The organism is Limnothrix sp. FACHB-881 (assembly GCF_014698135.1).
In the GTDB taxonomy this organism is placed as follows: Bacteria; Cyanobacteriota; Cyanobacteriia; order CACIAM-69d; family CACIAM-69d; genus CACIAM-69d.
This window is the reverse complement of sequence record NZ_JACJSN010000010.1, coordinates 57,672-144,714: the sequence shown is the minus strand read 5'-3', so window position 1 is coordinate 144,714 and position 87,043 is coordinate 57,672. Positions and strand designations below refer to the sequence as shown.

Here is an 87,043-nt window from a genome sequence, read left to right as displayed (position 1 = left end):
TGGCAATGACCGGGAGACGACTCATGAGCTGGGTGATGCTTCGGTTAGGTCTAGCCTAAAACCGGATTTAGAGCTACCAAGTCGGCTTTAGCTTCTCTTTATAAATTAGCTCTCACAGGCTCCACCTTGCACCGCAACCCGTGAGCCTAGATCGGAATTTCCACGGTGAACGTGGTTCCCTCCTGGGCCGTTGAATGGCAACCGAGCGATCCTTGGTGCTGTTCCTGCACAATTTGGTAGCTGATGGCCAAACCCAGCCCCGTGCCCTGGCCGATCGGCTTAGTGGTGTAAAACGGCTCAAAAATCTTCGATCGCAGCGCTTCGGGAATGCCCAAGCCGTTGTCCTGGATGGAAATTTGCACCCGATCGGGCTGGCTGAGGCGCGTGGCGATGCGCAATTGGGGCGCAAATCCGGCTCCTTCCTGGGCCCAGCGATCGGCCAAGGCATCGATCGCATTGCTCAACAGATTCATAAACACCTGATTGAGCTGATTGGCATGGCAAGTGACCGGAGGCAAAGGGCCATAGTCCTTGGTCACTTGAATCGCCGGGCGATCGCCCTGGTCAATCAATCGGTGATTCAAAATCATCAATGTGTTGTCCAGCCCTTCATGCAAATCCACCGCCTTCATACTGGACTCATCCAAGCGGGAAAAATTCCGCAGCCCCAACACAATATTGGTGATTCGTTGGCAACCGGATTGTAAGGAGCCGAGCACTTGCGGTAAATCGGCAATGAGGAAGTCGAAATCCAATTCTGCCAGGCGATCGCGCATGGCCGGCGAAAGATTGGGATATTCCGCTTGATAGGCCTGAATAATGCTCACCAAATCCTGGAAATAGGTTTCCATGTGGTACAAATTACCCGCAATGAAAGCCGTGGGGTTGTTAATTTCGTGGGCAATTCCGGCCACCATTTGCCCCAAGCTCGACATCTTTTCCGCTTGGATTAATTGGGCTTGGGCCTGGCGCAATCGTTGAAGGGTGTCTTGAAGCTTGGCGGTGCGTTCTTCCACCTTTTGTTCCAAGGAGAGATTGGCGGCTTGCAAGGCTTCGGCCCGGCGGTGGGCTTCCATGGCAATGCTGGCCAGGCTGGCGGCGGTGTTGATCACCTCTCGGTGGTAGGCCGTGGGCTGGCAGGGAAACCGGTGCGACAGGGCAAAGGTTCCCAACACCTCGCCGTTGGCGGCCAAAAAGGGCGACGACCAGCAGGCGCGGATGCCGTGGCTGAGGGCAAAGTCTCGAAAGGATGACCAAAGGGGATTGGTGGCAATGTCCGTGGCAAAGACCGGCTCACCGCGATAGGCCGCCGTGCCGCAGGATCCGGCACATTCGCCAATCATCAGCCCATCAACCCCTCGGGCAAATTCGCTGGGCAGGCTGGGGGCAGCCCCGGCACGCAGGCATTTTTGCTCGGGATCTAACACCAAAATTGAGCAATAGGCTCCGGGAAGTTCCTGCTCTAGCAGTTCACAGAGTTGATTAAAAACGAATTGCAGCTTGGCTCCTTGGGCGATCGAGCCGAGAACGCGGCTTTGGGTGTCAATCAAGGCTTCCGATCGCCGCCGCTCGATCGCCCCCGCCAGCACATTGGTCACGGCTTGCAGGAAGTAAACGTCATCTTCCGAGAACGATCGGGGCTGTTCGTGATGAATTTCCAGCAGCCCCAGCAGTTGATCGCGGCCCACCACGCCCAGCAGCAAACCGCTTTGGCTGTTGGCGGGCAAGGGAAGGGGAAAGTTCTGTAAATCGTGACCCAAGGGCACATTCGCCGCCAGCAACTGCGATTCCACACTGAAGAGCGACTGCACCAGGGGCACGTTAGCCACGGTCACTTCCGTGGGTTCGTTGGCGGCGGCGGGAATGGTGGCCACGCGCCGCAGGGATTGGCGATCGGACAACACACGCCAAATGCTGCTGTAGGAGACTTTCAGCACCTCTGTCACCGCCTGCACGGCCCGCTCAAACAGGCGATCGAGCTGATTTTCAAGCAAGGCCCACTGGCTTAAGGCTGTGATCACCATCTGCGCATTGCGATCGCTCAAGCAAGAGTAGGTCGCGCGATCGGGAGCCATCAAAGGAGAGTGGATTGCAGGATTCGCAAAGCTCATAGGGATTAAATTCGGTGGAGTTTCGGTCAGAGTGCTAATGAAAATCTGTATTCACGAAAACGCTATTCACGAAAACGCTATTCACGAAAACGCTATTCACGAAAATGCCATCTACAAAAACACCCAAAAAACCAGTGAATCGCCTCGGGCATTCTTGTGCTTAATCGGGGTTTGAATCCTGTTGCAGGATGGCTCAAAAACCGAATTTCAAAAGTCGGCATTGATACTCAATTTGCCCTAGCAGTAGGTTGGGTTGAGCTTTGCAAAATCCAACGCAATCCATGCAATTTTTGCAATCTTTGTGGTTGTTGGATGACCCTGCGGAAAGCAAGCCACGGGCCTCAAGCCAACCTACCAGTTGAGCAGTTTTGACAATTTTGTCAGTCAGCCAGCCTGATGGGGGAGAGAGATGTGGGTGCGGGTCTTGAGGGGTGCAAGCGGCCACGTGGCGATCGCTCGCAAATCGTGTTGTTTGCGAACTGCGAACTAAGGGTCGGGATTGCCCTGATGGGGGCCTACGGTAGCGGCTAAAGGCGAAAAACTCGGGAATAAGCTCCCAAAAACGCGAAATTCCCGAATGTGAAGGGTTTTCATGACAAATTAGTTACGAAAACGACCTAATTCGGCTTGGTTAGCGAGCGATCGCCTAACAAATTTGGGCAAACCCTAGCGATTGAGTAACCATTTTTGGATTAATTCCATCAGTTGCTTCAGGCGCATGGGCTTGCTGAGGTAATCGTTGGCCCCCGCTTGCAAGCAACGCTCCCGATCGCCCGGCATGGTCAGGGCCGTGAGCGCAATAATCGGCACGTCCGCCAGTTCCTCATCGTTGCGAATTTGCCGCATCGCTTCAATGCCATCCACCCCAGGCATCTGGATATCCATCAAAATCAAGTCGGGCCGCTCCAGGGTAGCCAAGGTCACGGCGGCGGCTCCGTCCCGAGCCACCAACAGCCGATAGCCCTTCGTATCCAAATAGGACGACACGGTGACGATGTTCGCCTCGTTGTCTTCCACCAACAAAATCAGGGGCGCGGATTCGGGCCCATCCAGCAGCGATGTGGTTTCCGTTACCTCAGCCCCTTGGCCGCTGACCGCTGCCACTGACACGGCCTGCGTGAGGGGCAACGTAAAGGAAAAACAACTGCCCTGGCCCAGGGTGCTGGTGACGTTCACCATGCCCCCATGGAGGTTCACAATCCGCTTCACCAGGGCCAGACCCAAGCCGGTTCCTTCGTATTGACGGTTCAAGGCACTATCCACCTGAATGAAGGGCTGGAAGAGTCGTTTCAGGTTTTCTTCGCTGATGCCGATGCCGGTGTCGGTGACGCTGAACCGGAGGGCTTCGTAAAGGTTTTGGCTGTTGGGGTCGGGCTGGTCGATCGAGCCGTCCAGGTTGGCATAGCCCACCTCCAGCAAAATGGAGCCACCTTCTGAGGTGAACTTCACCGCATTATTTAACAGGTTGATCAACACTTGTCTCACCCGCCGTTCATCAATGCGAATGGGCGGAAAATCCCGGGGCAATTTGGTGCTCAGGCGAATTCGTTTTTCCAAGGCCTGTTGTTTCACAAAGGCCAAACTGGAATCGCAAAGGGGGCGCACTTCCACATCGTTGTAGGCCAATTCCACTCGCCCCGCTTCGATTTTGGCCAAATCTAAAATGTCGTTAATCAGGGACAACAAATGATTGCCGCTGCGTTCAATAATTTGCAGCACTTTGATTTGTTGCTCGGAAACGGGGCCAAACACATTCTCTTGCAGCCCTTCCACAATGCCCAAAATGGCATTGAGCGGGGTTCGTAATTCATGGCTCATATTGGCCAAGAATTCATCCTTGAGGCGGGTGGCGCGGGCCAATTCTTCGTTGTTGAGGGCAAGCTGTTGGTTGCGCTCGGTCAGTTGTGCTTGGGCGGCTTGCCGTTGGGTCAGTTCCTGTTTCAGTCGATCGACCAAGGTGGCTTGCTGAATGGCGATCGCCAACTGGTTAGCAATTTGTTGCAGCAACTGAGCCTCAGATTCTTGCCAAACCCGCTTTTCATGGCAAGCATGAACCACCAAAACACCCCAGAGTTTGTTGGGTGCGGCAGGGGCAACCCAGCGGTGATCTTCGTGGGCAAAGGCTTCCTGCAAAATCGGAGCCACAATTTTGGATTGAATTTGGCCCTCTTGGGAATATTCCCGCAGACAATCAGTCCAGCGATCGTCCATCACGTCGGCCACAATTCTGGCCTTGCCTTGCCAATACCACTCCAAAATTTCCGAAGACCAAACTTCATCTTCCCAATGGCGATCCTTGAGGTGAACTAATCCTTCAAGGACGGCTTCTTCGACGATCGCGCTGCGGCCATCATCAAACAGTTGAAACACAATCACCCGATCGCACTGCATCACCGCTTGCACCTGCTGGGTGACGGTGTTTAAGATTTGGTGCAAATCTAAGGATTGCCGAATGCGTTCGGTAATTTGTGCCAGAACAGTTTGTTCCTGTAACTGGCGGCTGATGCGTAATTCGGCCTGTTGACGCACTTCCAGTTCTTGCTGCACTTGGTAATAGAGACTGGATTGTTGAATTGCGATCGCCAATTGATTAGCAAGCCGGTGGGCCAATTCCACCTCATCCGGCAACCAGTGGCGCGGGCGATCGCACTGATGAATGCACAGTAAACCCCACAGTTCTGAACCACAAAGCAGCGGCATCACCAAATTAGCCCGCACTTCAAATTGGGCCAGAATATCGCTGTGGCATTTGGTGAGACCGTTGTTGTAAATGTCATCCACCACAAAATAGCGACCATTGGCATAAAGCTGGGAATAGTTATCCCCAAAACAATGGTCATGAATACGAAGACTGAGGGCAGAAGAATAGGGCGGAATCACCGATTCGGCCACGAAGCAACCATCGTCGTAGTCTGTTTGGGGATAAAACTGAAAAATTCCAACTCGATCGGCTTGCAGCACGGCTCGAATTTCATTGCAAGCCACATCAAAAATAGTTTGTAAATTCAAAGATTGCCGAATTCGTTCAGCAATCATGAGCGCTAAATGCTCACTTTCGGCTTGTTTTTTTAAGGTAGCCTCGGCCTGTTTGCGTCTCGTAATTTCCTGAGCTGTTCCCAAAATTCCAAAAGTTCGGCCATGAGCATCTTTGAGCGGAATTTTGTTGGTTTCTAACCAAATCGTCGAGCCATCAACTAAGCCATATTCCCGTTCGCAGCGGAGGGTAGCTCTTCCCGATCGCAAAACTTGTCGATCTTCTTCTTGGATCCGTGCCAGGGTTTCTGGATCCCAAGGTAGTTGATCGTCTCCGACTCCAATTAATTCCTCGGCAGAACTTAGACCAATGGTTGTGGCGCTGTAGTTATTAATGCCTTGATATTTCAGGCGCTGATCTTTCCAAAAAACAGCAATTGGAACCGTATCCAAAATCCCTTGCAGGAGTTGTTGGGAGGCGTGACACGCACGCTCGGCCTGTTTTTGGGCGCTGATATCACGACAAACGCAAATTAATAATCCATCGTCTGTGACGGTGAGGGATAAGCCCTCATCAAAGCTACTCCCATCAGACCGCTTGGCAATAGCTTCCCCTTGCCAAGCCCGATCGCGGATCAAAATTGGAAAAATGTCTCGTTTAAAGCGGTCTAATTCTGCCTCGCTATAGAGACTGCGCCAAGACTTTCCCAAGAGCTGCTCTGGGCTATCATACCCAAACATTTCCAAATGGGATTGGTTGAGGTAAACGTAAGTATCTTCTTTGAGGATAGCGATCCCATCTTTGGCGCATTCAATGGCGGCTAATTGCTGCTTCAAAATTGCGTTTAGGTGTTGTTGGTCGCGCAGATCAAGAGAGAGATGGGAATATGACCCGGCGCATAATTCAGAAGATGCAGAGCAGGAAGCGATCAAAGACTGAGCTTGTTGAGCATATTGAGCAATTGGTGGCTGAGAAAGTTCAGGATCTGGCTTGGGTTCTGGCTCAATTTTTTGTTCGATCGCCTGTTTAACCAAACTGCGATGCAACAGCACGGCGGCCACTGTTTTGCGGAGGGCCAAACCGGTTAAATGCTCTTTAACTAAATAATCCATGGCCCCCAGTTTCAGGGCCTGTTCCGCCAAGGATTCTTGGTGGGCTTGAATCAACACAATCACTGGCAGTGGCAATTGACGTTTGATGCCCTCGTGGAGACTTTCGAGCACGTGAATGCCCGTGCGATCGATCAAGTCTAACAGCACCACATCGGGCCGGTGCGATCGCCACCACTCAACACCCTGTTCCCGACTCGGCGGAACCAAAATTTCATATTGCCGATGGAAATCACTCTGCAAGATCGCTTGCAAATAACTGGTATAAACTTTTACTTCGCTCTTAGAGGCCCCAATTAATAAAACTTTTGTCGGTGATTGCATCGGCGGAATGACGGCGGTATTGAGGCGTAGTTGGCTCATGGATCAAGATAGCGCGGTAATTTAGGGAGAGCGAGTTGATTGCGCTGAGGTTGGCAAAAGATACACAGAGAAAAATCTTCTCACCCCAACCGAATCAGGCGAGCATAATGAAATTCCAAAAGACGTGGAAAAATTGAAAAAAGGGTTAAAACTGTGCACAGCCAGCCCTAATTTGCCATTTGCTGCCCTCAGGGTTCGTTCTCCTTACTTCTAGGATAGATGAATTTTGATGGGTGATGATCCGGGAACAAGAGAGAATCAGGGCTAAATCAGGTATTAATTTACACAAGTATGGTTTTCTTGAATATTCGTTAAAAATTTAATTCTGAAGAACATGGTCATGACTGAGAGACCGATGCTGCAAAATCTTTCTTGATTAATTCCCACGATCAGGGTTTTGAAAGTCCTGATCACAAAAAACTTAATGAATGAAACTTAATGGGTGAAACGAATCACCCAGTCCCAATATTTTTAATAATCCCTAATTTCTAGGCTAACAGGGCGAAAAGGCATTGTCTACCGTGGCGAAGATGTTATGAATTTTCAAAAATGCTTGTTTAAAACAATTAGAACTTAAAAAAAGTTGAAATACTTGAAAAAAGCTGAAATTATAGGCTGTCTGATTTCTATTCCTGGTTCTGGCTGCCGCTGACGGCGAGTATTGATACCTCTCAGGAATCGCTGATGCCACCAAAATAGCCCAGCCCTGGAAGGCTCATTTTGAAAGCATGATTGACAAGCATTTCCCAGCCCCTGCTATGACTGTTTTCAGGTCGGTTAGCCAATCGCCCGGAGCAGAGCATACATAGCCGGAGCGATCGCCAGGGCTGGCAAAAACGAACCGACCCGAATTTGAGTCACCGCCAATAGGTTCAACCCGATCGCCACAATGGCCAAGCCGCCCACACCAGTGAGGGCCAACACCTGGGGATCGGTGGCTGGGTTGGGCACAAATTGGGTCAGCAAGCCCGCCGCCAGGGACAGGGCCCCTTGATAGATCCCCAGGGGCAACACTGAAAAGGCCACCCCCAACCCGGAGCTACCGGCCAGGGCGATCGCCGCCAGGCCGTCCATGGAGGCCTTGAGAATCAAGATTCGATCGTCGCCCGTGAGACCGTTGTTCAGACAGCCCACCAGGGCCATGGGCCCCACGCAGAACAACAAACTGGCGGCCACAAAGCCTTCGGTGAATTGACCGTCGCCCTTGACTTTGCTCTTGAGCCAGTCGCCCCACTGTTGCAAGCGGCGTTCGATCGCCAAGGCTTCTCCCACCAGGCCACCCACCACCAGCGCCACCAGCCCCAACACAATCCCATCGATCGCAATGCCCTGAAGCCGGCTCAGGCTTTGGGCCATTTGCAACCCCACCAAAATCACAATTAGCGCCACGCCTTGGGTGACGATTTGCAGCATGTTGGCAGACCAGTAGTTGCGCAGTAGCAAACCCAGGCCGCTGCCAACCAAGATGGTGGCAATGTTGATGATGGTTCCGCTGAGGGGATTAAAGGGGGCCATGGGGCGATCGGGGAAGGTTAAGCGAGCAGGTTGAGAAGACGGGGGCGCGAACGCCGCGATCGCGCAACACAATCGACCAGCGTAGGGCCATTTCAGGCGATCGCAAGGGGCTGATTGGTGGGCTGATTGGGATCATGCTTAGGATTTGCTGGGGAGCCATTGGGCCGCGCCAGTCAAGAGACCAGCTTTCGAATTTGTTTCTAAATCAAGTTTCTGAATCCCCTGAATTCAATTTCTGAATCATTTGAATGAGTTGCGAGCAATTTGGCCGCGCCAGCGGAAACACCGGCTTTTAAAATGGGCCAGGGAGCCAACTATCAACGCTGCCAATCTTTGTCATAAATTCTGATCATCCATGACCCCACTCAGCTCCTTTAATCCCCCACCCCGTCACTCACAGCCCCCCTTGGGCCGCCGTTTGTGGGCCCTGACCCTGGCGTTGGTGGCCACCGTTGGCCTTTGGTTTAGTGCCAGCGCGCCCGCCGCCGCCACGGGGGTGTATGACATGCCGACCTTTGACCCGCAAACTTGGGTGCTCGATCGTGCCGATTTGTTCAGCCGCCTCACCAAAGGCAGTCTTGAGAAGTCCCTGCGCGATGTGGCCCAGTCCACGGGGTCAGAAGTTCGGTTTGTGACGTTCCGCCGCTTGGACTATGGCGAAACGATCGATAGCTTTGCCCAAGAACTTTTTGAAACCTGGTTTCCGGAAGCCGAAGACCAAGCCAACCAAGTGTTGATGGTGTTTGATGCGGTCACCAACGATGCGGCGATCGAGGTGGGCAGCAGCGCCCAAGCAACCCTCACCGCCGACATTGCCACCAGCGTGGCCCAAGAAACCCTGCTGGTACCAATCCGCGATGGCAACTACAACGAAGCGTTCATCGCAGCTAAAGATCGGCTGGCAGTGGTTTTGGCTGGCGAACCGGATCCCGGCCCGCCGGTTGTCGTCAGCAAAATTTCCGTAGAAAGCACCTTCAAAAAAGCTGAAGAGACCGATCGCAATGGCTCCACGATCCTGGTCGTGGTGCTGTTAATTTTGGCCACCGTGATCCCCATGGTCACCTACTTCGCCTACGTGCGCTGAGTCCGATATTTTTGGGCCTGCGCTGGCGGAGATGTCTTCAGACCTAGACCTGAGGTTGGCTGAGTGCTTCCGAGTTGCCAGATTCTCTGGGGCCATGGCAAAAGCCATAACCTTGGCTATGGTCGTCTTTCAAGTCATCTCGCGTTGCGGGGGCTGGCCTGGGGCGGTCTAATGGGAAGGGCAAAAATTTCTGGCCCTTCCCTGAATCAAGACCAATTTCGCCGAAATTCAGGCACAATTACGGGCACAATTAATAAAACCATTAACACTCTTGATAGTAGTAATTCCTTCCGGTTAGTTCTGCTCATCTTTAGGCTCAGTTCTAGGACGCTTCCTGACCAATTCAAGGGGCACTGACCCATAGCCCGCCATCAGCCCGAATCAACACAGACCGGCTCGATCGGCTCCTGCCCTGGGCCAGATGCTTGCCCAATTCAATCGCTGATTACCCCCCATCCTGACTGCTCTCCCCCCCTGGGAACCTATGGCTAGGGTGATAGAATTTCAAATATTTGTTCGGGACAGCGCCGGAAAGCAGCCGCGCGTAGGTGTTGCAGCTCTCAGTGCAGCCCTCCAGTGATGAGCAACCCGATCTCAGTCAACGTTTTCCGACCGTTACCCACGAGGAGAAAAACTACCTATGCCGCAACTCGAGGCACCCGCTGCGATCGACTACCAAAGTGAAACCTACAAAGATGCCTACAGCCGCATCAATGCGATCGTGATTGAGGGCGAAGACGAAGCCGCCAGCAACTACGTGCGTCTAGCCGAGCTGATGCCCACCCATGCCGAAGAATTGGCTGACCTGGCCAAGATGGAGGCCCGCCACAAAAAAGGCTTCACCGCCTGCGGCAAAAACCTGAACGTGACTCCCGACATGGACTTCGCCAAGAAGTTCTTTTCGGATTTGCACGGCAACTTCCAAGTGGCGGCGGCCGGTGGCAACATCGTCACCTGCCTGTTGATCCAAGCGCTGATCATCGAAGCCTTTGCGATCTCGGCTTACAACGTCTACATCCCCCACGCCGATGACTTTGCTCGCAAAATCACGGAAAACGTGGTCAAGGATGAATATCTGCACCTGAACTTTGGCGAGCAATGGCTTAAGGCGAACTTTGAAAGCGCTAAGGATGAGCTAGAGCGTGCCAATCGCGAAAACCTGGCGATCGTCTGGCGCATGTTGGACGAAGTGGCCGCTGACGCACTGGTGCTGGGTATGGAGAAGGAAGCCTTGATGGAAGACTTCACGATCGCCTACCAAGAAGCGCTGCAAAACATTGGCTTCACCACCCGTGAAACCCTGCGAATGCTGACGGCCGGCTTGGCAGCCGCTGCCGCCTAAGGCGAAGGGCAGGCTTGGGGGGTTCCAGTTCACGCTGGGCCCCCCAGCCCAATTCCCGCCGCCCGATCGCTGTAGATTTGCGCCCAGCTTGGGGCCATGATTTTCCAAGACTGTTGCTGTGCAGTCTCCGACCTCGATCGTGATGATTTGGCGATCGGGGTCATGTTCTTGAACGCAGTCACCCCAGCCCGGCCCGTCCTGACAGGGCTTGCAAAAGGGCAGAACCAGTAAAAGGCCAAATCAGTAGCCAAAGCGGCTGATTCTGGCCCAAACCGCTGCTTTGATCACTCTGTGACGGGCTTGTGCAATGGGTTGGATTCCTGCGCTTCCCTGTTCGTTCCCTTCGTTTCCTTATCCCCCTTCAACCCGTTTAGCAAAGAGATGTTTGGTCTTATCGGTCACTCCCCCAGCTTAGAAAGAACGCACGAAATCGCGCGCGAGTTGGGTCTTCCCGAATGTGCCGATCGGGATTTGGAGTTTTGGTGCAGTGCGCCGCCCCAAGCGGTCGATACCGTGCGGGTGAAGAGCGCCACTGGACAAGAAATCGAAGGTCAGTATATTGACTCGGGATTTTTGCCGGAAATGCTCACCAGCAATCGCGGGAAAACCGCTGTGCGCAAGGTGCTGAACGCGATGGCCCATGCCCAAAAGCTGGGGTTGTCGGTGACGGCGCTGGGGGGCTTTTCCTCGATCGTGTTTGAAAATTTCAATTTGTCTCAAACCCGTTTGGTGCGGAATGTAGAGCTAGACTTTGCTCGCTTCACCACCGGCAACACCCACACGGCTTACATCATCTGCCGCCAAGTGGAAGAGATGGCCAAGCGGTTGAATCTGGAACTGTCCCGAGCGACCGTGGCCGTTTGCGGAGCCACGGGTGATATTGGCAGCGCCGTTTGTCAGTGGCTCAATGCCCGCACAAATATCCAAGATTTGCTGTTGATTGCACGCCAGGAAGATCGCCTGCAAGCGCTGCGGGATGATCTGGGACGCGGCAAAATCCTGTCCTTGGAAGAATCTTTGCCCCTAGCGGACATTATCGTTTGGGTGGCCAGTATGCCCAAGGGGGTGGAAATTGATCCGACAATGCTGAAAAAGCCTTGCCTGATCATCGATGGTGGCTATCCGAAAAACATGGGCACCAAAATCCAAGCGCCGGGTGTGCATGTGTTGAGCGGTGGTATTGTGGAGCACACCCTGGACATTGACTCGCGGATCATGCGGGCGATCGGGATGGTGAATCCAAAGCGCCATATCTTTGCCTGCTTTGGAGAATCAATGCTGTTGGAATTTGAGAAGTGGTACACGAACTTTTCGTGGAACCGCAACCAAATCACGATCGAGAAGATGCTGCAAATTGGAGAAGCCTCGATTAAGCACGGTTTCAAACCCTTGTTGCTCGATCCTGTCGGCTAAAGACCCCATGCGCCAGCTTTGGGGCCCCGTTGCCCACCGGGGCCCCTGCCGAAGTTGGCAACCACGACCGTTGCGCGATCGCGCCTGTGTTTGACCTATGGCTACTGCAAATCGAAAACCTCTGTATCTGGACTTTGAAAAGCCGCTCGTGGATCTGCAAGAGCGCATTGAGCGGATCCGTCGCCTCGCGGAGGAGAACGGGGTGGATGTGAGCGATCAAATCCAGCAGTTGGAGGAGCGATCGAACCAGTTGCGCCAAGAGGTCTATGGCGGTTTGTCGGCGGTGCAGCGGTTGCAAGTGGCTCGCCATCCCCGCCGCCCCAGCACCTTGGACTACATCAACGCCATGACCGATGATTGGCTGGAGTTGCACGGCGATCGGCGCGGGGGAGATGACCCGGCGATCGTGGGCGGCGTGGCCAGTTTGGACGGAATGCCCGTGGTGATTTTGGGCCACCAAAAAGGCCGCGACACCAAAGACAATGTGGCCCGGAATTTTGGCATGGCAACCCCCGGCGGCTATCGCAAGGCCATGCGCCTGATGGAACATGCCGATCGGTTCGGAATGCCGATCATTACCTTTATTGACACGCCCGGTGCTTGGGCGGGGGTTGATGCCGAGCGGCTGGGCCAAGGCGAGGCGATCGCCTATAACCTGCGAGAAATGTTCCGGCTCAATGTGCCCATCCTTTGCACCATCATTGGCGAAGGCGGCTCCGGCGGGGCCCTGGGAATTGGCGTTGGCGACTGGCTGATGATGTTTGAGCACTCGGTCTACACTGTGGCTTCGCCGGAAGCTTGCGCCTCAATTTTGTGGCGAGATGCGGGCAAGGCGGCCCAAGCGGCCGAGGCCTTGAAGATCACGGCGCGTGATCTGAAGGATTTGGGGATTTTGGATGAAATTCTGTCGGAACCCTTGGGCGGGGCCCATTCCAACCCGCTGGAAACGGCCGAAACCCTGAAGCAGGCGATCGTGCGGGCCTTGGAACAACTCCTGAGCCTGTCACCCCAAGCCCGGCGCGATCGCCGCTATCAGAAATTCCGCAAAATTGGTCAATTCACCGAGGGGCCGATCGAATCGCTGGCGACCTCCGCTTCGTAGTCGTTGCCGTGGGCAGATCCAATTAAGCGTCTGTATCCGATCATAGAAATGAGCATCCTGTATTTTTCCCGTGGGGATCAGTCTCGCAGGGGCCTTGGAGGTATCTATGAGCGATGCGACCAGCGGCGCGATCAACCGTGCGATCGCCCCATCTATGGAGTTTTTTGATGGGGTGGTTGAAGATCCCAGCAACGTGAGCCTGCGACGGGATCCGGCCACGGGTGCAAAGATCGTGATGATGGTTTTTGAGCAACTGAACTGCATTGAGCGCTTTCGGGCCGTGACCAATCGGTTTTCCGGGAGCCTGCGCCTGCGAGACGAGGAAGGCGACATTTTGGTAGAACCTTCCAGCGTGCGGTTTATCTTCGGCGGGCCCGAAGGCGATGATTTTGAGCGGTTTGAATGCCAATTTCGGATTGAAATCCCGGAACAGTGGGATCGGTTCATGCGGTTCATGAATCGCTATGCCGATGCCAATGGAATGGGCTATGCCCCGCGCTAGGCGATCGCCATGGCCGACGATCGGGTGGGTGAATCAACGGCTAATTCACGGCTAATTCATGGGGGCTGATCGACAAATCGACAATGGATCGACAATAGGATGAGTCGATCTTTAGGCATGGATGATGCGTTCTCGGGATCTGAGTCCTTCAAAGCTACTCAGCCAAAATCACTCAGATCCGTTGTGCCCATCCATCCATTCAGATCCCGCGTTTCTACCGTTTTTCTGGCGAAGAGTCCCCCATGAAAGTTGCAATCACTGGAGCAACCGGTTTCGTTGGCCGTGCCTTGGTGCAGCGGTTGAATCAGCAAGGGGATTCCCTGGTGCTTTTCAGTCGCGATCGGGCAAGGGCGGAGCGCTGTTTTCCCCGATCGGCCTTTCCCAACCTGTCAATTGTGGGCTATGAACCCACGGCCGCTGGCGATTGGCAACAGGCGATCGCGGGGTGCGATGGGGTGGTGAACCTGGCCGGTGCGCCGATCGCGGAAGGCCGCTGGACCACGGCCCGCAAGCAGGAAATTTTGGACAGTCGCCAACTGGGAACCCGGCGGATTGTGGAGGCGATCGCGGCGGCCAATCCCAAACCCACCGTTTTGGTGAATTCCTCCGCGATCGGGTTTTATGGCCCCAGCGAAACGGCCACCTTCACCGAGGCCAGCTCGGCTGGCCAGGGCTTTTTGGCCCAGGTTTGCCAAGCTTGGGAAGCGGAAGCCCAGGCCGTCACGGCCCAGCAAACCCGGTTGGTGATTTTGCGCACGGGCATTGTGCTGGGAGATGGGGGTGCGCTGGGTAAAATGCTGCCGGTGTTTCGGGCCTTTGCGGGCGGCCCCTTGGGCACGGGTCAACAGTGGTTTTCCTGGATTCACTTGATAGATGTGGTGAATCTGATTGAGCGATCGCTCAAGGATCCCAGCTTCAGCGGGGTTTACAACGCCACCGCTCCCAAACCGGTACGGATGGGGGAACTGTGCCAGGTGCTGGGCAGTTTGCTGAATCGCCCCTCTTGGTTACCGGTGCCTGCCTTTGCGCTGGATCTATTGCTGGGGGAAGCGGCTCAGGTGGTGTTGGAAGGTCAATGTGTGCTGCCCGATCGGGCCCAACAGGCGGGCTTCCAATTTGACTATGGGGATTTGTCGGCGGCCTTACGGGCGATCGTCTAGGGCTTGTCGGGGCCGGGGGAGCCAAAACGGTGGATGCCCCCGCTGCCCGGTGGCTCCTGTTCCTTGCTGGCGCAGAGTCTCCGGTATTTGGACTTCTGGCTTTTTCAACCTTGTTTCCGGTTTTGGTTGCAGCCCTATTGCCAGCCCTATTGTCAGCATTAATATCTTTGGCATCCGTCATCTCGCCCACCCCCCTCTGCCATGTCTCCTCGCACGCTGGATCTGAGCGATCGCCTCTATGACTATTTGTTGGCCGTGTCCCTGCGGGAAGCGCCAATTTTGCAGGAACTGCGGCAGGTAACCGCTCGCCACCCCGCCGCCCAAATGCAAATTGCGCCGGAACAGGGCCAGTTCATGGCCCTGTTGGTGCAACTGATTGGGGCTGAGCGGGCGATCGAGGTGGGAACCTTCACGGGCTACAGCACCCTTTCGGTCGCCTTGGCCATGCCCGATCGGGGGCGGATTGTGGCCTGCGATGTGAGCGCCAACGACACCGCGATCGCCCAGGAATTTTGGCAGCGGGCCGGCGTTGCCCACAAAATCGATCTGCGAATTGCGCCGGCCCTCGAGACGCTCGATCAATTGCTGGCGGACGGTCAGGCAGATTGCTTCGATTTCGCCTTCATTGACGCGGACAAGAAAAATTACCCCAATTATCTCGATCGCTGCCTGGCCCTGGTGCGACCCGGTGGCCTGATCGCCATTGACAATGTGCTGTGGGCCGGGCGCGTGGTCGATCCCAACAACCAGGAAAACAACACGGAAGCGATTCGCGAATTCAACGCTCGGTTGCACCAAGACCCTCGGGTGGATCTAAGCCTCGTCCCGATCGGGGATGGGATGACCCTCGCTCGCCGCCGTCCCTGCCCAAATCTGGCAAGCTAGACATGGGCCGCCCCTTGGAGGGGTTAATCAACAGCCCAACTCGATAGATCCTGTCCATTGCTTCATGACCGCTTGGTTGCCTTTGCCATGACCCTGCCCCTATCCCTCCCGATCGCCCTTGGCCTGTTCGTTGGTTTGCCCCTTTTGGGTCTGGCGTTGTATTTGTGGTCTCCTCGGAAGTACCAGTCCGCCAACTCCGTCGCCAACGCCTATGACGAGTGGACCACAGACGGCATTTTGGAATTCTATTGGGGTGAGCATATCCACTTGGGTCACTATGGCTCTCCCCCACGCCGCAAGGACTTTTTGGCGGCCAAAGCGGATTTTGTCCATGAAATGGTGCGTTGGGGCCAGCTCGATCGCCTGCCAGCCGGCACAACCCTGCTGGATGTGGGCTGTGGCATTGGCGGCAGCAGTCGCATTCTGGCCAAGGACTATGGTTTCCAGGTCACAGGCATTACGATCAGTCCCCAGCAGGTGGCCCGGGCCCAATCCTTGACCCCGCCGGATGTGACAGCGCAATTCGCAGTGGATGATGCCATGGCCCTGTCATTCCCCGATGCCAGCTTTGATGTGGTTTGGTCGATCGAAGCGGGGCCCCACATGCCCGACAAGGCCGTTTTCGCCAAGGAACTGCTGCGAGTACTCAAACCCGGCGGAATTCTGGTGGTGGCTGACTGGAACCAGCGGGACGATCGACAAGTGCCCCTCAACGGCTGGGAGCGCCCCGTCATGAAACAACTGCTGGAGCAATGGGCCCACCCGGCCTTCGCCAGCATTGAAGGCTTTGCCGAAGACCTGGCCGCCACGGGTCTCACGGATGGCGATGTGATGACGGCTGATTGGACTCCTGAAACCTTGCCCTCTTGGCTTGACTCCATCTGGCAAGGGGTAGCCAGACCCGCCGGCCTGATCAAGTTTGGCATTCCGGGCCTGGTGAAGTCTTTGCGGGAAGTGCCCACCTTGCTGCTGATGCGTTTGGCCTTTGGGGCCGGGCTTTGTCGGTTTGGCATGTTCCGAGCAGTGCGGGCGGCGGCTCCGGTTTCGGCTCAACCGGCCACGACTGCCACCGCTCGTTGAGGCAAAAGGCTCGCCCAAGTTGATCACTCAAATCGATCGCCCCAATCGATCGCCCAATCTGACGTTCCTCGCAAGTCATGCTTTTTCCCAATTCTGTGCCGAGTCCCGCCGGGTGGCAACTGTTTCGCTGGCTGTTTGATCCGCTAACTTTTCTGGATCAATGCACCGATCGATGGGGGTCAACGTTTTCCCTGGGACTGGTCACCGGGTTGCGCATGACCCTTGTGGCGGATCCAGAGGCGATCGCGGATGTGTTTTCTCTGGATCCCAACCAGATCGAAAGCGGTTCCATGAATTATCTGCTGGAGCCGCTGGTGGGTCTCAATTCCCTGCTGTTGTTGGATGGTAATCCCCACCGTCGCCATCGCAAGTTGCTGTTGCCGCCGTTCCATGGCGAACGCATGACAGCCTATGGGCGGTTGATTTGTGACTTAACCCGCCAACAGGCGGCGGATTGGGGATCGCAAAAGGTCATTGCTGGGCGCAAGGTAACCCAAGTCATTACGCTGAAAACCATCCTGAAAGCGGTGTTTGGGCTGGTGGATGGCGATCGCTATGGCCAAATCCAAGTTTTGGCAGCCAAAATTCTAGACCTGCTGGGATCGCCCTTCACCTCTAGCCTGTTGTTTTTGCCGTCCTTGCAGCGGGATTGGGGGCCATGGAGTCCTTGGGGCTATTTTCTGAAGTTGCGGAATCAGCTTGATGTCTTGCTCTATGGGGAAATTGCCGATCGCCGCGCTGAGCAAGTCCAAGCTCAACAGGACGCTGCTCAACCGAACCCAGCCACCAATCGGGGGCCGAGCGATCGCACCGATATTTTGAGCTTGTTGTTGGCGGCTCGCGATGAAGCGGGCCAGCCCATGAGCGACGAGGAAATTCGCGACGAATTAATGACCCTGCTGCTGGCCGGCCATGAAACCACCGCCACGTCCTTGGCTTGGGCCCTGTGGTGGGTGACGCAGTTTCCGGCCATGGGCGATCGAATCCGGGCGGAAATTGCCGAACTGGGGCCGGATCCGGAACCGATGGCGATCGCCAAACTGCCCTACCTGAACGCTTTTTGCCAGGAAACCTTGCGCCTGTATCCCGTGGCCCTGATTGGCAGTCCGCGCCGCTTGCTGAAGCCCACAACGATCGGGCGCTATGACTATCCCGCCGGGGCCATTGTCTCGCCCAACATTTACAGCGCTCACCGTCGGCCGGATTTGTATCCCAACCCAACCCAGTTCCAACCCGAACGATTTTTGGAGCGATCGTTCAGCAATTCAGAATTTTTGACCTTTGGCGGCGGCAACCGAAGCTGCATTGGCATGGCCTTTGCCCAGTTTGAAATGAAGCTGGTGTTGGCAACGCTGCTGATGGACTGGTCGGTGGCCTATGCCGGGGTGTTGCCTCCCCGCCCGGCCCGCCGAGGGGTGACTGTGGGGCCCGATGGGCCGCTGCGATTGCGGATGACCCGGCGCGATCGGGTGGCCCCTGCCCCAGTGCCCAAGCCCCAAACGGTGGCCTAGGGCTGATCAATCGGGCGGTGAATTATGGGGCCGCGATCAAGTCGGCCCAAGCAAACCGGCCCAAGCCAGCCAGGCCGTGCCATAGGCCGCCTCCGTCTGCTTTGCCGATCGCACGGGGCAACCCAAATGGCGCGATCGAATGGCCGTCCATACATCATTTTTTGCCCCACCGCCGGCCGTCTGCACCGATTGCAGCGGGCTGGCTCCCAATTGCTGAAGTAACTGATAGCCTTGGGCCTCAATCCGGGCTAGGCCTTCCAAAATGCCTTGCAAAAAGGCGGCGGGATCCGCCGGTCGGGGCGTGAGGCGCGGTGGCAAATGGGGATCACAAATGGGGAAGCGATCGCCCGGTTCCAGCAGGGGGTAATAGTCGAGAGGACTGAGCTGCTGGGGATCAATTTGGGCAGTGAGCCGTTGTAACTCTTGGTCAGAAAAAAAGTGCCGCAACACCCGGCCGCCGGCATTGGAAGCCCCACCCACCAACCAGCGATCGACCGAGGGGGGACTAGCGGTCGTGTTGCCACTCCCAGGGGCCAAGGGGGCCATTGCCAAGCGGGCCATTAACGATCGCCCCAGAAAGTGGCTATAGACCCCATGGGCGCGATCGGCCACGGGCTGCTCGCTCAGTAATTTAATCGCTAGGGTAGACCCCAAGGACGTGACCGCTTGGCCGGGTTCCTGGACTCCGCTGGCCAAAAATGCCGCAATGCTATCGGTAGTGCCGGTGCAAATTTGGCAATCGATCGGGAAATCCCAGCGATCGACCCACAGGGGCAAAATGGTTCCGATCGCCTGGCCCGGTTGTGCAATCTTGGGCAGCGATGGCCCAATATCCAAACGGCGCAACCATTGGGGATAGATTTGGCGGATGGGGTCGCCCCCCAACTTCAGCGCGTTGTGATAGTCCGTGATGCCAAATTGACCGTGCAGTTGGGCCCCGAGCCAATCCGCTTGATGGAGCAATTGGGGCGGATCCACCGTGGGCCACTGACCGCCATATTCTGTGGCCCGCCACCACAGCAGCTTGGCTAGGCTGGAGGTGGCGCTGTGGGTGACGTGATCTGCCGGGGCGATCGCGGCAATTTGGGGCAAAACGGATTGGCCCCGATCGTCATCGTAAGCAAGAGGAGCGGTCAGGGGATGACCCTGGCGATCGCACAGCAGCACGGTTCCCGAAGTGCCATTGATGGCGATCGCCCCCGTTTGTTGCCGCACCGATCGGGGCAAATCCGCCAGCAGCGCCGTCAATTGCGCCAGCCAATCGGCTGCACTCCCCGATTCCGTCCCCGATGTGCGCACCTGTGCCTGGGCCACTACGGCTCCCTGTCGATCGATCACCATGGCTCGGGCCCCGGAGGTTCCAAAGTCAATGCCCATGGCCAACTGATTGCCCCATCGTTGATCGCGGCCCCAATCCATACTCGTGGCTCCTAGTGGGTTAATCAACGGTTAACTGCTAGTGCGTTAAGTTGAAGCTTGATTGCTGCCTTTGCCCAATTTTGCTCCTATGCCTCAGCCGATCGCGCCTTCTGCCACCTCGCCCCAGGAATTGGTGAAAACCCAGCACGACTTTTTTAAGTTGGGCTACACCCGCGATGTGGATTATCGGCTGCGGCGGCTTCAAGATCTGCGTCGGGCCATTGAAGAACAACAGGATCAGCTCCTGCGGGCCTTGCAGGTGGATTTGGGCAAACCTCCCTTTGAAGCGGTGCTGGCGGAGTTGGAATTTTGCCTGCTGGAAATTGACCACGCCCTCAAACATCTGCGGAGTTGGACCAAGCCTCGATCGGTCGGGTTGCCCTTCACCCTCTGGCCCGGTCGAGCCAAGGTGCAGCGGGAGCCGTTGGGCGTGGTGTTGATCATGGGGGCCTGGAACTATCCGGTGCAGTTGACCCTGGGGCCGCTGGTGGGGGCGATCGCAGCGGGCAACTGCGCAGTGATTAAGCCCTCAGAGGTTGCCCCCCAAAGCTCCCGGGCGATCGCGGATTTAATTCGCCGGGCCTTTGACCCGATGTATGTGGCGGTGGCGGAAGGGGGAATTCAGGTCAGCCAAGCCCTGTTGGAAGAACCCTTCGATCATATTTTTTATACGGGTGGCCCCACGGTGGCCAAGGTGGTGATGGCCTACGCAGCCCAGCGACTCACACCGGTCACCCTGGAACTGGGGGGCAAAAATCCTTGCATTCTCGATCGCTCGGCCGACTTCCCGATCGCGGCCCGGCGAATCGTTTGGGGCAAATTTTTCAACGCAGGACAAAGCTGCTTGGCTCCTGACTATGTGTTAGTGCCGCGCGATCGGGAAGCGGAGTTTCTGGCGCTGGCCCAAGAGGCCATTACCGACTTCTTTGGCCCCACCCCCAGCCTCAGCCCGGATTTTGCCCGTATTGCCAATGACTATCACCTAGAACGGCTGTTGCGGTTGATTCCCGGTTCGGGCCAGGTGGTGATCGGCGGAGATGCGGATCCGAGGCAACGCTACTTGGCCCCAACCCTGTTGGCGGCGGTGCAGTGGAGCGATCCCGTGATGCAAGAGGAGATTTTTGGGCCCATTTTGCCGGTGTTGGCCTATGACCACCTGGACGGGGCGATCGCCCAAATCAACGCCCGGCCCCATCCCTTGGCTTGCTATGTGTTTGCCAACGATCGCACCATTAGCCGGGCGATCGGCCGGGAAACCACCTCGGGATCCCTTTGTGTGAATGATCTGTTGGTGCAAGCCACCGTGCCCGATTTGCCCTTCGGTGGCGTGGGAGCCAGCGGCATGGGGCGCTATCACGGCCGGGCTGGGTTTGAGCTATTTTCCTATCAGCGCAGCCACCTGTGGCGATCGGCCAAGCCGGAATTTCCGATGCGCTATCCGCCCTACGACGACAACAAATTATCCTGGCTGTCGCGATTGCGGTCTTAACTGTTCCTTAAGCCCAAAGAAACCCTAGGGGACGATCGTGATCGTGATCACCCCCTGTAGAATAGGAGGCTGCAAGTTAGCCCAACCCGCTCCTAAATCACCCAATCGCAGATCCTCAGTGATTTGTCGCGATTTTGGCTGGCAACTTTGGGCCAACCCCTCGCTTCGTCAACCCGCAGCGAACTAGACCTTTCCTATCTGCCAACCGCACACTCGCCCCATGCCGAAGGTACTTGTCTCCGACCCGATCGACAAAGCCGGCCTCGACATTCTGTCGCAAGTGGCCCAAGTCGATGTCCGCACCGGCCTGCCCGAAGATGAGCTGGTGCAAATCATCGGTGAATATGACGCGCTCATGATTCGATCGGGTACTCGTGTCACTGCCCGTGTGATCGAAGCCGGCCAAAGCTTGAAAATTGTTGGCCGCGCTGGGGTCGGAGTCGATAACGTGGATGTGCCCGCCGCCACCCGCCAAGGGGTTGTGGTTGTGAACTCGCCGGAAGGCAACACGATCGCCGCCGCCGAGCACGCCCTGGCCATGATGCTGTCCATGTCGCGCTACATTCCCGCCGCCAACGAATCCACCAAGGCCGGCAACTGGGATCGCAAGAACTTCACGGGCGTGGAAGTTTACAAAAAGACGCTCGGGGTTTTGGGCTTGGGCAAAATTGGTTCCCATGTGGCCTCCTGTGCCAAGGCCATGGGCATGAAGCTGCTGGCCTATGACCCCTTCATTTCCAAGGAACGCGCCGAGCAGTTGGGTTGTCGCTTGGTGGATTTGGACTTGCTGTTCCGTGAGTCGGATTTCATCACCCTGCACATGCCGAAAACACCGGAAACGGCCAACCTGATTAATGCTGAAGCCCTGGCGAAGATGAAGCCCACGGTGCGGATCGTTAACTGCGCCCGGGGCGGCATCATCGACGAGCAAGCGCTCTACGAAGCCCTGAAGGAAAATCGGATTGGCGGCGCGGCCCTTGATGTGTTTTTGGATGAGCCGCTGGGAGATTCGCCCCTCAAGGGCTTGGGCAAGGAAGTGGTGCTGACTCCGCACTTGGGTGCTTCCACCGAAGAGGCCCAGGTGAACGTGGCGATCGACGTGGCGGAGCAAATCCGCGATGTGCTGTTGGGGCTGCCAGCGCGATCGGCCGTGAACATTCCGGGTCTTTATCCCGATGTGATGGAGCAACTGCGGCCCTACCTGAAGTTGGCGGAAACCCTGGGCACTTTGGTGAGCCAACTGGCTGGCGGTCGGGTGGAATCCCTGACGGTGCGCCTGCAAGGGGAATTGGCGGAAAAAGACAGCAAACCCATCACGATCGCAGCCCTGAAAGGTTTGTTGTCCCAGGCTTTGCGGGAACGGGTGAACTACGTCAACGCCAGCATTGAAGCCAAGGAGCGGGGCATCCGGGTGATTGAAACCCGCGATTCTTCCGTTCGGGACTACACCGGCTCGCTGCACCTGTCGGCGGTGGGTTCGTTAGGCGAGCATTCGGCCACGGCCACCCTGCTGAGTGACGGGGAAATTCACATCACCGGAATTGATGATTTTCCGATTAACGTCACCCCCACCCGCTACATGCTGCTGACCAAGCACCGGGATATGCCGGGGATCATTGGGAAAATTGGTTCGCTGCTGGGGAGCTTCAATGTGAACATCGCCAGTATGCAGGTGGGCCGCAAGATTGTGCGCGGCGATGCGGTGATGGTGTTGAGCATTGATGATCTGCTGCCCGATGGCCTGCTCGAAGAGATTGTGAAGGTTCCGGGCATCCGCGATGCCTTCACGGTGGTGCTTTAGCGATCGCTCAGATTAGGGTTCAGATTAGGGTTGGGAAACCCAACCCCTACGGCGGTGGCAATGACGACGGATCCTAGGCTTCTTTGCTGAAAAACTATCCGGAGCTAATGATTGGAGGGCTGAAAACCACTCCATGTAGATGCACCCCGATTGAAACCTCGATTGCTGGCTGGCCCAGCTCGAGGTTTTTTCTTGCGCAAAAATCGGCTGATCACAAAAATCGGCTGATAAGTAGATCGATGGGCTAACCCATGAGTCAGCCTATGAGCAAAATTAATGGTCACTCCCTGACAAAAAAACTAGGCGATCGGGCCTGACCCTGCTACCATACGGCCTAAGTTTTGTTACAAAGACAACAGTTTGCTGGTCGCATCTTTATTGATGCTGCTCACCGAGTCTGGCTGAGTCTAGCTGGATAAAACCTAAAAGGGGTCGGCAATTGGTCGGAGCAACGGCAAAACCGGATAACCGATTAAGCGCGATCCATAACGTTTGCAAGCTGTCCTATACCCATTTGGCTTCGATCGCCCGATCGATCCCAATCATTTCACTGTGGTATGAGCCTCAAGCCGGAACCACTACCGAAGGGAGTTTCACGCTCAAGGCTTTTACGCTTTCGTGCATTGGTCTAAGATTCCCTTCAGTTTGAAGCTCAACCAGTTCAACCACGTTAACGACCAGCAAACCTGAAACCGGGAGGCAAACGTGCTGCGTTTGGAACGCATCCAAAAAATTTACCCAACGGGCCAAGTCCTGCGGGATGTGAGCTGGGAGGTCAAGCCCGGCGATCGGGTTGGGTTGGTTGGTGTGAATGGGGCAGGTAAATCCACCCAACTCAAAATCATCATGGGTGAGATTGAGCCAACGGCCGGGCAAATTATTCGCCCGGCTGATTTGCGCATTGGTTATCTCAACCAAGAGTTTGATGTGGATCCTTGCCGCACGGTGCGCGAAGAACTGTTCTCGGCTTTCACGGAAGCTTGCGAGGTGCAGGATCAAATGCACCAGGTGCAAAACGAGATGGGCGCGGCAGATCCCGATCGCCTAGAAGCCTTGCTGCGCGATCTCGACCACCTACAACGCCGGTTTGAAGCCCTGGATGGCTATGGGCTAGAAGCCCGGGTCGATCGCCTGTTGCCGGAGTTGGGGTTTGAGCCGGACGATGGCGATCGGCTGGTCAGCTCCTTCAGTGGCGGCTGGCAAATGCGGATCTGCTTGGGCAAGGTGATGCTGCAAGAGCCGGATCTGTTGCTGTTGGACGAACCGACCAACCACTTGGATCTCGAGTCGATCGAGTGGTTAGAAGGCTACCTGAAGCAACTGGGCAAGCCGCTGGTGTTGATTTCCCACGACCGAGAATTTCTCGATCGGCTCTGCACCACAATTGTGGAAACCGAGCGCGGTGTGTCCACCACCTACTTGGGTAACTATTCCCAATACCTGGCCCAAAAAGAAGAAAATCGCAGCGCCCTCCAGGCGGCCTACGATCGCCAGCAAAAGGAACTAGACAAGCAACAGGCCTTTGTCGATCGGTTCCGGGCCAGCGCCACCCGCAGCACCCAAGCCAAGAGCCGCGAAAAACAACTGGAAAAAGTGGAGCGCCTCGAAGCTCCTGTGGCTGATGTGCGCACCCTGCGATTTCGGTTTCCGCCCGCCCCGCGCAGCGGTCGCGAGGTGGTCAAAATTGAAGACCTGACCCACGCTTGGGCCGATAAGATCCTGTTCCTGGGTGCGAACTTGACCGTGGAACGGGGCGATCGAATCGCCTTCCTCGGGCCCAATGGTTGCGGTAAATCCACCCTGTTGCGCATGATCATGGGTCGGGAAGCCCCCACCGAGGGAACCGCCCAAATTGGTCAACACAACGTGATCCCCGGGTATTTTGAGCAAAACCAAGCCGAAGCCCTGGATTTACACAAAACCGTCATTGACACCCTGCGGGACGAAGCCCCAGACTGGAAAGAGGAAGAGGTGCGCAGCCTCTTGGGCCGTTTCCTGTTCAGTGGCGAAGCGGTTCTCAAGAAAGTTGAATCCTTGAGTGGGGGCGAAAAGGCGCGTTTAGCCCTCGCCAAAATGCTCGTTCAGCCCGTTAATCTGCTGATTTTGGACGAGCCAACCAACCACTTGGACATTCCTGCAAAAGAAACCCTCGAATCAGCCCTGACGCAATTCGATGGCACTGCCTTGATCGTGTCGCACGATCGATACTTTATTTCGCAAGTTGCCAACAAAATTGTGGAAGTTCGTGAAGGCGAACTGCGCGTTTATCAGGGCAACTATCGCTACTATCTCGACAAGATTGCCGAGGAACAAGAGCAAGCAAAGTTGGCAGCCATTGCCCAAGAGAAGGCGGACAAAGCGGCCGCCAAGCGCGAGAAAGAGCGCGAAAAGCAACGGGCCAAGCAGGACGCGAAAAAAGCAAACACCGGTTTGTAAATACCTTGTAACGTCTGGGATGCGCCACAAACCATCCCAGGCTTATAGGTTAAATCTCGGTGCTATTATGGCGGGAAAATTAAGCAAATATGAAGAGCAATCAGAGTATGGTGGAGTCAACTGTCTCCCCTGTCGTGCTGATCATTCTTGACGGCTGGGGCTACCGCGAAGATCGCAACGGTAATGCGATTGCCGAAGCGAAAACCCCGATCGTTGATAGCCTTTGGGCAGCCTATCCCCACACACTGATCCGCACATCAGGTAAGGCGGTTGGACTGCCCGAGGGGCAAATGGGTAACTCTGAAGTGGGCCACCTGAACATTGGTGCGGGTCGGATTGTGCCCCAAGAGTTGGTTCGCATTTCCGATGCCGTTGAAGACGATTCAATTTTGAGCAATCCTGCCCTGGTCGCCACCTGTCAGCAGGTTAAAGCCAGTGGCGGCAAGCTCCATCTGATTGGCCTTTGTTCCGATGGGGGTGTGCATTCTCATTTGGATCATGTGGCCGGGTTGCTGAAACTGGCAACGCAACAGGGAATCACGGAAGTCTGTATTCACGCCATCACCGATGGTCGCGACACCCAGCCCAACAGTGGCATTGAGTTTCTGACTCGCCTGCAAGGGCTGATTGATGACGCGGGGGTGGGTCAAATCACGACGGTTTCCGGGCGCTACTACGCGATGGATCGCGATCGCCGCTGGGATCGGGTGCAAAAGGCCTACCAGGTGATGGCCACGGAGGGTGAAGTGGATGGGCGATCGCCCGTGCAGATCCTTCAGGACTCCTACGCGGAAAAGGTTTTTGATGAGTTCATTCTGCCGGTGCGGGTGGCTCCGGGGGCCGTGGCGGCCCAAGACGGCGTAATTTTCTTCAATTTCCGTCCCGATCGGGCGCGGCAGCTCACCCAAGCGTTCATGGATCCTCAGTTTGATGGGTTTGAGCGCGAACTGGTGCAACCGATCCATTTCGTCACCTTCACCCAATATGATCCCGAGCTACCCGTGGCCGTGGCCTTCGCGCCGCAGGATCTGAAAAACATTTTGGGTGAGGTGTTGGCGAATCATCGCCTCCGCCAGTTTCGAGCTGCCGAAACGGAAAAATATGCCCATGTTACCTACTTCTTCAATGGTGGTTTGGAAGACCCCTTTGAAGGGGAAGATCGGGTGCTGATCCCGAGTCCGATGGTGCCAACTTACGATCGCGCGCCGGCCATGTCTGCGGACGCGGTGACCGATGCGGTGGTTTCCGCCATTCAAAAGGAGGTCTACTCCTTGGTGGTGGTGAACTATGCCAATCCGGACATGGTGGGCCATACTGGACAGATGGAAGCGGCCATTCAGGCCATTGAAACGGTCGATCGCTGTTTGGGCCGGGTGTTGACGGCGGTCTCCAAGGTGGGCGGCACGGTGCTGATCACCGCTGACCACGGAAATGCGGAATACATGTTCGATGAGGCGGGTAATCCCTGGACAGCCCACACCACCAACCGTGTCCCATTCATCGTGGTGGAAGGGGAGCGCCGCAAGGTGGTCGGCCATGGCTGCGATGTTCAGTTGCGGGATGATGGTTGCTTGGCGGATATTGCGCCGACGATTCTGCAATTGCTGAATTTGCCCCAGCCCTCTGAAATGACGGGCAAGTCGATCGTGGCTCCGGCGGCCTATGAAGCCAAGTTGAATCGCACGCCGGTCACGGTAGGCGTTTAGACCAACGGGGGCCGCTGGGGGTCTCCATCCGGCTGTAAAATGTTGATTCCGCTATTGCTGGGTACAATCCTGCGTTTCCTATGCTGACCACGATTTTGGAAATAATCTGGGCCCTGTCTGCCCTCGGTTTGGTGGTGTTTGTGCTGTTGCACAGCCCCAAGGGCGACGGTCTCGGCGGCATTGGCGGCCAAGCTCAACTGTTTTCGAGCACCAAGAGCGCGGAAGCCACGCTGAATCGCATTACCTGGACGCTGGCTTTGGTGTTCATGGGTTTGGCGGTGGTGCTGAGTGCCGGCTGGCTGAAGGGTTAGGGGCGATCGCCCAATGGGTGGGGTGTCCCGCAACCGACAACGATGGCAGAGCGCGATGGTCTACGGGGCGATCGCGCTCTGTTGTGTTTTGGGCGGTTGGGTCTGGAGTGGTCTGGGAATTTGGGGGCTAGTCGATCGAGGGGGGGATTCGCTCGCCCAAGCAACGGAACCACCGCCGTCCCTACTCTCCCAACTACCGCCGCCCCAGGTACACCCGTTGCCGGCCCGTTTGCAACAGTGGCGCGATCGCCCGGCGGCCCAATCAAGACTTGTTCCGCCGCGTAACGGGGCCGGGGATGACTTCGACCCAGATTCCTTTGGTTCAGATTACTTCGACCAAATTGAACCCTCGATCGTGGGTCACCTGATCTGGTCGCAGTTTCCGATCACCGTTGCCCTTGCTCCCACACCGCCCCGCGCGGCAGCTTGGCGCAAGGCCGTGACCCAGGCGATCGCCGATTGGCAACCCTATCTATCGCTGCAACTGCTGGACGCTGGGGATTCGACCCCGGCCGACATCACCATCGCCCTGGGCAATCCCACCCTGCGCAATGCGGCCGGTTTGCCCCGAGCTGCCAACGCCCGCACCACCTATGAGTTCTATTGGGATCTACGGGGCGATCGCCCCCGACTAGCCCACCGATTCACGATCGAGCTGCGGGGCGATCGCGCGTTTGCTCAACTGCTGGGCACGGCTCGCCATGAGTTGGGCCATGCCCTGGGAATTTGGGGCCACAGTCCTAATCCCCAAGACGCGCTTTATGCCGCCGCCGTGGCCAATCCGCCCCCCATTTCCGATCGGGATCTGAACACCCTAGTAAAAATCTATGAGCAACCCACCCGCCTCGGTTGGCCATTAAACTAGGGCGATCACCAGTCAAAATGCGCTAAGTCCTGCTTAGAATCCCATCTCTTCTGAATGGTGTTAAACCCTTCTGGCTATGTGGAACCTCATTGGCTTATTGATGATTTCTAATATTTTTATGACCTTTGCTTGGTATGGTCATTTAAAAGATTTGAAGACTGCACCCCTGTGGGTTGCAATTGTCGTAAGTTGGCTGATCGCCTTTCTAGAATATTGTTTTCAAGTACCTGCCAATCGCTTGGGCACGCAATACTTTAATCTACCGCAACTCAAGGTTTTGCAGGAGGTTATTACGATGGTGGTGTTTGCTGGATTTAGCGTTTGGTATATGAAAGTCCCCGTGACACGCAATTACTTTCTGGCTGCTATGTTGCTGGCGGGCGCTGCTTATTTGATTTTTAGCGATCAAACCAAATCTTAAGCAAACAAAATCTTAAAATCGTCGCCACCGAAACTTAACCGTTCAAATTTAGCCAATCCCAGTCGCCTAAATCATCATGCCTAATCGCCTTGCTAGTAGCCAGAGTTTATATCTACAAAAACACGCGAATAATCCCATTGACTGGTGGCCTTGGTGTGAGGAAGCCCTTGCCCAAGCGAAACAGGAAAATAAACCGATTTTTTTGTCCATTGGCTATTCCAGTTGCCATTGGTGCACGGTGATGGAGGGTGAAGCCTTTTCAGATCCGGCGATCGCGGATTACCTGAATGCGAATTTCTTGCCCATTAAGGTCGATCGGGAAGAGCGCCCCGACATCGACAGCATCTATATGCAAGCGCTGCAAATGATGATTTCCCAAGGGGGCTGGCCGCTGAATATTTGGCTGGATCCCTACGATTTAGTGCCGTTTTATGGGGGAACCTATTTTCCGGTGGAGCCGCGCTATGGCCGGCCAGGATTTTTGCAATTGTTGCAAGCGCTGCGCGATCACTACGACCAACAGCCGGAGCAAGTGGCCCAAATTAAGGGGCAAATTCTGGCGGCCCTGCAACCAACGGTGGATTTAGCTGCGGGGGCCAATTTGTTCGATCGCACCTTGGTTGAGCAAGGTTGGCAGGAAAATGCGGCGGTTTTGGCCGAAGGGCGATCGAGCAATCGGTTTCCAATGGTTCCCTATGCGGATTTTGTGTTGCGGGGCTATCGGGTCACCAGTCCCGAGCCTTGGAGCGACCAAATTCCAGAAGCCCTGCGCCCCAGTTTGCAACGGGGGGTGGCCCTGGCCCTGGGCGGCATCAACGACCATGTGGGCGGCGGCTTTCATCGCTACACCGTTGATCCCACCTGGACAGTGCCCCATTTTGAAAAAATGCTCTACGACAATGGGCAAATCGTGGAGTTTTTGGCGAATCTGTGGAGTGCGGGGGCCCAGGATCCCTCCCTGCGATCGGGAATTTTTGGGGCGATCGACTGGCTCCGCCGTGAAATGACCAATCCCGATGGCGGCTTCTATGCGGCCCAAGATGCCGACAGCTTCACCGATCCCGCAGCGGCGGAACCGGAAGAAGGTGCATTTTACGTTTGGGGCTGGGATGAGCTGGAATCTTTGTTGGAACCGGAAACCCTCTCGGCATTGGTGGAACAGTTCACGGTTTCAGTGCCGGGCAACTTTGAAGGTGTGAATGTGTTGCAGCGGCGATCGGGCGGGACTTTGCCGGATGGGGTGACAGAGGCGATCGATCGCCTGTTCACGGTGCGTTACGGCCAGCCCCGCGCCCAGTTGGCCCAATTTCCACCCGCCCGCAACGCCACCGAGGCGAAAACCGTCGCTTGGCCCGGTCGCATTCCCGCTGTTACCGATACCAAGGCGATCGCCGCTTGGAATGGTTTGATGATTGCCGGGTTGGCCCGGGCGGCCGCCGTGTTTCAGGACTTGCCCGCCTACCAGTTAGCTGCCGGAGCAACCCGCTTTTTGCAAACTCATCACGGTGCGGGCGATCGCTTCTATCGGCTGAACTACGACGGACAACCGGCGATCGGGGCCCAAGCGGAAGACTACGCCGAAGTGATCCGCAGCCTGCTGGAACTGCACCAGGCCGCAACAGCCCTGATCGCCACGGGGCAAATTACTCCCTCAGAGGCGGATCAGTGGCTAGCCTTAGCGACCCAACTTCAGGCGGAATTTGATCAGCACCTGTGGGATGCTGATCATGGCGGATATTTCAACGCGGACGATCGCCCGGATTTAATCATTCGCGAGCGGAGCATCATCGACAACGCCACCCCCGCCGCCAACGGCACAGCCCTGGGCAACTTGGTGCGCCTGGCCCTGCTCACGGAAAATTTGACCTATCTCGATCGCGCTGAACAGGGCTTCCGCAGTTTCCATCGCTTCTTAGACGAGCACCCCCGCGCTTGTCCCAGTTTGCTGGCAGCCTTGGATCAGTTCCAGCGGCCAGTGCTGGTGCGGGCCAAGGCGGAAACCCTGGCCCTCTTGGCCCAGCAATATTTGCCCACTACGGTTTTGCGGTTGGATCAGCAATTACCGCCAGGGGCGATCGCCCTGGTTTGCAAAGGGCTAACCTGCCTGCCTGCCGCCACGGATCAAGCTCAACTCTGGTCTTTGCTGAAGCAATGCCAGGGGTAGGCTTATGGCGGTTAATCCCGGCCAGAGATGCCAGTGCTCCTACAAGCGATCGAACCAGCCCTAGCGATTCAGGTATTTCATCGCCAACCCCATCAAATCCGACATATCAATATCCCCATCCCCGTCACTATCCAAATAGCCACCGAGGAGCGAATTGCCTTGCTCGTTGGACTTTAAAAAGTTCAGCATCAGGGGCACTGCCATCGGCAAAATCGGTTCGATCGACCCGGCGGGCAGCCCTGTGCGGGCCTCAATTTCCCCCAGCATTTGTTCCACCTGGGGTTGATTCAAAAACGCCTCGATCGCCGCTGCATTGGGTTCCGTGCCGCCCAATTGATCAACCAACGCTTGGGTTTGCTCAAAACCATTGGCCGCCTGGTTAGCCTGCAAGCCCTCTTTCAAATATTTCGCCACAATTCCCATCACCGCTTGGGTGTTCGCCAAGTCCAATCCCCCTTGGCTGCTGATGGCTTGGAAGGTTTGCAACATGGCTCCCAAGTCCCCTGAACCACCGGCCAGGGCAGGATTTCTCAGCAGCGAAGACAACATATCCAACATGGTCGAATCCTCAAGTTTTCCAATCAAGATCGCAAGCAGGCGTTAATTCCCAGGTTTTGATTCCCAGGTTTTAATTCCCAGATTTTAATTTCCAGGCTTTGATTTCCATCAACAGCCGTTGATTAACCCCGTCGCGACAAAAACAAACAAGGGCAAGGTCTGTGGAATCCTTGCCCCTGCTGTTGATTTTATGCGCGCTTTTGCAATGACTCCAGACGGCGCTTCGCCACATCATTTTTGGGATCGGCCGCCAAGGCTGCTTCATAGGCTTCCAAGGCTTGCTTCACCAGTTGTTTTTTCTCGTAGGCAAATCCCAAGTTATTCCAGGCGGTCACGTAGCCGCCGTTGAGTTTGACAGCTTCTTTGTATTGCCGAATGGCCAAATCAAACTGCTCTTGGGCCACGTAGGCAAATCCCAAAGCGTTGTAAACAATGGCCAAGTTATCGGTGGATTCTTCTTCACCTTTCTTGAGCGATCGCTGGAATTGCTCGATCGCCTGGCCATACATTTTTTTATCCATGTAAATACTGCCCAGTTCATAAAACGCCTGAGCACCTGCTTCCCCACTGCTGGCGGCTTTTTGCAAGCGGCTGAGGGTATTTTCTAGGCGACGAGTTTTGAACACCTGACGCAGTACAAAAAAGGCCACGATCGACAGCAGCCCCACCAAAATTGAAATATAGACAATACCAACTGAGCCTTCCATAGGGATTAAAGCAAGAGGATTGAAAGGGGGACTCGTTAATTAAAAAAATTGAAATTGCTAGGGCTTTTCGTTGACCAGCAGCTACATCAATAGCACCACATCAATAGCATCGCATCAATAGCAAAGGGCGCGATCGCCCGCGCCCTCACTATCCAGAAGGATCGATGTTGCTATCACGCCTGAGCACCACTGGCCATCGCCATCATTTTGCTGAACGAAGTGCTGAATTAAGCTGCACCCATCGGCTGGATTGATTCGCAAAATCAAGCGATCGCACCCTTAGCCCGCAGCTTTTGCCTTGGCAGCCTCGGCCACCTTGCCAAACACTTCAGGATCCAGAACAGCCAACTGGGCCAGCATTTTCCGGTTCAACAGAATATCAGCCTTCTTCAGGTTGCCCACCAATTGGCTATAGCTCGTGCCATTGATCCGAGCAGCAGCGTTGATCCGTGCAATCCACAGGCGACGGAAATCGCGCTTGCGGCGGCGGCGATCACGATAGGCGCTCCGCAGGGCCTTCATTACCTGCTGGTTAGCGGTGCGGAACAGACGCGAGTGGGAACCACGGAAGCCCTTGGCGAGCTTCAGAATCTTTTTGCGGCGTTTGCGAGCAACATTGCCGCGCTTAACACGTGCCATAGGGGTTGACTTTGCTTGAAACTAAAGCAATACAGAAAAAACAGAGGAAAGCGGGGAAGCGCCGATCGAGATAGCGGCAACTAGCATTGACAGGTTCCCCGGGCAAAAGCTGCGAGGATTTTGTCCTTAGAGATAAGGCAACATGAGTTGCACGTTGTCTGCATCGCGCTCGTGCACCAGAGCCGCACCGGCCAAACGACGCTTACGAACAGCGCTCTTCTTTTCTAGAAGGTGGCTACGCAGGGCGCTCCGGCGGGCAAATTTACCGCTACCGGTCTTGCGAAAGCGCTTGGCGGCAGCTTTGCGAGTTTTGAGTTTAGGCATGGACTTACCTCGGGGTTGGGCGCTTGGTTGGCGCGATTTCAAATCCTATCACTGCTAGCCCCATTGCGTAAATGATCGACCTATGCGGTCAAGGAGGCGCTGGGGGCAATGAAGCCTCTGAGGTCGATCGCGCTAATTGGTTGAAGGTAACAGGGCCTAGGGTTCGTCGCTGGCCATGTCGTCGTCGTCATCCAGCTCGTAGCCCGTTTCTTCGCCCACAAGCATATCGGCGATTTCTTCGTCGCGCTCGTTGTACTCAAAGTCCCGTTCATCGCGATCGCGCAGCCGACCTGATGATTCCAGCCAGTCCAAGATCGAAGCGTTGGTTTGGGCCGGGATCACGCCCGCACGAGCACGGCGCGGTTCTTCACGCAAAGCAGGAGTGTTCATCAATAGTTTAGGGATAGGTTGCTAGCGATATGGTGGATAGGGGCTTGTGCCTGTTGGGCTGGAAGCGGATCCTAGTGTTTCCACAAGAGGCCTCCCCTGTCAAGTGTGCCACGATCGCTCCGCCCCGTCCTACTGGATTGTTGAATTCATCATGCTGGGAAAATCAGATTTGCTTGCGGCCCTGGTGGGTCAAAACTTGGGTTTAAAAACCACGACCTCTGACAAGGCGGCTATTTTGGCGCTGATTACGCGGCTGGAGGAACGCAACCCAACCCCCAGCCCGATCGAGCAGCCGGCCAAGCTCGCGGGCGATTGGCAACTGCTTTACACCACCAGTCGAGAACTACTGGGTATTAATCGTCCCCCGATCGCCAATTTGGGCGCGATTTATCAATGCATTCGCCCCGATCGACAAACGATCTATAACTTGGCGGAACTCAACAACAACTTCCCTTGGCTGGAGGGCTATGTGGCGGTGGCGGCCAGGTTTGAGGCTTTGTCGGCGGTGCGGGTGGCGGTGCGTTTTCAGCGAATTGTGGTGGGTTCCCAGCGGTTAGCGAACTATCGCCAAATTACCGATTGGGTCGATCGGGCTGAACAGGGAGATCGGTTTCGAGCACTGAATTTCACCTTGAACCCCGCCCAGCAACAGGGCTGGCTAGACGTGACCTATCTGGATGATGATTTGCGAATTGGTCGGGGCAATGAAGGAAGCGTGTTTGTGCTGCGGCGAGTCTAGGTTTTTGCCCCAAGGGTTAAGCAACAGCTATTCACTCAAGCGGCTCGATCGCTCCGTGCTGCGCGGATCCAGGGCATCCCGTAGCCCATCGCCCAACAGATTAAAGGACAGCACCGTCAGCACCACCGCGATCGCCGGGGGCCAAACCAACCAAGGCTGCAATGTCAAAATCGAAGCATTGGTTCCCAAAGACAACAGATTGCCCCAGGAAGGATCGGGCTGCTGAATCCCCAGCCCCACCAAGCTCAACACCGATTCCGCCACAATGAAACTCGGCACGGCCAAAGTTGCGGAAATAATCGTGTAAGTGGCCGTTTGGGGCAACACATGCAACACCACAATCCTGAGAGTCCCGGCCCCCATGGCTCGGGCCGCCTGCACAAAGGGCCGCTCCTTGATGGACAGCACTTGGCCGCGAATCACCCGTGCCAGGCCCGACCAACTGATGAATGATGTGATGGCCACAATCAGGAAGAACCGCTGGGCACTGCTCAGGCCGGGGGGCAAGACGGCAGCCAAAGCCACCAACAGGTAAATGCCCGGAATGGTCATCAGCACTTCTGTGAGCCGCATGATTGTGCTGTCAATCCAGCCGCCAAAGTAGCCAGAAATGCCGCCAACTAACAGCCCGATCGGGAAAGAAATCGCAATTCCTACTAGTCCAATGCTGAGGCTGATGCGGCTGCCATAGACCAAGCGACTGAACTGATCGCGCCCTTGCTCATCGGTTCCTAACACGTTCCAGCGCCCGGGCCCATCGGTGCCAAATAAATGCCACCGAGCGGGGATCAATCCCCAAAGCCGGTATTCAGGGCCCGTCGTTAGCAGTCGCAGTCGAGAAGGCTGCGATCGATCCACCCGCAAAGGGCGATCACCCGTCTGCAAATCCGTTGCCCCCAGCGTTGTGGGATAAACATGGGGCCCCAAAAACTGCCCAGCCTGATCTTGCCAATGAATCACCGTGGGTGGCAGCAGGGCCCCCTGCGCTTGGACGCTGTAGGGGTCATAGGGAGCCACAAACTCCGCAAACAGGGCAACGGTGTAAAGCAATCCAAGCACGATCGCGCCCCAGCGTGCCAGCGGACTTCCCTTCAGCTTTTGCCACCATTTCATCGTTACGGAGGCCCCTTAGAATGTTAAGAAATGAATCTGTGCTGACCAATCTTAACTGACCAGCCCCAGCGGGTTTTCCCGGCCGTCCGGCGCTGCCCAGCCTCACCGCCTCGATCGCCCCATTTTTCCTTCCCCTATGACCGCTTCCTCTGACCTCGACCAGCCCCACATCACCCCGCCGGCCATGCCGTCGCCCGAGCCGATCGACCCGATCGACCCCAATGATGAGCTGCCCGATGAAGTGGAAATGTCCCTTTTTGAGCACCTAGAGGAGTTGCGATCGCGCCTCTTTGCGGCCTTGGGGGTGGTGGTGTTGGCAATGGGCGTTTGCTTCGTCTTTGTCCGGCCGATCGTGCGGCTGTTGGAAGCACCGGCCAATGGGGTGAAGTTCCTGCAACTGACACCCGGCGAATTTTTCTTTGTCTCGATCGAGGTCACTGGCTACTCGGGTTTGCTGCTGGCAACCCCCTACATCCTTTACCAAATTATTCAGTTCGTCCTGCCCGGCCTCACCCGGCGCGAGCGGCGGTTAGTGCTGCCCGCCGTTGTGGGATCCAGCGTCCTGTTCATCATGGGGCTAGTGTTTGGTTACCAAGCCCTTGTACCAGCGGCCCTCAACTTCTTCGTGAGCTATGGCGGCGATGTGGTCGAACAGGCTTGGTCGATCGAGAAATACTTTAAATTTGTGCTGCTTTTGCTCTTCAGCACGGCCCTCACCTTCCAAATACCCGTTTTGCAAGTGATGCTGGGTTTATTGGGAGTGGTTTCCTCGGGGCAAATGCTGGCGGGGTGGCGCTACGTGCTGTTGGGCGCGGTGATCCTGGGCGCGGTGCTGACTCCCTCCACCGATCCCTTGACCCAGGGACTCTTGAGCGGCGCAGTCCTTGGCTTGTATTTCAGTGGTGTTGGGGTGTTGCGCCTGCTGGGTCGTTAATTGGGTTGTTAATTGGGGTCTTGATTCTATCGAGGCATTTCCCCCGTGCCCCATGTTGAAGGCCGCCCATCCTGCAAGGAGCCTAAAGAAAGCGACCTAAAAAAGCGACCTAAAAAAGCTGATTCACCAAACTTTCCAAGTTCACGTAGGGTTGACCGCCCGATTCTTGTACCGGGTTGCCGCTGCTGAGAACGCGCGTGTTGAACAGTCGCTCCAACACTTCACGGGGATCGTTCGATCGGCGGTTGGTTTGGCTGAGGGTAAAAAGCACGTTGTTGCGATTGCAGCCCGATCGCATGTTGCCCACACTACAAACCACCGTGTGGCTATTCACCCGTCCCACGGTTAAGTAGATATTACTGAGGCGATTACCGTTCTCCCGCAGCACGCCGTTTAACCGGCTGGTGACTTCGCCGCAACGGCGCTGGGGGGTGTAGCCCGCATCGCTAAATTCTTCACTAGTCCAGGCAATGACCGGAGCTGTGCGCCCATTTCGCTGAACGGCCACCGTGGCGTAATAGCCATTGACCTGTTGGCATTGGAAGGAGGCTAAGGATTTAATAGCGCCGGCTCTGGCGGTTTCGGCGGTCATCCAAGGCAGGTTGAGGGCCACCAAACCAGCGATCGCCCATTTCATAGCTGACTTCATCGAAAACTCCTGGGTCTGAAACCCCGTACTTTGAGGATGACTTGGCGTTAAGTTTGACTGTATACCGGGGAATATTCGGGAATTCAAGTCTGGGGAGCGAACAGAAAACCGTAACTCCCGCAATCCTTTGAAATCAGGTCAGCACATTGGAGTACGCAATGGCTGGGGTCTACGGCCTGAAAGGGGAGCGGATTTCGGCACTATCAAGAACAGCACCACCTGAACGGCATTTCGTTGATAGCTTCTCAGACGTGCTAAACCCCCAAAAAGCTCCCAGGGATCTCTAACCCGGGGTCTCAAAATCCCAAGGACAGGGGCGCATGGTTACTGATCCTCAGGGCGATCGACACTTGCGCAAAGCGAGGCAGCAACTTAATCAAAAGAATCGGCAAAACGCCACAGGGGCGCAATGCCGATCCGAGGGCTGTTCCGTTTGAGCCGTCTATTCGATGATCAGGGCGCGATCGACCACCGATCGCGGCGTTTGACCAGTGGGCGAAGCGGCCGGCTCCGTGGGGGCCAGCGTTGGCGATTGGCTAGACAAGGCCAGGGACTGCTCAGGGGTCGATCGATAGCTCGCCATTTGCCAGCTTGGTTCCTGCCAGCCCGTGCTGATGGAAGCCAAGGCCGCCGTCACCACCGCCGCAATCGCGGAGCCACCAACCCATTGCAGGCGCTGTTTCCGGCGATCGAGCTTGGCCAACACGCCTTGCACCGTTTGCTCGATCGGGGCCGCAGCGGGCACCGGGATCTGAGTGATCGATCGGCTCAAACCACCCATCGTTCTAAAAACCTGTTGCACCGCTGAATCCGTCGCCAACCAGGCCTCAACCTGCTGTCGCTCTTCAGGGGTGACTTCATCATCAAGATAGGCACTGAGCAACTCAAACTGCTCAAGGCCAATGGGGGAACCCGAACCCCAAGATTCCGTAATCGCAGGATCGGAGTTTGGGTCGAGGTAATCCTGCTCTAGGCGATCGCCGTCTAGGTCTTGGTTGAGGCTGCGATCAGAATCCGATGCCACAACCCGAGACCAGAACGCTTCGGACCAATCAGGGTCTTGTCCATGGGGACGCATTTCAGAAGTCATAGCAGCACCACAGCCCTTAACAAACCAATCACAACAGCACTCGCGACACACCGTTCAATCACACAAGACCTTGGAACCTGCTAATTGGTTCCAGCTTTAGTCTAAATCTTTAGGAACCGAGATTTCTACCCTGAAACGCTTTCAATGATCAGCATTCGATCGCTGATTTCCTGATGACTTCGCTCGGTTTTTTCTTGGGTATTTGGCAAGTTCTCATTGGAACATCCAAGCAACCGGAACTTTACCGATTCAACCCGTTTTTTGAGTATACGGAGTAGCGAATACAACCTCAAACTTCTCCGCAATTCAAATCCCAATTCAAGCCCTAACTCCAGCCCCTATTCAAACCACTGGCTTAGTCCATTGAGATTAATGGCTCAGCACTAGTGATTGAGGTAATTTTGCAGTTGCGTTTGCAAGCGGGCCCGGGCCCGAGCAATTCGCGATTTCACTGTGCCCAATGAAACCCCGGTCATTTCCGCAATTTGCTCGTAGGGCAAGTCTTCAATTTCCCGCAGAATGATCGTGGTGCGGAAGGCTTCAGGCAAATCGGCGATCGCCTCTCGCAGCTTCTCGTAGAACTCTTGCGAGGATAGGTTCTCTTCGGGGCTGGGGTCAGGGGAGGCAATTTCCCAATCCAGTTCGCCATCGTCCAGTTGCCGCGTGGCATCTAAGGAGACGGGGGCCCGATCGCGCTTCCGTTTGCGCAATTCGTCATAAAACAAATTGGTGGCAATGCGGCTCAACCATCCCCGGAACTTTTCTGGCTCCTTGAGGCGGTGGAGGTGGCGATAGACCCGCAACCACACCTCCTGCGCGAGGTCTGCCCGATCGGACCAGTCCGGCGCAAGGTGATACAGCACGCGATCCACATGGGGCTGGTAGCGCCGCAGCAGTTCTGAAAAAGCAGCCCGATCGGGCTGCAAGCCTGCTTGGCAACGCAGCACCAAATCAGTGCTTGATAATTTCTGAGGCGGCACAGGCGTTTGGGGCAAGGCGGCCTCGATCTTGGACCAGGGCACGGGCGGGGAGTAGCTCATACGCGCATCTGGGTTGATGGATATCCCATGCTTTCCAGACGCGGGGGTGGTCTTCAGAGTTCCTGGCTTAAGGATTTTGCGATCGCTCAGGTCTAAAATCACCCGTTTTGGCGCAAGCTTTGGCGGCTAGCGGTAACCCGTCGCGGGACTGAGAACCAGCAGCGACGGGCAAAACGAATTGAATAACCGGGGCCTAGCGTTTGGTACTACCGGGCACATCGGCCTCGAAGGCCGGGGCCGAAGATTGCAACAGGGCGCTAACTTGCGAGAGCACATCGCCGCTGGGCTTGCCAAGGGGTTGCCGCTCCGGGAAGAATTCCGGCTTGGATTGGCTGTGAACAATGGCTTCGTTCACTTGGCTGGCAATGAGGTCTTGGAGCTGTTCCTTGGCCCGTTGGCGTTGGTAGTTGGCTCCCTCCTCGGTGGTGGCGTAGAGGGGCGGCAAGCGATTGAGGGCATAGGCAGCAATATCGCCCACATCCAAAGCCCGATCGCTGGTGGTTTCAATTTCCGCGACTCGGGTAATGGCCTCCGTGAGCACCAATTCTTCCATGACGTTGATAAATTGCTTGCGCGGCAGCACAACCACTTCACCAGTCAGCAATGCACCCATCAATCGATCGAGAGCCATATACTCCTCGATCGATAACTCGGAAGCTGTATCGCAAATCCGCCCCACTTCCGCTTCCATGGCCGGAGTCAAATAGCCATCGCGTAACGCTTGTTCAACAATTTTTTCGATGCTCATAACTCTGCGTGATACCAGGATTCGAGGTCAGTCGGGGTCAGATTGACGGGACTTATAGACAGGGTAAAGTATGCGCGGAAAGCCAGCGACCTAATCCCTCCCTCAAGACGTAATGATGATTTGACGTAATGATGATTTGGAGGTGCGGTGCGATTTTCTGCCGTAGCCACTCACACCGGTCTAGAAACGGTTTGATCTAGAAATCCAATCTAGAGGCAAACGTTTTCCATCACCATTTTTTTAATCACTATTTTTGGGTGGCCATTCTTTCACAATTTTCCGCTGCTAATTTGACGTTTGCCAACTTAACCCTACGGCCGATGGCTACCCCGCTCCCATTTAACCTTGCTGGTTTCTCCCTCAATCTCAGGGAACGGCAGGCAAGCGATCGCCCGCTAAGTAATTGTAACTAGCTCCTCAAGGCATCAAACCCAGTCATGGCAGTGGTTTTGGAGCAAGTTCCCCGATCGACGCGGGGCACCACCGGAACCGAACCAAACTGAGTTCGGTTGCTGGCTGCTTAACAGTAAGTTACATTTGGTTAAGACTCGGGATCGCCCGAGCCGCATAACAGGCACATAACAGGCATTGATTGAGGGGCAACTCATCAGATGAAATTCTCTTGGAGAGTCGCGCTGCTGTGGACGTTGCCCGTCCTGATCGTAGGGTTTTTCCTATGGCAGGGCGCAGTTTCGGGCCCCACAGCAGACATGGGTAAAAACGCGGCGAATACCCGGATGACCTACGGCCGCTTTTTAGAATATTTGGATGCAGGCCGGATTGTTGAAGTTGACCTGTATGAGGGTGGCCGCACGGCGATTGTCGAGGCTGTCGATCCCGAGCTGGATGGTCGTCTTCAGCGTTTGCGGGTTGATTTGCCCGTGGCCGCGCCAGACTTGATTGCCAAGCTGCGCGAAGCTGGGGTGAACCTGGATTCGCACCCGATGCGCAACGATGGGGCCCTGTGGGGTCTCCTGGGGAATTTGGTGTTCCCGATTTTGTTGCTGTCGGGGTTGTTTTTCCTGTTCCGGCGATCGAACAATGTCCCCGGTGGCCCTGGCCAAGCCATGCAATTTGGCAAGTCGCGGGCCCGGTTCCAAATGGAAGCCAAAACCGGCGTGATGTTTGATGACGTGGCCGGCGTGGACGAGGCCAAGGAAGAACTGCAAGAAGTTGTTACCTTCCTGAAGAAGCCGGAACGCTTTACGGCGGTGGGCGCACGAATTCCGAAGGGCGTGTTGTTGGTGGGCCCTCCGGGAACCGGCAAAACCCTGTTGGCCAAGGCGATCGCCGGGGAAGCGGGCGTACCGTTCTTCAGCATCTCCGGTTCGGAATTTGTGGAAATGTTTGTGGGCGTGGGCGCTTCCCGCGTGCGCGACCTGTTCAAAAAAGCTAAGGAAAACGCCCCCTGCATCATCTTCATTGATGAAATTGATGCGGTGGGTCGCCAACGGGGCGCAGGCATCGGCGGCGGTAACGATGAGCGTGAGCAGACCCTGAACCAAATGCTGACCGAAATGGACGGCTTTGAGGGCAACACGGGGATCATTGTGATCGCAGCAACTAACCGCCCAGATGTGTTGGATTCGGCCCTGCTGCGACCGGGCCGGTTTGATCGCCAGGTGACGGTGGATGCGCCGGATGTGAAGGGCCGTGTGGAAATCCTGAATGTCCACGCCCGTAACAAAAAGCTGGCGGATGAAATTTCCCTAGAGGTGATCGCCCGTCGGACTCCTGGCTTTACGGGGGCTGACCTGTCGAACCTGCTGAATGAAGCGGCTATCTTGACGGCTCGCCGCCGCAAGGACGCAATCACGATGCAGGAAATCGATGATGCGGTCGATCGGGTGATTGCTGGGATGGAAGGCACGCCCTTGGTCGATAGCAAGAGCAAGCGCCTGATTGCCTACCACGAGATTGGCCACGCGATCGTGGGGACGCTGATGAAGCACCACGACCCGGTGCAGAAGGTGACCCTGATCCCGCGCGGTCAAGCTCGCGGTCTGACCTGGTTCACCCCCAGCGAAGATCAGATGCTGATTTCGCGATCGCAAATCATGGCTCGGATTTCCGGTGCTTTGGGCGGTCGTGCGGCGGAAGATGTGATCTTCGGTGATGCGGAAGTGACGACCGGGGCCGGCGGCGACTTGCAACAGGTGGCCAACATGGCTCGGCAAATGGTGACCCGCTTTGGGATGTCGGACATTGGCCCAATTTCCCTGGAGACCCAATCGTCTGAGGTGTTCCTGGGTCGCGACTGGCTGACCCGATCGGACTATTCCGAAGAAATCGCAGCCCGGGTGGATGCCCAAGTGCGCTCGATCGTGGATCACTGCTATCTGGAAGCCAAGCGGATCGTTCGCGAAAACCGGACGGCGATCGATCGCCTGGTGGATCTGCTGGTGGAAAAGGAAACGATCGATGGTGATGAGTTCCGCCAAATTCTGGCCGAATACACCACGATTCCGGACAAGGAACAGGCCTCGACCCAGTTGGTGTTTTAGGCTGAGCCAACCTTGAGGACGTAAGCCACAATCTCAATGAAATGACCGGGAGCGATTGACCCATGGGGCGATCGCTCCCGGCTTTTTTGCGGGATCGCCTGCCCGATCGCCCCGAGCAACACCTGGGCGTGATTAACCAACAGGGGCGATCGACTGGATTTTTCGAGCGATTGGGATCAGCAGTGCAGGATCAAAATTCAGCATTGGCAATTGGCCGATCCTGTGCCACAACAATTCTTAATGGATTTTTGATGAGGATTTTGCCAGTCGATCCGGGTTCGGAATTCCAAGGAGCGGATCGCCGATCATCAGGATTCGTGCTTTAATGAGCGCCTAAGGTTGCCCATCCCGTATCTAATCAAACGGGTCATGGTTTTAGCCCCTCAGCGCGGTTTCCTAACATCGTGATCGCCCATGCTGCAACACCGTTAACGACCATCTTCGCGCGATGCCCAGGGTCTACCTCCAGGGAGTCAGGGAATGATGGAAAACGTTAAATCGGGAACGCGGCACGGATAGAAGCGATGCTTGGACAGATGGTGTGTGTGTGGTGTGACGAGTGAGTTACTGGTTTTGTCGTGGATGCTAAATTTCCAGTTCAAAAATCCTTTGCACTAACCGGCACGCAGCTATTTTTGCTGCTGACGGGTTGCCTGAGCGCTGCCGCAGTGACAATCGACGGTCTGTCTGGGCGATCGCCCTACGGCCTGGAATCGCTCACCTTGCCGCTGGTGACAGCCGCCGCTGTGACCGCTGCGATCGGGTCTTGGGTAGTGCCCCTGTTGCGCCGTCTCAAAACCGGCCAGGTGATTCGAGAAGATGGCCCCCAATCCCACTTTGTGAAAGCGGGAACCCCCACCATGGGCGGCATCTTCTTTGTGCCCACGGCCGTGGTCTTGACCCTACTTTTAGGAATAGGTTGCGGTTGGTCTGGTTCCCAGTGGGCCGATGCACTGGCGGTGGGAGCCTTGACCCTGGCCTACGGTTTCATCGGTTGGATTGACGATTGGCAGGTCTTGCGCCGCAAATCGAATAAAGGCATTACCCCGCGCCAAAAGCTGGCGCTGCAAGTGCTGTTTGGTGGATTGTTTTGCCTCTGGTTGGGGCTGACAAAATCTTGGGATTTAACAACGGTGGCCCTGCCCTTGGGGTTTGCGCTGCCCTTGGGAATTTTGTTTTTCCCGATCGGCTGGTTCACCCTGGTGGCGGAAAGCAACGCTACAAACCTCACCGACGGCTTGGATGGACTGGCGGGCGGCACTGGGGCGATCGCCCTCTTGAGCCTGGGAGCGATTGTTTACCCCACTTCTCCGGCCCTGGGTCTCTTCTGTGCTTGCCTGTCGGGAGCCTGCCTGGGTTTTTTGGCCTATAACCGCAATCCAGCCCGCGTGTTCATGGGCGATACGGGATCTTTGGCCCTTGGCGGTGCGTTGGCTGCCGTGGCCCTATTGACCCACTCGCTCTGGAGTTTGGCCATTGTTGGCGGGGTGTTCCTGGCTGAAACCCTCTCGGTGGTGTTGCAGGTGAGCTATTACAAAGCCACCAAAGGCCCGGACGGCAAGGGCAAGCGGCTCTTCAAGATGGCCCCGCTGCATCACCATTTTGAGCTTTCTGGCTGGTCAGAATTGCAAGTGGTTTCCACGTTTTATCTGGTGGCTGCGGCCCTTGGTGCTCTGGGACTCTGGTGGCGTTGAGCATCCCCTTCGTTGCAGTTGCAATTGCAATTGCAATTGATCTGGTTGCTAGCGCAATTCCCTGCCATCCAAGACTCAAACCCTCAGAAACGCCTGAAACGATACCTTAAATAACGCCTGAGATTGCGGGGCCCCGGGCCCCGTTTTTTGTGGGGCAATCATCCCGTGGAATGGCAAACTCAACAGTATCCTGAAGGGGGCAAGCTGTCGGGGCTGTGGCGATCGCCTGACCGATCGAGCCGATGGCCTGGATAAACCAGCGAATTGAGTCAGCGAATTGAGTCAGAGCATCAAGCCCATTGGTTAAGCAGCATGATTTTTGGATGTTCCTTGGCGTTCTAGCAAGCATGGACGATTCTGATCTGGATTCGAGGGAACCGGTGAGCGCAGAGGGGCGATCGACCGTTGCCATGGAGCCGGAGTCTTGGCCCATGGTGTCCGTGATTGTGCCGATTTATAACGGCGAGGCGGACTTGCCTCCCTTGGTTGATTGCCTGTTGGCTCAGGACTATCCCCCCAGCCAAGTGGAATTTATTCTGGTGGACAATCGCAGCGGCGATCGCTCCTGGGATTGGCTGCAGCGGGCCCAGCAAATGGCTAGCGATCGGGGATGGCAACTGCATCCTCTTCAGGAATTGACGATTCAGTCGTCCTATGCGGCGCGGAACCGGGGAATTCGGGTAGCGCGGGGGGAAATTCTGGTGTTTACGGATGCGGACTGTCGCCCTCAACCGCAATGGCTGCGATCGCTGATTGGAGATTTTGCCGATCCCGCGACTGGGATGGTGGCTGGGGAAATCACGTCCCTGCCGGGCCATACCCTGCTAGAACGCTATGCCGATCGTCAAGAAACCCTCTCGCAAAAACACACGATCGACCATCCCTTCTTGCCCTATGGCCAAACGGCGAACCTGGCGGTGCGGCGAGAAGTTTTCCAGGCGATCGGGCTATTTCGTCCTTATCTGACCACCGGAGGCGATGCGGATTTGTGTTGGCGGATGCAACAGGCCACGGATTGGGTGATCGCCTTTGCGCCGGGGGCTATTGTGGAACACCGCCATCGGGCCACCTGGCAGGAATTTGCCAGTCAATGGCGGCGCTATGGCCGCTCCAATCGCTACCTACACCAGTTGCATGGTGTGCCGCTGATGCGTCGTCGATCGGCCCGCCAGGAATTGCGCCGTTGGGTGCGCTGGAGCCTGCGAGAGTTGCCCCTGGCTTTTGGGCGCTGGCTGTTTAAAAAAGGCTCCCTGCTCGATGCCCTATCAACGCCCATTGAACTGTTGGGCAGTCGTGAACGTTGGCGTGGGCAAGTGCGGGCCCAGTTACCCGATCGCGCGGACTGGATTGAGCCATTTGAGGCATTGAAATGAACTGTTGCTGAACCTTTTGGGTTCGCTTCTGAGATAACCAATTAGCTTGTTAACTTGGCTCGGAATTGATGAGCTTAGATTCGATCGAGCACTGCAATACCCAACAAATTCAGCCCCAGTTTCAGGGTGCGTGCCGTGGCATCGCAGAGCACTAATCGAGAAGTGCGATCGGGTTCTGTGGCATTCAAAACCGGGCAGCGATCATAGAATTTATTGAATTTTTTGCTCAGTTCAAAAAGATATTCACAGAGACGATTGGGCATCAATTCCGCCGCGATCGCCTCTAGAACCTCATCCAGTCGCAAAAGATGCTTGAGCAATGCCCATTCGCTCTCGTCACTGAGGATGAGTTCGGTACTGTCCAAGTTCTGGAAATCAATTTCACCCTTACGGCTAATGCTTTGAATCCGGGCATAGGCATAGAGCATATAGGGTGCTGTGTTGCCCTGAAGCGCCAACATTTTGTCGTAGCTAAAGGCATAGCTACTGGTGCGGTTTTGGGACAAGTCCGCATATTTCACCGCGCTGAGGCCCACAATTTGCGCCACCTGCTCAATGAACTCGGGAGTTTCACTGCGCTCTTCTGACTGCAACCGCTGTTCCACGTCGGCCTGCGATCGATCGATCGCCTCCGCCAACAAATCCTTCAGCTTCGGTGTATCTCCCGATCGGGTCTTCAGCTTTTTGCCGTCCTCACCCAGCACCAAACCAAAGGGCACATGCACCAGTTCCACTCCCGCCGGAACCCAGCCTGCCCGCTCGGCCACCTGGAACACCTGGGCAAAGTGGTTTGCTTGCCCCGAATCGGTGACGTAAATGATTCGATCGGCCCGGTCTTGGGTGGTGCGATAGCGAATGGCGGCCAAATCCGTTGTGGCGTAGTTGTAGCCCCCATCGGACTTTTGAACAATCAGGGGCAGCGGGTTCCCGTCCTTATTCACAAAACCGTCCAGGAACACGCAGCGGGCCCCCGCATCCTCCACCAGCAGGCCCGCCGTTTCCAGGGCGCTCACCACCTCCGACAGCAGGGGGTTATAGAACGATTCTCCCCGTTCCGTGAGTTGAATATCGAGCAGGTCGTAGATTTTTTGGAATTCCCGCCGCGATTGATCGCAGAGCAATTGCCAGGCGCGGCGGCTGTCGGGATCGCCGCCCTGCAAGCGCACAACCTCTTGGCGCGATCGCTCTTTGAAATCCTCGTCCTCATCAAACCGCTTTTTCGCTTTTTGATAGAACGCCACCAGATCGCCCAGGTCGATCGCATTGGCGTTGGTGAGGGCTTCCGGGGCCACTTCCCGCAGATGGGTAATCAACATCCCAAACTGCGTGCCCCAATCGCCCACATGGTTCAGCCGCAACACGTCGTGGCCCAAAAACTCCAAAACCCGGGCCAGCACATCGCCAATGATCGTGGAGCGCAAATGGCCCACATGCATTTCCTTGGCAATGTTGGGGCTGGAAAAGTCCACCAAAATGCGCTGCGGTTGCGCTACGGGGTCAATGCCCAGTCGATCGCTCCCTTGGCTCAATCGCAATTGCCCCAACAGGTAGTCGGCCTTGAGGGTCAGGTTAATGAAGCCCGGCCCCGCAATGGTAGGGGGTTCGCAGAAATCCTCGATTGCCAAGGCCGCCACGATCGCGCTGGCGACCTCGCGCGGTGGCTTGCCCCACTGTTTCGCTAAGGACAGGGCCACATTGGCTTGGTAATCCCCAAACTTGGGATTGCTGGCCGGAACCAGCATCGGATCCGTGCCAACCAACTCCGGGCCAAAGGCCTTGACCAGGGCGGTTTCCAGGGCTGAACGAAGGCGGGCGATCGCGTCTTTCACCGGCAAAAAGGGGAACGGTTTCCAGAAAAAAATCTCGCCCACAAGATAAGGCGCGGGGCGTTCGGCCGCGGCCAAACGTGGAGTTCCCCGCGCGCGAAGAGCAAAGGGCAATAGAAGATTTTACTGGAATTGGGGGAGAGCGAGGCCGCCCGCAAGCCGGATTCTGTTGGCTAGGTCAGTTGCGATCGGGTTAGCTAGGGCTAATTAGACTGCTGGCCCTAGCGATTCCGGCAGCGCACCCGCTCCAGATCGCCTTCAACGTTGCGGGGAATCCGCCGTAAATCGACACCGGAGCGGTAGAGGGTTGCAGAATCCCAAAGCTTGGCCCCTTCAAGGTTGGCCCCTTCAAAGTTGGTGTTTTCGTCCACGATCGCCCCGCCCAAGTCCACATTGCGCAGATCAGCTCCCCGCAGGTCAGTTCCGCTGAGGTTGGCATCCACAAAATTGGCAAACCGCAGCTTGGTGTTGCGCAGGTTGGCACTGGCCAAGTTGGCGCAGGTGAAGTAGCTGCCCTCGAAGTTGCTGTCGGAAAGATTGGCCAGTTGCAGTTGGGCCTGACGCAGCCGCGCATTGACCCGACTGATGCCGCTGAGGTTGGCTTCCTGAAGATCGCAACCTTGGCAACTGCGGGCGCTGCCGCTGATGAACTGCTGGGGATCGGTGGTGTTTTGGGCCCAGGCCACGCTGGCCAAGCTGCCTGCCAACAGGAAGGTGATCGCGGCAGTCCAAGTTTTATGGGACGTTTTCATGGGTTGACCTCTCAGCAAATCGGCAAGGATGGACAGGGTACACGCCTTAGGCAGACATCGGTGAAACGGCTGTAATGGCAGGGAACGATCGCGCTAGGATGCTTATCGGTGTCCCCCAGAGTTCCAACCTATGCGAGTTTTACGCTTGTTCCAACTGTTGTTGGCCTTGGCTGGCTCGATCGTGACCGGTCGTCAATGGGGTTCGGGTCAAGGTCAGCACAGGGAGCACCGCAGGGAACCACAGGGGCGATCGGCGGTGACCGCGATGGGCAACCGGGTGAGTCGCTCTGGGTCAATACAACCCGATCGCCAGTTCGCCCGGATCGCTTGCGGGACAGTATTCAAACCGATATCTCAATTCGTAACTGTCCGTTGGCTCCAAGTCCAGGGGGGGCTTGAGTCAGAAGGGGCTGAACGCTTTCAATGGCAATGCTTGCAGGGAATGGGGCGCAGTTTGGCGATCGGGCTGATAGGATTCCTGATTTGTGCCAGTTGGGCAATTGTGCCAATGCCGAGTTTGGCCGATGAGTTGCCCCTTGAAGCCCGCGTTCAGGCCGCGCGATCGCTGTTTGACCAAGCTTTTGAGGCCACCAATGGCGGGCAATTTGCCCAGGCCGAGCGTTATTGGACGCAAATTTTGGAACTTTTTCCCGACAATGCGGAAATTTGGAGCAACCGGGGCAATGCCCGCGCCAGCCAAAACCGGCTGCAGGAGGCGATCGCGGACTATAACGAAGCGATTAGCCGTGCTCCCAATGCGCCGGATCCCTACCTGAATCGGGGGGCGGCTCGGGAGAATGCGGGCGATTTGACGGGGGCGATCGCGGACTATGACCATGTGTTGGAATTGGATCCCAATGATGCGGCCGCCTACAACAACCGGGGCAACGCGGAGGCGGGCCTTGGCCAATGGGCGATCGCGGTTGACGACTATGCCCAGGCGGAGCGCTTGGCTCCCGATTTTGCGATCGCCCGGGTGAACCATGCCCTCGCCCTGTTCCAGGTGGGCGATCGGGCGGAGGCCTTGCGCCTGTTGCGGAATTTGGTGCGGAAATATCCCACCTTTGCCGATGCGCGGGCGGCCCTGACGGCGGCCCTGTGGGATGCGGGCGATCGGGGCGAGGCCGAAAGCCAGTGGGTCTCGGTGGTGGGTCTCGATCGGCGCTATAAGGACTTGGAGTGGGTGGCGAAGGTGCGCCGTTGGCCGCCCGCCATGGTGACCGCCCTAGAAAAATTCCTCAAGCTTTAACCTCTAGAGCAATCCAGCGGGCGAGAACTGGCATTGTCCATCCCTGCTGGATTGCGTTGAAGTTGAGCGAGTTGAAATTGAGCGAGTTGAAGTTGAGCGAACTGGCATTTAGCGAGCGGCAGCTCGATCGCGCTTGAGGCGATCAAGCAACACTTGTGCATCCTTCAACAGTTGAGTGCCCCAGAGGTTGTCCTTCAGGTACTGCAAATCCGCATAGCGCTCATCGGTGTCCAAAGCTTCCTGGGCCAGGGCCAACCCCTTCAGGCAGTTGGGGTCTCGGGCTTGGCTTTGGCAACCGGCAGCGGTGTAGGTGGCCGCAGCGATCGCCAGTTTGGGTTCTGCGGCGGTTGGATCCACGGCCAAAGCAGCTTCCCACTCCTTGAGGGCACTTTCCCGATCGCCCAACTCATACAGCGCCAAGCCGATATTGTTCACCGCTGGCCACATCCGTGCTTCCAGGGTCACCGCTTGCCGAAACTGCTCGATCGCCTGCTGAAACCGGCCCATGGTTAGGTAGACATTCCCCAAGTCAAACCGGCCCGTGGGCGAGTCCTGAAGCTTGAGGCCCGCCTGCAACGTGGTTAGCGCCTCATCCCAGCGCTTCTGTTGCCCGTAGGCCGACCCTAACGCTAACAACACCGATGGATCTTCCGGAGCCAAGGCCCGGGCCGATTCCAGCACCTGAATGCCCCGATCGATTTGCTGAGATTGGAGATATAACCCGCCCATCAATCGCAAAACTTGCGGATTTTTGGGAGCGAGATAGGCCGCCACTCGAATGCGGGCCAGGGCCTCATCGTATTGCTCAAACTGCACCAAACGCGCCGCATCTTGGGCTAGATCCAAAGCCTGCTCAGACCACTGGGGATCAATTGGCGGTGCATAGGGCAGCAACACTTCCGCCCGGGCCGGCATGGATAGCCCCATGCAACCCCAAAGCACAGCCAGAACCTGGAGCGCTCGGATGCTCTGTTGTTTCAAGCTCAGTTTGCCCAGTTTGCTCACAGTCCTGTTTATCCAATGCTGCTGACAACGATCGCAAGGCCATCTTAGCAACCTGAATTAATCCGGCGGGCGGTTAATCCGGCGTGGCGGGTGAACAGGGGCACAAAACTGGGTTGGGTTCAAGACTCGATCGCCCAACATCCCTGAAATTCCGCGCGATCGCAGGTGTTGCCAGGGAGGGGATTGGCCCAATTTCAAGATTCCAGACGCTCCTTCAGGTGCTACTTCAACAGTTGCCGCACCGTGTCAATCAGCTCTTCCGGTTGGAAGGGCTTGGCGATGTAAGCATCGGCCCCTTGTTTCATGCCCCAGTAGCGATCGAACTCTTCGCTCTTGCTGGTGCAAAGCACCACGGGCACATCCTTTCGGTTGTTATCCGACTTCATCCAACGACAAAATTCATAGCCATTCATCCGGGGCATCACAATGTCTGTGATCACCAAATCCGGAGCACTGGCCTCAAATTGCACCTGTGCCTCTACCCCATCGCCCGCCAAAACCGTCGTCATGCCGTGTTTTTGGAGGAGTGCGGCAATCATCTCGCGCATCGTTGCGCTGTCATCGACAATTAGCACCTTACTCACGACATCCTCCTTCGCAGTTGGCGGCGGTTGCTGACCGCCATCCCTCGCAATCGGGCGAGTTAACCACCCATGATATGTACCACAACTTCGCGCGTGCGACCGTGCTGTCGATGTTCCCAGAGATAGATTCCCTGCCAAATCCCCAGTCCCAGTTGACCATGCACGATCGGAATTTGTTCAGAAGTGTGGGTCAAGGCGGTGCGAATGTGGGCCGGCATGTCGTCGGGCCCTTCGGCACTGTGTTGGTAGGGAGCCGATTCGGGGACGAGGCCGGCGAGGAAGGCTTCCAGGTCTTGTAACACGTCAGAATCGGCGTTTTCCTGGATCACCAGGCTGGCGGAGGTATGCTGCACAAACAGCGTACAGAGGCCGGTGGTCACTCCCGATCGCGCCACCAGTTCTGCGATCGCGTTGGTGATGTTGTGCAACCGTTTGCCTTGGGTTGAAAGGCGCAGCACCTGTTGCACATGGGTCGTTTGCGATCGCTGGTCGATCGCCCCAACCGAAATGACAGTGGCGGAGGCGCTAGAACGACTCATGGAAACTGGAATAGGGACTGAAAAAGTTCTGCATGGAGCGATCGAAATATTTCAAAAAGCAATTATTCACAAACAACCACGAACAATCACAAACAATTATTCATGGATCCGGATCGGTCGCTCTATTCCGATGCAATGCCGCCATCAAAAATAGGGTTGACACCCTCCCCACCGCAAGCGAACGGGGATTCCCAAACCTCGCGATTTGGGTTTCTGCTTCATTGTGCCAGCCCTCTGAGATTGGTTCTCTTCGGGTCTTGCGGTTGCTCCACAGACTGAAACCGCTAGCCCAGCGGCCACCTGTAATTTAGCATGACCTGAAAGGGCGGGGTTTTAGACCTAAATTTTTCTATAAATCGATTTTTGGCGAGATTTATGGACAGGATTTCCGCCATTGCCCCCGTGGTCTAGTGGTTATTTTGGACGATCGCTCCCCATCGTTCCCAGCGGCAACGGGGCAATGGGAGCCATGAATTTTTGGAATTCGTGCCTGATCGCGCCGATCGCCGTTGGGTCAAGGAAATTCGCCAGCGGCGGAACTCCGCAATCAAAAAGCTCGCCACTGCACGGAAAAATAGAGGCCATTTTCCTGCCAGGTGTCTTGGTCTGGGTTGTCCACCTCCACCAGGGGAATGGCGTAGTCTAGGCGCGCTGTGAATCGATCGCCCTGTTGCCATCGGAGGCCCAACCCGAGACCAACGAGGGTTTGGGGATCGGGATCGGGTCGATCGCCCCGGTTCCAGCCGGTTCCCACATCCAGAAAGGGCACAATTTGCATCACCCCTTTAATTTTGGGCGCGCGGAACAGGGGCAGGCGCAATTCAGCCGACCCAAACAGCCCGCCATCGGTCAGCAGCAAGTCTTGGCGATAGCCCCGAACGCTTTCAAATCCCCCTAGGCCAAACTGCTCCACGGGCAAGAGCGGGCGATCGGCCCATTGGGCCTCACCCCGCACCAGCAGCAACGTATCGGGCGCAAATTGGCGCACCCACTGGGCTTGGCCACGCCAGGCCAGGAATTGACTATCGGGCGACTCGCGATTGATGGTGGAGTCAAGGGCATCCAGTCCCAAACTCAGTTGCGATCGCAAGGCCAAAACGTAGCTTTCGCTGCGGCTGGTCCACTCATGAAACCACCGCAGGGCAGTGACACTGGTTTGTCCTTGGTCATCGGCTCCCGGGGAAAGGGGAAAGTCAATGCCGAGCAGACTGGTTTGGCTGTCCAGGTGCGAGAGGGTCAAGCCCGTGACGACTTCATAGTTGGGCTGCTGCACCAGGGGGCGGCGATAGGTCAGTTCGTATTGGTAGGAATCGGCTTGGATGTCGAGGGGGCCGAAGGGATCTTCAACGATGCTGCTGCCGGTCCATTGGAAGCGGGCCCCGATCGTGCTGTTGCGGCTGTCGATCGGGATAGTGTAACTGGCTTCGATCGAGTCGCTGCCGTCGGTGTTGGTGTAGCTGAGGCTGATGCCATCGCCTAGCCCCAGCAGGTTGGCTTGGGTGATGGTGGCGCGTCGCCGGACTGTGCCCACGCTGGGCGATCGCCCGTTATCCACCGATAGATCGCCATGGAGGCTGTCGGCTTCCGTGAGGGTGATCCGCAGCAGGTTCGTGCCCGGCTCGGTTCCTGCCGAAAGTTCTGCGGAAACGGTCTCAATGAGCGGGTCAGCCTGCAATAGTTGCAGAGCGGTCAGCAGGCGATCGACCTGAAGCGGCGGCTGGGTGGCCCGTTCAATGCGTCGTTGCACATAGCTGGAGCGCAGTCGCCGTAACCCCTGCACCTCGATCGCCTCTAGCCGGCCTTCCAGCACCCGAATTTCCACAATGCCCTGGGCCGGATCAATTTCCTGGGGCGGCAAAAAGGCTCCAGAGGTCTTGTACCCTTTGTTGACATATTGCTGCGTCACCGCCGATCGCGCTTCCAGCAACTCCGCAAAGGTGAGAGGGCGATTGGTGTAGGGCTGCAGCAGGGTCGCAAATTCACTATCTGTAAAAATTGTGCTGCCCGTGACCCGAAAGGCCTTCACAACAATTTGACCGGGAATCGGCGGCAGGTCAGAAGGCGAGGTAGGCTGCTCGATCGGGGGCGGCTGCAAAGTGGGTGGGGGTTGGTCTGGCTCCGGAATGGTGATCGAATCCGGCAGGCGATCGGGACGGGGCAAAGGGGGAGTTTGGGCGATGGCCGCCACAGCCCCACCGCCCAAACAGCCCAAGCTCGCCAGCGATCCCAGCAACCACTGCCAATGGAGATCCGCGCAATGCCTGAATACAGGCTTCAAGTCACGGTTCTTATGGTTCAATTCAGGCTTTGAGATGGGGGATCTAAAGGCTGGAGATCTGAAGGTCAAAGATCTCAAAGCTGGAGGTCTAAGCGCTGGAAATTGCAAAGATAGAAATTGCAAGGCTAGATATCGCAAGGCCATAGGTTAAGAGACTGATCGACCAAACGATCGCACCAACCGTAACAGATCAGGCAATCGGGGTCGAGCCATCTGCAATCCTTGGCCACAACCCGTTTGTGTTCAAAAGTGGGTAACGGGGTTGCTCCAAAACCGTCCAGCACAATCATGCTTTGGCGGAAGCCGTCGCTCTAGCGCTTGCATTGCTCAAAACGGGCGATCGCCAGGGCTGTCAGGTCGGCCAATCCCGGGCCTTGGTGGGTACTGGCCGCATTCGGTAAACTGCCGGGCGGAGGCGGGGGCGCGGGAGCCTCCTGGGCCGCCCACTCCTGGGCTAGGCTCGTGGGAGCGGCCATGGTGGCCAGACGAGATTGGGTGCGCAATCCCAACTGACCGTCGCTATAGTCGCTCCAGAGGCGATCGACTTCCAGCAGCAAATCACAGTCCGTCTGCATCAGGCTGTCCACCTGAGCATTAGGAGCCAAAATTTGCCAAGTCAAGACATTGGCCGTTTGCCAATGGCCGCTGGCCAACTGCTCCGCAAGACGGCTGAGGGTCTCGTTGCGAGGCCGCATGACCACCAAGGCCGCAGCCCCGGCCCAAAGCAGAATCGCAATGACCGATAAACGCTTGAAATTCACGGCCGATGTCATGACTGTTCCCGGTTGCCCCTCCATTGCGCCAGGACAATTGGCGGCCTCAGCGGTTGTTAGTGTAGTGGCCGCTGGGCTTGGGTAAGTTGACACGAGTGAATGATGCTGGGGGCTGTTTAACAACATAAGAAGCTCGTCTGCGAGAGAGCCTTGAGCGATCGCTGCTGCTGAGGCTAAGCAACCAATCCCTTCTGTTTATTCATTCTGAGGAAAAATCAGACTATCCGAATAATCTGGCATTCATTTTTGAACCATTTGAATACAGACTTTTCACATTGGAGAAAATTGCTTGATGTCCTTATCATTACCGATTCCTGACTGGTTTGAGGGCGATCGCGTTGGCGAAGTTTGGCGTGTACCCTATGCCCAACTGGCCACCGCAGCTCAACAATGGGCGAAGGCACATCAAATTACACCGGCACAGGAGGATTCGCAACGGATTGCCCTGTTAATGATTGATGTGCAAAATACGTTCTGCATCCCTGATTTTGAGTTGTTCGTGGGCGGGCGATCGGGGCAAGGGGCAGTCGAAGATAATGTCCGCCTATGTCAATTTATTTACCGAAATTTGAGCTTCCTCACGGAACTCATCCCCACATTGGACACCCATGGGATGGCTCAGATTTTCCATCCAATCTTTTGGGTCGATGCCGCAGGAAACCATCCCGACCCCTTGACTAACATTGACTGGGAAGCGGTCAAAACCGGCCGTTGGCGACCCAATCCCCAATTGCAAGCCAGTTTCCAGCTTCTGCCTGATTCCCTTGGCCAAGGGGCATCACCCGATCGCTCTCCAGAAGCCGGGAAGGTACATGGCAACTTGGCCACCTACGCCGCCCACTACACCAAAACCCTGGAAGATTTAGGTAAATATCCCCTGACCATTTGGCCCTACCATTCCATGCTAGGTGGTATTGGTCATGCAATGGTTTCGGCCGTTGAAGCCGCCTGTTTTACCCATGCCATTGCGCGGCAAATTTCAACACGATTTGAGCTGAAAGGTGGTCATCCCCTAACGGAAAACTATTCGATTCTCAGCCCTGAAATTCTGAGTGATGAACATCAACAACCGATCGCCCAAAAGAATCAGGCCCTGATTCAGCATCTTTTTGAATTTGACGCGGTGATTATTGCTGGGCAAGCAAAGAGTCATTGTGTGGCTTGGACAGTGGCTGACTTTTTGCGGGAGATTCAAACGCAAAAGCCGGAATTTGTCGATCGAGTCTATTTGCTGGAAGATTGCATGTCGCCCGTGGTGGTTCCTGGGGTAATTGACTTCACGGAATTGGCCGATCAAACCTTCCAGGACTTTGCTTCAGCGGGAATGCATTTGGTGCGGTCTACGGATTCGATCAAGCAGTGGCCAATGTTTAATCGCTAATCCCCAAAGGCGAAAAATTCAATCCGAGAACCTGCGCTGAAGTCATTTCGACAAAATGGTAAACTAGAAATAGTTTTTCCAAAAAAAGCTCATTCAACTCGCGCTTCTGCCCATGACTGTTCCCACCTCTGCCCTGCCGGAATCCTTGGCTAAATTAGTTCAGCGATTTTCCCGAGTTACCAATCCTAAGCAAGGTTACGAGCAACTCATCTGGTTTTCGAAGCGGCTTCCTGAGCTAGATGAAGCAGATCGTAGCCCTGAAAATAAGGTTCATGGCTGCACTTCGCAGGTGTATGTGGCTTCAGCACTCACCGATGGCAAAGTTTGGTATCGGGGAGATTCTGATTCACAACTGGTGAAAGGCTTGGTGGCATTTTTAGTGGAAGGATTGAATGGTCTAGCGCCGGATGTGATCATTGCTTTGAAGCCAGATTTCATTCAACAAACAAAACTCAATGCTAGCCTGACTCCTTCGCGGGCTAACGGGTTTTTCAATATTTTCAAAAAGATGCAAGATCAGGCGCGATCGCTTCAGTCAGAGTCCCCTGCGGATTTGAATGCTTTGGGTTCATTGTCCTCCCCGCCGAATCTTGAACCTAATCATGAAGCGCCTGAAAAGGTGACTGATTGAACTGTTGATGAACGCTCAATGATTCAAACATGATGATGCAAACAAAGTGGGAATGCAAACAAAGTGGTGATGCAAACACGGTAACGCAAACGCAATGAACCAAGCGCGATGAATCAAGTGCAATGAACCAGACGCGATGACTCAAACGGCTGCCTATATTTATCATGACCCCATTTTGGAATCGGTGACAGAGCCGATCGATTGGGAAATTGATGTGCAAAACCTGTATGTGGACTTGGGCGATCGGCAGGCGTTGGGGCAGCTCATGCAGTTGGTGAATCAGGGAGCAATTCACACGCTTCTCATCCGACAAATTCGCGACTTGGGCGACTCGATCGAGTCCATTCTCCATGTTTTGAATCAGTTAGAACATGCCAAAGTGGCGCTGCGGGTGATGCAGGGTGACCTCCCCAAGGGAACCGATCCTAACTGGATTCAACAGTTGCAATGGCTTCAGGAACTGAACCAAGACCAGCACCGACAGTCCATTCAAAAAGGCCACGCCCGTAATCGGTTAGCAGCCTTGCCGCCGCCGGGACGTGCTCCCTTTGGCTATCGACGGGGCAAAGATCGGTATGTGATCGATCGAGCGGCGGCCAGTATCGTAAAAGATTTTTTTGAAAACTTTTTACTCTACGGTTCCTTGCGGGGAGCCGTGCGGTTCATTAACCAAAAACATCAAAAGAAAATTTCAATTTCGACAGGTCGTAATTGGCTGACCAATCCTGCTTATCGAGGCGATCTAGCCTATAAAAATGGTGATGTGATTTTGAATACGCACCCCCCGCTGGTGTCTCGCGAAGAGGCGGCCCAGGTCGATCGGCTCTTGCGACGTAATCAGACCTTAGCTCCCAAAACGGCCAGCGCCGCGCGTTCCTTGGCGGGGTTAGTGAGCTGTGCCCAATGCCAAGCAAAATTAGCCATAACTTCCACGCGATCGCGGGGATCCAAAACCCCCAACTATCTTTACTTGCGCCCCAATCCTTGCGGAAAAGGGCCATCAGCTCCCGATCGATGCCCATTAGCGGACTATAACCAGGTTCTGAAGAAAACAATTCAGCGCATTTGTCGAGAATTGCCACAACGAGTGAGTCAAGCGCAGTTGCCCAATATTGAGCAATTAAAGTCCCAAATTCAACAACAACTTCAAGCCCAGGAAGCACGCCTAACTCAGCTTATTCAGCTTAAGGAAAATGGAATTTTAGATGAAAATACATTGCAAATTCGTTCCTATCAAATTCGGGTCGAAATGGGAACTTTGCAAGATCGACTCTCGCAATTGCCCCCTGCCAGCTTATCGATGATTTCCCGATCGGTGTCAATTCCAGAATTTTGGCAAGATCTATCCGAAGCCGAACGACGTTTTTACTTTCGCGAATTCCTGAAAGGCATCTGGCTAACTTATTCAGCCAAGGGAAAGGGAGAACCGACTTGGCGTGTGCAATCTCTGGATTTTGTTTTTTAAGATATTTTAAAAAATACAGCCTTTACCTAGAATTATTGGCACGCCATATTGCAGATGCCATGAAGCAACGGTTTGGTGGGCAATGCCCACCCTACGGGCAACTGTGCTTAGTAATCGGGGTAAGGGCTGTATTTAAAATCCGGGCTGACGATTAAGGGCATTTTGAAAAATCAAACATTGATATTTTTCTGATTTCATCGATGGGTGAAAGCAGAGAACTTCCGTCTTTTGTTTCTATGATTGACTTTCAAGAGAGCCTATAAATCTAAAACAGATTTTGAATAGTTTTAGTGTTTTTGGTGGCTACTAATTGGGGGTTTACGCTGCAATTTAAACTGACTTCAAAATCAAATCTTAAATAAATTTTGCGTATTTTTACTTTCTCGTAAAATAAATTTCCCATCTCCACAACTTATAAATCGCTGTCTATAATGTCGCTTATGGGGCAGTTTGATCACAGCTTAAAAGCTGGTCGTTCAGGCTTTTGATTAGGCTTGAACTTCAATATTCAATGGCAGTACTAGTGCTTTAGGCGGATCTATGTTTACGTTTTTTCTAATGCTATTGATTGGTGGTGGTGCAGCCTTTGCTGCTTTGAAAAGTGATGATTTACCTGTCCCATTGCCTATTCGATGGGCCGTACGGGGCGGTGGTGGCTTTGTGGCAGTTTTTGTGGCGCTCTATGTCATTAGTCGTTTCGTTGCGAATGTGCCGACGGGAAGCGTTGGTGTGCGCGATTCCTTGGGTAATGTGGAAGAGAGTCCATTGTTGCCCGGGTTGCATTTCAACACACCTTTTTCGCGAGTGGTGATGTTTTCGACACGCTTAAAAAATATTCAAGAAGGTATTGAAGCAACATCCCAAGAAGGTTTGATTTTTGATTTGAATGTTAGCCTCCAATATCGGATTGATCCGCGAAAAGTGTCGCAAGTTTATCGAACCATTGGCACTAGTGAATCAGAAATTGTCGTGTCTCGATTTCGGGCAATTGTTCGCTCAATTACTGCATTACATCCAGCCGAGTCTATTTATTCAACCAAGCGGACAATGATCGCTGAAGAAATGCGCCGACAACTGGCACAACAACTGGAGCCTTTGGGATTTGTGGTGGAAGCGGCTCTGTTGCGAGAAGTGAAACTGCCAGAAACTGTCCAAGCAGCAATTCAACAGAAATTGAAAATCGAACAAGAAAGCAAGCAAATGGAATTTGTGCTGTCAAAAACTCGTCAAGAGGCTCAACGCAAACAAATTGAGGCCCAGGCGATCGCCAACTACAATCGAACGGTTGCTCAGGGCTTGACCAATCAGGTCATTCAATTGAAGCAAATTGAAGCCATGCAAAGTCTAGCGGAGTCCAAAAATACAAAGGTAATCATTACCAATGGCAATTCACCGATTTTGGTTTCTCCAGGTGGTAATTAGTGCAACGCCAAGAAATCTGTAATTGATTGCTGTTGAGCTGACTCAGTTCGATCGAGCCATCTCTTGAATTGAGTCATGGATTGCGCCAAATCAATTTGCTGAAAAGCTGTGACCCAAAATTACCTATAATCTTGAGACTCTATTGATTAAACATCTGAATTGGCGACGCAAATGTCGGAACCCACCATGGCAGCGGATGAGCGCCACCTCGATCGCCCATTGAATTCAACTTCAGAAGGTGCGGATTTTACGCCTAAGCTGATTGTGATTGTGGGGCCAACAGCTTCGGGCAAGTCTGCCTTAGCGATCGAGCTAGGGCGCTTTTTGAGTTCCGTCATTTTGGGAGCAGATTCTCGCCAAATTTATCGCAATTTTGATATTGGAACTGCTAAGCCATCGTTGAGCGATCGCGCGGTGGTTCCCCACGAGTTAATTGATATTTGTGATCCAGTTGAGGTCTTCACGGTTGCTGAATTTCAGACCCAGGCAAATCAACTGATTAATCATTATCATCAACGTCAAATAATTCCCCTATTGGTTGGAGGAACCGGACTTTATATTAAGTCTGTGGTTCGAGGGTTACGCATTCCCCAAGTGCCACCCCAGCCAACCTTGCGATCGCAATTAGAGCAACTGACTCGCCTCGATCGCCGCCAACTTTTGTTGACTGTTGATCCTGTTTCTGCCCAGCAAATCCATGAGCGTGATGATGTGCGAACCATCCGAGCACTGGAAGTTTTTTACGCCACAGGTCAGCCGATTTCTAGCTTGCAAGGGGAAGCTCCCCCCGCTTATCCAATTTTGCAAATTGGTCTAGACTGCCTCGGTGCTAAAAGTTTAGATGGACTGATTGCTAGCTTGCGATCAACTAATGATTCAAACGATTCAAAGAGGGCGATCGAGCAACCCGATCATTCCCAAATTCATCCTCAAAATTCTTCTCGTAAGCTACCTAGAAAGCACGGAAAAGAAAAATCAGCCCCAGATGAAAATGATCGGTTATGGCAGCGAATTCAACAGCGCACTCGTTTGATGTTTGAGCAAGGGTTTGTGGAGGAGGTTCACCAGTTAGTGGAACTTTACGGTCAAGACTTGTCCCTATTTCAAACCTTGGGCTATCGCGAAGTGTTGCAAGCAATGAATGGCGAAATAACTTGGACAGAAGCAGAACAGTTAACCGCTGTTCATACTCGCCAATTTGCAAAACGGCAGCGAACTTGGTTTCGGGCAGACCCTAACATTCATTGGTTGGATGCCGATCACCCAAGACTCTTAGAGATGGCTCTAGAATTGGTGCAAAATTTTTTGAGTGACAGTAAAAAATTCGATCAAAATTCTTGGTTAAGTTGATGTCAAAAATAGACTAAAAAATGACAAGATGCTTCATCAAATCAATCAAAAATTGACTAAGAACCAATTAAGATTTAACCAAGCCAGTAGGTTGGGTTGAGGTACGAAACCCAACAACAGTAAGATTCGCGGTGGTCTGAAAACTAATCAAGGTTTAACCAAGAATCATATCAATAGCTAATCAAATTTCTGAATTTTTCTTAGGAAGACGATAGCCTTGGCTCTTGAGAAATGGTGTAAGTAGTTTGGATAATTCCTTCAATGTTATTACTTCGATCCAGACTAGTACAGTCAAGGGAACCTGGTGCAAGATGATTAGCTTCTGGATTTTGAGATTCCGGAAGCTCGCTCCAATTTTGAGGTAAAGAAATATGGAAAGTGCTGCCCTTTCCTAGTTCACTGGTAACCCAAATTTGTCCGCCATGCTGCTCCACAATCCGACGACAAAGGGTTAGGCTAACACCCAGTCCACCGCGCGATCGGGAGTCGGAGGAGTCCACTTGATAGAAGGGTTCAAAGATTTGCTCTAGGTCTGTGGGAGGAATGCCGCAGCCATGGTCAGTGATATGAAAAATCACATCCTGCGGCGAAAGGGTGACCGCAAATCCTAAGACTGAGCCAGGGGATGAAAACTTGATTGCATTATCTAAAATGCGATCGAACAAATCTAAAATGGCATCGGGATCCGCCCAAACAGTTAGATCGTTGGGAATTGAATAAGTAATGGATAAATTTTGAGCTTGTAATCGATTGACCACGCGATCGTAGGCTCGATTGGCCAAATCTTGAACCCAACAGCGTTGTTTGGCCAGGCTTTCGGTAGAGGCTAAATCGGCCAATCGTAACACCACATCAATCGCTTGCCCCAGCCGTTCTGCACTTCGCAGGGCCACCGCAATTAATTGTTGTCCTTGCATGGATTGCAAATCACAACGCCCCGTGGCCAAAAGCTTAATTGCACCCTGCAAAGAGCTGAAGGGGGTGCGTAACTCGTGGCTCACGATCGAGACAAATTCATCCTTCATTCGTTCGATCGCCTTGTATTGGGTAATGTTGCGACACATCAGCCGCACACCATCACCCAACTTGCAGGCATCCACTCGAAACCAACTGTTCAATCGCCGATCGAACACCTCGCGCGATTGGTTGGCTTCCTCCGTCACCACCGGCAGCAACCAGGTGAATAACTCTTGGCTGGCCCTTGCCGCCTGCTCCACTTCCGATTCGCCCATCACCACCGGCTCCGCGCTAAACGGCACGGCCGCCCGTGCTCCCGGATCCGTGCCATGGGCCAGCAAACTACGCTGGGCCAGCACCGCCGCCGAGCAGCCCGTTGCCCGCTCCGCCGCCGGATTCACCAACCGCCACTGGAAATTCACCACCCGATCCCGGTCATCCCGCATCACCTGCAACACCGCGATCGCGTCCGGCGACAGGTTCAGCACATCCATCAAAAATGATTGGGAATCCGCTAGCCGCAACTCCGCCTGTTTCCGTTCGATCGCATAGCGCATCGATCGCACCAACAGCGTGGGCGAAATTTCCCCCTTAATTAAGTAGTCTTGGGCCCCCAACCTCAGGGCATCAACCCCCGCCTGCTCATCACCCGTTGCCGTCAACACCACCACGGGAATCGTAGGTTGGGCGGCCTGAAGTTGGCGCAGCGTCCCCAGCCCCACCGAATCCGGCAACGACAAATCCAGCAACGTCACATCAAAACGCTGCTGTCGAATGCAAACCAGCGCCTCTGCCAAGGTGCCCACCGCCACCAGATCAACCCCCGACAGCAAAAACTCCGCCTTCCGCAGCATGAGTTGCACAAGGCGAACGTCGATCGGGCTGTCTTCAACCAGCAACACCCGGGGCGAAAACAGCGAGGTCGATTGGTTGAGCAAGGGATTGCCCTGAGATGCAGAATCAGAAAACGTCATACGCCCGACTGTTTGGGCCTGGTACAGCACTTGCAGAGCCACATAAGTTGCACAGAAGCAGCAGACAACATCGCTACCCGAAAAACTTTTGAATTTTAACTGCGATCGACAGGCTCTCTAGTTCATCTTATGCGTTCCCCTGAATTGTCCCCATCGTTTATTGCCTGACCCGCAATCCGATTCGTGATGAGAGCCACCCGATTCGCAATCGCCGAACCCTGGTTTCACCTTTCTTTCAGATTCAATTTTATTTGCAGAGGGAGATGAGATGCACCTGATCAGAGACGGATTTGAGCGTCTCCTGTCACCCAGCCACAGAGAATTGATTCGGTATTAACAGAGAATTTAACAAAAATCTGATGAATGAAGCAGTTAAATCAAGCACTTTGGTCTGGAGGATAGAGGTAGCTCCAAATAACAAATCGCTCCATGGCAATGTTTGAATTGCAACGGGATCGCGACATGACCATCAAGCCTTCAACTACACCCGCAATTACGACAGTGCAACCGCCATCGTTTATACCATCATTACGCGAAATTCCGTGTTAGTCATCAGGGAAATACTTCGCACGGGGCCCTTGTCGCGACCTGTTATGGGCAGGTCACCCTCAATTTCCCCAAGCAACGGGCGGCTTGTAGAACTTATCCGGTCTTCCCCTCCATTACAGCATTTGAACCCTCCCGCCGCTCGGGATTTGTTTGATCGCCCTGAAGTTCACCATCATCCGCCCCGATCGCTAGTTCAATTACCATCAGTCCATCCCAAAATAGTTTGATTTTTAAATCTCCTTAAATAAATCACTTATAATAAATTCCGTTAGGTATCTAATCGGATGTTTGGCTAATTCCGATCCGTCAGGATCTTGTCTGTATGTTGCTCGCGCTTGGGTCGCAAAATTTGTTCAACAACCTTGGAAACTATCTTGAAAACTATTTGTCATGTAAATTGATCATTATTAAAAGAACTTAACTTGAATTTTTATTCCAAGCATCCCTTTAAATTTGCAACATCAGATCACGATTTTTGATTTGTATCAGCTCTTAGCTCATTCTTGTCAGAAAACTTGCCAAGGATCAAAACTTGATGGAGTGCTATCAATTCATTCTTGATTGATTTTGAGTACGTCTGCTTTTGTGAGCTTTTTCCAAAAAAGATTGAAAATCATATCTTTTCAAGAAATTTTTAACAATAAATATCAAAACAAAGTTTGAAAAATCGCAAAAATATTCAAAATAATTTCATATTCTGAATCGAACATTGATCGAAATTGCTTGATAAAGGTAAAGAGAACTTGAGGTGTTCAGTTAATCTAAAAAATGCCTCATATACCTATGAAATTTCGCGCAATTCTCGACTTTTTCACCTTTTCTGCCTAGTCTGGCATTGAACAGCGGTGGATCCACGATACCTACTAGAGCGAGTTTGGATAATGTTTCTCATTTCTGACTCAGAGTTATCGCCCAGGGCGATCGACTTACCCGAACCAAACCCATTCGATTCCCCTTCCCCCGCTCTTGCAACGGCCTCCTTGCCCGCCCACGCGCCCGCTAACCTACCCGCTAATTTGTCTGCAAATCTGCCCCCAAATTTGCCCCAAAGTTTACCCACAAGCAATCACCTCAATGCCAAAGATCATCTGAAAACTACCGCTAACACAAACAGCAATACCAACATCAACACCAACAGCAACACCAGCGTTTCTCTGGGGTACGAATTGCGGGCTTCCCTCGCCTCAATTCACGGGGCCCTGCGACTGCTCACCAGGGATCAAGACTCGGTGACCGACCCCAACGCACGGCGGCTGTTGCGAATTGCCATGTCTAACACGCATCGGTTGCTGAGTTTGGCCGTTGCGATCGAGGGCGAAACCCAACAACCCAACGTCCTGACAACCGCCGCGATCGAGCGCCTAAGGCTGGCCAACGAACTGCAAGGGGCGGCTGAGCGGGGAGAATTTGTGCTGGTTTACCAACCTGTGATTTGCTTAGTCAGCGGGCGCACTGTGGGCTTGGAAGCGTTGGTGCGCTGGGAACATCCCTCCCGAGGATTGATGCAGCCCAATAGTTTCATCGAGATCGCCGAAAGTAGCGGTTTCATTGCTGAATTGGGCCTGTGGGCCATTCGGGAAGCCTGCACCCAGCTTCGTCACTGGCAGCGGACGGGGATGATTGACTCAAATCTGTGGGTTAGCGTGAACCTTTCCCCTTGCCAATTGTTGGAACCGAACCTGCTGGGGCAGTGCGAAGCCATCTTGCGCGAAACGGAATTACCCCCCCATTGTTTGCACCTGGAGCTAACGGAATCCGTTGCTTTGGACTTGGGCATGGATGTGCTGGCAATTTTGCAAGGATTCCGGCAACTGGGCATTGCGATCTATGTGGATGACTTCGGCACGGGCTATTCCTCCTTGGCCCGACTCCATGAGTTCCCGATCGATGCGCTGAAGATCGATCGCTCATTCATCCTGCGGGAGCAGTGGGAAATCGTGCGAATGATTGCCCTCCTGGCCGAGCACTTGGGAATTCAAATTGTGGCCGAGGGGATTGAGTCGGTACACCACCTGCACACGCTCCAAGGCTTGGGGTGTCAGATGGCCCAAGGATTTTTAATCTCGCGCCCTTTGGATGCGGCGGCGGTGATTGACTTCATTCAAGATCTAGACTCCTAGGAAATCACGATCTGACGGATTGAGTCACTCAGTAGCCAATTTAACTATCAACTCATCTAGTCAGATTTGCCCAAAAACCGAATAACCAGCAGCGGCTACTGGTCTATGGGGGCGTTCTTTAGCTGTTGCTGGCAAGTTCACCAGTTACAAATTCACGGCCTATGAGTTTATCATTCGCGGCTGTCGGTTTGGAAGCATAAACACAGCCCCAGCAGCTATTACAAACCTAATTATTGAAACTGTGCACTAGATCACATCCACGATCGTCACTTAGCTCCTAATATAGCTACCGTTTATGGAATTGGTGTTCAGCCCTGCTGTAACAATGAAGGTGCAACTATTGTCTAACGCATCACTCTCTGATTGTGCATTGTTGCTCTCTATGATCTTCACCACCGGGCTACTTCCCAATCTCTTAAGAGTTTTGCATCAAGTCTGAACACCAACCGAGTCACTGCTCAGCCGAGAGATTAATCCAGAATTCAAACCGAAAACTCTATTGGATAAGAGTCAAAACTGGTTTGAATTCAGTATTAACACTTAATGATCGAGAGTTGAAATGATCGCTCTTGGTATAAACCTGGCTGAGTCATAGGCTCCGTAGCTGATGGGTGTTAATTGTCACATGCTGGCGTTCAATTAGTTGAACGATCGATCATCCTTTCCGAGTTTTTCACAATTTTTTCCTAAAATTTTGTGCGTAACTTGGGGTTGTTCCTGTCAAATTGACCATGCTTCTAATCAACTCTAAACGAGGAGATGAAGCTGATTAATGAATGACTGAAAATGCCTGAAAAATATCTGAAAACCATGTAATCATTTACCAAATCTTAAAGAATGGGAATGCAAATCAACTACTGAGTTAGTTTCAAGATTGATCGTAAGAGTAAATCCATTAGCTGTAAATAAGCTCTGAGAAATTCTGAGAAATTCTGGGATTGCTCTGGCGATTGATAGACCAAGAGGGATGCGCATTACTGAAATCACCTAAGATCTTCAGTTGTCTTTCCCCGGATGCAAGTCACTTCTATGAACACAGGCGCAGTTGCGAGGCACGCTATGTCAAACCAAGTTGTCGGTCTGCTATCCCTCGCGCGGGCCATCGCCCAGGTGAACCACAATCAGGTGTCTGGAACATTGATAGTTCGGCAGGGCCAAATCCATTGGCGGCTGGAGTTTCATCAGGGCAAGTTGGTTTGCACTACGGGCAGCGATCATCGGGTGCGGCGTTGGCGGCGTGCTCTGATGGGGCAACAGATTGAGCCGGCGGAATTAACGACGGGGCAGCCTCCGACTTCTTACGATCCTTGGGAATATGCGCTGTTGAGTCGGGCGGTGATGGCAGGCCGGCTAGATAGCGGCAAGGCGGAGCAGGTGTTGGCGGCGCTGACCCTGGAGGCGCTGACGCAAATTGCGACCGATACGGCGATTCGGGTGACTTGGGAGGCACGATCGAACCGGTTGCTAGACTGTGCGGCGGTTGGTTCGGGACTGCATTTGCCGGGCGATCGCCTGCAACAATTACTGAAAGATGCGCGGGACTTGAGCCAACTGTTGCCGAGCGACCGGCCGGCCCAAGCTTGGATCGATCGGGGGCTGTCGTTGGATGCCGGCATTGAGCTGGATGATAGCCGTCAGCACACTACCCTGAGCTTGCAACCGCTGTTTAATGGCCGGCGCACCTTTTGGGATTTGGCCCTGAAGTTAAACCAATCCCCTGCCATGACGGCTCGGATGCTGGGTTACTTTTTTCGGCAGCAGTTGCTGACCTTTCAGGTGTTGCCGGATTTGGAGTTTCACCCCATGCTCTCATCCACGGGTTCCGCAGCGGGTTCCGCCACCCCGGCGACTAAAGCCGAACCGCCTTTGGTGGTTTGCATTGATGACAGCATGGTGGTGCTGCAACGGCTGGAACGAATTGTGACCCAGGCGGGCTATCGGTTCTGTGGAATGCGGGATTCGGTGCAAGCGCTGACGCAGTTGATTGAGCTAAAGCCGGATTTGATCCTGCTGGATGTGGTGATGCCGGTGGTGAATGGCTATGAGATTTGTGCGCAAATTCGCCGGGTGAAGGCCCTGGAGCATACCCCGATCGTGATTTTGACCGGGCACGATGGCACGATCGATCGGGTACGGGCCAAGTTGGCGCGGGCTTCCGAGTTTCTCTCGAAGGTTTCGGATAGTGGGCGAATTCTGGCGACGTTGGAGCGGCACTTGCCGAGCCACAATTCCACCCGCCCACATCCACCCCATCCAGATCCGTCCCTGTCTGGTCGCACTGCCAATGGGCAAGATCAGGGGGCTGGCTTCAACCTGAATTCATCGCCCAGCGCGTTCAAGTCTGCTTTGGCCTGAAAGGATCTTGAAGAGGATGGCGAAAAAGCCAAACTTGCATCAGCCCCATAGACCAATCTTCATTCCAGATCCATCCCAGCCAGATCTATCCCAGTATGAATCCGGCGGGTGAGCGGTTTCTGTTGCGCCCGAATTTGCCAAGATGCGCCCAAAGTGGTTCCTCGATGTTGTTGCTGGGGGTAGTTGCTGGGAGTATGATTCCGGCATCGGTGGCCGTCAGGATTAGTGATCAGTGAGCGATCGACTAGTCATTCATGAGACCTCATGAGCCATCAGCCGTCATTCAACAAGTCATTTAACGCCCGTCCCTTGTCTCATCATCTGCCCCATCATTTGATTTTGTATAGCAAGCCCGGTTGCCATCTCTGTGAGGGATTGCAGGAAAAGTTGGAAATGGTGAACCTGTCGAGCGATCTGCGCCTCACGATCGAGCTACGGGACATCACCACCAACGATCGCTGGTTTGCCGCGTTTCAATACGAAATTCCGGTGTTGCGTTGGCTGGCGGATGGGGAATCTGAATTGCCGATTCCGCGGCCGTCGCCCCGCTGTTCGGTGGTTCAGCTCGAACAACACCTCCGGAAAGCCTTTGCCACAATTGAGCCATCCTAGGAGAGGCAACCGCCCATGGAACCCATGACTTTGCGCGAACTGCTGGCCAGCGTCTCCACAGAACTGGTGATTCCCGACCATCCGGCACTCGATCGCCCAGTGAAGGGGCTGACGACCAATTCCCAGGCTTGCCAACCGGGCGACCTGTTCGTTGGTCTGCCGGGGACTCGGGTTGATGGCGGTGAATTTTGGCCCAATGCGATCGAATCGGGGGCGATCGCGGCGGTGGTGTCGCCGGCCATTGCTGCCGCCCAACCAACCCAGCCGGCCGGGCCCTGCCTGATTGGGGCCAGGGACGTGGTGGGGGCTTGCGCAGATTTGGCGGCGGCGTTCCATGGCCACCCAACCCAGCAGTTGCAATTGGTGGGGGTGACGGGTACCAATGGCAAAACCACCACCACTCAGTTGATTGAGTTTTTATTAAAAACGGCCGATCGCCCCACGGCGCTGCTGGGTACGTTGGTGGTGCGTTGGCCGGGCTTTGAGCAAACGGCGATTCATACCACGCCCTTTGCGGTGGAGTTGCAGGAGCAGTTGGCCAATGCCCGATCGGCCGGGGCGGACTATGCCGTGATGGAAGTTAGCTCCCATGCCCTGGCCCAACGACGGGTGCAAGGTTGTGAATTTCAGGTGGCGGTTTTCACCAACCTGACGCAGGATCACCTGGACTTCCACAACACGATGGAAGAGTATTTTGCGGCGAAGGCCCTGCTCTTCCAGCCCAATTATTTGCGAGGCCGGGCGATCGTTAACCTTGATGATCCCTATGGAGCGGCCCTCGCAGCTCAGCTCGATCATGATCGTTGCTGGTGCTATAGCATTGACGACTCCAAAGCCGATTTTTATCTGAGTGATTTGAGCTATGGCCTCGATGGGGTCAGCGGCACGTTGCACACGCCGGCTGGCGCGATCGCGTTTCGCTCGCCCCTCGTGGGTCAATTCAACCTGCAAAACTGGCTGGCCGCCGCCGCCACCGGGTTGCACTTGGGTTTGGATCTCTCGGCAATGGTGCAGGCCCTGGCCCAGTTCCCCGGTGTGCCAGGCCGAATGCAGCTAGTCCAAGTGACCAATGCGCCCTTGCCCCAGGACATTAGCGCGATCGTGGACTATGCCCACACGCCCGACAGCTTGGACAATGCCCTGCGGGCGGCCCGTCCGTTTGTGCAAGGGCGCTTGATTTGTGTGTTTGGTTGTGGGGGCGATCGCGATCGCACCAAACGGCCCATCATGGGCGGCATTGCGGCCCAGGAGTCCGACTGGGCGATCGTCACTTCCGACAACCCCCGCACCGAAAATCCCCAGCGAATTTTGAATGATGTGGTGGCCGGGATTCCCGTCGCTGCAAACTACACCGTGGAGGGCGATCGCGCCAAGGCCATCCAACGGGCCATCCTGGAAGCCCAACCCGGCGACTGCGTCTTAATTGCGGGCAAAGGCCACGAAGACTACCAAATCCTAGGTACCGAAAAAGTGCATTTTGACGATCGGGAACAGGCCGAAGCAGCCCTGCGCCTGCGATTGCAAGCAACCATGGCAATTAATGAAAATTAATGCAAGTTGCAGCAGGTTGAAGCATCTGGATCGGACTCTATGGGATTCAGCGATCGAAAAATCAGGGGCGCATCCCAAGCTCCGACCCCGCCCGCCCGCGATCCATGGGCCAGGTCTGTTAAAAACTGTTAAATCTCATCCCGGAGCGCCCCCGTTTGGATTTGCCCATGATTCTGTGGAAGATTGATACCGTTTCTGCGAAGTTGCGTGAGATTCCTGTTAGTTGAAGATGACCCAGCCATTTCCCACACGCTCGGCGCAGCCCTGGCGGAGCAGTTCTATGTAGTGGATGTGGCTGAGGATGGGCAAGAGGGACTGGACTACACCCGATCGTTTACCTATGACCTGATTATTCTGGATGTGACCCTGCCCCGACTGGATGGTCTGAGTCTGTGTCGCCATCTGCGGCGGGAAAAGTATACGGGGCCCATCTTGCTGTTGACCGCCAAGGGCGAAACCGAAGACAAAGTAAAGGGTCTGGATGCCGGGGCCGATGATTATGTGGTCAAGCCTTGCACCGTCCAAGAACTGATGGCGCGGGTGCGGGCCCTGTTGCGCCGCCAGCGATCGACCGATGCGCCCGTGTTGGAATGGGGCCCCCTGCGTTTGGATCCGAGCGCCGGTCAAGTGACCTATAGCAATCGCCCCATCAACCTCAGCCCCAAGGAATACAGCCTCCTGGAATTGTTTTTGCGCCATCCCCGGCGGTTATTTTCCCGCAACGCCATCCTCGAGCACCTGTGGTCTGTGGGCGATTTTCCCGGTGAAGAAACCGTCAAAGCCCACATCAAAGGCGTGCGGCGTAAGTTGGCCCTGGTGGGAGCGCGGGATCTCATTGAAACGGTTTATGGCATGGGCTACCGGCTGCGGCCCGGGAGCGCTCAGGTACCGGAACCCCAGGATGGGGATGTGTCCCTGCGGTTACGATCGGCGCTCGATCGCGCCTGGGAACGCTTTGAAGGGATGATCTATGAGCGACTGGAATCCCTGGAGCGAGTAACAGCAGGCATTGGGGCCGATCGCCTCTGCGAAGCCGATCGCCTGCGGGCCCTGGAAGATGCCCATAAACTAATCGGCTCCTTGGGGCCGTTTGGCTTAGTGCGTGGTTCCCAACTGGCCCGCGCCATTGAAGAACAGCTACAACAACTGCAACCCTACGCCCAAGATCCCCACAGCCCTCCTGACCCCAACGGCTTCGGTTTCGCCGCCAATTCGGCCGCCACGAGTCCAACGGCCACCAATCGCCACAGCATCCTGCAACTGGCCCACCAAACCCTGATTTCCCTGGTGGGTGATCTGCGCCGCGAAATTCAAAGCCGCCAGCAAATCGAACACAATCGCCTACGGCTGGTTTATTTGGGCAATAACAGCCGCTGGTCTCAGGCCCTGGCCGCCGCTATCGCCCAAGAAGGGGCCCTGATTGACCTGGCGCTGCCCAGTTCTCCCACCACTTGGCTCACACAACCTGCCACCGCCTTGCCCAGTGTGGTAATTATGGATTGGAGCGATTCGGAGCGGGCCGATTTTCTGGCGGTATTGCCCAGCTTGCGCCAGCGCCAACCATCCCTGATCACGATCGCCCTGATGGAGCAGTTCGACCCCAATGATCTGCTGCAATTTGCGAACGAAGGCTGGGACACCGATTGGGCAGTCGATCGCCCGATCACACCCCTGATCCAAGCCCTCAGTCAGTACCAAACCGAACAACGCATTGGGGGCAATCTGCGAATTCTGGCCATTGGCCTGTCTAACAACGCCAACAACCTGGTAAGGCGCTGTTGCCAGCAACAACAATGGACGCTGGCCGCCGTTTCCCAACCCCAACGAGTCAGCGCCAGCATGGCCGCCAGCCGGCCGGATCTCATTTTGCTGGCGGCCGATAGCAGTCCCTGGGGAGGCGTTTTATGGACGAGGGCCCTCCGCAGCGAGGGATTTGGCGGGCGGCGAATCCCGGTGATTGTTTTTGCCTCCGAAGCCTCGCCCCAAACCCTCGATCGACTCTACCAAGCCGGGGCAACTGCCTGTATCCTAGAGCTTCCAAGTGCTGAGGAATTGGCGGATAGTTTGCGACAGCAGCTCATCCGAGCCAGTCGATCAGAATTGTTCAATGGCCGAGCCACCAAACCAATCAGTAAATATTAATTGGCTTTAATTGGCTTGATGAACTGGAATAATTAACTGGAATGAATTAGATTCATGGACTTGACTCAACTTAACTGAATTTAACCCATTCAATCAACTGGTTGCACTCAATTAATCAATTGGTAAATTGAGCTAACGAACTCGATTAACTCAATTTGATTAAATTCATTAATTTGATTAATTAGTTGAATGACTTGGTTAAATTAATCAATTGAGTTTGTTCGGTGAAACTGATAACCCAATTAATTAAACTGATGAACAAGGCTAATGGTGCTGCTGGCACTCCCTAAGCCAGTTAAACTGCTTGACTGAATCCGATGGCACTTGATTGAATTCCTGGACTGGCCATGGCTCTTGGGTGCATACGAAAAAAGTCCACAATTCATATTTTCTGCAATTTTTCCGCAATTCATATTTTCCTCTCCATCTCCGATGACTAAACAAGTGCTTGTTATTGATGATGAACCAGACATGCGAGAAATTGCGCGCATTGGCCTGGAGGTTTGTAATGGCTGGCAGGTGTTGTTGGCGGCTTCCGGTGCTGAAGGAATTGCCATGGCTGCGGCCCAACAACCTGACGCAATTTTGTTGGATGTGATGATGCCACAAATGGATGGCACGGCGACCTTGGAAGCATTGCAAAAAAATCCCTCCACCAGTCATATTCCTGTCATTTTGTTGACCGCCAAGGTGCAAGCGGCCGATCGCCAACGCTATGCCCATTTGAAGGCGGCCGCAGTGGTTACCAAGCCATTTGATCCCTTGGTGTTGGGAGATTCCATTTGTCAGATTTTGGGCTGGTCTTCCTAATAATTTCCAATACAGCCTTTACCTAAAATAATTGGCACGTCATATCGCAAATGCCATGAAGCAACGGTTCGGTGGGCAGTGCCCACCCTACGGGCAACTACGGACGACCGTACTTAGTAATTAAGGTAAGGGCTGCAATCCGGTTGAAATAATCAGGATCTAATTGGATCCAGCGGCTCGATTTCTAATTCAAAGGTCATGTGGGCCGAGGCCGATCGCCCGCGAAACGTGCCCGGCATGGGGGCCGTGTTTTGAGGAAAAGCGCTGGCAGCCAGGGGAATATGCCGATCGGCCGTGACCAGCCCTTGGGTGGGGTCATAGCCTCGCCACCCGGCCCCCGGCAAAAAGACTTCAACCCAGGCGTGCAGGTGCTTTTCGGGCAATTTGGGGTCACCCGCCTCATAGCCGCTGACAAACCGCACCGCCAGGCCCACCACCCGGCAAACCTCCATAAACAACACCGATAAATCACGACAGGAGCCGGTTTTGCGCCGCCAAGTCATGCCCGGTGGCATTGGGTCGCCGGTTTCTCGCTGCTGATAGCAACAGTGGTTATAGACCGTTTGGTTCAAGTCGCCCAAAAAGTCCAGGGTGTTGCCATGGTTTTTGTAAAGCAACCCTTGGGCCAACTCCCAAATGGCGGGATCGAGTCGATCGCTCCCCAACCGTTGATCGCTCAGGTAAGGTCGCACCTGGGCCAGCGTTGAGGCGGGATAGTCGAAGGGGAGCGACAGGGCCCAAGGTTCCAGCAAAAAGTTAAACGGGTTCGATCGCAGGGTTTCCACAATGCTGGTGGACTTCACATGCAAGGACTCCACCAGATCTCGGTTAAACCAACTTTGAATGACCGTGTTGCCTTCCAGGTCAAAAATATCGGCTAAACCCAGGGGGTGCGGTGACACCTGAAGCTGAAAATCGTGCAAGACCTGGGATCCATCGCAGCGGGGCCGCAATCGCAGGGTGTGGGGGCCAAGTTCGACGGGTTGGCTATAGGTGTAATGAATTGCGTGATGGATGCGATAGCGCATGGCCCGGCCTAACGAACGATGGGGATTCCATGGCCATTTTAAGGAAGTCGCCCTTGGAAGTGGGTTTTCCGAGGCGGCTTACGATCGCGCCGATCGCCCCCGACGTTTGGCCGGGCGACTTCGGGGCGATCGCGCAGTGGGTTCACCTCTGGCCGCCGAGGCTGGCTGGGAAGATTGGGCGATCGCCCGCAGGCTGGCTAGTTCCGTTGCGGTCAGAAAGCGCCACTGGCCCGGCTCCAACCCCGCCAAGGTGAGCGATCCGATCGCCACCCGCACCAAGCGCAAGGTGGGATGGCCCACGGCCGCCGTCATCCGTCGCACCTGGCGATTGCGGCCTTCGGTGAGGGTTAACTCCAACCAGGCGGTGGGCACGGATTTCCGAAACCGAATGGGTGGATCGCGAGGCGGCAGGGTTGGCTCCTCGGGCAACAGACGCACCTGAGCGGGGCGGGTTCGGTAGTCTTGAATGGTCACGCCCCGTTGCAGTTGGGCGATCGCCTGATCCGGGGGAATCTGTTCCACCTGGGCCCAGTAGGTGCGGGGATGGCCCCAGCGGGGATCGCTTAACCGGTGTTGCAGCGGCCCATCGTCTGACAGCAGCATTAACCCTTCGCTGTCCCAATCCAACCGCCCGATCGGGTAGATCTCAGGCACATCAATAAAGTCCTTCAGGGTGGCCTTGCCCTCGGAGGGGCTAAATTGGCTCATCACCTGAAAGGGCTTATAAAACAGGACGTAGCGGGCCATGGTCGGGCGGAAAAAAGGGGCAAGGGGCAGTGCTGTGTTGCAGTGCGGTATTGCAGTGCTGTGTTTTAGTATTGGCTGCCCGATCGCCGGTGGTGAACCGCCGTGACTCCTGTGGTGTCGAGCACTTTGCCGCTGTTGGCAGTGGCATAAACCACCCAGTGATCGCCACATTCCATGCGACTGCGCACGGTGCATTCCAGAAAAGCCAGAGCATCGGTCAACACCGGGCAACCATTGCTGGCGGTTTCTACTTGTAATCCCTCGAACCGATCGGCCCCTGGCGGGAAGTTTTTCATGAAGTGCCGCCGCAGTTGTTTGCCTTCCGCCAACACGTTCAGGACAAACTGCGAACCCTCATGCATTAGGGACTCGATCGCCCGTTCCTTGGCCACGGCGATCGTCACCCCCGGTGGCTTGAAGGTGGCTTGGGAGACCCAGGAGGCCAGCATAGCGGTTTGCACATCATCCTGGCTGGCGGTGACCACGCACAGGGAACCCACCACGCGCCCAACGGCCTGGGCCGTGCGATCAGCCGTACCGGCGGCCGGTTTGGGAGCGCGACGTTTGTTGGCCCGTTGCAGGGCCTGGGCAAAGTCCGTGCCCGCCTCTTCGCACTGTTGCAAGACCGCTTGGGTGGGGGCAAATTTGACCCGGATCGTGGGCATGGCAAATTGGTAGCCCCCGTCCTGGAGTTTGCTTTCCAACAGATCGATCGCCTCGCCGCTCCAACCAAAGGAACCGAACACCCCGGCGGGTTTGCTCTTGTCAGCGCTGTTCAGAACAATGCCCAGGGCCGTTTGGATTTGGGTGGGAGCATGGCCGCCCAAGGTGGGGGAGCCGATGATGAAACCAGCGCATTTCTCGATCGCCCCTTTAATTTCCTCGGGATCCAAATATTCGCAGTTGATCGACTCCACCGCCACGCCGGCCTTGGTGATGCCTCGGGCAATGCTTTGGGCCACAGCGGCCGTGTTGCCATAGGCCGAGGCAAAAATCAGGGCTACGGAAAGTTCCTTTTCTGTCTGCTGTTGCGTCCAGTGGCGATAGGCGTGGCGCAGTTCCGCAAAGCCATAGCGGACGATCGGCCCGTGGCCCGGCGCGTAGGTGGCGGCGGGCAGGTCGTCTAATTTATCAAGGGCGGTGCTGACCTGTTTGGACTGGGAAGCGTGCAGGCAGTCGTAATAAAACCGCCGATCGTCCTCGTAAATTTGCCAGCCTTCATCAAAAATCTGATCGCCGCAAACATGGGCCCCGTAAAGCTTGTCGGTGAAGGCAATTTGGCTGGCGGGGTCGTAGGTAACCATGCCATCGGGCCAACGGGGAGTCGGAATTGGGATGAATTTCAGCAGGTGACCTTGGCCCAGGTCAAGGGTTTCTTCGCCACGCACCACCTCGATCGCCAAGTCCCGATCGGGAAAGAGCGATCGCAGGGTGATGGCCGCCGGGTTGGAGCAAATGAAGCGGGGGGGCTGGCTGGCTTCCAGGAGTCTTTCAATGGTGGCGGCCCGGTTGGCGTTCAGGTGGCCCAAAATAACGTAGTCGATCGCCCGATCGCCCAACCGCTGCGCCAATTTATTCAAAAACACATCGGTGAAGGTTTGCCCCGGCGGGTCAATCAGGGCCACCTGATCGCCTTGAATCAGATAGGCATTGGCGGTAGTGCCTTTTTTGAGGGAATATTCAATCTCAAATTTCAGGCGTTCCCAGGTGCGCGATCGCAACACGGTGGTGCCAGGGCCGATCGGCATCACTTGCACGTCGCGGGGTTTGGCCGTTGGGGGGGTTGCTGTGGCGATCGTCATTGCTGTGGCTCCGTGGTTCAAGCCTGATCCCTATAGTTGCCATCCTAGCGGGATCGTGGGCGCAATCAACGGGCGATCGCTTTGCAAAATGTAATCGGCTGGTTAATCAAATCTGAGAGGGGAGCTGAACAGAGCCTTGAAGTCTTGGCACAGCACCCCTGGTTTTGGGCGCAAGGGGCTTCAGCCCCTTGTCTTTGTGGATTGGGAGGGATCGGGAGGGATCGGAAGGATCGCCAGTTCTAGCCCATACCCAGCAATTTTTTAATCAGGCCGACCTTTTGGGCATAGGGGGCATAGCGCCAATCTAAGTCGAGCCAAGTGGCCTTCTTCAAAACGCTGCGATGGTGCGAGAAGGTGTCAAAGCTGGCCTTGCCGTGATAGCTGCCGATGCCGCTATCGCCCACCCCGCCAAAGGGCAGCGACGGACAACCCACATGCATCACCGTTTCATTGATGCAAGCGCCGCCGGAACTGGTGCGATCGAGCAAGTAGCGTTGGGTTTGGGTATTTTCCGAAAACACATACAGCGCCAGGGGTTTGGGGCGACTGTTCACTTGGGCGATCGCCTGATCCAGTTGGTCGTAGGGCAACACCGGCAGAATGGGCCCAAAGATTTCATCGGCCATCACGGGGCTGTCCCAATCCACATCGGTGAGGATTGTGGGGGCAATGTAGCGATCGGCCCGGTTGTGTTGGCCGCCCAAGAACGGTTTCCCAGACTCCAGCAACGCAGCCAGGCGATCGAACTGGCGATCGTTAATAATTCGCCCAAAATCCCCACTCTGGGCCGGATCGGTTCCATAAAATGCCGTGACCGCCCCGCGCAATTGGGCCAGCAACTCCGGCATCACCGCCCGATCGACCAGAAGATAATCCGGTGCGATGCAAGTTTGGCCGGCGTTGAGGAATTTGCCCCAAGCGATCCGCTTCGCCGCGATCGCCAGATTGGCATCCGCCGTCACAAAGCAAGGACTCTTGCCCCCCAGTTCCAGGGTGACCGGCGTGAGGTGCTTGGCCGCCGCTGCCATCACAATGCGCCCAATGGCCGTCCCACCCGTGAAGAAAATATGGTCAAACTTGTTGGCCAACAGGGCTTGGCTGGTGGCAGCATCCCCTTCAAACACCGCCACAAAAGCCGGGTCAAAGGTTTCCCGAATCAGGGTTGCCACCACTGCCGCCGTGGCCGGAGCCACTTCCGAGGGTTTCACGATCGCGCAATTTCCCGCCGCGATCGCCCCCACCAACGGTGAAATCGCCAAAGAAAAGGGATAGTTCCAGGGGCCAATAATCAGCGCCACCCCCAGGGGTTGCGGTTCAATCCAAGCGGAACCCGGCCATTGATCGATCGACAACTTGGCCTTTTGGGGCTTGGCCCATTGGGTCAAATTTTTCAGGGCCCCGTCAACTTCTGCGATCGAAGCCAATTCAAAATAGGCCTCATATTCCGGTCGGCCTAAGTCCTGTTGTACCGCCGCCACGATCGCGTCCTGATTGGCCTGAATCGCTTGGCGCAGCTTGGTTAATTGGTCGCGCCGAAATTCCAAATCGCGGGTGCGACCGGTGGCAAAAAACTGTCGTTGGCGATCGAGGGTTTCCCGAATTTGGGTCTCAAGATCCCAATGAGCCGAATTGGTCAGTTGCGTGGCGATCACCATAACTGTTGATTAACCCTTGAATTAACCCTCGAATGACTCGAAAGGGAGTTGTCCCGCAAGTGTGCGCTAATCACTAATCTACTGAAAAATTCCGATTCCAGCTTCGGAACGGTAACCAGGATCTAGCATCCGTTCAGTCAAGCTCAATGGGCACTGGAAGGCTGGTTTTTTCAACCGATCTGACCCAGGCAAGGCGATCAAGCACCTTGTCTTCGATCGCGCGATGATGGAATTAGGCGCTTGGACAAATGCTCACCAGCATTAGCCAGCCTTAGGCCGAGGTGGGCAAATCTTGCACAAAATCGAGGGTGAAAGCCTTGCGATAATCAAGTGTTTTAGGATAGACCCCATACTCAACCATGTTTTCAAAAAATTCCTTCCAGCGGGCTTCGGTCATGTAGCCAATGCCGTTAGTAATTGCATCACCCGAAAGCACAATGCCATATTCCTTGAGCTTCCCGAGACCATAGGTCAAGCGATCGTCTGTCATTTCCGGATAGTCTTTTTTAATCAAGGCATTGCCAGGCGCTGGATCGGCTAAATAGCTATACCAACCCTTGGCAGAAGCCTGCACAAAACGTTTCACCACATCGGGCTTTTCGGCAATCATTTGGGATGTGGTGTCGATGGTGGTGGCGTAGGGTTTATAACCCACATCAGCCAGCAGGAAAACGCTGGGTTTGAAGCCGCCTTCTTTCTCAATGGTGTAGGGTTCTGAGGTGACAAATCCCTGTTGAGCGGAAGTTTTATCAGCCAAAAAGGGTGCGGGATTAAAGTTATAAACCCGGCGCTGACTATCCGTAAATCCGTATTTTTTAGCCAACAGTCCCCAAAAATCTGAAACGGCTTGGGGCGTGACAAACAGGGGCTTGCCCTTCAGTTCCGACAAATCTTTTACGCCGGGATGGGCCACAATGCAGCGAGGATCCTTTTGGAAATAGGCGGCGACGGTGATTTTGGGAACGCCTTCCGCAACGGCATTCAGGGCGATCGTGCTGTTGCTCATGGCAAAGTCCACCACTTTCCCAAACAGCAGTTGTGTGCCCGTGGCCGCCTGGGGGCCGCCCATCCGAATTTTTACATCCAGGCCATATTCCTGATAAATGCCGGTGGCCAGGGCTTGGTAAAAGCCGCCATGTTCCGCTTGGGCAACCCAGTCTGTGGCGAGGGTGACCCGATCGAGTCCCTTTTCGCCGGTTGGGCTGGGTTCGCTGCTGGTGTTGTTGCCACAGGCGGTGACCAAGCCGGAACCGAGGGCGATCGCCCCGTATTGCAGCAACCGACGACGGGTGAAGGCGGAATCGTTCAACGGAGACATAGGGTTAATTATCGGGAAAATTGAGGATTTTGAGTTCAACGGCTCGATCGGTCAGCCCTGATTAGCCCTGCCCCTTGAATTCTAAACTTCCCATGCCTTGCGCCGTCATTTTCAAGCTTCGTTGCCAAACTTCGTTTCTCAGCCGCGTTTCCAGGTCTTATCGCTGAATCTGCGCTGAATCTGCGCTGAATCTGTGGAATGCCAGCAATTTCTAAATTGGTTTCTAAATGAGCGGGATCGCAGCAAGCCCACGCTGCCATCGAAAGCAAGCGTGGGCTTTTGGATTTTGGAATTCGTTTTGCGATTTCGGGCCGGTTGGGTGCGGCTCCAGGCTGTCCAGAGCGAGACCTTCGCCAGATTGGGGGTAACCGATCGCCTAGCTGGTGAGGCTGCGGCGGCGGGATTGGGCTTCGTAGCTGGAGCCAATGTCGGTGCGAACGCGACTCAGTTCCCAGCCCCGTTCCAGGCGATCGCGATAGGTATCCAGGCCTTCTTCGTCGGCCGCGCGATCGAGCACTTCTCGATAGATACGGTGAATCGCCACCTGTGCTTCGGCACTGTTGGCAATGGCCCAGCGCACTTTGCGCACTGACCAACCCTGTTCGAGCGCTCGAGCGTAGGTGCGCAGCCCGGCCAAATCTGCCGGACGACCCAGAACGGATTGATAGAGGCGATCGACCTCGGCCGCATGGCCAGGATCAATGCCCGTTGCCAACAGCGACTCATCCCAAGCGCCGGCCACACTCACGTACTGCGCGCCGGACTCCAGACAGAGGGACTGTTGGCGATCGCCCACGCAAAGGCTGCTGGCCTGGCTGGGCAGGGCGATCGCGCTGGCGGCGAGGGTGGTGGCCAGCACGGTACTGAGCGATCGACGGGGCGATCGGCTCGGGAGCATTTGGAGCATCTCGTTGAGCTTCAGCATCAGATGCCAACCTAGGTTGCAAAGTCGGGTAGCAACGGCAAAGTTGTCTCCCCATTCTAAGGGGAAAGTTCCGAACCTCAAAAGGGATCCGGCACTTGTTCATGAAACTTTCACAGAAAACTTTCACAGAGGTTGAATGGCGGGAATTGGATTGCCCAAAGACTCCGCGACAGAAACCCGACTTGAGCTAGGTGGGGGAAGGGGCGTGGGCGCAAGAGGGCCCGCGCCAAATCTGGACGCTAGGTCAAAAGACTCAGAGAAAACCCTAGAGAAAAAACTGAGGGCAAAAACTTAGAGAAAAACGGCCAATTTTGAACCTTCAGCGGTTTTTTGCACTTCAATGCGGGCGGTGAACGCCTCCTTGAGTTGGGGAATGTGGGTGACCGTGAGGATGCAACCAAAATCTGGGGCGATCGCATTAATGGCTGCCACCAGTCGATCGCGCCCCGCATCATCCTGGGTGCCAAATCCTTCATCAATGATCAGGAGTTGCAACGCCGTTCCCGATCGCTGGGCTAACAGTCGCGACAGGGCAAGCCGAATTGCAAAATTAATCCGAAAAGATTCGCCCCCGGAATAAGTTTCATAGGGACGAGTGCCTTGAGCATCGGCAATTTGAATCTCTAGGGTTTCGATGGTGGCGCTGGCTAAATCGGTTGCTTTCTGTCGCTTAGTTGCGGTTTTTTTGAGGCGTTGAGTCACAAAATTAATGTGCAGTTGGTTGGCACTTAATTGGGACAAAATTCGATTGGCTTCCGCTTCCAGTTGAGGCAAAAGGGTTTCGATCGCCAAGGCTTGAATTCCGTTTTTGCCAAAGGCCTTGGCTAACTCATCGTAAACGCGCTGGTGATGATGTTTTTGCTGAAGCTGTTGTCGATCGCGCCCGATTTGCTCCGCCAGTTGTTGCAAAAATTCCTGCTGTTGGGAAAGTTGGGCTTGCTTGGCCACCGTTGATTCGATCGCTCGTTGCAGATCATTGAGTTGTGCATCGAGCTGTTGTAGATTCTGGCTCGGATCCGGTTGGTTAGCCAGTTGCGATTGCACCTCTGCCCACTGTTTTGCGAGTTGATTTTGGGTTTCGGTTTGGCTCTGTTGGGCTTGGGCGAGCTGACGTTGCCGATCGAGCAGTTGGGGCGCTTCCTGTTGGCATTGACGCAGGGTTTCTGCTCGGGCTAACCACCCCTGAGCCGATCGCAATTTTGCCCGTACTTGTTCATGGCGATCAGGTTGATAATTTAGCGCTGTCAATTGTTGGTTAATCAGGGCTAATTGAGCGGTTAATGAGGTGGTTTCGGCCGGGTCTAAGTGACTGGCTAAGGTTTTTTGAAGTCGATCGCGCTCTGCCAACAAATCTGGTCGGCGCTGTTGCAATTGCTCTAGCTTGCGTTGGGCTTGGTTCAACTCATGTTGCTTCAGTTCCACCCACCGCCAGCGATCGACCTCGGCCCGCGCCAAAGCCAGGTTTCGATCGTCAAAATTCAAGGCCGTTAGGCGATCGTCCAACTCAGCTAGCTCATGCCGCAAATCTGGGAGCGATCGCCCCAATTCTGATAACGGTTCGGGGACTGATCCGCCCCGATCAAACCAATCCAAAGTTGCTGTGAGCTGGGCAATTGTGGCCTCCTGAGCTGTCAAAGAAATTTGCTCTTGCTCCAGGGTTTGCAGTTGTTCTTGCAGCTTTCCCCGTTCTTCAATCAAACGATTCAGGGGCTGCAATTCCTGTTTGAGGTCTCGATATTCCTGGCGCAAAATCTGAATTTCACGTTCTGTCAAAGCCAACTGCTCTTGGAGCACCCACAGGCGATCTCGCAGTTCCGTTTCTTCGAGTTTTTGCTTGGCTTGCACTCGCTCCAGGTGATGTTGATCCAAGGGTTGGTCGCACAGGGGACAAGCACCGTAGTCCTCTAAAATTTCGTGAATTTCCTGGTTTTGACCCTTTTGAATCGCTGGTTGTTCTGCCAATAGGGTCATTTTTTCGGTCAGTTTTGCAAGCTGATTTTCCAAATCCACCCGCATTCCTGTTAAGCGATCAATAAACCCTTTTCGTTCAGTGCCTTTCTCTTGCACCCGATCTTGATAAACTTTGCGATTTTCAAGGGCTTGAATTCGCTGATCAATCTGTTCCCATTGCTGAATGAGTTGGGGACGACGCGCCACGGAAGCCATCGCTCGTTGCTGCAAATTTTGCAATTCTTCCAAGCGAGCTACCAAGCGAGATCGCACCCGATCGCCCTCTTGGATAAGCTGTTGCCGCCGTTGCACCAAGGGAGCCGCCTGGGTTTGCATTTGCTCCAATTGGTTTAAATGGTGGCGTGCAGTTTGCCACTGAGTGGCCGCCGACTCCACCTCCGATCGCTGATTCAGAATGCTCTGTAATTCCTGTTCCTGTTGTGCCAAATCTTGCAAGCGATTATGCAATGTGCGCTGCTCATTTTCCAATCGGTTCACTTCCCGATCGAGCGATTGTTGTTGCCGGTTTCGCTCCGTTGTCCATTGATGATATTGCTGGGATTTTTGACCCAAAAGCTCATCTTCCCGTTGCCATTGCTGAAGCTGCTGAATTCCCGCTTCAATTTCCGCTTGAGCGGCCAGGGTGCGATCAATTTCTGCTTGTCGCTGGGCCAGCCGTTGGCCTTCCTGGGCTAACCGTTCCAGCTCCTGGTGAACGGTTTTTTGCTGCTGCTGAATCCATTGCAATTGTTGTTGCTGGGTTTGGCGTTGCACTGCAATCGATCGCAATTGCTCCAGTCGGGTTTCTGCCTTTTGCCGATCGCCCCGTAATGCCTTGAGCTGCTGCTCAACGGTGGCTAACTCTTGGGCCAAACTCGTTCGATCGGCTAGCTTTTGCTCCTGCGATTGAATCGACTCCTCCAGTTGCTTGGCTTCACCCTTCAGCAGCTTTGAGCGTTCCCTCGCCTGTTCTGCCAAATCATCGTATTGCCCCAGCTTCAACAAATCCGCCAAAATATCCTTGCGATCGGCCGGTGTTTTCAACATGAATTCATCGGCTCGTCCCTGACGCAAATAGGCGGAATTAACAAAAGTGTCATAGTCCAGCCGCAAGCGCTGCAAAATAGTGGCTTGGGTCGCCCTTGACCCCCGTTCCGTCAGGCTGCGAAAGGCCCATTGATCGGGATCGCCCTCATCGATCGCCATCTGAAATTCCAAAGCCGTGGTTTGGCCCAATCGGCGTGTTCGAATCACCCGATAAACCTCATGCCCAAACCGAAAGGTAAAGTTAACGGTTGCTTCCGTTTCGCCCGCGAAAATCACGTCATCTTCAGTGGAAGCGCGACTTTTACCCCAAATTGCCCAAGCCATAGCTTCCAGTAGTGATGACTTCCCTGCACCATTGGCTCCACAAATGCAAGCCGTTTGTAGCCCCCCAAAGTGTAGGGTTGCTTCTCGATAACTAAGGAAATTTTTGAGGATGAGCTGTTCGGGGATCACGGTTAACCTCTGCCCTGCCTCTCCCAACCCACTGCCGATGAATGAGCTGGATTAATCTTGCTGAATGAGTTACTTTTCAGGCTCATTTTGACATTTTTGGTACGTCTTTTGGGTGCTCATTCAAAAACAGGCTATAACCAGAAACGGCAACCCCCGCATGGGGGGCGATCGCCCAAGCCCTCGCCACGGCGCGGCCTGGGCAACGATCCAGCCCCCTCCAATGCCTACCCTTCTCAACCACTGATCGTCTATTTTTTAGGCTCTCTGAACCATGGCAAAAATTGGTTATTTGGTTAACCGCCGCAGCGGCAAAAAAATTCGGGTTGGCGCTTGTGTCAAATCCACAAGCAAGCCGCCGAGATTTAGTCTGTTTCAGTCAAAGCTTGGTGCTGATCAGTTGCCCAGCCGCGTTGATTTGCGTCAATACATGACCCCCGTTGAAGATCAATCCACCGTGGGCAGTTGCACCGCCAACGCGATCGCCGGAGCCTATGAATATTTAGCGCAGCGGGCCCACGGAGAAGCGGGCGACATCAGCCGCTTGTTTATCTACTACAACACTCGGCGCGCGGAAGGAACCGTGGGCGACGGTGGCAGTTCCATCAGCGGCAGCATCCAAGTGCTCGAAGAAGTTGGCGCTTGCACCGAAGAAACCTGGCCTTATGTTCCTGAAGACTTTGACACGGAACCTTCCCCCGAAGCTTACGAGGAAGCACAGAACTTTTTGGTGGATGAAGCCCGTGAAATTCCCATTGATTTAGCAGCCATGAAAGGCTGTTTAGCAGAGGGTTATCCCTTTGCCTTTGGCTTGATTCTCTACGATTCTTTTAATCAAGCGGGAAAAGGCGGCCGCGTTCCGTTGCCCAGCCGCAATGAGCAAATTCGCGAAACCCACGGGGCCCACGCCATGCTCTGCGTGGGTTATTCCGATCGCAATGAAGCCTTTATTGTACGCAATTCTTGGGGATCGGATTGGGGTGATCAAGGCTATTGCTATATCCCCTATGACTACATGACCAACACGGATTTGTGTTTCGATTGCTGGGCAATTCAACAAGTTTCGGATCTAGATTTTTCGGCTGGTATTGACAGCGAAGATGACGAAGAATTTGCCAGTGACTACAACTCTGAGGACGATGAGAGTGATTATGACTACTCAGAGGAAGAGGACGAAGAAATCAGCGTCTCAGTAGACTACGACGGCGAGGAAAGCGACGAGGAAGAAGAGGAAGGCGACGAGGAAGAAGAATACGACGAAGAAGATTACGAAGATTCAGAAGAGGAGGAAGAAGAAGAGGAATATGATGAGGAAGAAGTAGAAGAAGACTACGAAGAAGAAGAAGATTACGAGGAAGAGGAGGAAGAAGAAGAGGAGGAAGAAGAAGAGTAAGTTGCTGATTGGGCATTCGCTCGATCGAACCTTTGGCTTTTCTCGGTTCTCCAGTAATTAATCAACACATCGGCTGATCGAGGATTGACCGATCGAGGATTGACCGATCGGCTGATCGACCATCTCGGGCAGGGGGCTTCAGCCCCTTGTCTGAAGCAATTTCAAGGCTTTTGGCCATGGGCTTTGCCACAGCCATTGGCCAGCCTCAATGTTGCAAAAGTTGGCGGGGACTCATACAGGGCGATCGGGTCACGCGACACTAAGGGATGGTTCTTGTTCCCAGCGCCATGCAATCCACCGAGTTTTTGCCCCAACCCCCCCCCAGCACCGCGCCCGAGGCCGCCCAGGCGACCCAAAATCGCAAAGCCGACCACCTGCGAGCCTGCTTGCAAGACGATGTGCAGTTCCGGCAGGTGGGCAGCGGCTTGGATCGCTACCGATTTGAGCATTGCTGTTTGCCGGAACTGGATCGATCGACCATTGATCCCAGCACTCAATTTCTGGGCAAACCGCTGCGGGCCCCGTTGCTCATTTCCTCCATGACGGGCGGCACAGACCAGGCAGAACAAATCAATATGCGGTTGGCGGCGGCGGCCCAGCGCTGGGGCTTAGCCATGGGCGTTGGCTCACAGCGGGTGGCGGTGGAGCGGCCGGAGGTGCGCCGAACCTTTGCGGTGCGATCGGTCGCTCCAGACATTCCATTGTTTGCCAACCTGGGGGCGGTGCAACTTAACTATCGCTATGGTTTGGCTGAGTGCCAGTCTTTGGTGGATTGGTTGGCAGCAGATGCGTTGATTTTGCATCTGAACCCCTTGCAAGAGGCGGTACAAACCAAGGGCGATCGCAACTTTGCTGGGTTGCTCGATCGCATCGCAGACCTTTGTGCCCAACTGCCCGTGCCTGTGATTGCCAAGGAGGTGGGCAACGGCATTTCGCGCACCATGGCTGAAAAGTTGCTGGCGGCCGGTGTCCAGGCGATCGACGTGGCCGGAGCGGGGGGCACGTCTTGGGCCAAAGTGGAGAGCGTGCGGGCTTTGGATCCTAAACAGCGTCGCTTGGGCGAAACCTTTGGTGATTGGGGCATTCCCACGGCTGAATGTATCACTGCAATTCGCCAAGTGGCTCCAACGATTCCGCTCATTGCGTCCGGTGGTCTGCGCAATGGTTTGGATGCGGCTAAGGCGATCGCCCTCGGGGCAAATTTGGCGGGATTCGCCATGCCCTTTTTACATGCGGCCAACGAGTCCGACAGTGCTTTGGACTTTCTGTGTGATGTGTTGATTGCGGAATTGGAAACCGCCATGTTTTGCACCGGCAATCGCACGATCGAAGATCTACAAACCTGCGGCCGACTGCAACTTCAGTAGGCGACTGTGGCTGATGGCGCTTGCTTCTTGGGCGCTGAGGGGATGATCCCTTCAGCGATTCCTCAAGATGGGGTCAAATTGGATCGCTGCTTGAGCCAGACTTTAAAATAGTAGAACTTTGAGTGATCACAATCACAATCAAAATGTAATTTGCAGTTTCCCGAGTTAGGGACGCGTCCCGCTTTCCTAGGGCTAGGGATTAAGATCAAGACAGCAAGATAAAGATAGAATAAGTATAAGCTTCTGACGATTCATTGTAACCACTTCATCAGTGGCTTTTCTTTGCTTTTTTGCCCTTCAAGAATGCGCCTCAAAAGGTGGCATTGCTTTTTTCGTGGCTTTTTTCATGATTTTTTCAGGGCTGTTGATCGGCTGCTGGGATGGCCTTGATGGGTGAGTCCTGAATTCCTGGTGTTGAGTAGTTTGGCAAACGTTGCTCAACATGATCGCCCGGAAGCCACGACCAATGCCCTGCTCAAAATCACTGCCCGATCGTTGCTCTGGTGACCCAATGGGGAATGGCGATCCGGCTCGAAATCAAGCTTCTTTCGCTCAATCTTCTCTCTAGCGTTAGGTTCATGACCAATTCCCAGGCAATTGCAGCCAATTCAGAACCCATTCGACGATTAGCGACGGGCAAGGCAGAATCGCCAGCCCGGCCGTTTGATCCCGGATCGTTTCTAGTTTTGGTGGTGGATGATGTCAGCCAAAATGTGCGCCTGTCGATCGAAATGCTAGATCAGGCGGGCTATGAAACCACATTTGCCATGA

At 54.8% G+C, this 87,043-nt stretch carries 70 protein-coding genes (1 of these 70 running past the window's edge); 38 read left to right on the top strand and 32 right to left on the bottom strand.

The features are described from left to right. Positions 1-146: 146 nt before the first annotated feature. The 3 genes from H6G52_RS11400 to H6G52_RS11390 form a co-directional block, all read right to left on the bottom strand. The gene (locus tag H6G52_RS11400; protein WP_190528368.1) at positions 147-2,111 is read right to left on the bottom strand and encodes a GAF domain-containing protein; all 1,965 of its coding nucleotides are present in this window, start codon (positions 2,109-2,111) and stop codon (positions 147-149) included. A gap of 666 nt (positions 2,112-2,777) precedes the next feature. Further along, positions 2,778-6,557, bottom strand: coding sequence for a GAF domain-containing protein (locus H6G52_RS11395; protein WP_190528366.1), 3,780 nt, complete (start codon positions 6,555-6,557; stop codon positions 2,778-2,780). A 777-nt stretch (positions 6,558-7,334) separates the two neighbouring features. Continuing rightward, complete coding sequence (locus H6G52_RS11390) at positions 7,335-8,072, bottom strand: DUF554 domain-containing protein (protein WP_099534996.1); 738 nt, start codon at positions 8,070-8,072, stop codon at positions 7,335-7,337. 355 nt (positions 8,073-8,427) lie between these two features. Here H6G52_RS11390 and psb32 point away from each other — a divergent pair, with 355 nt between their 5' ends. The 9 genes from psb32 to H6G52_RS11345 all read left to right on the top strand — a co-directional run bounded on the left by psb32 (position 8,428) and on the right by H6G52_RS11345 (position 18,151). Further along, positions 8,428-9,156 carry a photosystem II repair protein Psb32 gene (gene psb32 / locus H6G52_RS11385; RefSeq protein ID WP_190528364.1) on the top strand — a complete coding sequence of 243 codons (729 nt, stop codon included), beginning with the start codon at positions 8,428-8,430 and terminating at the stop codon, positions 9,154-9,156. 640 nt (positions 9,157-9,796) lie between these two features. Further along, entirely contained in the window at positions 9,797-10,498 is a 702-nt protein-coding gene (locus H6G52_RS11380) for an aldehyde oxygenase (deformylating) (protein ID WP_099534994.1), read from the top strand. Between the two features lie 381 nt (positions 10,499-10,879). Next, complete coding sequence (locus H6G52_RS11375; RefSeq protein WP_099535008.1) at positions 10,880-11,911, top strand: long-chain acyl-[acyl-carrier-protein] reductase; 1,032 nt, start codon at positions 10,880-10,882, stop codon at positions 11,909-11,911. A gap of 97 nt (positions 11,912-12,008) precedes the next feature. Then, positions 12,009-13,013 carry an acetyl-CoA carboxylase carboxyltransferase subunit alpha gene (locus tag H6G52_RS11370; RefSeq protein WP_190528362.1) on the top strand — a complete coding sequence of 335 codons (1,005 nt, stop codon included), beginning with the start codon at positions 12,009-12,011 and terminating at the stop codon, positions 13,011-13,013. A 70-nt stretch (positions 13,014-13,083) separates the two neighbouring features. Next, positions 13,084-13,515 (top strand): photosystem II reaction center protein Psb28, encoded by a 432-nt coding sequence (gene psb28 / locus H6G52_RS11365; protein WP_370567696.1) that lies wholly within the window; start codon positions 13,084-13,086, stop codon positions 13,513-13,515. Between the two features lie 242 nt (positions 13,516-13,757). Then, positions 13,758-14,675, top strand: a complete 918-nt coding sequence (locus tag H6G52_RS11360; protein ID WP_190528360.1) for a TIGR01777 family oxidoreductase — start codon at positions 13,758-13,760, stop codon at positions 14,673-14,675. Between the two features lie 201 nt (positions 14,676-14,876). Then, the gene (locus tag H6G52_RS11355) at positions 14,877-15,560 is read left to right on the top strand and encodes a class I SAM-dependent methyltransferase (RefSeq protein ID WP_099534990.1); all 684 of its coding nucleotides are present in this window, start codon (positions 14,877-14,879) and stop codon (positions 15,558-15,560) included. 87 nt (positions 15,561-15,647) lie between these two features. Beyond that, positions 15,648-16,640: a methyltransferase domain-containing protein gene (locus H6G52_RS11350; RefSeq protein WP_190528358.1), complete on the top strand. Its 993-nt coding sequence runs from the start codon at positions 15,648-15,650 to the stop codon at positions 16,638-16,640. A 77-nt stretch (positions 16,641-16,717) separates the two neighbouring features. Further along, complete coding sequence (locus H6G52_RS11345) at positions 16,718-18,151, top strand: cytochrome P450 (protein WP_190528356.1); 1,434 nt, start codon at positions 16,718-16,720, stop codon at positions 18,149-18,151. Positions 18,152-18,187: 36 nt separating this feature from the next. Here H6G52_RS11345 and H6G52_RS11340 read toward each other — a convergent pair whose 3' ends face one another. Beyond that, on the bottom strand, positions 18,188-19,570 hold the full coding sequence (locus H6G52_RS11340) for an FGGY-family carbohydrate kinase (RefSeq protein ID WP_190528354.1): 1,383 nt from the start codon (positions 19,568-19,570) through the stop codon (positions 18,188-18,190). Positions 19,571-19,658: 88 nt separating this feature from the next. On the opposite strand from H6G52_RS11340, the gene H6G52_RS11335 reads away from it, so the two are divergent. From H6G52_RS11335 to H6G52_RS11300, 8 genes are all read left to right on the top strand, one after another. Continuing rightward, positions 19,659-21,059 (top strand): aldehyde dehydrogenase family protein, encoded by a 1,401-nt coding sequence (locus tag H6G52_RS11335; RefSeq protein WP_190528352.1) that lies wholly within the window; start codon positions 19,659-19,661, stop codon positions 21,057-21,059. A gap of 220 nt (positions 21,060-21,279) precedes the next feature. Then, the gene (gene serA, locus H6G52_RS11330; protein ID WP_099534988.1) at positions 21,280-22,860 is read left to right on the top strand and encodes a phosphoglycerate dehydrogenase; all 1,581 of its coding nucleotides are present in this window, start codon (positions 21,280-21,282) and stop codon (positions 22,858-22,860) included. A 705-nt stretch (positions 22,861-23,565) separates the two neighbouring features. Beyond that, entirely contained in the window at positions 23,566-25,296 is a 1,731-nt protein-coding gene (locus tag H6G52_RS11325) for an ATP-binding cassette domain-containing protein (protein WP_099534987.1), read from the top strand. Positions 25,297-25,403: 107 nt separating this feature from the next. Further along, the gene (gene gpmI, locus H6G52_RS11320; RefSeq protein ID WP_099534986.1) at positions 25,404-27,002 is read left to right on the top strand and encodes a 2,3-bisphosphoglycerate-independent phosphoglycerate mutase; all 1,599 of its coding nucleotides are present in this window, start codon (positions 25,404-25,406) and stop codon (positions 27,000-27,002) included. A gap of 80 nt (positions 27,003-27,082) precedes the next feature. Continuing rightward, entirely contained in the window at positions 27,083-27,313 is a 231-nt protein-coding gene (secG, locus tag H6G52_RS11315; RefSeq protein ID WP_099534985.1) for a preprotein translocase subunit SecG, read from the top strand. 13 nt (positions 27,314-27,326) lie between these two features. Further along, positions 27,327-28,178, top strand: a complete 852-nt coding sequence (locus H6G52_RS11310) for a matrixin family metalloprotease (RefSeq protein ID WP_190528350.1) — start codon at positions 27,327-27,329, stop codon at positions 28,176-28,178. Positions 28,179-28,254: 76 nt separating this feature from the next. After that, positions 28,255-28,599 carry a DMT family protein gene (locus H6G52_RS11305; protein WP_190355617.1) on the top strand — a complete coding sequence of 115 codons (345 nt, stop codon included), beginning with the start codon at positions 28,255-28,257 and terminating at the stop codon, positions 28,597-28,599. A 76-nt stretch (positions 28,600-28,675) separates the two neighbouring features. Further along, positions 28,676-30,763 (top strand): thioredoxin domain-containing protein, encoded by a 2,088-nt coding sequence (locus H6G52_RS11300; protein WP_190528348.1) that lies wholly within the window; start codon positions 28,676-28,678, stop codon positions 30,761-30,763. Positions 30,764-30,823: 60 nt separating this feature from the next. On the opposite strand, the gene H6G52_RS11295 is transcribed toward H6G52_RS11300, so the two are convergent. The 5 genes from H6G52_RS11295 to H6G52_RS11275 form a co-directional block, all read right to left on the bottom strand. Beyond that, positions 30,824-31,321, bottom strand: a complete 498-nt coding sequence (locus H6G52_RS11295) for a hypothetical protein (protein ID WP_190528346.1) — start codon at positions 31,319-31,321, stop codon at positions 30,824-30,826. A gap of 188 nt (positions 31,322-31,509) precedes the next feature. After that, entirely contained in the window at positions 31,510-32,028 is a 519-nt protein-coding gene (locus tag H6G52_RS11290; protein ID WP_099534981.1) for a tetratricopeptide repeat protein, read from the bottom strand. Between the two features lie 279 nt (positions 32,029-32,307). Next, on the bottom strand, positions 32,308-32,667 hold the full coding sequence (gene rplT / locus H6G52_RS11285) for a 50S ribosomal protein L20 (RefSeq protein ID WP_099534980.1): 360 nt from the start codon (positions 32,665-32,667) through the stop codon (positions 32,308-32,310). 126 nt (positions 32,668-32,793) lie between these two features. After that, positions 32,794-32,991: a 50S ribosomal protein L35 gene (gene rpmI, locus H6G52_RS11280; protein ID WP_099534979.1), complete on the bottom strand. Its 198-nt coding sequence runs from the start codon at positions 32,989-32,991 to the stop codon at positions 32,794-32,796. 156 nt (positions 32,992-33,147) lie between these two features. Then, the gene (locus H6G52_RS11275; RefSeq protein WP_234407086.1) at positions 33,148-33,381 is read right to left on the bottom strand and encodes a DUF3134 domain-containing protein; all 234 of its coding nucleotides are present in this window, start codon (positions 33,379-33,381) and stop codon (positions 33,148-33,150) included. Positions 33,382-33,532: 151 nt separating this feature from the next. Between H6G52_RS11275 and H6G52_RS11270 the strand changes: the two genes are divergently transcribed. Beyond that, entirely contained in the window at positions 33,533-34,120 is a 588-nt protein-coding gene (locus H6G52_RS11270) for a PAP/fibrillin family protein (RefSeq protein ID WP_190528344.1), read from the top strand. Between the two features lie 27 nt (positions 34,121-34,147). Here H6G52_RS11270 and H6G52_RS11265 read toward each other — a convergent pair whose 3' ends face one another. Next, the gene (locus H6G52_RS11265; RefSeq protein WP_099534977.1) at positions 34,148-35,233 is read right to left on the bottom strand and encodes an ABC transporter permease; all 1,086 of its coding nucleotides are present in this window, start codon (positions 35,231-35,233) and stop codon (positions 34,148-34,150) included. A 136-nt stretch (positions 35,234-35,369) separates the two neighbouring features. On the opposite strand from H6G52_RS11265, the gene tatC reads away from it, so the two are divergent. After that, positions 35,370-36,167, top strand: coding sequence for a twin-arginine translocase subunit TatC (gene tatC, locus H6G52_RS11260; protein ID WP_099534976.1), 798 nt, complete (start codon positions 35,370-35,372; stop codon positions 36,165-36,167). A 109-nt stretch (positions 36,168-36,276) separates the two neighbouring features. Here tatC and H6G52_RS11255 read toward each other — a convergent pair whose 3' ends face one another. From H6G52_RS11255 to H6G52_RS11240, 4 genes are all read right to left on the bottom strand, one after another. After that, the gene (locus tag H6G52_RS11255) at positions 36,277-36,816 is read right to left on the bottom strand and encodes a COP23 domain-containing protein (protein WP_099534975.1); all 540 of its coding nucleotides are present in this window, start codon (positions 36,814-36,816) and stop codon (positions 36,277-36,279) included. Between the two features lie 442 nt (positions 36,817-37,258). After that, the gene (locus H6G52_RS11250; RefSeq protein WP_190528343.1) at positions 37,259-37,840 is read right to left on the bottom strand and encodes a zf-HC2 domain-containing protein; all 582 of its coding nucleotides are present in this window, start codon (positions 37,838-37,840) and stop codon (positions 37,259-37,261) included. A gap of 449 nt (positions 37,841-38,289) precedes the next feature. Continuing rightward, positions 38,290-38,946 carry a sigma-70 family RNA polymerase sigma factor gene (locus H6G52_RS11245; RefSeq protein ID WP_190355621.1) on the bottom strand — a complete coding sequence of 219 codons (657 nt, stop codon included), beginning with the start codon at positions 38,944-38,946 and terminating at the stop codon, positions 38,290-38,292. Between the two features lie 193 nt (positions 38,947-39,139). Further along, a complete protein-coding gene (locus H6G52_RS11240) occupies positions 39,140-39,694 on the bottom strand; it encodes a late competence development ComFB family protein (RefSeq protein WP_099534972.1) in 555 nt (184 codons plus the stop codon). A gap of 611 nt (positions 39,695-40,305) precedes the next feature. Between H6G52_RS11240 and ftsH2 the strand changes: the two genes are divergently transcribed. From ftsH2 to H6G52_RS11220, 4 genes are all read left to right on the top strand, one after another. Continuing rightward, on the top strand, positions 40,306-42,198 hold the full coding sequence (gene ftsH2 / locus H6G52_RS11235) for an ATP-dependent zinc metalloprotease FtsH2 (protein WP_099534971.1): 1,893 nt from the start codon (positions 40,306-40,308) through the stop codon (positions 42,196-42,198). Between the two features lie 62 nt (positions 42,199-42,260). Further along, the gene (locus H6G52_RS11230) at positions 42,261-42,524 is read left to right on the top strand and encodes a hypothetical protein (protein WP_190528341.1); all 264 of its coding nucleotides are present in this window, start codon (positions 42,261-42,263) and stop codon (positions 42,522-42,524) included. A gap of 252 nt (positions 42,525-42,776) precedes the next feature. Next, positions 42,777-43,892, top strand: a complete 1,116-nt coding sequence (mraY, locus tag H6G52_RS11225; RefSeq protein ID WP_190355623.1) for a phospho-N-acetylmuramoyl-pentapeptide-transferase — start codon at positions 42,777-42,779, stop codon at positions 43,890-43,892. 410 nt (positions 43,893-44,302) lie between these two features. Beyond that, a complete protein-coding gene (locus H6G52_RS11220) occupies positions 44,303-45,265 on the top strand; it encodes a glycosyltransferase (protein ID WP_190528384.1) in 963 nt (320 codons plus the stop codon). A 74-nt stretch (positions 45,266-45,339) separates the two neighbouring features. Here H6G52_RS11220 and argS read toward each other — a convergent pair whose 3' ends face one another. The 3 genes from argS to H6G52_RS18800 all read right to left on the bottom strand — a co-directional run bounded on the left by argS (position 45,340) and on the right by H6G52_RS18800 (position 48,188). Continuing rightward, complete coding sequence (gene argS / locus H6G52_RS11215) at positions 45,340-47,094, bottom strand: arginine--tRNA ligase (RefSeq protein WP_190528382.1); 1,755 nt, start codon at positions 47,092-47,094, stop codon at positions 45,340-45,342. A 218-nt stretch (positions 47,095-47,312) separates the two neighbouring features. After that, positions 47,313-47,843 carry a pentapeptide repeat-containing protein gene (locus H6G52_RS11210; RefSeq protein WP_099534969.1) on the bottom strand — a complete coding sequence of 177 codons (531 nt, stop codon included), beginning with the start codon at positions 47,841-47,843 and terminating at the stop codon, positions 47,313-47,315. Positions 47,844-48,056: 213 nt separating this feature from the next. Next, on the bottom strand, positions 48,057-48,188 hold the full coding sequence (locus tag H6G52_RS18800) for a hypothetical protein (protein WP_255508524.1): 132 nt from the start codon (positions 48,186-48,188) through the stop codon (positions 48,057-48,059). A 97-nt stretch (positions 48,189-48,285) separates the two neighbouring features. Between H6G52_RS18800 and H6G52_RS11205 the strand changes: the two genes are divergently transcribed. Further along, positions 48,286-49,092: a tetratricopeptide repeat protein gene (locus H6G52_RS11205; RefSeq protein ID WP_190528339.1), complete on the top strand. Its 807-nt coding sequence runs from the start codon at positions 48,286-48,288 to the stop codon at positions 49,090-49,092. Positions 49,093-49,200: 108 nt separating this feature from the next. On the opposite strand, the gene H6G52_RS11200 is transcribed toward H6G52_RS11205, so the two are convergent. From H6G52_RS11200 to H6G52_RS11175, 7 genes are all read right to left on the bottom strand, one after another. Then, positions 49,201-50,097 (bottom strand): tetratricopeptide repeat protein, encoded by an 897-nt coding sequence (locus H6G52_RS11200; protein ID WP_199312338.1) that lies wholly within the window; start codon positions 50,095-50,097, stop codon positions 49,201-49,203. A gap of 57 nt (positions 50,098-50,154) precedes the next feature. After that, positions 50,155-50,289, bottom strand: a complete 135-nt coding sequence (locus H6G52_RS18795; RefSeq protein WP_255508523.1) for a hypothetical protein — start codon at positions 50,287-50,289, stop codon at positions 50,155-50,157. Positions 50,290-50,318: 29 nt separating this feature from the next. After that, entirely contained in the window at positions 50,319-50,681 is a 363-nt protein-coding gene (locus H6G52_RS11195; RefSeq protein WP_099534967.1) for a response regulator transcription factor, read from the bottom strand. A gap of 59 nt (positions 50,682-50,740) precedes the next feature. Next, positions 50,741-51,220, bottom strand: coding sequence for a secondary thiamine-phosphate synthase enzyme YjbQ (locus H6G52_RS11190; RefSeq protein WP_190528337.1), 480 nt, complete (start codon positions 51,218-51,220; stop codon positions 50,741-50,743). Between the two features lie 407 nt (positions 51,221-51,627). After that, on the bottom strand, positions 51,628-51,783 hold the full coding sequence (locus H6G52_RS11185; RefSeq protein WP_190528335.1) for a hypothetical protein: 156 nt from the start codon (positions 51,781-51,783) through the stop codon (positions 51,628-51,630). Further along, positions 51,768-53,498 (bottom strand): ShlB/FhaC/HecB family hemolysin secretion/activation protein, encoded by a 1,731-nt coding sequence (locus H6G52_RS11180; protein ID WP_242026333.1) that lies wholly within the window; start codon positions 53,496-53,498, stop codon positions 51,768-51,770. Before H6G52_RS11180 ends, H6G52_RS11185 begins: the two co-directional genes overlap by 16 nt. 311 nt (positions 53,499-53,809) lie before the next feature. Next, on the bottom strand, positions 53,810-54,364 hold the full coding sequence (locus H6G52_RS11175; RefSeq protein ID WP_190528331.1) for a hypothetical protein: 555 nt from the start codon (positions 54,362-54,364) through the stop codon (positions 53,810-53,812). A gap of 199 nt (positions 54,365-54,563) precedes the next feature. Here H6G52_RS11175 and H6G52_RS11170 point away from each other — a divergent pair, with 199 nt between their 5' ends. The 5 genes from H6G52_RS11170 (at position 54,564) to miaA (ending at position 60,520) form a co-directional block, all read left to right on the top strand. After that, entirely contained in the window at positions 54,564-55,652 is a 1,089-nt protein-coding gene (locus H6G52_RS11170) for an isochorismatase (RefSeq protein ID WP_190528329.1), read from the top strand. A gap of 112 nt (positions 55,653-55,764) precedes the next feature. After that, positions 55,765-56,283 carry a SufE family protein gene (locus H6G52_RS11165; protein ID WP_190355627.1) on the top strand — a complete coding sequence of 173 codons (519 nt, stop codon included), beginning with the start codon at positions 55,765-55,767 and terminating at the stop codon, positions 56,281-56,283. 136 nt (positions 56,284-56,419) lie between these two features. Beyond that, positions 56,420-57,748, top strand: a complete 1,329-nt coding sequence (locus tag H6G52_RS11160) for a recombinase family protein (RefSeq protein WP_190528327.1) — start codon at positions 56,420-56,422, stop codon at positions 57,746-57,748. 540 nt (positions 57,749-58,288) lie between these two features. After that, positions 58,289-59,170 carry a prohibitin family protein gene (locus H6G52_RS11155; protein ID WP_190528325.1) on the top strand — a complete coding sequence of 294 codons (882 nt, stop codon included), beginning with the start codon at positions 58,289-58,291 and terminating at the stop codon, positions 59,168-59,170. A gap of 261 nt (positions 59,171-59,431) precedes the next feature. Continuing rightward, the gene (gene miaA, locus H6G52_RS11150) at positions 59,432-60,520 is read left to right on the top strand and encodes a tRNA (adenosine(37)-N6)-dimethylallyltransferase MiaA (RefSeq protein WP_370567697.1); all 1,089 of its coding nucleotides are present in this window, start codon (positions 59,432-59,434) and stop codon (positions 60,518-60,520) included. Between the two features lie 200 nt (positions 60,521-60,720). Here the strand turns inward: miaA and H6G52_RS11145 are convergent, their stop codons facing one another. Then, positions 60,721-62,451 (bottom strand): ATP-binding protein, encoded by a 1,731-nt coding sequence (locus tag H6G52_RS11145; protein ID WP_190528321.1) that lies wholly within the window; start codon positions 62,449-62,451, stop codon positions 60,721-60,723. A gap of 1,430 nt (positions 62,452-63,881) precedes the next feature. Here H6G52_RS11145 and H6G52_RS11140 point away from each other — a divergent pair. From H6G52_RS11140 to H6G52_RS11115, 6 genes are all read left to right on the top strand, one after another. Next, entirely contained in the window at positions 63,882-65,120 is a 1,239-nt protein-coding gene (locus H6G52_RS11140) for an EAL domain-containing protein (protein WP_190528319.1), read from the top strand. Positions 65,121-66,179: 1,059 nt separating this feature from the next. After that, positions 66,180-67,475 carry a response regulator gene (locus H6G52_RS11135; protein WP_190528317.1) on the top strand — a complete coding sequence of 432 codons (1,296 nt, stop codon included), beginning with the start codon at positions 66,180-66,182 and terminating at the stop codon, positions 67,473-67,475. A gap of 309 nt (positions 67,476-67,784) precedes the next feature. Next, positions 67,785-68,087 carry a glutaredoxin family protein gene (locus H6G52_RS11130; protein ID WP_234407082.1) on the top strand — a complete coding sequence of 101 codons (303 nt, stop codon included), beginning with the start codon at positions 67,785-67,787 and terminating at the stop codon, positions 68,085-68,087. Positions 68,088-68,111: 24 nt separating this feature from the next. Continuing rightward, complete coding sequence (locus H6G52_RS11125; protein WP_190528378.1) at positions 68,112-69,638, top strand: UDP-N-acetylmuramoyl-L-alanyl-D-glutamate--2,6-diaminopimelate ligase; 1,527 nt, start codon at positions 68,112-68,114, stop codon at positions 69,636-69,638. 207 nt (positions 69,639-69,845) lie between these two features. After that, positions 69,846-71,780, top strand: coding sequence for a response regulator transcription factor (locus tag H6G52_RS11120; protein WP_158234532.1), 1,935 nt, complete (start codon positions 69,846-69,848; stop codon positions 71,778-71,780). Between the two features lie 432 nt (positions 71,781-72,212). Further along, positions 72,213-72,590, top strand: coding sequence for a response regulator (locus H6G52_RS11115; protein WP_099534953.1), 378 nt, complete (start codon positions 72,213-72,215; stop codon positions 72,588-72,590). Between the two features lie 152 nt (positions 72,591-72,742). On the opposite strand, the gene H6G52_RS11110 is transcribed toward H6G52_RS11115, so the two are convergent. The 7 genes from H6G52_RS11110 to H6G52_RS11080 all read right to left on the bottom strand — a co-directional run bounded on the left by H6G52_RS11110 (position 72,743) and on the right by H6G52_RS11080 (position 83,515). Next, positions 72,743-73,618, bottom strand: a complete 876-nt coding sequence (locus tag H6G52_RS11110) for a transglutaminase family protein (RefSeq protein WP_190528315.1) — start codon at positions 73,616-73,618, stop codon at positions 72,743-72,745. 78 nt (positions 73,619-73,696) lie between these two features. Then, a complete protein-coding gene (locus tag H6G52_RS11105) occupies positions 73,697-74,365 on the bottom strand; it encodes a pseudouridine synthase (protein ID WP_099534951.1) in 669 nt (222 codons plus the stop codon). A gap of 65 nt (positions 74,366-74,430) precedes the next feature. Continuing rightward, positions 74,431-76,167: a diflavin flavoprotein gene (locus tag H6G52_RS11100; protein WP_190528313.1), complete on the bottom strand. Its 1,737-nt coding sequence runs from the start codon at positions 76,165-76,167 to the stop codon at positions 74,431-74,433. Between the two features lie 239 nt (positions 76,168-76,406). Further along, a complete protein-coding gene (locus H6G52_RS11095) occupies positions 76,407-77,822 on the bottom strand; it encodes an aldehyde dehydrogenase (protein ID WP_190528311.1) in 1,416 nt (471 codons plus the stop codon). Positions 77,823-78,093: 271 nt separating this feature from the next. Continuing rightward, entirely contained in the window at positions 78,094-79,140 is a 1,047-nt protein-coding gene (locus tag H6G52_RS11090) for an ABC transporter substrate-binding protein (protein ID WP_190528309.1), read from the bottom strand. A gap of 376 nt (positions 79,141-79,516) precedes the next feature. Next, a complete protein-coding gene (locus H6G52_RS11085; RefSeq protein ID WP_158234531.1) occupies positions 79,517-80,047 on the bottom strand; it encodes a DUF4214 domain-containing protein in 531 nt (176 codons plus the stop codon). A 309-nt stretch (positions 80,048-80,356) separates the two neighbouring features. Beyond that, complete coding sequence (locus H6G52_RS11080) at positions 80,357-83,515, bottom strand: AAA family ATPase (protein ID WP_190528307.1); 3,159 nt, start codon at positions 83,513-83,515, stop codon at positions 80,357-80,359. A gap of 271 nt (positions 83,516-83,786) precedes the next feature. Here H6G52_RS11080 and H6G52_RS11075 point away from each other — a divergent pair, with 271 nt between their 5' ends. The 3 genes from H6G52_RS11075 to H6G52_RS11065 form a co-directional block, all read left to right on the top strand. Next, positions 83,787-84,905 (top strand): C1 family peptidase, encoded by a 1,119-nt coding sequence (locus H6G52_RS11075; RefSeq protein WP_190528305.1) that lies wholly within the window; start codon positions 83,787-83,789, stop codon positions 84,903-84,905. 287 nt (positions 84,906-85,192) lie between these two features. Then, complete coding sequence (gene fni / locus H6G52_RS11070) at positions 85,193-86,272, top strand: type 2 isopentenyl-diphosphate Delta-isomerase (protein ID WP_190355640.1); 1,080 nt, start codon at positions 85,193-85,195, stop codon at positions 86,270-86,272. A gap of 578 nt (positions 86,273-86,850) precedes the next feature. Continuing rightward, positions 86,851-87,043, top strand: the beginning of a protein-coding gene (locus H6G52_RS11065) for a diguanylate cyclase (RefSeq protein WP_099534943.1). 857 nt of this gene lie beyond the right edge of the window; only the first 193 of its 1,050 coding nucleotides appear in the window; its start codon is at positions 86,851-86,853; the stop codon falls past the right edge of the window.

Coding starts and splice junctions, on each gene's coding strand:
- H6G52_RS11400 (WP_190528368.1), bottom strand. CDS start 2,111: ATGAGCTTTGCGAATCCTGCAATCCACTCTCCTTTGATGGCTCCCGAT.
- H6G52_RS11395 (WP_190528366.1), bottom strand. CDS start 6,557: ATGAGCCAACTACGCCTCAATACCGCCGTCATTCCGCCGATGCAATCA.
- H6G52_RS11390 (WP_099534996.1), bottom strand. CDS start 8,072: ATGGCCCCCTTTAATCCCCTCAGCGGAACCATCATCAACATTGCCACC.
- psb32 (WP_190528364.1), top strand. CDS start 8,428: ATGACCCCACTCAGCTCCTTTAATCCCCCACCCCGTCACTCACAGCCC.
- H6G52_RS11380 (WP_099534994.1), top strand. CDS start 9,797: ATGCCGCAACTCGAGGCACCCGCTGCGATCGACTACCAAAGTGAAACC.
- H6G52_RS11375 (WP_099535008.1), top strand. CDS start 10,880: ATGTTTGGTCTTATCGGTCACTCCCCCAGCTTAGAAAGAACGCACGAA.
- H6G52_RS11370 (WP_190528362.1), top strand. CDS start 12,009: ATGGCTACTGCAAATCGAAAACCTCTGTATCTGGACTTTGAAAAGCCG.
- H6G52_RS11360 (WP_190528360.1), top strand. CDS start 13,758: ATGAAAGTTGCAATCACTGGAGCAACCGGTTTCGTTGGCCGTGCCTTG.
- H6G52_RS11355 (WP_099534990.1), top strand. CDS start 14,877: ATGTCTCCTCGCACGCTGGATCTGAGCGATCGCCTCTATGACTATTTG.
- H6G52_RS11350 (WP_190528358.1), top strand. CDS start 15,648: ATGACCCTGCCCCTATCCCTCCCGATCGCCCTTGGCCTGTTCGTTGGT.
- H6G52_RS11345 (WP_190528356.1), top strand. CDS start 16,718: ATGCTTTTTCCCAATTCTGTGCCGAGTCCCGCCGGGTGGCAACTGTTT.
- H6G52_RS11340 (WP_190528354.1), bottom strand. CDS start 19,570: ATGGATTGGGGCCGCGATCAACGATGGGGCAATCAGTTGGCCATGGGC.
- H6G52_RS11335 (WP_190528352.1), top strand. CDS start 19,659: ATGCCTCAGCCGATCGCGCCTTCTGCCACCTCGCCCCAGGAATTGGTG.
- serA (WP_099534988.1), top strand. CDS start 21,280: ATGCCGAAGGTACTTGTCTCCGACCCGATCGACAAAGCCGGCCTCGAC.
- gpmI (WP_099534986.1), top strand. CDS start 25,404: ATGGTGGAGTCAACTGTCTCCCCTGTCGTGCTGATCATTCTTGACGGC.
- secG (WP_099534985.1), top strand. CDS start 27,083: ATGCTGACCACGATTTTGGAAATAATCTGGGCCCTGTCTGCCCTCGGT.
- H6G52_RS11310 (WP_190528350.1), top strand. CDS start 27,327: ATGGGTGGGGTGTCCCGCAACCGACAACGATGGCAGAGCGCGATGGTC.
- H6G52_RS11305 (WP_190355617.1), top strand. CDS start 28,255: ATGTGGAACCTCATTGGCTTATTGATGATTTCTAATATTTTTATGACC.
- H6G52_RS11300 (WP_190528348.1), top strand. CDS start 28,676: ATGCCTAATCGCCTTGCTAGTAGCCAGAGTTTATATCTACAAAAACAC.
- H6G52_RS11295 (WP_190528346.1), bottom strand. CDS start 31,321: ATGTTGGATATGTTGTCTTCGCTGCTGAGAAATCCTGCCCTGGCCGGT.
- H6G52_RS11290 (WP_099534981.1), bottom strand. CDS start 32,028: ATGGAAGGCTCAGTTGGTATTGTCTATATTTCAATTTTGGTGGGGCTG.
- rplT (WP_099534980.1), bottom strand. CDS start 32,667: ATGGCACGTGTTAAGCGCGGCAATGTTGCTCGCAAACGCCGCAAAAAG.
- rpmI (WP_099534979.1), bottom strand. CDS start 32,991: ATGCCTAAACTCAAAACTCGCAAAGCTGCCGCCAAGCGCTTTCGCAAG.
- H6G52_RS11275 (WP_234407086.1), bottom strand. CDS start 33,381: ATGAACACTCCTGCTTTGCGTGAAGAACCGCGCCGTGCTCGTGCGGGC.
- H6G52_RS11270 (WP_190528344.1), top strand. CDS start 33,533: ATGCTGGGAAAATCAGATTTGCTTGCGGCCCTGGTGGGTCAAAACTTG.
- H6G52_RS11265 (WP_099534977.1), bottom strand. CDS start 35,233: ATGAAATGGTGGCAAAAGCTGAAGGGAAGTCCGCTGGCACGCTGGGGC.
- tatC (WP_099534976.1), top strand. CDS start 35,370: ATGACCGCTTCCTCTGACCTCGACCAGCCCCACATCACCCCGCCGGCC.
- H6G52_RS11255 (WP_099534975.1), bottom strand. CDS start 36,816: ATGAAGTCAGCTATGAAATGGGCGATCGCTGGTTTGGTGGCCCTCAAC.
- H6G52_RS11245 (WP_190355621.1), bottom strand. CDS start 38,946: ATGAGCTACTCCCCGCCCGTGCCCTGGTCCAAGATCGAGGCCGCCTTG.
- H6G52_RS11240 (WP_099534972.1), bottom strand. CDS start 39,694: ATGAGCATCGAAAAAATTGTTGAACAAGCGTTACGCGATGGCTATTTG.
- ftsH2 (WP_099534971.1), top strand. CDS start 40,306: ATGAAATTCTCTTGGAGAGTCGCGCTGCTGTGGACGTTGCCCGTCCTG.
- H6G52_RS11230 (WP_190528341.1), top strand. CDS start 42,261: ATGGGGCGATCGCTCCCGGCTTTTTTGCGGGATCGCCTGCCCGATCGC.
- H6G52_RS11220 (WP_190528384.1), top strand. CDS start 44,303: ATGGAGCCGGAGTCTTGGCCCATGGTGTCCGTGATTGTGCCGATTTAT.
- H6G52_RS11210 (WP_099534969.1), bottom strand. CDS start 47,843: ATGAAAACGTCCCATAAAACTTGGACTGCCGCGATCACCTTCCTGTTG.
- H6G52_RS11205 (WP_190528339.1), top strand. CDS start 48,286: ATGGGGCGCAGTTTGGCGATCGGGCTGATAGGATTCCTGATTTGTGCC.
- H6G52_RS11190 (WP_190528337.1), bottom strand. CDS start 51,220: ATGAGTCGTTCTAGCGCCTCCGCCACTGTCATTTCGGTTGGGGCGATC.
- H6G52_RS11170 (WP_190528329.1), top strand. CDS start 54,564: ATGTCCTTATCATTACCGATTCCTGACTGGTTTGAGGGCGATCGCGTT.
- H6G52_RS11165 (WP_190355627.1), top strand. CDS start 55,765: ATGACTGTTCCCACCTCTGCCCTGCCGGAATCCTTGGCTAAATTAGTT.
- H6G52_RS11160 (WP_190528327.1), top strand. CDS start 56,420: ATGACTCAAACGGCTGCCTATATTTATCATGACCCCATTTTGGAATCG.
- H6G52_RS11155 (WP_190528325.1), top strand. CDS start 58,289: ATGTTTACGTTTTTTCTAATGCTATTGATTGGTGGTGGTGCAGCCTTT.
- H6G52_RS11145 (WP_190528321.1), bottom strand. CDS start 62,451: ATGACGTTTTCTGATTCTGCATCTCAGGGCAATCCCTTGCTCAACCAA.
- H6G52_RS11140 (WP_190528319.1), top strand. CDS start 63,882: ATGTTTCTCATTTCTGACTCAGAGTTATCGCCCAGGGCGATCGACTTA.
- H6G52_RS11135 (WP_190528317.1), top strand. CDS start 66,180: ATGTCAAACCAAGTTGTCGGTCTGCTATCCCTCGCGCGGGCCATCGCC.
- H6G52_RS11125 (WP_190528378.1), top strand. CDS start 68,112: ATGACTTTGCGCGAACTGCTGGCCAGCGTCTCCACAGAACTGGTGATT.
- H6G52_RS11115 (WP_099534953.1), top strand. CDS start 72,213: ATGACTAAACAAGTGCTTGTTATTGATGATGAACCAGACATGCGAGAA.
- H6G52_RS11110 (WP_190528315.1), bottom strand. CDS start 73,618: ATGCGCTATCGCATCCATCACGCAATTCATTACACCTATAGCCAACCC.
- H6G52_RS11105 (WP_099534951.1), bottom strand. CDS start 74,365: ATGGCCCGCTACGTCCTGTTTTATAAGCCCTTTCAGGTGATGAGCCAA.
- H6G52_RS11100 (WP_190528313.1), bottom strand. CDS start 76,167: ATGACGATCGCCACAGCAACCCCCCCAACGGCCAAACCCCGCGACGTG.
- H6G52_RS11095 (WP_190528311.1), bottom strand. CDS start 77,822: ATGGTGATCGCCACGCAACTGACCAATTCGGCTCATTGGGATCTTGAG.
- H6G52_RS11090 (WP_190528309.1), bottom strand. CDS start 79,140: ATGTCTCCGTTGAACGATTCCGCCTTCACCCGTCGTCGGTTGCTGCAA.
- H6G52_RS11085 (WP_158234531.1), bottom strand. CDS start 80,047: ATGCTCCAAATGCTCCCGAGCCGATCGCCCCGTCGATCGCTCAGTACC.
- H6G52_RS11075 (WP_190528305.1), top strand. CDS start 83,787: ATGGCAAAAATTGGTTATTTGGTTAACCGCCGCAGCGGCAAAAAAATT.
- fni (WP_190355640.1), top strand. CDS start 85,193: ATGCAATCCACCGAGTTTTTGCCCCAACCCCCCCCCAGCACCGCGCCC.